At 30.2% G+C, this 115343-nt stretch carries 107 protein-coding genes, 1 tRNA gene and 2 riboswitches (1 of these 110 running past the window's edge); of the genes, 51 read left to right on the top strand and 57 right to left on the bottom strand.

Annotated elements, in window-relative coordinates; genetic code table 11:
• The 3 genes in view from XO11_RS05700 to thrC are tightly spaced (each overlapping or abutting the next) and all read right to left on the bottom strand, a layout consistent with a single transcriptional unit that may run on beyond the window.
• Window positions 1-445, bottom strand: partial view of a xanthine dehydrogenase family protein subunit M gene (locus XO11_RS05700; RefSeq protein WP_014296628.1) — the 5' portion only. The gene continues 392 nt to the left of window position 1, outside the view; the window shows 445 of its 837 coding nt (coding positions 1-445); the start codon lies at window positions 443-445; its stop codon lies off the left edge, out of view.
• Window positions 442-909, bottom strand: coding sequence for a (2Fe-2S)-binding protein (locus XO11_RS05695; protein ID WP_014296627.1), 468 nt, complete (start codon window positions 907-909; stop codon window positions 442-444). Before XO11_RS05695 ends, XO11_RS05700 begins: the two co-directional genes overlap by 4 nt.
• A complete protein-coding gene (gene thrC, locus XO11_RS05690; RefSeq protein WP_175418308.1) occupies window positions 893-2125 on the bottom strand; it encodes a threonine synthase in 1233 nt (410 codons plus the stop codon). The genes XO11_RS05695 and thrC overlap by 17 nt, the downstream gene beginning before the upstream one ends.
• A gap of 731 nt (window positions 2126-2856) precedes the next feature.
• Between thrC and XO11_RS05685 the strand changes: the two genes are divergently transcribed.
• Complete coding sequence (locus XO11_RS05685; protein WP_175418307.1) at window positions 2857-4767, top strand: molybdopterin biosynthesis protein; 1911 nt, start codon at window positions 2857-2859, stop codon at window positions 4765-4767.
• 3 nt (window positions 4768-4770) lie between these two features.
• On the opposite strand, the gene XO11_RS05680 is transcribed toward XO11_RS05685, so the two are convergent.
• Both XO11_RS05680 and XO11_RS05675 read right to left on the bottom strand, forming a co-directional pair.
• Window positions 4771-5052, bottom strand: coding sequence for a MoaD family protein (locus tag XO11_RS05680; protein ID WP_014296624.1), 282 nt, complete (start codon window positions 5050-5052; stop codon window positions 4771-4773).
• Window positions 5049-6848, bottom strand: coding sequence for an aldehyde ferredoxin oxidoreductase family protein (locus XO11_RS05675; protein WP_014296623.1), 1800 nt, complete (start codon window positions 6846-6848; stop codon window positions 5049-5051). Before XO11_RS05675 ends, XO11_RS05680 begins: the two co-directional genes overlap by 4 nt.
• A gap of 9 nt (window positions 6849-6857) precedes the next feature.
• Window positions 6858-6980: riboswitch (molybdenum cofactor riboswitch) on the bottom strand.
• 273 nt (window positions 6981-7253) lie between these two features.
• Between XO11_RS05675 and XO11_RS05670 the strand changes: the two genes are divergently transcribed.
• The gene (locus tag XO11_RS05670; RefSeq protein ID WP_175418306.1) at window positions 7254-8912 is read left to right on the top strand and encodes a methyl-accepting chemotaxis protein; all 1659 of its coding nucleotides are present in this window, start codon (window positions 7254-7256) and stop codon (window positions 8910-8912) included.
• Between the two features lie 45 nt (window positions 8913-8957).
• Here XO11_RS05670 and XO11_RS05665 read toward each other — a convergent pair whose 3' ends face one another.
• Window positions 8958-9707 carry a DapH/DapD/GlmU-related protein gene (locus XO11_RS05665; RefSeq protein WP_175418305.1) on the bottom strand — a complete coding sequence of 250 codons (750 nt, stop codon included), beginning with the start codon at window positions 9705-9707 and terminating at the stop codon, window positions 8958-8960.
• Window positions 9708-9879: 172 nt separating this feature from the next.
• Between XO11_RS05665 and murD the strand changes: the two genes are divergently transcribed.
• The 4 genes from murD to murC are packed head-to-tail and all read left to right on the top strand — an operon-like array spanning window position 9880 to window position 14735.
• Entirely contained in the window at window positions 9880-11178 is a 1299-nt protein-coding gene (gene murD / locus XO11_RS05660) for a UDP-N-acetylmuramoyl-L-alanine--D-glutamate ligase (RefSeq protein ID WP_175418304.1), read from the top strand.
• A 4-nt stretch (window positions 11179-11182) separates the two neighbouring features.
• Window positions 11183-12349 carry an FtsW/RodA/SpoVE family cell cycle protein gene (locus XO11_RS05655; RefSeq protein ID WP_014296619.1) on the top strand — a complete coding sequence of 389 codons (1167 nt, stop codon included), beginning with the start codon at window positions 11183-11185 and terminating at the stop codon, window positions 12347-12349.
• On the top strand, window positions 12339-13376 hold the full coding sequence (locus tag XO11_RS05650) for a glycosyltransferase (protein ID WP_014296618.1): 1038 nt from the start codon (window positions 12339-12341) through the stop codon (window positions 13374-13376). Before XO11_RS05655 ends, XO11_RS05650 begins: the two co-directional genes overlap by 11 nt.
• Before the next feature lie 12 nt (window positions 13377-13388).
• Window positions 13389-14735 carry a UDP-N-acetylmuramate--L-alanine ligase gene (murC, locus tag XO11_RS05645; RefSeq protein ID WP_014296617.1) on the top strand — a complete coding sequence of 449 codons (1347 nt, stop codon included), beginning with the start codon at window positions 13389-13391 and terminating at the stop codon, window positions 14733-14735.
• 39 nt (window positions 14736-14774) lie between these two features.
• Here murC and XO11_RS05640 read toward each other — a convergent pair whose 3' ends face one another.
• Window positions 14775-15572, bottom strand: coding sequence for a hypothetical protein (locus XO11_RS05640; RefSeq protein ID WP_014296616.1), 798 nt, complete (start codon window positions 15570-15572; stop codon window positions 14775-14777).
• Between the two features lie 19 nt (window positions 15573-15591).
• Window positions 15592-17409 (bottom strand): heme NO-binding domain-containing protein, encoded by a 1818-nt coding sequence (locus XO11_RS05635; RefSeq protein WP_014296615.1) that lies wholly within the window; start codon window positions 17407-17409, stop codon window positions 15592-15594.
• 110 nt (window positions 17410-17519) lie between these two features.
• Here XO11_RS05635 and XO11_RS05630 point away from each other — a divergent pair.
• Window positions 17520-17595: transfer RNA gene (locus XO11_RS05630), tRNA-Pro, on the top strand.
• A 31-nt stretch (window positions 17596-17626) separates the two neighbouring features.
• Here the strand turns inward: XO11_RS05630 and XO11_RS05625 are convergent.
• The 6 genes from XO11_RS05625 to XO11_RS05600 all read right to left on the bottom strand — a co-directional run bounded on the left by XO11_RS05625 (window position 17627) and on the right by XO11_RS05600 (window position 23527).
• Window positions 17627-18118 (bottom strand): adenosine-specific kinase, encoded by a 492-nt coding sequence (locus XO11_RS05625; protein ID WP_014296614.1) that lies wholly within the window; start codon window positions 18116-18118, stop codon window positions 17627-17629.
• Window positions 18115-20322, bottom strand: coding sequence for an HD domain-containing phosphohydrolase (locus XO11_RS05620; RefSeq protein ID WP_175418303.1), 2208 nt, complete (start codon window positions 20320-20322; stop codon window positions 18115-18117). Before XO11_RS05620 ends, XO11_RS05625 begins: the two co-directional genes overlap by 4 nt.
• Before the next feature lie 117 nt (window positions 20323-20439).
• Window positions 20440-21081, bottom strand: a complete 642-nt coding sequence (locus XO11_RS05615; protein WP_014296612.1) for a peroxiredoxin — start codon at window positions 21079-21081, stop codon at window positions 20440-20442.
• A gap of 151 nt (window positions 21082-21232) precedes the next feature.
• On the bottom strand, window positions 21233-22096 hold the full coding sequence (gene sdaAA, locus XO11_RS05610; RefSeq protein ID WP_014296611.1) for an L-serine ammonia-lyase, iron-sulfur-dependent, subunit alpha: 864 nt from the start codon (window positions 22094-22096) through the stop codon (window positions 21233-21235).
• Complete coding sequence (gene sdaAB / locus XO11_RS05605; RefSeq protein ID WP_014296610.1) at window positions 22093-22743, bottom strand: L-serine ammonia-lyase, iron-sulfur-dependent subunit beta; 651 nt, start codon at window positions 22741-22743, stop codon at window positions 22093-22095. Before sdaAB ends, sdaAA begins: the two co-directional genes overlap by 4 nt.
• 88 nt (window positions 22744-22831) lie before the next feature.
• Window positions 22832-23527, bottom strand: a complete 696-nt coding sequence (locus XO11_RS05600) for a zinc metallopeptidase (protein ID WP_175418302.1) — start codon at window positions 23525-23527, stop codon at window positions 22832-22834.
• Window positions 23528-23582: 55 nt separating this feature from the next.
• Here XO11_RS05600 and XO11_RS05595 point away from each other — a divergent pair, with 55 nt between their 5' ends.
• From XO11_RS05595 to XO11_RS05570, 6 genes are all read left to right on the top strand, one after another.
• The gene (locus tag XO11_RS05595) at window positions 23583-24440 is read left to right on the top strand and encodes a ZIP family metal transporter (RefSeq protein WP_254873308.1); all 858 of its coding nucleotides are present in this window, start codon (window positions 23583-23585) and stop codon (window positions 24438-24440) included.
• A gap of 15 nt (window positions 24441-24455) precedes the next feature.
• Window positions 24456-25295, top strand: coding sequence for an EamA family transporter (locus XO11_RS05590; protein WP_014296607.1), 840 nt, complete (start codon window positions 24456-24458; stop codon window positions 25293-25295).
• A 566-nt stretch (window positions 25296-25861) separates the two neighbouring features.
• Window positions 25862-27031, top strand: a complete 1170-nt coding sequence (locus XO11_RS05585; RefSeq protein ID WP_175418301.1) for an ATP-binding protein — start codon at window positions 25862-25864, stop codon at window positions 27029-27031.
• A 44-nt stretch (window positions 27032-27075) separates the two neighbouring features.
• Window positions 27076-27864: a patatin-like phospholipase family protein gene (locus XO11_RS05580; RefSeq protein WP_083635662.1), complete on the top strand. Its 789-nt coding sequence runs from the start codon at window positions 27076-27078 to the stop codon at window positions 27862-27864.
• A gap of 125 nt (window positions 27865-27989) precedes the next feature.
• Window positions 27990-28166, top strand: coding sequence for a hypothetical protein (locus tag XO11_RS05575; RefSeq protein WP_175418300.1), 177 nt, complete (start codon window positions 27990-27992; stop codon window positions 28164-28166).
• A gap of 116 nt (window positions 28167-28282) precedes the next feature.
• On the top strand, window positions 28283-29074 hold the full coding sequence (locus XO11_RS05570) for an energy-coupling factor transporter transmembrane protein EcfT (RefSeq protein WP_014296603.1): 792 nt from the start codon (window positions 28283-28285) through the stop codon (window positions 29072-29074).
• A gap of 41 nt (window positions 29075-29115) precedes the next feature.
• Here XO11_RS05570 and XO11_RS05565 read toward each other — a convergent pair whose 3' ends face one another.
• Both XO11_RS05565 and XO11_RS05560 read right to left on the bottom strand, forming a co-directional pair.
• Window positions 29116-30801: a Na+/H+ antiporter NhaC family protein gene (locus XO11_RS05565; protein WP_014296602.1), complete on the bottom strand. Its 1686-nt coding sequence runs from the start codon at window positions 30799-30801 to the stop codon at window positions 29116-29118.
• Between the two features lie 361 nt (window positions 30802-31162).
• Window positions 31163-32254, bottom strand: coding sequence for a 4Fe-4S binding protein (locus XO11_RS05560; RefSeq protein WP_175418299.1), 1092 nt, complete (start codon window positions 32252-32254; stop codon window positions 31163-31165).
• 162 nt (window positions 32255-32416) lie between these two features.
• Between XO11_RS05560 and XO11_RS05555 the strand changes: the two genes are divergently transcribed.
• The 8 genes from XO11_RS05555 (at window position 32417) to XO11_RS05520 (ending at window position 39892) form a co-directional block, all read left to right on the top strand.
• Window positions 32417-32653, top strand: coding sequence for a helix-turn-helix transcriptional regulator (locus XO11_RS05555; RefSeq protein ID WP_014296600.1), 237 nt, complete (start codon window positions 32417-32419; stop codon window positions 32651-32653).
• A gap of 1 nt (window position 32654) precedes the next feature.
• Window positions 32655-33302: a hypothetical protein gene (locus XO11_RS05550; RefSeq protein ID WP_014296599.1), complete on the top strand. Its 648-nt coding sequence runs from the start codon at window positions 32655-32657 to the stop codon at window positions 33300-33302.
• Window position 33303: 1 nt separating this feature from the next.
• The gene (locus XO11_RS05545) at window positions 33304-33780 is read left to right on the top strand and encodes a hypothetical protein (protein WP_175418298.1); all 477 of its coding nucleotides are present in this window, start codon (window positions 33304-33306) and stop codon (window positions 33778-33780) included.
• A 70-nt stretch (window positions 33781-33850) separates the two neighbouring features.
• Window positions 33851-34381: a folate family ECF transporter S component gene (locus XO11_RS05540; RefSeq protein ID WP_014296597.1), complete on the top strand. Its 531-nt coding sequence runs from the start codon at window positions 33851-33853 to the stop codon at window positions 34379-34381.
• 103 nt (window positions 34382-34484) lie between these two features.
• A complete protein-coding gene (locus tag XO11_RS05535) occupies window positions 34485-35522 on the top strand; it encodes a DUF362 domain-containing protein (protein ID WP_075780499.1) in 1038 nt (345 codons plus the stop codon).
• A 177-nt stretch (window positions 35523-35699) separates the two neighbouring features.
• Window positions 35700-36875, top strand: a complete 1176-nt coding sequence (locus XO11_RS05530) for a PLP-dependent cysteine synthase family protein (RefSeq protein WP_175418297.1) — start codon at window positions 35700-35702, stop codon at window positions 36873-36875.
• A gap of 73 nt (window positions 36876-36948) precedes the next feature.
• A complete protein-coding gene (locus tag XO11_RS05525) occupies window positions 36949-38544 on the top strand; it encodes an NAD(P)/FAD-dependent oxidoreductase (RefSeq protein WP_175418296.1) in 1596 nt (531 codons plus the stop codon).
• A gap of 25 nt (window positions 38545-38569) precedes the next feature.
• Entirely contained in the window at window positions 38570-39892 is a 1323-nt protein-coding gene (locus tag XO11_RS05520) for an NYN domain-containing protein (RefSeq protein WP_175418295.1), read from the top strand.
• A gap of 739 nt (window positions 39893-40631) precedes the next feature.
• Here XO11_RS05520 and XO11_RS05515 read toward each other — a convergent pair.
• Window positions 40632-41027: a hypothetical protein gene (locus tag XO11_RS05515; protein WP_175418294.1), complete on the bottom strand. Its 396-nt coding sequence runs from the start codon at window positions 41025-41027 to the stop codon at window positions 40632-40634.
• A 22-nt stretch (window positions 41028-41049) separates the two neighbouring features.
• Complete coding sequence (locus tag XO11_RS05510; protein WP_175418293.1) at window positions 41050-41643, bottom strand: hypothetical protein; 594 nt, start codon at window positions 41641-41643, stop codon at window positions 41050-41052.
• 432 nt (window positions 41644-42075) lie between these two features.
• Here XO11_RS05510 and XO11_RS05505 point away from each other — a divergent pair, with 432 nt between their 5' ends.
• The 3 genes from XO11_RS05505 to XO11_RS05495 all read left to right on the top strand — a co-directional run bounded on the left by XO11_RS05505 (window position 42076) and on the right by XO11_RS05495 (window position 45186).
• Window positions 42076-43389: an ABC transporter substrate-binding protein gene (locus tag XO11_RS05505; RefSeq protein ID WP_014296591.1), complete on the top strand. Its 1314-nt coding sequence runs from the start codon at window positions 42076-42078 to the stop codon at window positions 43387-43389.
• Window positions 43390-43454: 65 nt separating this feature from the next.
• On the top strand, window positions 43455-44330 hold the full coding sequence (locus XO11_RS05500; RefSeq protein WP_014296590.1) for a carbohydrate ABC transporter permease: 876 nt from the start codon (window positions 43455-43457) through the stop codon (window positions 44328-44330).
• Window positions 44331-44340: 10 nt separating this feature from the next.
• Window positions 44341-45186 carry a carbohydrate ABC transporter permease gene (locus XO11_RS05495; protein ID WP_014296589.1) on the top strand — a complete coding sequence of 282 codons (846 nt, stop codon included), beginning with the start codon at window positions 44341-44343 and terminating at the stop codon, window positions 45184-45186.
• 42 nt (window positions 45187-45228) lie between these two features.
• Here XO11_RS05495 and XO11_RS05490 read toward each other — a convergent pair whose 3' ends face one another.
• Window positions 45229-46050, bottom strand: coding sequence for an ATP-dependent Clp protease proteolytic subunit (locus XO11_RS05490; protein ID WP_014296588.1), 822 nt, complete (start codon window positions 46048-46050; stop codon window positions 45229-45231).
• 170 nt (window positions 46051-46220) lie between these two features.
• On the opposite strand from XO11_RS05490, the gene XO11_RS05485 reads away from it, so the two are divergent.
• From XO11_RS05485 to XO11_RS05450, 8 genes are all read left to right on the top strand, one after another.
• The gene (locus XO11_RS05485; RefSeq protein WP_014296587.1) at window positions 46221-46679 is read left to right on the top strand and encodes a methylated-DNA--[protein]-cysteine S-methyltransferase; all 459 of its coding nucleotides are present in this window, start codon (window positions 46221-46223) and stop codon (window positions 46677-46679) included.
• Window positions 46680-46746: 67 nt separating this feature from the next.
• Window positions 46747-48042 carry a nicotinate phosphoribosyltransferase gene (locus XO11_RS05480; RefSeq protein WP_014296586.1) on the top strand — a complete coding sequence of 432 codons (1296 nt, stop codon included), beginning with the start codon at window positions 46747-46749 and terminating at the stop codon, window positions 48040-48042.
• A gap of 40 nt (window positions 48043-48082) precedes the next feature.
• Complete coding sequence (pdxS, locus tag XO11_RS05475; protein ID WP_014296585.1) at window positions 48083-48958, top strand: pyridoxal 5'-phosphate synthase lyase subunit PdxS; 876 nt, start codon at window positions 48083-48085, stop codon at window positions 48956-48958.
• A gap of 1 nt (window position 48959) precedes the next feature.
• Window positions 48960-49532, top strand: a complete 573-nt coding sequence (gene pdxT / locus XO11_RS05470; RefSeq protein ID WP_014296584.1) for a pyridoxal 5'-phosphate synthase glutaminase subunit PdxT — start codon at window positions 48960-48962, stop codon at window positions 49530-49532.
• 6 nt (window positions 49533-49538) lie between these two features.
• Window positions 49539-50171, top strand: coding sequence for a hypothetical protein (locus XO11_RS05465; RefSeq protein ID WP_217671852.1), 633 nt, complete (start codon window positions 49539-49541; stop codon window positions 50169-50171).
• Window positions 50172-50825 (top strand): metallophosphoesterase family protein, encoded by a 654-nt coding sequence (locus tag XO11_RS05460; RefSeq protein WP_014296582.1) that lies wholly within the window; start codon window positions 50172-50174, stop codon window positions 50823-50825.
• A 29-nt stretch (window positions 50826-50854) separates the two neighbouring features.
• Window positions 50855-51184 carry a DUF1292 domain-containing protein gene (locus XO11_RS05455; RefSeq protein ID WP_014296581.1) on the top strand — a complete coding sequence of 110 codons (330 nt, stop codon included), beginning with the start codon at window positions 50855-50857 and terminating at the stop codon, window positions 51182-51184.
• A gap of 21 nt (window positions 51185-51205) precedes the next feature.
• Entirely contained in the window at window positions 51206-52201 is a 996-nt protein-coding gene (locus tag XO11_RS05450) for a bifunctional 5,10-methylenetetrahydrofolate dehydrogenase/5,10-methenyltetrahydrofolate cyclohydrolase (protein ID WP_075780496.1), read from the top strand.
• Window positions 52202-52239: 38 nt separating this feature from the next.
• Here XO11_RS05450 and rpsT read toward each other — a convergent pair whose 3' ends face one another.
• The 20 genes from rpsT to XO11_RS05350 all read right to left on the bottom strand — a co-directional run bounded on the left by rpsT (window position 52240) and on the right by XO11_RS05350 (window position 71205).
• Entirely contained in the window at window positions 52240-52518 is a 279-nt protein-coding gene (gene rpsT, locus XO11_RS05445; RefSeq protein WP_014296579.1) for a 30S ribosomal protein S20, read from the bottom strand.
• Window positions 52519-52551: 33 nt separating this feature from the next.
• Window positions 52552-53748, bottom strand: coding sequence for a methionine adenosyltransferase (gene metK, locus XO11_RS05440; protein WP_014296578.1), 1197 nt, complete (start codon window positions 53746-53748; stop codon window positions 52552-52554).
• Between the two features lie 114 nt (window positions 53749-53862).
• Window positions 53863-54855 (bottom strand): M23 family metallopeptidase, encoded by a 993-nt coding sequence (locus tag XO11_RS05435; protein WP_014296577.1) that lies wholly within the window; start codon window positions 54853-54855, stop codon window positions 53863-53865.
• Window positions 54852-56063, bottom strand: coding sequence for a GTPase HflX (gene hflX / locus XO11_RS05430; protein WP_175418292.1), 1212 nt, complete (start codon window positions 56061-56063; stop codon window positions 54852-54854). Before hflX ends, XO11_RS05435 begins: the two co-directional genes overlap by 4 nt.
• Entirely contained in the window at window positions 56053-56313 is a 261-nt protein-coding gene (hfq, locus tag XO11_RS05425) for an RNA chaperone Hfq (protein ID WP_175418291.1), read from the bottom strand. The genes hflX and hfq overlap by 11 nt, the downstream gene beginning before the upstream one ends.
• Before the next feature lie 47 nt (window positions 56314-56360).
• Window positions 56361-57269 (bottom strand): tRNA (adenosine(37)-N6)-dimethylallyltransferase MiaA, encoded by a 909-nt coding sequence (miaA, locus tag XO11_RS05420; protein WP_014296574.1) that lies wholly within the window; start codon window positions 57267-57269, stop codon window positions 56361-56363.
• Window positions 57266-58027: a class I SAM-dependent methyltransferase gene (locus XO11_RS05415; protein ID WP_014296573.1), complete on the bottom strand. Its 762-nt coding sequence runs from the start codon at window positions 58025-58027 to the stop codon at window positions 57266-57268. Before XO11_RS05415 ends, miaA begins: the two co-directional genes overlap by 4 nt.
• The gene (locus XO11_RS05410) at window positions 57954-58301 is read right to left on the bottom strand and encodes a hypothetical protein (protein WP_041638518.1); all 348 of its coding nucleotides are present in this window, start codon (window positions 58299-58301) and stop codon (window positions 57954-57956) included. Before XO11_RS05410 ends, XO11_RS05415 begins: the two co-directional genes overlap by 74 nt.
• A 2-nt stretch (window positions 58302-58303) precedes the next feature.
• Window positions 58304-60529, bottom strand: a complete 2226-nt coding sequence (locus XO11_RS05405) for a carbohydrate ABC transporter permease (RefSeq protein WP_014296572.1) — start codon at window positions 60527-60529, stop codon at window positions 58304-58306.
• Window positions 60530-60547: 18 nt separating this feature from the next.
• Window positions 60548-61849 carry a carbohydrate ABC transporter permease gene (locus tag XO11_RS05400; protein ID WP_050899179.1) on the bottom strand — a complete coding sequence of 434 codons (1302 nt, stop codon included), beginning with the start codon at window positions 61847-61849 and terminating at the stop codon, window positions 60548-60550.
• A gap of 88 nt (window positions 61850-61937) precedes the next feature.
• A complete protein-coding gene (gene fliI, locus XO11_RS05395; RefSeq protein ID WP_014296570.1) occupies window positions 61938-63260 on the bottom strand; it encodes a flagellar protein export ATPase FliI in 1323 nt (440 codons plus the stop codon).
• Window positions 63247-63930 carry a hypothetical protein gene (locus tag XO11_RS05390; RefSeq protein ID WP_175418290.1) on the bottom strand — a complete coding sequence of 228 codons (684 nt, stop codon included), beginning with the start codon at window positions 63928-63930 and terminating at the stop codon, window positions 63247-63249. The genes fliI and XO11_RS05390 overlap by 14 nt, the downstream gene beginning before the upstream one ends.
• Complete coding sequence (fliG, locus tag XO11_RS05385; protein ID WP_014296568.1) at window positions 63923-64933, bottom strand: flagellar motor switch protein FliG; 1011 nt, start codon at window positions 64931-64933, stop codon at window positions 63923-63925. The genes XO11_RS05390 and fliG overlap by 8 nt, the downstream gene beginning before the upstream one ends.
• An 11-nt stretch (window positions 64934-64944) precedes the next feature.
• Window positions 64945-66495 carry a flagellar basal-body MS-ring/collar protein FliF gene (fliF, locus tag XO11_RS05380; RefSeq protein WP_014296567.1) on the bottom strand — a complete coding sequence of 517 codons (1551 nt, stop codon included), beginning with the start codon at window positions 66493-66495 and terminating at the stop codon, window positions 64945-64947.
• A gap of 9 nt (window positions 66496-66504) precedes the next feature.
• Window positions 66505-67518 carry a lytic transglycosylase domain-containing protein gene (locus tag XO11_RS05375; RefSeq protein ID WP_014296566.1) on the bottom strand — a complete coding sequence of 338 codons (1014 nt, stop codon included), beginning with the start codon at window positions 67516-67518 and terminating at the stop codon, window positions 66505-66507.
• The gene (locus XO11_RS05370; protein ID WP_075780493.1) at window positions 67508-68341 is read right to left on the bottom strand and encodes a purine-nucleoside phosphorylase; all 834 of its coding nucleotides are present in this window, start codon (window positions 68339-68341) and stop codon (window positions 67508-67510) included. The genes XO11_RS05375 and XO11_RS05370 overlap by 11 nt, the downstream gene beginning before the upstream one ends.
• A gap of 54 nt (window positions 68342-68395) precedes the next feature.
• Window positions 68396-68926 (bottom strand): hypoxanthine phosphoribosyltransferase, encoded by a 531-nt coding sequence (gene hpt / locus XO11_RS05365; protein ID WP_014296564.1) that lies wholly within the window; start codon window positions 68924-68926, stop codon window positions 68396-68398.
• Window positions 68923-69651: a biotin--[acetyl-CoA-carboxylase] ligase gene (locus tag XO11_RS05360; protein WP_368494358.1), complete on the bottom strand. Its 729-nt coding sequence runs from the start codon at window positions 69649-69651 to the stop codon at window positions 68923-68925. Before XO11_RS05360 ends, hpt begins: the two co-directional genes overlap by 4 nt.
• 11 nt (window positions 69652-69662) lie before the next feature.
• Window positions 69663-70478, bottom strand: a complete 816-nt coding sequence (gene panB, locus XO11_RS05355) for a 3-methyl-2-oxobutanoate hydroxymethyltransferase (RefSeq protein WP_075780492.1) — start codon at window positions 70476-70478, stop codon at window positions 69663-69665.
• Window position 70479: 1 nt separating this feature from the next.
• Window positions 70480-71205: a DUF2520 domain-containing protein gene (locus tag XO11_RS05350; protein WP_014296561.1), complete on the bottom strand. Its 726-nt coding sequence runs from the start codon at window positions 71203-71205 to the stop codon at window positions 70480-70482.
• Between the two features lie 165 nt (window positions 71206-71370).
• Here XO11_RS05350 and XO11_RS05345 point away from each other — a divergent pair, with 165 nt between their 5' ends.
• Genes XO11_RS05345 through XO11_RS05325 form a run of 5 tightly spaced genes read left to right on the top strand, consistent with a single transcriptional unit; the run spans window position 71371 to window position 76101 of the window.
• Window positions 71371-72081: an ABC transporter substrate-binding protein gene (locus XO11_RS05345; protein ID WP_014296560.1), complete on the top strand. Its 711-nt coding sequence runs from the start codon at window positions 71371-71373 to the stop codon at window positions 72079-72081.
• Window positions 72071-74155 carry an HD domain-containing phosphohydrolase gene (locus tag XO11_RS05340; RefSeq protein ID WP_075780490.1) on the top strand — a complete coding sequence of 695 codons (2085 nt, stop codon included), beginning with the start codon at window positions 72071-72073 and terminating at the stop codon, window positions 74153-74155. The genes XO11_RS05345 and XO11_RS05340 overlap by 11 nt, the downstream gene beginning before the upstream one ends.
• Window positions 74142-75299, top strand: a complete 1158-nt coding sequence (locus tag XO11_RS05335) for an FtsW/RodA/SpoVE family cell cycle protein (protein ID WP_014296558.1) — start codon at window positions 74142-74144, stop codon at window positions 75297-75299. The genes XO11_RS05340 and XO11_RS05335 overlap by 14 nt, the downstream gene beginning before the upstream one ends.
• Before the next feature lies 1 nt (window position 75300).
• The gene (locus XO11_RS05330) at window positions 75301-75765 is read left to right on the top strand and encodes a 23S rRNA (pseudouridine(1915)-N(3))-methyltransferase RlmH (RefSeq protein WP_175418289.1); all 465 of its coding nucleotides are present in this window, start codon (window positions 75301-75303) and stop codon (window positions 75763-75765) included.
• Between the two features lie 12 nt (window positions 75766-75777).
• Window positions 75778-76101 (top strand): hypothetical protein, encoded by a 324-nt coding sequence (locus tag XO11_RS05325; protein WP_014296556.1) that lies wholly within the window; start codon window positions 75778-75780, stop codon window positions 76099-76101.
• Between the two features lie 36 nt (window positions 76102-76137).
• Here XO11_RS05325 and XO11_RS05320 read toward each other — a convergent pair whose 3' ends face one another.
• From XO11_RS05320 to XO11_RS10725, 3 genes are all read right to left on the bottom strand, one after another.
• Window positions 76138-77298, bottom strand: a complete 1161-nt coding sequence (locus XO11_RS05320; protein ID WP_254873307.1) for a hypothetical protein — start codon at window positions 77296-77298, stop codon at window positions 76138-76140.
• Window positions 77299-77365: 67 nt separating this feature from the next.
• A complete protein-coding gene (locus tag XO11_RS05315; protein ID WP_175418287.1) occupies window positions 77366-78202 on the bottom strand; it encodes a CoA-binding protein in 837 nt (278 codons plus the stop codon).
• Window positions 78199-79221: an ATP-grasp domain-containing protein gene (locus XO11_RS10725; RefSeq protein ID WP_014296553.1), complete on the bottom strand. Its 1023-nt coding sequence runs from the start codon at window positions 79219-79221 to the stop codon at window positions 78199-78201. The genes XO11_RS05315 and XO11_RS10725 overlap by 4 nt, the downstream gene beginning before the upstream one ends.
• A gap of 52 nt (window positions 79222-79273) precedes the next feature.
• Window positions 79274-79452, bottom strand: a riboswitch (cobalamin riboswitch).
• 234 nt (window positions 79453-79686) lie between these two features.
• On the opposite strand from XO11_RS10725, the gene XO11_RS05305 reads away from it, so the two are divergent.
• Window positions 79687-80262: a hypothetical protein gene (locus XO11_RS05305; protein WP_014296552.1), complete on the top strand. Its 576-nt coding sequence runs from the start codon at window positions 79687-79689 to the stop codon at window positions 80260-80262.
• A 184-nt stretch (window positions 80263-80446) separates the two neighbouring features.
• On the opposite strand, the gene XO11_RS05300 is transcribed toward XO11_RS05305, so the two are convergent.
• The 10 genes from XO11_RS05300 to XO11_RS05255 all read right to left on the bottom strand — a co-directional run bounded on the left by XO11_RS05300 (window position 80447) and on the right by XO11_RS05255 (window position 91752).
• A complete protein-coding gene (locus tag XO11_RS05300) occupies window positions 80447-82117 on the bottom strand; it encodes a peptidylprolyl isomerase (protein ID WP_175418286.1) in 1671 nt (556 codons plus the stop codon).
• A 13-nt stretch (window positions 82118-82130) separates the two neighbouring features.
• Window positions 82131-82847, bottom strand: coding sequence for a 2-phosphosulfolactate phosphatase (locus XO11_RS05295; RefSeq protein ID WP_075780485.1), 717 nt, complete (start codon window positions 82845-82847; stop codon window positions 82131-82133).
• Window positions 82844-83485, bottom strand: coding sequence for a histidine phosphatase family protein (locus XO11_RS05290; RefSeq protein ID WP_014296549.1), 642 nt, complete (start codon window positions 83483-83485; stop codon window positions 82844-82846). The genes XO11_RS05295 and XO11_RS05290 overlap by 4 nt, the downstream gene beginning before the upstream one ends.
• A gap of 25 nt (window positions 83486-83510) precedes the next feature.
• Complete coding sequence (locus XO11_RS05285; RefSeq protein ID WP_217671848.1) at window positions 83511-84593, bottom strand: iron-containing alcohol dehydrogenase family protein; 1083 nt, start codon at window positions 84591-84593, stop codon at window positions 83511-83513.
• 118 nt (window positions 84594-84711) lie between these two features.
• The gene (locus XO11_RS05280) at window positions 84712-85725 is read right to left on the bottom strand and encodes an elongator complex protein 3 (protein WP_175418285.1); all 1014 of its coding nucleotides are present in this window, start codon (window positions 85723-85725) and stop codon (window positions 84712-84714) included.
• A 60-nt stretch (window positions 85726-85785) separates the two neighbouring features.
• Entirely contained in the window at window positions 85786-86685 is a 900-nt protein-coding gene (locus tag XO11_RS05275) for a D-alanine--D-alanine ligase (protein ID WP_014296546.1), read from the bottom strand.
• Window positions 86675-88918: a type I DNA topoisomerase gene (topA, locus tag XO11_RS05270; RefSeq protein ID WP_014296545.1), complete on the bottom strand. Its 2244-nt coding sequence runs from the start codon at window positions 88916-88918 to the stop codon at window positions 86675-86677. Before topA ends, XO11_RS05275 begins: the two co-directional genes overlap by 11 nt.
• Entirely contained in the window at window positions 88919-89959 is a 1041-nt protein-coding gene (locus tag XO11_RS05265) for a 3'-5' exoribonuclease YhaM family protein (protein ID WP_083635659.1), read from the bottom strand.
• Window positions 89960-89969: 10 nt separating this feature from the next.
• Window positions 89970-91070 (bottom strand): alanine racemase, encoded by a 1101-nt coding sequence (alr, locus tag XO11_RS05260; RefSeq protein WP_175418284.1) that lies wholly within the window; start codon window positions 91068-91070, stop codon window positions 89970-89972.
• A gap of 64 nt (window positions 91071-91134) precedes the next feature.
• Complete coding sequence (locus tag XO11_RS05255) at window positions 91135-91752, bottom strand: YigZ family protein (protein WP_014296542.1); 618 nt, start codon at window positions 91750-91752, stop codon at window positions 91135-91137.
• A gap of 116 nt (window positions 91753-91868) precedes the next feature.
• Between XO11_RS05255 and XO11_RS05250 the strand changes: the two genes are divergently transcribed.
• Window positions 91869-92366: a tellurite resistance protein TehB gene (locus XO11_RS05250; protein ID WP_014296541.1), complete on the top strand. Its 498-nt coding sequence runs from the start codon at window positions 91869-91871 to the stop codon at window positions 92364-92366.
• A 32-nt stretch (window positions 92367-92398) separates the two neighbouring features.
• Here XO11_RS05250 and XO11_RS05245 read toward each other — a convergent pair whose 3' ends face one another.
• Window positions 92399-93055 carry an HAD family phosphatase gene (locus tag XO11_RS05245; protein WP_014296540.1) on the bottom strand — a complete coding sequence of 219 codons (657 nt, stop codon included), beginning with the start codon at window positions 93053-93055 and terminating at the stop codon, window positions 92399-92401.
• A gap of 231 nt (window positions 93056-93286) precedes the next feature.
• Here XO11_RS05245 and XO11_RS05240 point away from each other — a divergent pair, with 231 nt between their 5' ends.
• From XO11_RS05240 to XO11_RS05220, 5 genes are all read left to right on the top strand, one after another.
• Window positions 93287-95404, top strand: a complete 2118-nt coding sequence (locus XO11_RS05240) for a hypothetical protein (protein WP_014296539.1) — start codon at window positions 93287-93289, stop codon at window positions 95402-95404.
• 54 nt (window positions 95405-95458) lie between these two features.
• Complete coding sequence (locus XO11_RS05235) at window positions 95459-98137, top strand: hypothetical protein (protein WP_175418283.1); 2679 nt, start codon at window positions 95459-95461, stop codon at window positions 98135-98137.
• The gene (locus XO11_RS05230; RefSeq protein ID WP_175418282.1) at window positions 98134-99144 is read left to right on the top strand and encodes a mannose-1-phosphate guanylyltransferase; all 1011 of its coding nucleotides are present in this window, start codon (window positions 98134-98136) and stop codon (window positions 99142-99144) included. Before XO11_RS05235 ends, XO11_RS05230 begins: the two co-directional genes overlap by 4 nt.
• Window positions 99145-99221: 77 nt before the next feature.
• Window positions 99222-100871: a methyl-accepting chemotaxis protein gene (locus tag XO11_RS05225; RefSeq protein WP_175418281.1), complete on the top strand. Its 1650-nt coding sequence runs from the start codon at window positions 99222-99224 to the stop codon at window positions 100869-100871.
• Window positions 100872-100900: 29 nt separating this feature from the next.
• Window positions 100901-102811 carry an HD domain-containing phosphohydrolase gene (locus XO11_RS05220; protein ID WP_175418280.1) on the top strand — a complete coding sequence of 637 codons (1911 nt, stop codon included), beginning with the start codon at window positions 100901-100903 and terminating at the stop codon, window positions 102809-102811.
• On the opposite strand, the gene XO11_RS05215 is transcribed toward XO11_RS05220, so the two are convergent.
• Together XO11_RS05215 and XO11_RS05210 are read right to left on the bottom strand one after the other, a co-directional pair.
• Window positions 102812-103741: a tyrosine-type recombinase/integrase gene (locus XO11_RS05215; protein ID WP_014296534.1), complete on the bottom strand. Its 930-nt coding sequence runs from the start codon at window positions 103739-103741 to the stop codon at window positions 102812-102814.
• Window positions 103729-106107 carry a Lon protease family protein gene (locus XO11_RS05210; RefSeq protein ID WP_175418279.1) on the bottom strand — a complete coding sequence of 793 codons (2379 nt, stop codon included), beginning with the start codon at window positions 106105-106107 and terminating at the stop codon, window positions 103729-103731. Before XO11_RS05210 ends, XO11_RS05215 begins: the two co-directional genes overlap by 13 nt.
• A 214-nt stretch (window positions 106108-106321) precedes the next feature.
• On the opposite strand from XO11_RS05210, the gene XO11_RS05205 reads away from it, so the two are divergent.
• The 7 genes from XO11_RS05205 (at window position 106322) to XO11_RS05175 (ending at window position 114321) form a co-directional block, all read left to right on the top strand.
• Window positions 106322-108007: an ABC transporter substrate-binding protein gene (locus XO11_RS05205; protein WP_175418278.1), complete on the top strand. Its 1686-nt coding sequence runs from the start codon at window positions 106322-106324 to the stop codon at window positions 108005-108007.
• Between the two features lie 67 nt (window positions 108008-108074).
• Entirely contained in the window at window positions 108075-109064 is a 990-nt protein-coding gene (locus tag XO11_RS05200; RefSeq protein ID WP_014296531.1) for an ABC transporter permease, read from the top strand.
• A gap of 1 nt (window position 109065) precedes the next feature.
• On the top strand, window positions 109066-109929 hold the full coding sequence (locus XO11_RS05195) for an ABC transporter permease (protein WP_014296530.1): 864 nt from the start codon (window positions 109066-109068) through the stop codon (window positions 109927-109929).
• A gap of 5 nt (window positions 109930-109934) precedes the next feature.
• Window positions 109935-110921, top strand: a complete 987-nt coding sequence (locus tag XO11_RS05190) for an ABC transporter ATP-binding protein (protein WP_175418277.1) — start codon at window positions 109935-109937, stop codon at window positions 110919-110921.
• Window positions 110914-111828, top strand: a complete 915-nt coding sequence (locus XO11_RS05185) for an ABC transporter ATP-binding protein (RefSeq protein ID WP_014296528.1) — start codon at window positions 110914-110916, stop codon at window positions 111826-111828. The genes XO11_RS05190 and XO11_RS05185 overlap by 8 nt, the downstream gene beginning before the upstream one ends.
• Window positions 111829-111843: 15 nt before the next feature.
• Window positions 111844-113316 (top strand): beta-galactosidase BgaS, encoded by a 1473-nt coding sequence (gene bgaS, locus XO11_RS05180; protein ID WP_175418276.1) that lies wholly within the window; start codon window positions 111844-111846, stop codon window positions 113314-113316.
• Window positions 113317-113334: 18 nt separating this feature from the next.
• Complete coding sequence (locus XO11_RS05175; RefSeq protein WP_175418275.1) at window positions 113335-114321, top strand: LacI family DNA-binding transcriptional regulator; 987 nt, start codon at window positions 113335-113337, stop codon at window positions 114319-114321.
• Between the two features lie 32 nt (window positions 114322-114353).
• Here the strand turns inward: XO11_RS05175 and XO11_RS05170 are convergent, their stop codons facing one another.
• Window positions 114354-114995 carry an HAD family hydrolase gene (locus XO11_RS05170; protein WP_175418274.1) on the bottom strand — a complete coding sequence of 214 codons (642 nt, stop codon included), beginning with the start codon at window positions 114993-114995 and terminating at the stop codon, window positions 114354-114356.
• On the bottom strand, window positions 114992-115343 hold a 352-nt coding region (locus XO11_RS05165; RefSeq protein ID WP_175418273.1), incomplete at its 5' end, for a PD-(D/E)XK nuclease domain-containing protein. The genes XO11_RS05165 and XO11_RS05170, both read right to left, overlap by 4 nt.

Below are 115343 nucleotides of genomic sequence, written 5' to 3'. Positions count from 1 at the left end.
GACCGGTAACAAAATGGGATATTTTCATAATTTTGTTTGAAGGTTTAATCTCCACGTTTCCATCAAAGAGGTACATGCTTAATAGGAAATCGCCTGCAGGTGAAGCGTTTGCTATATTACCTATTGGAGTAGCCCTGTTTCTAATTTGTGGAGAACCTATTTTTTTAATTATTTCCACTATCATAGGAAATCGTTTGTTGAATTCTTCATTTTTTATTAATTCATCATATGTTGTGTTTATAGGAATTCTTACTCTTCCGTTGTAGAATTTCACTTCTTCCTTCTCGAGACCTTTGGTGTCTATAATTACTTCTGGATTAAAGATTTCTGCTCGCATTTTTACCATTAAATCTGTTCCGCCTGATAAAAGTCTGGCATCGTTTTCAGATTTTATTTTTGAAATTTCCTCTATTGTTTTTGGTTTGAAGTATTTTATGTTTTTCATCTGGACTCACCTCGTTTCTCTGCAGCGAGTTTTACCGCTTCTATTATCTTAGTGTATCCTGTACATCTGCATAGATTGCCTTCAAGAGCTTCTTTTATTTCTTCTTCTTTTGGTGAAGGATTGTTATCAAGCAATACTTTTGTGGACATTATGAATCCAGGAGTACAGAATCCACATTGTATAGCTCCCTTTTCAATATATGATTCCTGAATTATGGTGTCACCCTTTTCGTTTAGTCCTTCAAGAGTCCATACTTCCTGACCATCGAGTTCAACTGCTAAAACCATACAGGAATTGACGTTTTTGCCATTTAAGATAATTGTACATGCACCACATTCCCCTTCGCCGCAACCTTCTTTTACGGAGGTCATTCTCATATCATCTCTCAAAAAATCAAGAGCCCTTTTATGTTCAGCAACATCGTATTCAACATCTTTACCGTTTAACTTAAATTTTATTTTCATATTCCTTAATCACCTCTCTAACAGCATTTAAGTCTGGTTTTACTTTTTTTAGATTTACAAAGCTTTCTATTGCTTTTACATCTTTTAATCCGTTTCCTGTTACTACAATTGCAACAGTTGAATCTTTTCCAATTTTTTCTGAAATCCTTTTCAGACCAGCGTATGAAGTAGCTCCGGCGGGTTCGGCAAATATACCGGTCTTTGTTGATAATTCATATATAGCATTTAATATTTCTTCATCACTTACACTTACGAAATATCCGCCACTTGCTTTTACGTATTTGCAGGCTTTTACTACATCGCGCGGTTTTCCAACGCTTATGCTATCTGCAATTGTATGTGTTTCTATGTCGTCAGGCATAAATGGTTCACCTTTATCAAATACTCTTTTTATTGCAGCGGCACCTTCAGCCTGAACACCAATAATTCTTGGGATTTTATCTATTAATCCAAGTTTATAGAAATCGTAAAATCCTTTGTAGAATGAACTGATAACTGTACCATCACCAACGCTTACAAGTACGTAATCTGGAACATCCCAATTGCTTTGAACAGCTATTTCAAGAGCTCCGGTTTTTTTGCCTTCAAGTAAATATGGATTAATTGCCGAGTTTCTGCAATACCATCCGTTTTCTTCACCAATTTTTAGTGAAATATCAAATGCTTCATCATATGTACCGTCTATTGGGATAACGTTTGCACCGTATATGAAAAGTTGTGATATTTTTGCAATTGGTGCTGAAGCGGGTAAAAATATATATGTTTTTAATTTTGTTGGTGCTGATAATCCTGCTAAAGAACTGGCTGCATTGCCTGTTGAAGCACAATATATTGTTTCATATCCTTTTTCATATGCCTTGGCTATAGCCAGGGCTGATGCTCTATCTTTGTAAGATGCAGTTGGATTTGTTCCGTCGTATTTTATAAAAAGATTTTTAATTCCTAATTCTTCAGCGAGTTTTTTATGTTCGTAATACGGTGTTCCGCCAACATGCAAAGGCGTTTTGTAAGCTTTGTCGCTTATTGGTAAAATTTTCTCAAACTGCCATATATTATCGAATTTTCCAAATTCATCCTTTTTAACCTTTATTTCATCATAATCATATATAACTTCCAATGTTCCTAACCTATCTCCGCAAACTGGACATGTATATTCAATTTCATCAGGTTCATATACTTTTCCACAACTTATACAACGAAGTTTATACTTGTTCATTTCTCAACCTCCTGTTTTTTTCTCTTTTCAACTATATTAAATTTTACATTATTTTATAGTTTAATTAAATGTTGCTTAAAGGTTGTGGTAATTAATTAGTGTCAATAAAAGGTGATTATTGTTTTATAATTCTTTTATTCTTAAAAGTCTATGATATCTAACAATTAAAAACGCTTAAACATTGATTGTTAATTTCAAAAGAAGAAAAATAAAAGTTCATTCATACGACTTGAGAGCTGATCTTAGAAAGTTTTATGAAAAATAGAAATAATAATAATCGCTCAAACAGGTAGAAAATTCTAATCCTCAAAAATTCTCGTTCCCGCCGGTCGCTACAGACTCACATCCCTGTTCGTCTTCACTCAAAATCACATCCGTGTGATTTTGACCGGCTCCACTTCGAATTTTTTCGGGAATTTTCAAGTTTTCGCTCATATTATTATTTCTATTTTCTTTTACATCTCTTCATTAGCAGTTTTTTTCGGGTGCTCTGCGAGTATTCATTCACTTTTATTTTTTCAATCGTTTGTAATTTTACCTTGGACACTCTGCGAGCCTTCACTCGCTTTTATTTTTTCCAACTATCCTGTAATACCCGCTGCGGGAAATTCTTAGTTTTCATTTACATCATTTTTCTTTTTTCAACTATATTGATATCTGCTGAAGGAAATTCCTAATCTTTTTTATTGTGATATAATTTTATTAACACATAAAAAATAGGGGGGATAGTTTTGAAAAGGAGATTTTATTTGAATAAGATGGATATTGAAGCGGGGGTTGAACTCTTTTTTAGTAAGCTGGAAGAGTATTTTAGGAATGATGAAAAAGAAGTTATCGATGTAAGAGAAAGTTCTGGTAGGGTTACTGCTGAACCAATTTTTGCCAATGAGAATGTTCCGTCTTATAATAGTAGCGCTATGGATGGTGTGGCGGTTATCAGCAAACATACATATGGTGCAACAGAAAGCAGTCCAAAGATTCTGGAATTAGAGAAGGATTTTGAATATATAAATACTGGTTATCCTATTAATAAGCCATATGATGCGGTAATAATGATAGAGAATATAGAGATTATTGATGATACGAAGATTAAAATTAGAAATAGCGTTTTTCCTTATAAGGATGTTCGAAAGGTTGGAGAGGATATATGTAAAGGCGAAATGTTATTCCCAAGATATCATACCCTTACAGAAAATGATATATCCTTTTTATTGATGGCTGGCGTATTTAAGATTCCTGTTTTAAGAGAATTAAATGTGTTGTTAATTCCAACAGGAAATGAAATTGTTAAACCAGAAGAGAAAACAGAAGAATTTCAGATTCCAGAAACCAATTCTGCTATGATTAAGAATTTTATTGAGAAATACAATGCAAGTGTTGATGTGCATAGTATATTGCCAGATGATCTGGAAGTTTTGAAAAAAACAATAGAAGAGAATATAGAAAAATATGATCTAATTCTTTTAAATGCTGGTTCTTCAGCTGGTTCAAAGGATTTTACCTTTCATGCGGTAAATGAGCTGGGTAAGGTTATTGTTCATGGATTGAATATAAAACCGGGAAAACCTGCTATTTTAGGTATTGTTAAGGATAAACCTGTTATTGGGTTGCCGGGATTTCCTGTTTCGTGCAATATAATACTTGAGGATATAGTGAAACCTTTGATATTGAATAAAACAAAGGAAGAAGTATATTATGACAATGAAATTATTGAAGGTGTATCTGGAAAGAGAATTCATTCTTCCATTACAGAAAAGGAATATTTAAGGGTTGGTGTTGGTAAGGTTGAAGATAGATATGTAGCTATTCCTTTAAAGAGAGGTGCCGCTAATATTTCAGCAGTATCGAAACAGGATGGTGTTGTGTATATAGAAAAGGGTATAGAGGTATTGGAAGATGGCGAAGAGATAAATATACATCTTAAGCGTTCTAAAGAAATAGTGGATAATAATATTCTTGTTATTGGAAGTCATGATTTGTTGATAGATTTACTTGCTGATTATATAAAGAGATATGATAAGAATATAAATATTGTTTCTGCTAATGTTGGAAGTATTGGTGGAATAATGGCTATAGCAAAAGGGTATGCTCATATGGCTGGAATGCACCTTCTTGATCCTGAAAGTGGTGAGTATAATATCAGTTATATTGAAGAGTATATTGATGAATATACATTGATGAATCTTTCGTATAGGGAACAGGGATTTATTGTTCAAAAAGGAAATCCTAAAGGTATAAAGACTTTTTCAGATCTTACAAAGGACGGAGTTAGATATATTAACAGGCAAAAAACTGCGGGAACAAGGATTTTATTGGATTATCATCTTGAGAAGGAAGGAATTTCTCCGGATAAGATTCATGGTTATTCTGATGAAGAGTATTCACATGTTAATCTTGCATTGAAAATAAAAAAAGATATGGCAGATGTGGGTCTTGGAATAAAAGCAGCTGCCAATATTTATGATCTTGATTTTGTGCCAGTGGCACATGAGAGATATGATCTTTTAATACATCCTTCTTTTATAGATGATCCGAGATTTAAGTTGATTCAGGAAATAATAGGTTCTGAGGAGTTTAAAAGAGATGCAGAGAAGCTGGGTGGATATCTCTTAAAAGATACAGGGAATTTTATAAAGGAATAAAAATTACCCCCCACCTGCTGGTGGAAAAATTGAAATAACGCCTTCTTCGATTTTTGTATCTAAACCATTTAAATGTAATATGTTTTTTCCGTTTATTAATATCATTGTTCCTTTTCTAATACCATTTTCATCGATAAGGTATTCTCGCACCTTTTCATCGTTGAAATGTTTTACAAGTATGTCTATTAATTCATTTACAGTTGTATTTTCATTTAAATCTAAAGATAATGAAGCTACCCTGAGATGTAATCTCAGGGTAGCGAAAAATTTTATTTCAACCTTCATAGAATTCCTAACTCCTTGAGTTTTTCTTCTGTAGGAATACCTTCTTTGCTCCATCCTCTTACTTCGTAATATTTTGGAAGCAATTGATCAAGATGAACAACCTGACCTTTGTTTGGACCTTCTTTTACAGGTTCTTCGAGCAATCTCTTTGGAAGTGTATCCTGTGAAGGATCGATTCCTGCTTCTAAATTGAATTTTCTTTCAAGATTCCATATTCTTTCGCCAATTTTTAATATTTCTTCTGTTGATTTATTCCATCCCAATGCAGCGTTTATTAAATCAGCATAATCGTCAGCACCTAATGCGAATGAGGTGAATAAACATAATCCTCCAGCATCTATAACTGCTGTTAAATCCTGGAATGCTTTAACCCATTCTGCTTTTCCTTCAAGTGCTTGTGGGTCTATTTTTTCAGGAGCACCGAGAATTTCAGGAGAAATCATATAACCTCTAACGTGACATCCGCCTCTGTTACTTGTTGCGTATTCAAGACCGTGACCTTGAGCACCCCTTGGATCGTATGCAGGAATTTCCTGTTTTTTAACAACCATGGCAAATTCAGGATGTCCATAACTTTCTGCAAATCTATAAGAACCTTCTGCTAATTTGTCGCCAATTCCTTCTCTTAATCCAATTTGTTTTGTATAGAATACTACAGCTTCTGAACTTCCAAATTTCAATTCAGGACCATTTCCTAATTCTTCTTTCTTTACAATGCCCTTTTCATACATTTCCATTGCACATGCAATTGTTGAACCTGCTGAAATTGTGTCTAAACCATATTTATTACATAGATGGTTTGCTTCAACTATAGCTATTAAATCTGAAACGCCACAATCTGGCCCAAATGCCCAACCAGTTTCATATTCTGGACCTTCTGTTTCAATGCCGTTAGGAAGTGTTACTCTTCTTCCACAGGCTATAGGACAGCCAAAACATGGCATATTTTTAACGAGATATCCTTTTTCAACAAGCGCTTCGCCGGAAACTTCATCTGTAAATTCAAATACTGAATCCTGGAAGTTTCTTGTTGGATATAATCCGTTTTGATTAATAATATTATCGAGAACCTTGGTTCCCAGTTTAGGCAAACCTTCACCGGTAATTCCATTTTCTCTTAATTTTTTGATTTTTTCTTTTACAACTTCCATGAATTTTGCTGGATCTTTTACCTCAGGTCTCTTTGTTCCCCTTACAACGATACCTTTGAAGTTTTTACTCCCCATTACTGCACCAACACCGGTTCTACCTGCAGCTCTATGTTTATCGTTCATAATAGCTGCAAATTTTACCAATTTTTCTCCTGCTGGTCCAATACATGCAACTCTTGCTCTTGGATCTCCAATTTCTTCCATCATTATATCAGTGGTTTCAAATACGTCTTTTCCCCAGAGATGAGAAGCATCTTTAAGTTCTACATGATCATCTTTAATCATAAGGTATACAGGTTTTTCTGCTTTTCCTTCAATAATAATCATGTCATAACCTGCAAATTTCAATTCTGCACCAAAATAACCACCTGAGTTACTTGAAGCTATGGTGCCTGTCAACGGACCTTTTGTTACTACCATATATCTTCCACCTGTTGGTGCGGCAGTTCCTGTTAAAGGACCTGTTGCAAAGAATAATTTGTTTTCAGGTGAGAAGGGATCCACTTGAGGGCCTACTTCGTCGTAGAACATCTTTGTTGCAAGGCCTCTTCCGCCAAGATAGAGCTCATAATCCTCTGGCAGTTTCTCAACCTTTACGCTTTTTTCGGTAAGATTTACTCTTAATACTTTTCCGTTAAATGACACTTTTACCCCCCCTTTAGAATTTTCCTTCCTTTCCAAACACGGGAGGCATAACCGTTTCCAGTTATACCCATTGGCCTTTTTCCATGACGCAGCTTGCGTTTTAGGAGAAAAGGCTCGGAAGGGGTATTTTGTCTATATATGTTCTATATATATTTTACCACATTATTTCTTAATTTTGTCAATTAATTTTTATTTTATTATTTATATACTATACTGAAATTATTTTCAATCTTTACTTTTTCTTAAAAATATTGTATAATTTTATAGATAATGGATTTTTATTATGATTATAATCTTAATATATATAATTAAAAATATTGTTGATTTTTTGTTGGGAGATGGTATAATATATGCGATAAAGATTTTAAATTTAATATAATTTTAAATATTCAGGGAGGAGAAAATATGAAAAAGAGCAGCTTATATGTTAAACTCGGAGTACCTATAGTTCTATTTATTCTGTTATCATTGTTTACTTACTTTTCAACGAGAACGATTACGAAAGCCCAGGCTTATGATGGACTTGTAATTAATCTTGCTGGAAGGCAGAGAATGCTTACACAAAGAATGACCAAAGAAGCATTGGCTTATCATATTTTAAAAGATGAAGCTTTGAATAAGAGTTTGGATAATACTATAAAGGTGTTTGATACAACGCTTAATGCTTTGAAAGACGGAGGAAAAGCCCCATTTGATCTTGCCTGGCAAAAAATGGTTGATGTTCCTGAAGCTCCTCCTACAGTAAAAAAGCAATTGGAAAAGGTAAAGTCAATGTGGGATGAATTTTATAAGCATATTGAAGATTTTAGAACCACACATAGTGAAGAATCAATGAAGTATATTGTAGAACACAATGTTCCACTCTTGGTTGAAATGAATACTGCAGTTACATTATTCCAGAAGGAATCTGAAAAAAAGGTTCTTTTAATGAGAAGGATTCAATTTGTTGTTTTTGCTATTAATTTGTTGGTAGGCCTTTTTGCATTTTATATGCTTAGAAAATCATTGTCACCATTAAAAGACCTTGAAAAGATTGCAGAAGGTGATTTAACAGTATCTGCTAAGATTCATTCAGATGATGAAATAGGGGTTATTGCCAAAAAGATGTATGCTCTTGTTGGTGAAAAATTAAGACCAACATTTGAATTTATAAAGAAATCAATGGAAGGAATTAAGATATCAGCGGATAATGTTTCTTCAAGTGCTCAGGAATCAAATGCAATTATTGAAGAATTCAAAGCTTCATTTGATATGATGGCAGAAGAAGCTGAGATAATGAGAAGAGAAACAGATAATACCAATGATGCAATTGCTGAAATTTCACGTTCTACAGATGAAGTTGCAAATGCAGCAATTGAACTGGCTGATGTTGCAGGTGTTCTTGAAACAGCTACAAATACAAGTAAAGAGGTAATGAAATCACTTGAAGAAGCTGTAAATGCTGCAACAGAAGAAACAATGAAAACAATAAATGAAATTAAAGAACTTGAAAATTACGCAAGTAATATAACAGAAGTTATTGAACAGGTTTCTAATATTGCAGAACAGACAAACTTATTGGCATTAAATGCGGCAATTGAAGCTGCAAGAGCAGGAGAAGCAGGAAAAGGTTTTGCTGTTGTTGCTGATGAAATTAGAAAGCTTGCAGAAGAAACAAGAAAAGCTACAGATGAAATTGCTGGTATATTGGGGTCAATTAAGGCTAATGTTGACAAATCTACAAAACAAATATATACGGTAAAAGAAACAGTTGAAAAGGTTACTGAAAATTCAAAGGTATTAACTGGAGAATTGGATAATATTTTAAGTCAAACTGCTATAGTTTCTGAACGTTCACAATCATTGGCAGCATCAGCAGAAGAACAGAATGCTTCTTCACAGACAATTGCAGAATCTTTCTCAAATGTAAATGATTCATTGAACAGATACTTTGAAAATGTTCAGAATATGAAGGAATCAAGCAATGAAATTCAGAATATGGCAGATAATCTTGCAGAAATCGCAGAGGATTTACAGATGAGTGTAGACCTTTTAAATAATGCACTTGCTGAATTTAAATTTTAAATAATTATAATTAAAAAGGCTGTTCATTTGAACAGCCTTTTTTGATTATTCATTATAATAACTTTGATTTTCTAATAATTGTTCTTTAGGAACGTCTTTATATACTTTAGCAGGACTTCCAAGAACAATTTTTTTAGAAGGAACATCTTTTGTAACTACTGAACCTGCTGCTACAAGGGCATCTTCACCAATTGTAATTCCTGGTAATATTGTTGAGTTTGCACCGATTCTTGCACCTTTTTTCAATGTAGCTCCTTTAAAGTATTTTTTTCTTTCTTCGGTTCTACCGAGGAAGTTGTCGTTTGTAAAGGTTACTTCTGGAGCCACAAAACAATAATCTTCTATAGTTGATAATGCTGTTATATAAGCGTTTGTCTCTATTTTTACTCGTTTTCCTATTTTTGTTTGGTTTTCGACTGCAACGCCCCTTCCTATAATGGTATATTCACCGATTTCAACATCTTCTCTAATACTTGCAAGATCACCTACAAAAACAAAATTGGATAATTTTGCCCCTCTGTATATCACACAATTTGCACCAATAGTTACATATTCTCCAAGTTCAAGTGGAGGTAGTTCTTTTTCTACGGTTACAGCTGACGCAGAGGCTTTAAAGGGCTTTTTTCCAAGAACTGTATTGTCTGCTATTACACATCCTTTTTTTATTATTGTGTCCTTTTTTATAACTACGTTATTACCTATTATAGCTCCTTCTTCTATGACGACATTTTCTTCAATTTCTATATTATGACCGAGTTTTACAGTATCGTGTATCTTTGCATATTCTGATATCATTTTTTCACCTCGCGATTTTTTTTATTCACTGAGTGAATTATAGCATGGTATTTGTTGCAGTGTCAAGTGGATATAGAGAAATATATTTTTCTAATTTCAAAAAAAATTAATATATTAATATCCTTTTTAATGTATAATATTTAATTGACTTATATTTATCGGAGGGATTGAAATGAGGATATGCCTTGTAGGATACGGTGTTAGCAATAAAGCGTTGCTTGAAAATATATTATTAAAAGAGAACTATGAAGTTTTTGTTAGTAATAATAAGCCTTTGAAAAAAGAAGATAAGTATTTATTAGATTTACATAATATACAGTATGAAGAAGAGCATGGGAAGTTACTAAGAAATTGCGATCTTGCTATTTTAAGCCCTGGTGTAAAACCCGATAGCGAAGTTGTGAACGTTTTAAGAACCTCAAATATTAAAATATCTACTGAAATAGAGTTTGCATGGAATTACATAAAGAAACATAATCCTGAGGCTGTTTTTGTGGGAATTACAGGAACAAATGGAAAGTCAACAACAACTCAGTTAACCGGTCATATTCTTAGCAGTACATATAATACATTTGTTTGTGGGAATATAGGGACACCATTAAGTTCAGCACCGCTGGATAAAGAAATTTATGTTGTAGAGGTTTCAAGCTTTCAGCTTTTCTGGGGTTCAACCTTTACTCCAGAGATATCTGTTTTGCTAAATCTTATGCCTGATCATTTAAACTGGCATTCTTCTTTGGAAGAGTACTATAATACAAAAATCAATATGGTAAAGCGAACGGTTATGGGTAATGGAATGGCATTTGTAAATGCCAATTTAAGAGGTTATTTTGATAATTTACAAAGAATTGTTCTATTTGGGGAAAATGGTAATATTGTATGGAAAAATAACATGATAGAAGCAGGGAATATTGTAATTAATATAAACAATTTAAGTTTGCAATTTGAGCTATATCAGGAAGATGTTATGGCTGCTGTTGGAGTTGCGTTGAACCTGGATATTTCAAAGAATGTTATAGAAGAGTTTATTTCAACTTTTAAGACACTTGAACATAGACTGGAATTTATAGAAGAGTATAACGGAATTAGATTTTTTAATGATTCAAAAGCGACAAATGCACATGCAGCATATTCTGCATATAAGTCATTTAGAAATAAAGGTTATATTGCTATGCTTTCTGGTATTCCAAAAAATGAGGATATGACTATGTTATTAGAAGAATTACAACAGTATGCAAAGAAAACAATAGTTTTTGGAAAGATGGTTGATGAGATTAAAAAGTATGAATTTTTTAATAATTATATTATTACAGATACTTTTGAAAAGGCTTTTGAACTTGCTCTGGAATGGTCAGAAAGAGGTGATAGCATAATTTTATCCCCTGCAGGGGCAAGTTTTGACCTTTTTGAGAATTATAAGGAACGTGGGAGAGTTTTCAAAGAGGCTGTAAAGAGTTTAAAATGGAGATGATAATGTGAAAATAAATGTATTAAAAAGCAGGGCTTTGTTGTTTATATTATATATTGGAATGGCATTAATATTGGGAACGTTTTTTGTATATAGTTCTTTAAATGCAATGGAATACACTTTTTCATCTGCACAGATAGATAGAATGTTTCAAAAACATGTTATGACAATAGGTATTTCTGCTGTGTTAGGAATATTTGCATTTCTGTTTTCCAGTTTTGTTACCAGAGGAAAACATCTAATGAATGCGTTGTTTTTGTTTTTTGTTGCATTACTGGTTCTTGCATTAACTCAAACTCCAATTAATGGAACTCGAAGATGGATAACTATTGCAGGTTTTCAGCTTCAACCGTCAGAATTTATGAAATTATATTTGCCTTTATATCTTTCATGGTATTTTTATAAGATAAAAGAGAAGAAGAATACATTTTTATATGGAATTGTTATTCCAATGGCTATAACCATATTAACTGTGGGTTTAATTTTTCTTGAACCTGATTTAAGTACGTCATTATTGATATTCTTTCTTGCTTTATTAACTATTTATATAAATGGAGTTAGAAATATACATTTTTATTTAACTATATTTTTGCTTTTGGTTATAGGGGTTTTGATTTTTTTAAATACTGATATTTTACATGGATATCAGCAGGAGCGTATAGAAAAGTTTAAGAATAAAGAGGAAAATTATCAGTTACAACAATCTCTTGATGCAATTAGCAATGGTGGTTTTTTTGGTTCAGGAACATTTATTGGAGAGGAAAAATATACCGTGCCATATTCTTATAGTGATTTTATTATTGCTGTTATTGGCGAAGAGTGGGGAAAATTTGGAATTATTATGATAATAACCCTTTATTTCTTAATTTCAAGGGAATTGATTTTAATGTCATATCATATAAAGAATCAGGCTGCAAAGAGTTTTATGGTTGTTTTTGCATTCTGGATATTTATTCAGAGTTTTGTAAATGTTGGTGTTTCAGTTGGTTTGTTGCCAACTACTGGAATAACCTTGCCGCTTATGAGCTATGGTAATTCTTCATTGTTGATTACTATTGTTTCCATTGGATATATTATGGGAATGGTTTTTTATGAAATTATTAGAAATAATCCTGAAAAACAGAATGAAACACAAACTAATCTTGAAAAGGTGGAAAAAATAGATGAAGTATAGAGTTGTCTTCTCTGGTGGCGGTACTGGTGGTCATTATTATCCGGCATTATCTTTAATAAATGAATTCAAAAAGATTGTTGATTTAGATTTAACATATTTTACTATATATAATAGACTTGATTATTATAAAGTTCCAGAAGATTTGCCAGAGGCTAATATGATACCTTTAAAGGTTTATGGGTTAAAAAGGCCTTTATATTCCTTAAAAAATATTTATGTATTAAGCAATACTTTTATTAATTATCTTAAAGTTAAAAGATATTTGAAGAGAATAAGACCACATTTTGTTGTTTTAACTGGAGGGTATGTTACAGTTCCAGTTGGGATGGCAGCTAAAGATTTGAATATTCCCATTTTTTTACTTGAACAGAATAGTATAATGGGGATTGCTAATAAAGTTTTAAGTAAGTATGCGTCAAAGATATTTTTATCTTATGAAAAGACTATAGGGAATAAATACCCTGAGAAAAGTATATATAGCGGAAATCCTATTCGAATTCCAGAAAATGTGGATAGAAAAAGACTTTTGGAAAACCTGGGTTTTAATCCGGAAGAAAAGTTTGGAGTTGTTTTTGGTGGAAGTTTGGGGTCTGAATTTATTGACAATATGATGATTAAGGTTTATAATGAAATAAAGGATATAAATTTCCTACATGTTTCAAAAAATATTAAAGAAAAATTTTCAAATGTGAGAATTTTTGAATATGTAGATAAATTGCATGAATACTTAGCTATAAGTGATTTTGTCATATGTAGAGGAGGAGCAACTTCATTATCAGAGATTGATTTTTTTGAATTATCTGCTATAATTATACCCTGGGGACAGTCTGCAGAGAATCAGCAATATTTAAATGCGAAAAACCTTGAAAATCTCAAAAATGATATCCATGTTTTTAAAGAGGATGAGGTTGAACTTGATAAAATAAAAAATATAATACGTTTATTTAAAAAAAGAAATGATTATACAATAAATAAGGAAAACCCCGGTTCAATTATAGCTAAAAAAATTTTGAATGAAATTCAATAGGAGGAACCTGAAATGAAATACTTCTTTTCTGGAATTGGCGGTATAGGGATGAGTTCATTAGCTCTTTATACAAAATATAAGGGTTATGATGTAGCTGGTTCCAATAATGCAAATAGCGAAAGGACACAATATTTAAAGAATAAAGATATAGATATTTCTATAGGACATTCTGAAGAAAATGTAAAAGATGCAGATTTAGTAATAAAAAGCACCGCTATAAAATCTGATAACCCTGAAATTTTATATGCGCAAAAAAATAATATAACTATTCTAAATAGAATGGAATATTTGAATTATATATTAAAAACCAATTATAGTATTGGTATTACTGGAACTGATGGAAAGACAACAACTACGGCGATGATTTCCCATATTTTAAAGGAATCTGGATGTAATCCTACGGTATTTCTTGGTGGAATACATGATAATCTTGAAGATGGAAATTTTAGAATGGGAACAGGTCCTATTATCAGTGAAGTTGACGAAAGCGATGGTTTTATAAGAAATACCATTACAGATGTTTCTATAATTACCAATCTCAGACCTGATCATCTTGAACATTATAATAATTCATTTGAAAATCTTATTGATTCTATATATACCCACGCTTCACATGCAAAGGACTTTGTATTATTAAATGGCGATGATTCCATTTTGAATGTTTTTAATGATAATTTAGTGGTATCTTTTGGTTCAGACGATAAATCTGATTATTATTTCTTTAATAGACAGCCACATGGGTATTATCAAACATTTGAGGTTAATTATAAAAATAAATATGTTGGAATGATAAAAATAAATCTTCCAGGAATACATTATGCATATGATGCAATAGCTGCAGTTGCATATGCCTTAGAACATGGAATTTCATTTGAAAAGATTCAAAAGGCGCTTGAAACATTTAATTCAGTAAATAGAAGGTTTAATGTATTATTTAAAAATAGCCATATATTTGTAGTTGATGATTATGCACATACACCAGAAGAGGTTGAATATACTATAAAAGCGGCAAAGGAATATTTTCCAGATTTTCCAATAATAGCTATTTTTCAGCCCCATAGATATACAAGATTATTCAGGAATTATAAGAAATTCAGTCAGGTTCTTGAAAATGCGGATAAAGTTTTTGTATATAGGATTTATTCAGCTTTTGAAGATCCTATTGATGGTGTAGATGAAAGGAAAATGGCGAAGTTAATAACTGACTCTGAATTTGTAGATTCTGAAAATGAAATGATTGATAGAATATTAGATATTGAAAACGGTGTATTTTTATTCCTGGGTGCAGGGGATATTACCAACGTTGCAAAAAAGATAAGCAAAATATTTGAAAAGAAATATGAAAACGCAGTGTCATAAATAAAAAGAGGATTCCAATTCAGGAATCCTCTTTTTATGTTATATAGCATTTTCTTCAAAGAAAAACTGTGTAATTCTTTTTATTGTTTCAAGAATTTCTGTTTCTTCCTTTTCAAAAGGTGTGTCTCTTGAAATTACATAAATATATTTTAATTCTCCATGTTTTAAATATGGTAAAAGGCATTTTATGTTGAATACATCATAATATAGTTTTTGTTCTTCGGTGAAATTAAAGGTATAGTATCCGTCACCTTTTTCGAGATTCATACCTTCAAAGAGTTCTAATTCATCAGGAACAGTTAATTTTCCAACTTTTTTTATTAATTGTTTTTCTGGACTATATACAGCAACTGTAGAGAAGAACATTTCAGAAAGACTTCCAAGTATAGCTTCAACAAAATCCTCTTCCTTTATTTGTTTTGAAAGGTATTTAATTAGATTTTCAAGCCCTGCCAGCTGATAGGATAATCTATCAATAATTGTTTCAAGTCTATACTTTTCGTATAGTTCAGCTTCTTTTTCAAATAGCATCATAAGAATTCTTAATATAGCCTTATCTTCAAATTGTCCGTCAAATAGTACATATGTGTTAAATGGGAATTTATGCATGTTTACATCTTCTAATTTTATCAATAGTTCTTCTAATGAATCATATGCTAGCTTTTCTGGTGCAAAACCTTTTGCGTCAAGAATTATCCATTTGTCTCTTTCTGCTCTTACAATAACAACCTTTTCGCTTTTTGATTCATCCTTTAATAAATCGCCAAGAAGATTATAGAATGATGGTGTTCCTAAATAAATTGCTAATTGATAAATTAAATTTTTGTTGTATTCCATATAATTTCCCCCTTAATTCCTATATATTAATACCTTCAAAGTTGTCATAAAGTATCTTTATGTAACCGCCGATTTTATCAACTTCTTCAAGTATCTCTTTGGTATTAAATAAGAAGTTTTGTATAGATGCGCTGATTTCCTGTGCTGTGGCTGCACTTTCTTCTGAAATAGCCAATAAACTTTCTATATTTTGAGTGGTATTTTCCAGTTTTTCTTCTTCCTGTTTTAAACGTGTAATGAGAACGGAAATTTCTTCGGCAATTTGAGATATCTCTTCACTTGCTGCTTTATTTTCATCAGAATTTTTCTTTAACTGTTCTGATTGTGATTTCATTTCTTCAAACTCACTTGTGAGTTTTGTCGTTAAATCGTTAATACCATTTGAAACTGAACCGAGGAATTCGGATATGTTATTTGCGGATTTTTTAGATTCTTCTGCAAGTTTTCTAATTTCATCTGCAACAACTGCAAAGCCTTTTCCAGCTTCTCCTGCCCTTGCAGCCTCTATAGCAGCGTTTAACGCCAGTAAGTTTGTTTGTTCTGCAATATTCATAACTGTTGCTGCAATTTCTTTGATTTGTTCTGCTTCATTTTGAAGTGTATCGCCTAAATCAACAAGCTCTTTAAATCTTTTGCTCATTTCAAAAATACCTATGGAAGATTCTTCAACGTTTTTAGCTGAGTCCATAATAGAATTTACTGCTTCATTTAATGAACCAACCATATCGCTTTCTTTTACAACTATTTCTGATAATGTGTCAACGTTTGAATTAATAGCTTCTGAAACATATTCTGTATCAGAACTAATTTGGACGGATGTATCTGCTACCTGTTGTGCAAGGTCACGCATGGTATCTATTAAATCTTTTAGATTTTGTGCTGAGTTAGTAACGTTATCTACAGAGCCTTCGATTTCCTGCACATCACCGGTAACACCAAGTAAAATTTTTCTGAGTTCGTCGGTTAATTCATAAAATTCATCGGTAATTTCTGATATTTCTTTTGCACCTTTTACAACAACAGGATAATCGAAATTCCTTTTTTTGTAATTTTCAAATATGTCTTTTATAATCTTTCTTCCTTTTTTATAATCAAAGACCCCTATATAGGAAAGTGCTCCTAAAATAACTGCTGTTACAATACCGGCTATAATATCGTTGCTTATAAACTTAAAAGAAAGATAAGAAACAATAAATGCAAATAATGGTATTAGTATTACAAATAAATTTTCAAATGTTTTTATTAATCCTAAAGAGATAGTGTTGAAAATAGACATTTTTTCAATTCGAACATAAGGTTTTTCACCTGTGATTTTCACCTTTAAAACATTCATACCATCTTCCTGTTTTTCTTCGATTTTTTCAACTTCAACTCGTTCGTTGAAATATTCTGAGACGCCATCGATTAAACCAAGAAAATATGGTTGAAAGTTTCTTCTGGATTTATATGTAAGATATGCACTATTTTCTTTTATTGGTTCAAATATAATTCTTGGTGGGACAAGACCTTTAAGCCTTCGTGTAAGTAATAAATGAACTGTGTCCATGGCTGCTAAAAAAGATAAAGCATTTGGTTTTTTAAAGAATAAAGGATACCATTTTGAGAATGTTTGTATATTGGCCTTTCCGGTTCTTTTCATCATTTCAAATCGACTAATGCCGGCAGAGTCTGCAATTTCCCTGATGATTTTTTCCAGTAAGTTTTCATCAAAATCTTCAAGCGGGGATCCTTTTTCATTGATATTAACATTATTTCTTTCGAGAATTTTTTTTACAGTATCTTCTCCAAAAAGCTTTTCCCATGTTTCAATCCATGTGAAAACCAACAATCTTTTCATGACTTTTCCTCCATTCATATTTATCTTTTTAAATTCACTTTCTCTTAATAATTATATCACATTTTTTGCTTTTTATGATATAATTTATATGCTAAAATTTTATTATAGTTCGGGGCGTAGCGCAGATGGTAGCGTGTCAAATTCGGGATTTGAAGGTCGCCGGTTCGACTCCGGTCGCCCCGACCAGATTAAATATAAAAGGTGAAGCCTTAAGGCCTCACCTTTTATATTTTGTTATATTTCTTAAGAATTCCCATCTTTTTTTCTTGTCTTCTTCTCCTTCAACTCCCAGAGGAGGCTGACCGTCTACAACACCTATTACTCCTCTTCCTGAATTTGTTTCAGCAACTAATACCTGTAAAGGGTTAGCTGTTGCTGCAAAGATATTTACTATTTCCTGAACCTGTTTTAATCCAGGAAGTATGTTTATAGGATATCCATCTCTTAATACTATAATGAAAAAGTGTCCAGCGCCAACCTTTTTAGCGTTTTCAATGGCAACATTGATTAATTCTTCATCGTTGCCGTCAAATCTAATTAATCTTGGACCGCTTGCTTCATTAAAAGCAATACCAAATTTCATTCCCGGGTTTGTTGTTACTATTTTTTCATAAATATCTTCAACGGTTTTTATAAAATGAGATTGCCCAACAATAACATTACAATCTTCTGGAAATTTAATATCAACTGCTTCAATATTAATGCTCAAACCTCTTCACCTCCGCTGTTATTTATTTCATCCCATAATTTTTCTATTTCCTTTTCATTTTCGATAAATACTTTTAATACTTCTTTATGAAAGTCAGTTGGATTGGTTCTATTATCACCTTGAGTAATTATCTTCATAACTTCTTTATGTGAAAATGCACGTTTATATGGTCTTTTGGCACGAAGGGCATCATATACATCTACAACCTTTACTATTGCGGCTTCTATAGGAATCTCCTCACATTTTAATCCATATGGATATCCGCTTCCGTCGCAATTTTCATGATGATAAAGAGCTATATTAAGTGCAAATTTAAATTGTTTATCATCATCTAAAAGTTTTTTGGCATAAATGGTGTGTTTTTTCATTTCTTCAAATTCTTCGTCAGTTAATTTTCCTTCTTTATTTAATATTTCATGTGGAACGTATATTTTACCAATATCGTGTAAAGGAGCATACTTTTCAAATAATTCAACGGTTTTATCGTCAAAGCCCATTTTTTTAGCAATAAATGCGGAAATTTTACCAACTCTAAATATATGTTTTCCGGTAACGTCGTCATGCCCTTCTGCGATAGAAGCAAGTTTTTGAGCAAATTTAAAGTAAATTTTTTCGATTTTTTCAATTTCAAATTTTTGCTCTATAAATATTTTTGATAATACAATAAATGCTGTAAATATTTCTCTGCTTTCTGCTGAAAATCTGATCTTTTCTTCTTCAGGGATTTCTACGGAAATCATTAATTTACAACATTCAAGATTGCCTATATATGTCATAGCTTCTTTAAATGGTTTGGTAGCTTCTTTTAATTTTTTAAATTCTTCTTCGTTTAATATTTTTTTGTTATATTCAAACATTTCATTATATCTTATAATATTTACTTTTTCCTCAAAATGCAAATCAATAGAATTTTCGAGATTTAATTCATTTAATTTTTCAATATCATGCCCAACTGCAGCAATATATTTCCATTTATTTCCCTGTAAAATAGAGATGCTTCCATATTTTGCTTCTTTTATTTGAGATATTAATATTTCCAGAGTTGATTCAAAGAACTCTTCAATTGTTAAATCTTTCTTATCCAGTGAAATAATTATATCGATAAATTTAAAGAAGAATCTATTTACATCCTGTGTAACCTTATAAATTCGTTTAAGTTGGTCATTTAATAGATTCATATTTGTAGTTGTTGCTATAATTGTGCTGGAAAGTGTTCTAAAAGAAACGATTATATCATTAATTTCCTGTATATCTGTTTTTGGTAGTCTAAAACCACCAAATTTTTTCTTATTAATATCTTTAACAAATCCCTGCATTGTATTTGAAAGCGATTCTAAAGGTATAACAATATTTTTCTTTAAATGCTTCTGGATAAAATAAGAACCAATTAGTACAAAAGAAAGGAAAACTATAAAATACGCAACAGATTTTATTAAAGCATTTTTAATGATTGCAACGTTATCAAATACATATATTACAAAAAGTCTGTTTTTAATATTTGTATAGTACATTTTTTTTCCATTTGAATTTATTATTTTTGTATCATCTGGAAGTGTTTTAAAATCTATATCGAATTTAAGTTTTTTATCAACGTTATTAAATATTACATCTCCAGTTGTATTTATAATATAAAGATTTTCATCTTTGTATAGATCAAATTTTTGAAGAATTTTCTTCATTTTTTCAGAAGTCATATCAAGAGATATAATGCCTAAAAAATTGTTATTATCATCATAAATAGCTTTTGAGAGAGTTACAACCATTTTTGTTTTTTCAGGATCTTCAAAGGAGGTTGTGAGAGAAAAACCTTCTTTTAAAGCTGTCTGATACCATTTTGTTTTTTTAAAATCAAAATTTTCTGGTATTTCAATCTGTGGAGCCACTGTGAGATTACCTTTGTTATCTACAAAATATATTAATCGTAAATCTGGTGAATTAATTATATACGTTCCATTTAAAATGGTTTTTATATCAGAAGCTCCTTCTTTTATATTTTCGGCAAGATTGTCAATGATGGTCATCTTGCTTTCTAAAACAAGTTCTATTACACTTTTTAAATTGTTTATCTTTGTTTCTATCACTGTTGTTTTGAAGGATATATCTTTGTTATATGTATTAATTGATAAATACAAAGCTATTAATAAAAAAGGTATTAAATAGTATATGGTTACAAGTTTTATAAAGGATCTTTCAAGTGTTTTCATTATATCCACCTCGTAATTTTTCTTTATTTAATTATAACACAAAAAAAGGCTTCCTGTTACAGGAAGCCCAATGTTTCATTCTATTTAGGGGATGAATTACTGTAAAACGCTATTTGATTAATCTTCAAGTTTTTTATAAACAAACCACCAATCGTATCCTTCGTAATTCTTCAATCTTTCTTCAGCTGTTTTTACATCAGCTGCTGGTGGAATAATAACTTTATCGCCTATTAATTCATTTTCTGGCCAATTTGCTGGCATTGCTGCTTTTGATTTATCTGAAATTTGTAAAGCTTTAACTGCTCTAATAATTTCGTCAAGATTTCTTCCTAATTCTGGTGGATAATAAATAATTGCTCTTACAATTCCGTTAGGATCAACAATGAAAACAGCTCTTACTGTGTGACTACCTACAGCATGAATTAATCCTAACTGTTCAGCTACAATTCCTCTGTCGTCTGCAATAACAGGATATTTAATTTCAACACCTAATTTTTCTTTAATCCAGTTAATCCAGCTAATGTGTGAGAATACCTGGTCAATACTTAATCCTATTAATTCTGTGTTTAATTTTTTGAATTCATCATATCTTTTTTGAAAACCTACAAATTCTGTTGTACATACTGGTGTGAAATCTGCAGGGTGACTGAATAATACAAACCATTTGCCTTTAAATGCTTCAGGTAATTTCATTACTCCGTGTGTTGTAACAACTTCTAATTCTGGAAACTTTTCTCCTATTAATGGTATATTTGCCATTTTAAACACCTCCGTGTTAGTTTTTTAATTTTGTAATGATTACATTTTTATTATACATTTATTTTTTAGATTTGTCAATGATTTCAGGTAAAAAAAAGAATACATCTAAGTAACTTAAAAATTACATAGATGTATTCGCGTTTTTGAGTAGCTATTTCCAATTTTTCTTTATTTCAAGAACTAATTTTTGTGCAGTTGGTGTTGCGGCAATTCCGCCATTTCCTGTTTCTCTTAAATCTTCATGCATCATCTTTCCTACCTTATACATTGCATCGACAACTTCATCAAATGGAATAACGCTTTCAATACCTGCTAATGCCATTTCTGCAGCAACAATAGCGACATTTGTAGCAGAGCCATTTCTTTTTACACATGGCACTTCAACAAATCCACCTACTGGATCACAAACAAGTCCCATTAATGATTTTAGAGCTAATGCTGCTGCATTGCCGCACTTTTCTGCATCTTTTGAAAAGTAATAAGTCAAAGCTGCTGATGCCATAGCTGCAGCGGTTCCAATTTCGGCCTGACAGCCACCGGCAGCACCGGAAATAGTGGCTTTTTTAGCGATGATACTGCCAATAGCTCCGGCAACTATAAAAGAGGATAACAGTTCATCCTCTGTGGCATTATAAACCTTTTTTAATGCATATAATGAGGCGGGAACTACACCACATGCACCAGCTGTTGGACAGGCTACAATTCTTCCCATTGCTGCATTATTTTCTGCTGTGGAAATTGCCGTAATAGTTGCGACATAATTAAATTCGCTTAGCATTTTTGGCGTGTGATTTAACAGTTTTGGAGCATTTTCGCCTGTTAATCCCGTTAAACTTTCGTGTTTTTTACCATAATTCTTTTCTGCTTCTGTAATCATCACCTGAACTATTTTTCTCATGTTATTTTTTAAATCAACAGGATCAATTCCAGTTTCAACCATTTCTTCTGTGAGAACAATTTCATCAAAAGGGATATTTGTTTCTTTCCACATTTCAAGTATTTGTTTAAATGTCATTCCTTATCACTTCCAATATAAAAGTATCTTAAAACACAATCGAGATTATTTAGTTTTTCAAGGTTTGAAGGAATTTCATCTAATTCCAGAATGGTTAAAGCCTTTCCTTCTATAATATTTGTTCGTTTTAAGTATAAATTAGCTATATTTACTTCCAGCACGCCCAAAATATTTTCAAGAGCTCCTTTTTTATCTTTATTTACAATGATTAATGTATTATAATCTCCTGTTAATTCACATTCAACGCCATTAATTTTTGTGATTAAAATTGCACCACCACCAATTGAGGCACCCTGGACTTCATTTACCTTTCCTTCTTTTTCCATTCTTATTAAAACGGTATTTGGATGAACATCTCCAAGGTCTGTTTTCACGAAAGAATAATTAAGATTTTCTTTTTTAGCGAGATTATAAGCATCTTTGATTCTGTAATCATATTCTCTTAATCCTAAAATTCCTGCGATTAAAGCTCTGTCTGTACCATGTCCTAAATATGTCTGGGCAAATGACCCGTGAAGATAAAAAATAACCTTATCTGGTTTTTCACCAAATAATTTGTGAGCAAATCTTGCTATTTTTAATGCACCAAGTGTATGTGAGCTGGAAGGGCCAACCATTACAGGTCCAACTACGTCAAGCATTCCCATGCTATCACCTCGATTAATAATATATAATAATTATATCATAAAAAATACCGCCATTTTTAAATGGCGGTATTTTTATTCTAATTTTATTTTAATCTCTATCTCCCATTAAATCTGCGAGCATTAGCATTCTTAATAATTGCAAAATTGCCATTGCTGCTGAAGCAACATATGTCATAGCTGCTGCACCAAGAACCTTTTTTACGTGAACAACTTCAGATGTTGGCATTCCCATCATAGGTAAAATCTTTATTGCTCTTGCACTTGCATTGAACTCTACAGGTAATGTAATTATTGTAAACAATACAGCAAATGAAAATAAAATTATACCAGTTTGAACTAATGCAGGACTTGAAAATAAAAATCCAATTATAAATATAATCCATGATAAGTTAGAACCAATAGAGGCAAATGGAACAGAATAATTTCTTAATACTAAAGGTAAATAATTTTCCTGATGTTGTATTGCGTGACCAACTTCGTGGGCTACAACTCCCAATGCTGCAACAGAACGACTTGAATATGTTGCAGAAGATAATCTTAGAACCTTGTTTCTTGGATCATAATGATCGGTTAAAAATCCAGAAACAGCTTCAACACGAACATCATATAATCCAAGGTTGTTTAACATTCTCGTTGCAAATTCAGCGCCAGTTTCTCCTGTTGAAGATATTACTCTCGAATATTTTGAAAAAGTACTTTGAACAGCCATTTGAGCTATAATAGATAAAATTAGTCCTGGCAATAAAATTATAAAAGTAGGATCAAGCCAAAATGGATAGAACATCTATAAACCACCTCCGTTATTTTTTCCAGATAATTTAGACATAAAAATCGCTAATATGTTCAATATATTATATCATAATATTTCTGTTGATAAAAATAATATTTTAGTATATAATAAAAATGAAAAGAGAGGTGAGAAAATGGAATTAACAGGATTTCAAGTCTGGAGTTATGGTACAATTGCAAGTTTAATTGCGGGAGCGGCAACTTCTCTGGGAGCATTGCCAATATTTTTTATGAAAAAAACGCTAACAGAAAAGCAGCTGGACATGGCTTTGGGGTTTGCTGCTGGTGTTATGCTTGCAGCTACTATGTTTTCCTTGATTGTTCCGGCTATAGAGTTTGGAGGTATTACAATAACAGTAATTGGAATTATTATAGGTGCAATAATTCTTGAATTAATGGATACATATGCTCCACATGAACACTTTTTAAAAGGTCATGAAGGTCCAAATCTTGCTGTGGTAAAAAAGGTATGGTTATTTGTAATTGCTATTACATTACATAATTTTCCGGAAGGAATGGCTGTTGGTGTGAGTTTTGGTGGTGGAACCACAGAGATGATAAAAAATGGTATTGTAGTTGCAACAGCCATTGGAATTCAGAATATTCCCGAAGGAACAGCAACAGCTGTTTCGTTTATAAAAGCAGGCTATACTAAGAAACAGGCATTCTGGTATTCAGCTTTTTCTGGCTTTGTAGAACCAATAGGTGGAATAATTGGAGCAACATTTATTGTTTTAATGAAACCAGCTTTACCGTTCTTTTTGGCATTGGCTGCAGGAGCTATGCTTTATGTTATTAGCGATGAAATTATTCCTGAAACACATGCTCACAATAATGAAAGAGCTGCAACCTTTTCTCTTATATTTGGATTTCTTGTAATGATGATTTTAGATAATGCTTTAGGATAAGAAAAGGAGATAAATATGGTGTATTTATGGACTGCAATAAGGATTATATTATTGGGATATGAGAGAATAGCAGGAAAGCAGATAACAACAGATGATGATGCGCTCATTTCTTCATGGGCGTTTTTCTTTTTTTCATTTTTATCCTTTTTTCCGTTTTTTTATAAATTAACAATAGATTCTATAATTGCTGCGCTGATAAGTGGAAGTATTTATGCAATTTCTTTTTATTTATACGTTTATGCATTGGCTAATGAGGACGCTTCTGTTATAGCGCCACTTTATAATATGAACGTTATTTTTTTAATAATTACAACATTTATATTTTTAGGAGAGCCAATAACTATTCAAAAGATTTTTGGAAGCTTATTTATGCTCTATGGTGTTTCTTATTTAAAAAAGGATGTAAATATGAAGGAATCCTATAAAAATCTGCTAAAGAGTAAAGGCGCTGTTGCCATGTTGATTTCTTCCATGCTTATGGCAATTGGAAGGACTTTTGATGGTTATTTTGCAAAAGGTATAGATTCTATGAGTTATTCTATAAGCATATATTTAATTGTTAGCACGTATTTTTTAATTTTTACATTGATAAAGTTTAAATCAATAAAACCGCATATTTCTATTGTGAAAAGAAAGATATTTCCACTTATAAACGGCGGAATTTCTAATGCATATTCTTATGTGGCATTGTTGAATATGTTTAGATATATTGATGTAAGTATTGCAGAACCTGTTTCTATGTTGTCGGCGTTGGTTACGGCGATAATGGCGAGGTTTGTTTTTGGGGAGAGGATTGCTATTAGAATTGTTGGAACGGTATTTTTGATATTGGGAGCATTTATAATTTACCTTTGAAGTTTCTTTGTGTTGGAAAAAATAAAAGCTCTTTCATGCGACTTGAGTGCTAATCTTCGAAAATTGCTCGTTCTCAGGGGTCGTTGCAGACTCACATCCATGTTCGTCTTTTTTGTTGTTGATTGAGAAAAATAAAAACTCCCTCAAACGACTTGGTTGCTGATCCTCGAAAATCACTCATTCCCGGCTGTCGCTTAGATTCTGCATCCCTGCAGAAGCTGCGCTCAAAAAAACATCCTGTTTTTTTGACAGCCTCCATTCGTGATTTTCTCGGGCAACCTGCGAGTTTTCGTTCGTTTTTATTTTTCTCAATCATAATTGTTTCTCTTCGGGAATTTTCAAGCCTTCTCTCATATTATTATTTCTATTTTTTATATCTAATTTAAAATAAAAAAGAACTTTAATTTTTTTTCAATGATTTATAGTTTCGCTTCGTATCAAAACAGAACGATTTATTATAAAAATCGTTCTATATTAATACGATAAATAAAAATAATATCAAAAATAGTATTAAAATAATACGAATTGTGATATAATAAGTATTGGAAGAGAACGGAGGTGAGGAAATGGAAATAGAAGATGTTATTGAACAGCTTGAATTGAAAAAAGAAAGGCTTTTAAATGCATTGCCTGAAAAAAAGAGGTTGTATTTTCAAAAAATAGAAAAATATGATGATACAAGAGGGATGTTATTATATGGGCCGCGTGGTGTTGGAAAGACAACATATTTGCTTATGAAGGCTGCGGAAAATAATTTTTTTTATCTATCTGGGGATGATCCGAAAGTAGCGGCTATTCCATTGTTTGATCTTGGAGAAAAGGTTTTTCTGCAGGGATATAATGGAATAATAATAGATGAAGTGCATTATTTAAATAAATGGAGTATACATATAAAGGCATTGTATGATTCGTATCCTGATAAGAAAATATGGATAAGCGATAGTAGTTCTATTATTCTTAGAACAGGAATAGCTGACCTTTCGAGGAGATTTGTAAAGGTTAGAATGCCGTTATTATCTTTTAGGGAGTATATACATTTTTTAACAAATAAAGAGATTATGGAGATTGAAAATCCATTTAATATTGAAAAAGACAGATTTATGAATCAAATAAGAGATATGGATATTTTAAAATTGTTTAAGGATTATGCTTCTTCTGGAACACGTCCGTTTTTTCTCGAAAATAATTATGTTGAAAAAATGGAAAATATTCTTGAAAAGACATTATATAGCGATATTCCTTTTTTCTTAAATACTATAAAAGAAAATCATTTAAAATTAATGAAAGCGATAATAGGATATTTAATATATTCTAAAATTCCTACAATAAATGTGGAAAGAATGGGAAAAGAATGGCAATTAAGCAAAAATAAACTGTATGAGTTGTTAAATGTGATGGAAGAGGCCGAATTAATAAATATAGTATTAAAGGAAAAGGATTTTAAAATAAATTCAAAAGGAGAAAAGATATTTCTGGCTGATCCTTCGTATTACTATATATATAATGGCGAAATTGGTAATTTCAGAGAAGCATTTACTGTTTTTGCTTTAAAAGAAAAAGGAAAAATATTTTCATCAAAGAATGAGCAGGACGGAGATTTTGTGTGGAATGGAATAAAAATAGAGGTTGGTGGGAAAAATAAAAAGATTAAAAATTCGGATTTTGTTATTCGTGATGATATAGATTTGCCATTAAAGAATAAGATACCTTTATGGTTATTGGGATTTTTATGGTAATTTTAGAATATTATAATAAAAATATCTTTTGAAAGCGAGGTGAAATTATTAAAAAGATAATATTATTTATTTTTGTAATTATAGGGATAATATCATACTCAAAAACCCTTCTTGTTTTAGGCGGTGGTGGTGCAGCTGGAGCGTATGAAATAGGTGTTTTAAGATATATTGTCGAAAAAAATATTAAAATAGATGGTGTATATGGCGTATCAGCTGGTGCTTTAAATGGAGCAGGATTTGTAATGGGAAGATTAGATGAAATAGAGGAACTATGGACTTCTATGAAAAAAGAGGATATATTTGATTTTGATCCATTTAACCATGCGCCAAATCTTAAACCATTTATTCTGGATCCAACACCGTTATATACATTTTTAAAGGGATATATATCAGAAGAAGAAATTCTCAAATCCCCTATAGACTATGGGATTTTAACCTTTAACCTTGATAAATTTAAGGTTGTTTTTTTAAAAAAAGAGGATATGAAAGAGCATATGGTGGATTATATCTTTGCAAGTGCAAGTTATCCGCTATTTGGAGCAATTGAAATTGATGGTAAAAAATATACAGATGGAGGCGTTTTTTCAAACGTATATCCGGCATTATTAGCAGAAAAATATGGATATGATAGAATGATAGCTGTATTTCCTGTTATTAATAGTCCGGCAGATTTGGTTTTTAAAATAATGCTTGATATGAAAAAATCTGAGAATATGGTTATTATAACACCTTCAGGAAATGTTCCCTCACCTATGAATTTTTCTCCTGAAGATGCAAAAAGATTGATAAAAATGGGATATATGGACGCAAAAAGAAATTTAAAAAATTGGTGAAATGTTTTTGTTTTGATATATTAATTGATTTGTAATTTTTTGAAAATTATGTTATAATGAATATGGGGAGTAAATTAGTAAGTGATAAAAGAATTTTTTCACAACTAAAAACAGGGGGGACTTATATGGGTGAATTAGAAAAGTTACTTGAAAAAAAGAAATTTTTAGAATCAGAAAAAGAAGCTATTAAAAAGTATATGGGGCCTCATGAACATGATGAAAACCTTGATAAAAAATGGGAAGAAATCAACAAAGAATTAGAAGAAATTGAAAAGAAGATTGAAGAGTTAAAAAAGGCATGAGTTGAACTCATGCCTTTATTTTTTTCCTTTATAGAATCTTAACAAAAAATACTTCAAAGGATAAAATAAAATAGTAAAATAGAATGTAGTAAATGTTATAACAGGTGGTGTAAATAATGTTTTCTGAAAATATAGCTATAGGACGTTATGTGGAAAAAGAATCTTTGATGCATAGTCTTGATCCACGTTCAAAATTAATAGGTTTGTTTTTTCTTGCAGGATTTGCTTTTACCATAAATAGTTTTTATGATGTTGCAATAATGTCTTTTTATACCTTTCTTTTGATGTTGCTCTCTCGAATAGGTCTTAAAATGTATGGTAAATCCTTAAAATCAATGTGGATGCTTATTGTTTTTGCTTTTGTTATTCAACTTTTTAATTATGAAGGTAATGTGATTTATCAATTGTGGTTTATAAAAATTACAGATGTTGGTTTATCAAATGCGGCTATTATTACATTTAGATTATTTTTTGCCATAATGCTATCCTCTGTTTTGACCCTTACCACTTCTCCAACATCGCTGGCAAATGCAATGGAAGATGTTTTAATCTGGTTCAGGGTAAAAAAATCATTTGCACATGAATTATCCATGGTTATGACTATAGCAATTAGATTTATTCCGGTAATGGCAAGTGAAGCTGAAAGGATTTTTAAAGCTCAAATGAGCAGAGGTGCAGATTTTGATTCAAGGAAGTTTTCTGGAAGATTAAAAGGTATGGTGGCAATTATAATTCCATTGCTTGTATCTGCACTGAGAAGAGCTGATGAGTTGAGTATAGCTATGGAATCGAGATGTTATAATGGATGGGAAGGAAGAACACGATATAAACAGTTTAACTGGAAGTTTAAAGATACACTTTTTACATTATCATATATAACAGTAGGAATTTTGGTAATTATTTTATAAAAAGGGTTCTCCAAATGGAGAACCCTTTATTATTAATATTATTAAGCTTTAAGGTCTTTAGGATCTGTACTCTTACCGTAGAATTTAAGGATAGCCCAGATACCGGCAACACCAAGGATTAATGAAAGCCATACAGGCATTCCAAGTCCAACTGGTATGTATCCAACTACTGCTGCAAGACCTGCTGCTGTTAATGCATATGGTAACTGTGTTTTAACGTGATCTATATGGTCAGCTGATGATGCCATTGATGACATGATTGTTGTATCTGATATTGGTGAACAATGGTCTCCGAATGTTGAACCTGTTAATACAGCACCAAGTGTTGCATATACTAATGTTGAAGGTTCTCCGCCTGTATATGCTGCTGCAAGAGGTACTGCTAAAGGTAACATAATAGCCATTGTTCCCCAAGATGTTCCTGTTGCAAATGCAACTATTGCAGAAATTACAAATACCAATACTGGAATTGTCCATGATGGTAATGAGCTTGAAATTACCTGAACTAAGTATTCAGCTGTTCCTAAGTCAGAAGCTATTGATCCAATTGACCATGCGAGTATAAGGATTATTGTTGTTATTACCAATGATTTTGCTCCTTCTACCCATGCTTCTAAAGCTTCTTTTAATGTCATTATATTTTGAGAAATAGCCATTACTACTGCAACGATACTTGCTAATGCAGAAGCCCAGATTAATGCAGCTGATGCGTCAGCATTACCAAATGCATCCCTTATTCCATCCCATGTAAATGGTTGTTCTAATCCTCCACCTGAATACCATAATCCGATAAATGCAAAAATAACAAGTGTTAAAATAGGTACTAAAGCATTGGAAACTCTTAAAGGAATGTTTTTGCTTTCAAGATCTTTTTCAAAATCTGTTGAAAGCATTGGTTCTGCTCCGTCTGCCAATACTTTTCCTGTTAATCTTGCTCTTTTTTCTGCTTCATACATTGGTCCAAAATCTCTCATCATTGCACCAACCATGAATACCATTACAAGAGCAAATATACCATACATTCTGTAAGGAATTGATTGGAAGAATACTGAATATGGATTAACTTCTACGCCTAATGATTTAAATGCGTCTCCTATTAATCCCAATTCATAACCTATCCATGTTGATATTGCAGCCATTGTTGCTACTGGTGCTGCTGTTGAGTCAACAATATATGATAATTTTTCCCTTGAAACTCTTAATTTATCTGTTAAAGGTCTCATTGTAGGTCCAACTATCAATGTATTTGCATAATCATCAAAGAATACTACAACACCCATTAATGCTGTTGCAAGCTGTGCACTTCTTGCTGTTTGAGCTTTTTTAGCAAGTGCATTTGCTATAGCTCTTGTTCCGCCCATTTTTGCTATAACGCCAACCATACCACCAATTGTAAGTGTAAATACAATAATACCTGCATGCCAGCTGTCTGCTAATGCATTTACAGGATACTCAAATGTTTTTGTATAACTTTCTATGAGTTTCATAAAGAATCCTGAGTTAGATGTTGCAAAAACACTAATAAGAGCTCCCGAAAATACTCCCAACAATAATGATAAAATAACTTCTTTTGTCACAAATGCCAAAACAATGGCTAATAGAGGTGGAATAATTGACCAGAAACCATAATTTACAGCTTCTGCATCTCCCCCTGCTGCAAAGGCCATGGTAGCTAACATTATAAATGCTGCCATGATAAATAACGCTACCAACCGTCTTTTCCTCATAACTCTACCTCCCCTTAATAGATTTTTAATTATTATAACACATTTTAGACATTATTGTCAAAATTCTTTAATCTATATTACACATTATTATTATTAATAAATGAAAGATATTTGACTATAATTGTATTTTATTTTTTCTGCTAAGTAATAAATGCTTGCATTCCTTGATTTACTGCTATTTTTAATAATATTAATATTATGGTGAATCATCTTTCGGTTTATTAGCTAATTCTAGAAACAAGTCTAATAAAGTGAAATATTTCTTTATAAGTTATTTTTAGTGAATTGTTACTCAATTGTTACTTATATAATCAATAAAAATGGCAAGAATAAAAAATTCTTGCCATTTTTTGACTTTAAATTATATTACACCACTAATTGCTTTTACAGGACATCTGCTCTGACACAGGCTACAACCAAAACATTTGCTTTCATCAACTATCACCTGTTTATTCTCTTTATCAACAGTAATTGCCCAATATGGACATACCATTTCACATAATTTACAGAAAGTACATTTGTTAAGGTCAATTTGTGGATATTTTGGTTCAAAAACAACCTCTTTCTTTTTTAATCCAACTTTTTTAACTTCTTCAATAGAAGAAAAACCATACTTTTCAAGTGCTTTTGGAAGCTGATCAACTATGGTTTTATATAATTGTTTTCCTCTGATTAATGCTGCAGATAGCATTTGAACAGCATCAGCACCTGCTAATAAGTATTCCAATACATCATCTGCTGAAGCCACACCGCCAACACCAATAACAGTAATTTCAGGAACTGCTTCTTTTATTGTATTTACCAGGGCAAGGCCAAGATTTTTAATTACCGGTCCTGAAATCCATACCTGTCCTTTATCATTACCTATTAAATTTGTTCTGTTTTTCAAATCAATAAGCATTGTGGGACCTAATGAATTTATTGCTACCACACCTGTTCCGCCATTTTTAAGAACCATTTTTGCAAATTCTACAGGATCAGGAATATGTGGGCTCATTTTCATAAATATAGGTTTATCTGTATGTTTTCTTATGGTTCTCACAGTTTCAGCTATTGTATCAAGATTCTTTCCAACATAATGTGTTGAAATTTCAAATGCATCTGCAAATTTATCGAGTTGAGGTATTAATACTTCCATATCTTCTTTGGTGTATCCTGCACTTACTATTAAAGGTAAATCCAATTCTTTTTTTAGATTTGGCAGGATTTCATTTATCCATTTTTCTGGTGGTAATTCTGACCATAGTTCTGCATTAACAATATAATTGTTTGTTCCATAAATACAGGGTCTTGGAACTTCTGCAGCTTTTGTTGAAATCGTTTTCGTAACCATTCCGCCAACACCAAGTCTTGCAAGATATAACATCTTTTCATCATCGCCAACTAAAGGTCCTGAAGCTGGCATTAAAGGATTTTTAAGTTTTATTCCGGTAAATTCTGTACTTAAATCCATAACTTCCCCCCCTTGAGTATTGTAGACTATCATTATTATATCATAAATTTAACCATATCTTTATAGTATGGTTGCACAAAATTTATCTTTTTATCATATATGATGTCAAGTATACTTGACATTATATCAAAAATATTATACAATAATAATGGGAGGGATTATATGAAAAATAAATTAAAGGTTTATAGAGCAATGTATGATTTAAGTCAGGAAAAACTTGCAAATCTTGTAGGAGTGTCAAGACAGACAATTAATTATATAGAAAAAGGTAAATATACGCCTTCAGTTGTACTCGCATTAAAACTTTCAAAGGTGTTTGAATGCTCTGTTGAAGACATTTTTTTCCTGGAAGAAGATGAATTGAAGGAAGTAATTTCAATTTCAAAGGGGAGTGAATAATATGAAGAGTTTATTCTTTAACAAATATTTTTATCTTTTTGAGCTTTTATTTATATATGCTGTTCTTTTAGCTACTGGTGAAAATAGAGTTTATGGTTTATTTTTAATTTTAGCTGTTGTTATTGAAATATACAAGGATATTTTTTCGAAAGAAATTGACGAAATGGAAAGATATTTGCGGTTTAAAATTTCAAATGTAGTTTTGTATTCAACAGTTGTATTTTCAATAATTCTTTATTCTTTTAATATAAAAATGCTTTCCGTTTATAATGTGCTGCTTTTTTATATGGCGTTTCCATTGGTTCTGAAGAGTATGCTATATGCAGGATATATTTTTGAAAGAGAAACTGTAATTAAACGTGTTGGGTATTCATTGAGTTTGTTGTTGCTGATTTTTACTATTTTATCTGAAGGATTTTCATTTGCGGGGTTAATAGAGGCGATGCCATGGATTTACTTAATAATTTCAACGTTTGTAGCAACTCGATACAGAAAAATAGGAAGTTTTATGTTTTTTGTTGCATTTGTTGTTGTAAGCTATTATTTCATCAGAGGAAGTATTAATGATATGAAAATAGTCGTTTATTCATTTATTGGTATTCCTTTATTGTTTTTATCTCTTCAATCATTAAGAAAGGAGGGTGATTAAAATGAAAAGAATGTTATTAATAACCTTTTTGGTCTTCAATCTTGTAATATTTGCAGGAAGTTTTTCTTACTCGTTGGGAATAGAGTTATCCGGGGCGATATTGCCATTTGTTGGGGTTAGTTATAATAATGAATCATATAATGTTGGTGCAACTCTGGGATTTATTTTTGGTCCAGATGAAAAAAATCCTGAACAATTAGATTATATTTTTGCTCCTACAATAGAAGCAGGATATTCTTTGCCATATAATTTTACTATTGAGGCTAATTTAAAAGCATTAGTGGTTGTTCCATATTATTTTGAACAGTTGTATTTAATGGGAGGAGGAATAAAGTATAAAATTCCAATTAATAATCAATCATTTAATCTGGGTGTGTATGGTGAATTTATACTTCCTTTAAGTGCTGGAAAACGTGCATGGGAAAAAGGAATGGGAATTATACCGGTGCCTTTTATTAAAAGTGAATATGAATTTTAGAGAAAAGTATTGAAAAAAGTTTCAAATTTTGATATAATCACTCTGAAATTTAATTTTGGGAGGGAATAAAGTGACAAAAACCAAAAAAATGATTTTAAGCGCTTTATTCATTGTTTTAAGTATTATTTTAACAAGATTATTATCCTTTAGATTCAGTCTATTTGGTGTTGAAAGTATCAGAATTGGGTTTGGAACATTGCCAATATTCCTCTCAGCATTGATTCTTGGACCATGGTATGGTTTTATGGTAGGGGCTCTGGCTGATTTCTTTGGATATTGGATAAACCCAATGGGACCATTTATGCCACATTTCACTCTTACTTCTGGATTGCATGGGTTATTGCCTGGTCTTGTGTTCTGGTATGTATTTAAGAAAGAAACAAATTTCTGGAGTTTTGCATTTTCATATTTAGCAGGCGCTTTGGTTGGAGTTACATTAACACCGTATTTTATACATACTCTTTTTGGTGTTCCATATGGAGTTTTGATGCCTCCAAGAATAGTTTCGCTTTCAATTAAGTTTTTCTTATATCCAGCAATTATGGTAATTTTGTATAAACGAATACCTCAACTTGAAAAATTAACACATCCAAGTATATAAAATAAATCCAATCCCCGGAGTTGTCAATTTAACTCCGGGGATTTTGTTATTAAGAATATGATATAATATAATATTTATATATTAAAAAAAGGAGAAAAGGCTTATGGATGTCTATTTAAAGCAATGTACCGATTATACAAATGCTGAAGAAGTTTTGCTTCCATTGTTGGAAAAATATAAAGACTTATTTTCAAAGAATGACAGAGTTCTTGTTAAACCAAATATGTTGTCTCCTAATCATGTTGGAAGCGGTATTACAACTAATCCGAAAATTGTAGAAATTGTTTTAAAGTTTTTATTATCTCTTGGAACAAAGCCTTTTGTTGGTGATAGCCCTGCTACAGGAAATGCAATATCTGTTGCAAAAGCTAATGGCGTCTACGAAATTTGTAAAGAACTTGATATTCCTATTGTAGAATTAGATGATCCTGTGGAGGTAGATGGAGAAAATTTCAGGGGATTTAAGGTTTCGAGAAAGGTTTTAGAGGCAGATAAAATAGTAAATATTGCTAAATTAAAGACACACGTTCAAATGATAATGACATTAGCAGTAAAAAATACATTTGGCTGTATTGTTGGCAAGGAAAAGTCTGCATGGCATTTCAGGGCAAAAACAAATACCAATTTTGCCAATGTTTTAATAGATATACATAATATAGTTAATCCTACATTAAATATAATAGATGGTATAGAAGGAATGGAAGGTAACGGACCGGCAAATGGTAAAAAGAAGAAATTTAATGTGATAGGCATTTCAGAAAATGCTTATGCACTTGATCATGCGATTATAAAATCATTAGGGATAAAAGAAAAATATGTTTATATTATAAAAGAAGCTGCAAGAAGAAAATTAATACCTGACTATAACCTTATATCTAATTGGAATGCGCCAGGAATAAAACTTCCTCTTACAACACCTATTTTTGAAACTGTAACCAATATAACAAGAGTTTTTGAAAGAGTTCCAAAAATCAATAAAGATAAATGTGTTGAATGTAAAATTTGTGAAAGCAGATGCCCTGCTGAGGCTATAAATATTGATAACGATAAGTATATAGATTATTCAAAGTGTATAAGATGTTATGTTTGCCACGAAGTGTGTCCTCAAGATGCAATAAAATTAGTTAGAAAAATATTTTAAGATTTTTAGTCTTAGCCAGCTTATGCTGGCTATTTTTTATAATATATGTTAGGTAAAACAAAATGTAAATATTGTATAAACATAAAAAAATAATATTGACATTTTTAATCCAATTTGATATACTAAGGAAAAAATATTGCCAATATAAAAAAGAAAATATTCACAAGAGGTGATTATATGAAAAAGAATAAGGAAATATACAATGAAATATTGGAATTAATGGGTGAAACACCTGTTATTCGTTTGAAGAATATAGAAGAGTATTTTAATGTAAAAAATGAATTATATGCAAAAGTGGAGTATTTTAATCCTGGAGGTAGCATAAAGGATAGAGTTGGAGCATATATGCTTCAAATGGCTGAAAAAGAAAATTTAATAACAACTGATACAGTTATTATTGAACCAACATCTGGAAATACAGGAATAGGGCTAGCTTTATATGCTGTAAAAAAAGGAAATTCTGTAATATTCATAATGCCCCAAAAAATAAGCATGGAAAAGGAATTATTGCTAAGAGCATATGGAGCATATATAATAAGAGTCCCAGGTAATGTTTCCCCATTTTCTGTAATGTCGCAATATAAAATCGCTGAAATTATTAGAAATATAATCTGGGAAAAGAGAAAGCCTTTATCAAAATCAGAAATAGAAGGAATAGTAAGCTATATCCAGATTTTAATAAATCAAAATAATGAAAAAGAATTAAAAAAGATTTTTGAAAAGGCTGTAGATCCAAACAATTATGCGTTTATCCCCAATCAATATTTTAATAAAAATAATCCAAAAGCTCATTATAGAACAACTGCACCAGAATTATGGAAACAATTTAATGGAGAGCTTGACTATATTTTTGCTGGATTGGGTACAGGCGGAACAATTTCTGGAATTGGTAAATATTTTAAAGAAAGAAAGTATATAAAATTAATAGGAGTAGATCCAGAGGGGTCAATATATCATCACGTAAAAGCTGGTCTTACAGTTGAGGAAGCATTGAAACATTCTCATCCATATTTAGTTGAAGGAATAGGAAAAAATATTATCCCAAAAACCATAAATTTAGACATTATAGATGATATAGTTGTGATTAATGATCAGGAAGCATTTTCAATGGCGAGATTTTTATCAAAAAGAGAAGGGATATTGGTCGGTGGCTCTTCTGGGGCAGCATTATTTGGAATGATAAAGTATTTAAAAGAAAATAATATAAAGAATAAAAAAGCTGTTGTAATTTTTCCTGATAGTGGAAGAAGCTATTTAACAAAATTTTTTAATGATGAATGGATGAAAGATAATAACTTGGAAGTTAATGATGAAATAATTTTGAGAAAGTTATTTGATGAGTGCAAGATATAATAAGCGGCCTGCAAAGGTCGTTTTATTTTATGATATAATACATTTGAAGATTATAGAAGGAGATTAAAAAATTATGTTGAGAATAAATAATATAAAATTATCTATTGATCATCAAGATGAAGATATAAAAAAAGAAATTGCAAAAAAGTTGAATATTTCATCAAAAGAAATTCAAGAAGTTAGAATTATAAAACGCTCTATTGATGCGCGTAAAAAGAATGATATGATTTATTTTGTGTATAATGTGGATTTTAAAGTGGAAGATGAAGATAAATTAAAAAATAATTCCCTTGTTATGATATCTCCAGAGAAAGAGTATATATTACCAGCTCAGGGAGAGGAACTTTTGACTACGAGACCGATAATAATAGGCTCCGGACCTTCCGGGTTATTTGCTGGATTAATACTTGCCGAAGCAGGGTTTGAGCCTATAATATTGGAAAGAGGAAAGGCGGTTGAAGAAAGAAAAAAAGACGTAAATCTTTTCTGGAAAAAGGGTGTTTTAAATATAGAAAGTAATGTTCAATTTGGTGAAGGTGGAGCTGGAACATTTTCTGATGGCAAGTTAAATACGCTTATAAAGGATAAGAATAATAGAATTAGGAAGATGCTTGAAGAATTTGTAAAGGCCGGTGCTCCAGAAGAGATAGTATATGTCAACAAACCGCATATTGGTACTGATAAACTGGAAATAGCTGTGAAGAATATAAGAAAAAAAATAATTTCTCTTGGTGGGAGTGTTTTATTTGAAAGCAAGGTTACCGATATTATTATCAAAAATGGAAAGGTAAAAGGTGTTGTTGTAAACGGTAATGAAAAAATATATTCTGATGTAATAATTTTAGCAATTGGTCACAGTGCAAGAGATACTTTTGAATTGTTATTCAACAAAGGAATAACAATCAAACAAAAACCATTTTCTATTGGTGTAAGGATTGAACATTTAAAGGAATTGATTGATAAAAGTCAGTATGGTAAATTTTATAATCATCCGAGATTAAAGGCTGCAGATTATAAGCTTTCTCATAGGGCGAAAAATGGAAGAGCTGTCTATACTTTTTGTATGTGTCCGGGAGGATATGTTGTTGCATCGGCTTCAGAAGAGAATATGGTTGTTACAAATGGAATGAGTGAATTTGCAAGAGATAATGTCAATTCTAACAGTGCTATATTAGTAAGTGTCGAACCTTCAGATTATCCTTCAAATCATCCATTAGCAGGTGTTGAATTTCAAAGGAATTTTGAAAAAAAAGCATATGCCATTTCTAAATCTTATTATGCACCTGTTCAATTATTTGGTGATTTTTTAAGAAACAAAAAATCTGTAAAATTTAAAGCAGTTAAGCCTTCATATAAGCCGGGAACGATATTTTATGATATTAATAACATATATCCAGAATATATTACCGACGCTTTAAAAGAAGGTATTTTAGCAATGGGAAAAAAACTAAGAGGGTTTTCTTCATATGATTCATTGTTGACAGGTGTTGAAACAAGAAGTTCATCTCCTGTAAGAATTGAAAGAAATGAAAATTATGAAAGTATTTCAACTGAAGGGTTATATCCTATAGGAGAAGGTGCCGGATATGCAGGAGGAATTACATCTTCTGCAGTAGATGGCATTCGAGTTGCAGAAAGTATTATAAAAAGATATAAAAAGGGATGGTGATAATATCAAAAGCATATTTATTTTTATGGACTATCAAAATCAACCGGTTGATCCGGAGTTGATTATTGAAAAAATAAAGGAATTGGGGAAAATTGTTGGGGGAAAGGCTTATGCACATTGGTCAAAATATCCCGCAACAATGTTTTCATTTTCAAGACATGGTATTGAATTAATAGAAATGCCAGAAGACGGTTTTGAAAATAAAAAAGGCAATGATATAAAACTTGCAATAGATGCAATTGAAACAATGTTTTCTTTGCCTCATATTGATATGTTTGTTCTGGTAACGGGAGATGCTGATTTTGTTCCACTTGTAAAAAAACTTCGAATATATGGAAAAGAGGTTATTGTTGTAAGTAGAAGTAAAAATACTTCAAAAGAAATGGAATTATCTGCAGATATGTTTATTCCTTATGAGGATATAGTAAAATCTGAAAAGATTGAGGATAAGGATTCTATTGAAGATATTGTTGAAGAGGTTATAAGGATTATTGAAGAACATAATTATGAAGATGTAAATGAGCATATTATAAAAAGAATAGTAACCGGTATGAAGATCGATTATAGGGATTTTGGATTTTTATCTTTTAGCGATTTTGTTGATAATTTAATAAAAAAGGTTCGTGATGAATTTTATTCTAATAATGGCGAATATAGTGAATATGAAGAAAATTATATGCGATATATAGAACGCTTTCTTGCTACCAGTGTTATGCCATTGAGATTGGATGATCTTGTAAAAAAAGCACAGGAAAAGAATCCGTGGATTACCAAAAATTCAAAATATTCATTAAAGGAATTAATTCAAAAAATGATAGAGGAAAAGAGATTATGGAAGAATTCTCGTGGATATATAATAGTTCCTATTCCAAGAAGATGGGAAATAAAACATGAAAAGATACTTCCTTATCCTGAGCACAGGGATAAGTTTGTTGAATTTGTGTATAACTTGTTTAAAGCTGGAAAAGCAAATTCTATAATTGAAGCTATACATACTGCAAAAAAGGAATTAAATCTTACCAATAAAGTAGTTGGTTCATTTGGTATAGCATTAAAGTTTTCCGGTAAATTTCTTGGTAAAGATGGAAGTGACTATGTAAGTATGAAAACACCTGTGTATCTAAATGCTGATTATGAAGATTTTAAAACAGCTGTTGAAGCTTTCTATTTAAAAAGCATATTAAAAGAGGAAGATATTCATGAAAAAAATCTTCCAATAGCTTCAAAGTACATATACAATACAGAAAATACCAAAAGATTAAATGAGATAATAGAACATCTAATGGATTTGCAGGAGGTATTTTATATAAAACCATATTATAAATATTATAAAAATATAAATAAATGAAAGTCACAGCTTTCAATTTAGAATATAAAAATATATGAAATTGTAATAAAAATAAAGCTTAAGATATAATTTTTTTTAATGAAATATTGTAAGAATAAATATATAGCAGCAAGAACTATAGGTTTAATAAATAAAGATTCTTCAATTGATATATTACTATAAAATAAAATATTTCTGAAGAAATAAATTTTAAGTGCAATGATAGCAATAAAAATTGAATCCTCTTTTTTTTCTGAATTAATATAATGTTCAATTAAGTAAAAACTAATAAAATCTGAAAGTATAAAAATAAAAAGAGATAAAATTTTTTGATTCAATGAAAGATGAAAGGAAATAAAGTTATAACCAATGGCTATAGTGAAAATACTTATAATATAGATTATTGAATACACATTTTTTTTATTATAAAATTTAAAAAAATTTCCTGTGAATATCAATAATAAAATTACAGCTGAAAATTTACCAAATAGTATATTTTCTATATTTGAAAAAAAGGTTGTGTATAATAAATAGCTGAAAAGATATCCAGAAATTATCGAAAGGAATAATATTATAGTTGATTTTTCTAATTTAGAATGAAGATTTAAATCTTTTTTTAAAAAAAGAAAAAAAATAAAATAGAAAAATGTAATATATATATTTATTTTGTTTATACTTATTATACTTTCAATTAAATTAAAAAGCAAGATAGAGGAAAAAATAAAATTTTCTTTTTTAAAAAAGATTTCCGTCATATTAATCAATGCCTCCTAAAAAGTTTAAAGAGATTTTTTATATTTTTTACGTCATAAGTTCCCTTAGCAGCCCTTATTCCTAAATCAATCCAGCCATCATATTGATCAGGAGTGTAATGCTTTATTACATCTGTAGCAATATCAATACCAACATAAGCTACAGCACCAACTAATCCACCTACAGATGCACCTTCTGCTGCAGTTAAAGCTTTTCCAGCAACATATTGTGCCCTTTTATTTATCGTATCTATAGTTTGTTCTATTTTCTCCGCTCTTCTTTTTAAAATATCATCAATTACTTTGTTTTTTTCATTTAATTTATCAATGTTGCCATCGTACCAGTATCTTCCTGTACCATCATCAGCAGTAATGGCCTGAACTCCGATAGGACCACTTCTCATAATATCACCTCCATGTGAAATCTCATCTGTAATTTTTTACACAAGAAGTTTTAAAATTGTAAATATTATTGAGAAGAATAGAAATTTCACGGGAAAAAACCTTTCTACCTGAGATCAACAAATCAACATAATATTTTCTCTGCTGAAGATTTAATGAGTTTAAATTAAATTTAATAACAAGCAAATTATCTTTTTGATTTATATTTATAATATACGAATTAAAATCATAGACATTCATATTATTATCTCTTAAAGTGATAAGTAAAGGGCAGTTAGTAATAGTTTTTGAATCAAAGGTTATTGCAACAAATAAATAATTGTCGTAAGGTAATGAAAAATTAGATGTCTGAATTAATTTTTCATTATTTGAAATAATAAATTTATCAACTTTTGGAAAATTAAATTCTTCACTAACAATACAGAAAGGATAATCATCACTAAATATTATTTTATGTTTTTTTATAGGAAAAGGAAGTAATTTATTGTTTAATTTTAAAAGGTATATATTGTTATCTTGTAAATTAATGTTTGTGTCTCTTTTTATGTAAAATTCCTCTGTGCCATTTGATGTAAATTTTATTAATTTAAGATTATTGAAATAAAAATTTGGTTTCATTAGATCACCTCAATATTAGCAATAACTTTCGAATATAATTATATAAAAAAAAAAAGAAAAGTCAATATATATATGGAATATTTACTATATTTTTTATTTGAATTAATTTATCAACTGATTAAATAATTTCAATAAAAATAGATACAAAAAAATAAAATACTTTGAAAAACATAATTCATATTGAAGTTTAGAATTTTTTAACTGGCCATGTATAATAAAGGACATTAAAACGCAAAGAGTGCGAAAAACAGTATTAATTTTCATTTTTTCTTTTTCACATAACATTTGATTCTTTTAAAAAAAAGTAGTATAATAAAGATACGGTAAAAAAACTTTAACACAAATTAATATTTCTTAATATTTCTTTTTATTCGTTTATTGTATATATGATATTTTCTATTAAGAAATCATCTTATCAAGGGGGGAAAGTATATGAAAAAACTGGCAGTATTATTGGTTGTTATTTTAAGTGTTTCTATGTTTGCACAGGTTACTATCGAATTCTGGCATGCTATGAGTGGGTGGAGAATTGAATTATTACAGGACATGGCAAACGATTTCATGAAAACTCATCCAGATATCAAGGTTAATGTACAATACACAGGTTCATATCTTGATACTTTCAACAAAACAATTGCAGCTGTAAAAGCAGGAAAAGCTCCACATATTGTACAAATATACGATATTGGAACACAGGCAATGATTGATGGTGGAATCGCTATTCCAATTGGTGATTTAATAGAACAGGATCCAACTATAGATAAAGGTGCTTTCCTTGAACAAGTAGCTAATTACTATACAGTTAATGGAAAATTATATTCAATGCCATTTAACTCATCAACAGCTATTTTATTCTATAATAAAACAATGTTCAAGGAAGTTGGATTAGATCCTGATAAACCACCAAGAACATATGATGAATTAATAGAATATGCAAGAAAATTACAGAAGAAAGATGCAAATGGTAAGGTTATTAGATACGGTTTAACATGGCCAACACATTCATGGTTCTTTGAACAATTAATGGCTGTACAGAATGCTCCATTAGTAAATAATGGAAATGGTAGAGCAGGAGTAAGACCTACACAAGCAGTTTTCAATAGTCAAGCTGGTAAAAACATATTCAATTTATTCAAAAAGATGACAGACGAAGGTTTGTTATTAAATACAAAGAGAGAAGACTGGAATGGTGCAAGTCAGATTTTCTTAGCTAAAAAAGCTGGTATGTTATTATACTCAACATCAGATGTTAAATTCTTTGATGAATCAGCAAAAGAAAATGGTTTTGAAGTTGGAACTGCATTCTTACCAAAACCAGATGAATCAGTACAGGGTGGATCAGTTATAGGTGGAGGATCATTATGGATTCTTAAGAATCATCCAAAAGAAGAAATTGATGCAGCTTGGGAATTTGTAAAATGGATGACAGAACCAGCACAGCAGATTAGATGGCACCTTGAAACAGGATACTTCCCAGTTAGAAAAGATGCTATAGAACAATTATTGTTCAGCGGATTCTATTCAGAACATCCAAATTACTTAACAGCTATAATGGAATTACTCTTATCAAAACAGACAGTTAATACAAATGGAGCAGTTATGGGTGTATTCCCAAAAACAAGAGAAGTTATCGAAACAGAATATGAAAATGTAATTAATGGAAAGAAATCTGTAGAACAAGCTCTTAATGATGCCGCAAGACAGGTTACATTAGAATTGAAGAGATACAACAGACTTTATAAATAATTTTTAAGTTATAATTATACCAGGGCGGTTTTCCGCCCTTTTTTTAAAGAAGGAGGAATCTTCATATGTCGTGGAAAAGTAAATTAACTCCATATTTATTACTTGTACCAACCTTTGTTATAATTATTTTATTTATTTATTGGCCAGCAACATATTCTTTTAAATTAAGTTTTTATCAGGAATCTTTTTTTGGAAATCGAAGTATTTTTGTTGGTCTGGAAAATTATACAGAGTTATTTACAGATCCTGCGTATTATAAGGCTCTGTTGACTTCTGCGATTTATTCGTTTTCCACTGTTTTTTTAACGATGTTTTTAGCATTTTTAATTTCACAATTATTAGTTCAAAATATTCCTGGAACACGATTTTTTAGGTTATTTATCTTTGCCCCGTATGCAATCTCTCCAGCAATTGCTGGTATATTATGGTCATTTTTATTAACTCCAACTGTTGGATATTTAAACTATATATTTATGAAGTTTTTTGGTATAGATACAGATTGGCTTACAACTACGCCGTATGCATTTATTGCTGTAATGCTTGCAACAATATGGAAGATGTTACCTTTTGATTTGATTTTTTATATAGCTGGACTACAATCGATTCCTGATTCTTTGTTGGAATCTTCTATGATAGATGGTGCAAATCTCTGGCAACGTATGTGGAAGATAAAATTTCCATTGTTATCACCTATAAGTTTTTATTTGTTTATAATGAATTTTACAACAACTATGTTTACTTCATTTGGTATTATTGATATTATGACAAAGGGTGGACCTTCAGGAACTACAACAACTTTGATATATAAATTATACTTAGATGCATTTACCTATACAAATAATGGTTCTGCCGCAGCTCAATCTGTTATAATGTTTGCTATTATGGGAGTTATCACAGTAATCTATTTCAAAGGCGTCGAAAAATCCGTCCACTATCAGTGAGGTGATCTTAATGGCTTCAAGTATTTCAAGGAGAAAAAAAGTTAATTTAATTTTATCTGAAATAATATTAATACTTATTTCATTAATAGTTATGGCTCCAATATTATTGGCGTTTAGTATGAGTTTTATGACTTATACAGAGGTTTATACATTTCCACCTAAATTATTTCCAAGTACATTTCACTGGCAGAATTATGCAGAGGCTTTAAAATTAGTTGATTTAGGAAGAATGCTTATTAATTCGTCAATTATAGCATTTTTTATTACATTTGGTAAGTTGATTACAGGAACGCTTGCAGGTTATGCCTTTGCGAACTTTCAATTTAGAGGAAAGAATTTGTCATTTATGTTATTATTTATAACCTTATTTTTGCCGGCAGAAACAGTTATGATTTTGCCATTATTCCTTATAATGAAGCAATTTGGCTGGATCAATACATATTATGCGCTTATTATACCTTTTACTGCAAGTGCCACAAATGCATTTTTAATGAGACAGCATTTTATGACAATACCAAAAGAATTAAGCGATGCTGCTAAGATAGATGGCGCAACGTCAATGCAATATTTCTGGAAGATTTTATTGCCATTATCCAAATCAATGCTTGGTGGTGCAGCGTTAATCAACTTTGTTTATGCATGGAATCTCTATTTATGGCCATTGATAGTAACAATGGACGATAAAATGAAAACTGTTCAAATTGGTATAAAGATGTTAATTAGTTCTGATGCTGCTAATAATTGGGGAATAATAATGGCTGGTACAATGATAGCGCTTGTTCCAACATTGATTATATTCTTTGCCATCCAGAACCTATTTGTTAAGAGTCTTGTTAGTTCAGGGCTTAAAGGATAAAAAAACCGGGTCTTTAAAAAGTCCCGGTTTTTATTATTTTATTTATTTTTTGTCGGTAAATGACACGAATTCAACAGTTCCTCTTTGTCTTACAGGTTGTGTATATAAATCCATTAACATATAAACTTCATCTGGAACATCTGTTTCTACATTTAATCCCAATTCTTTTGCTTCTTCAACTGTTATTGGGTAATCATGAGTCCATCTTCCTTCTGTTAAGGTTTCTGATAATTTTTTAGCTTTTTCTTCTCCGAATCTGTCCTTTAATAATTCATATATAAATTTCTGAACCTGATGAATGGATTTTTTTGCAACGTCTGCAAGTATTAATGTTTGATCATCGACTTTATCCACACCTTTTTGTTCAACTGCTCTAACGATACTTGGAGCGGGATTTTGGCCTAATTGTGGATCAACAGGACCTAAAACGGCATGGGGATCCATTATTATTTTGTCTGCTGATAATGAGATTAATGTTCCGCCGCTCATTGCATAATGAGGAACAATTACCCGTGTTTCTGCTGGATGATCGTGTAAAGCCTTGGCAATTTGTGTAGCAGCTAATACAAGGCCTCCTGGTGTGTGTATAATTAAATCTATAGGCTTATCTTTAGGTGCTTTTCTTATAGCTCTTAATATTTCTTCGCTATCTTCTATATTAATGAATTTATAGAATGGCATTCCTAAAAATCCCATACTTTCCTGTCTGTGTATAAGAGTAATAACTGTTGAATTCCTCTTTTTAGATAACGAGGACAAAAGACCTTTCCTTGAAGCAATTAACTGTGCAAATTTAAACTGTGGCCCGAGTAAAATATAGAACATAAATATGAGCCACAATAAAGAACCTAAACCTGTTGTCACTTATACCACCTCCTATGAAAAATTTTTCATTGTTATTAATAATAATGTTTTTTAATCTTTTTTAAATCTATTATACCATAATCAGGTATATTTAATTAATTTAAGTATATGAATATTTCATTTTTTCTGGTATACTACATTTGTGAAATATTATTTACGGGGTTATTATTATGGAGATTTTTGTAATTACAACCGAAGCTGGAAGTATTAAAGGATTTGTGAAAAATAATAAGATTATAGAAATAAAATTTTATAATGATTATCTTGAAGAATATTATGATAATCATACGGCTTTGTTTTATAAAACTATAAAAAAGTATTTTAAAGGATACGATGTTCTTGATGAATTGCCTTATGAAAAGTATTTTAAAACTGTTTTTGAGGAAAGAGTAATGAAGACTTTAAAAAATAAAGTATTATTTGGACATGTTGTATCTTATGGAGAGCTAGCAGTTATGGCAGGGTATCCGCGCGCAGCAAGAGCTGTTGGAACTGTTATGGCACATAATAATCTTCCATTGATATTTCCGTGTCATAGGGTTATTAAAAGCGATGGAAGGATTGGAAATTTTGGACCCGGGCAACACTGGAAAGAGTTTTTGTTAAAAATTGAAAAATATATTGTGTAACAAACTTTAACCTTTATAAAACATTCAAGAATAAATTGGAATATATAATATCTTTGAGGTGATAATAATGTCAAAACGCTTACATCCAAAAGTTTTTAAAGTCCCTATTGACAGGATTAGAATGGGTTATTATTCGGATAAGTATTTTACAAGATATGTTGAGGTGTTAAAAAAAGACAATAAGCATGTTAACGTGCTTTATCAGTATTTTCCCAGAAAGGATTGTGTTGTTGTAGGAATTGATGAAGCACTTGCTATTTTAAGATTTGGAACTGGTTATTATAGGGATGAAGAAAAAGCTAATGAATTGTTTAACAGTATTTTAGAATTGGAGAAAGCTTTACAAAATGCAGCTCATAAGATGGATAAAGAGGAATTGCTTGAAATAACGTCAAAAAAATGGGATTTAAGGATGATGTTAAATGATTTATGGGTTGATAAATGGAATGAAATAGAAGTTAAAGCACTATTTGATGGTGACGAAGCAAAGGATATGGAACCGGTTTTGACTATTGAAGGAGATCCGTCATATTTTGGATATCTTGAAACAATTTTATTGGGAGTATTGGCAAGGGCTACCTCAACTGCCACTGCTGTTAAAAAGGTTGTAGATGTTGCCAATGGAAAGCCTATATTATTTTTTAGTGCAAGATTTGACCATTTCTGGGTACAGGCAACCGATGGTTATGCGGCGTTAAAAGCAGGTGCTTTTGGTGTATCAACAGACGCTAATGCAGATTATTGGGGAATAGAATCATTGGGTACAATTCCGCACGCATTAATTGCTTCATATGATGGTGATACAACAGCAGCTGCAATAGCCTTTGATAAACATATTGAAGGAAATGTAAATAGAATAGTTCTTGTAGATTGGGATAATGATGTAATTGGAACGACGATGAAGCTTGTATCAAGGTTTTATGAATATGTAACAGGTGAAAAATTTATTCTAGGTAAAACAGATCCTTCTGTTATAATAGGACCGGGAAAAAACAAAATATGGGGTGTGCGTTTTGATACATCTGGAAGTTTAAGGGATAAGAGCGTTATTCCAAAGGACAAATCTTCTCTTGGGGTTAATCCTGAGCTCGTATGGCGTGCAAGACAGGTTTTTGATGAAAATGGTTTAAAGGATTTAAAGATTTTAGTTTCAGGCGGTTTTGATGCTGAGAAAATAAAATTATTTGAAACTTTAGATGTACCCGTTGATAGCTATGGTGTGGGTTCAAAATTGTTAAAAGAAAAGATAGATTTTACTGCAGATATTGTTGAAGTAAATGGAAAACATTGTGCCAAGGTGGGAAGAAAAAAAGGAGATTTATCAAGATTATCAGTGGTTTCAAAAAAATATTGGGAAGAATAAATTAAAATATAAAATTAAATTATTAAAGGAGGATTATAAAATGGAAAAAGGTACATGGGTTGTTAAAAAGGGTTTTGCTGAAATGTTCAAAAATGGAGTTATAATGGATGTTACAACTGCAGAACAGGCAAAGATTGCTGAAGAAGCTGGTGCAGTTGCAGTTATGGCTCTTGAAAGAGTTCCAGCAGATATTAGAAAAGCTGGTGGAGTTGCAAGAATGGCAAGTATTTCAAAGATAAAAGAAATCATGGAAGCAGTTTCTATTCCTGTAATGGCAAAGGTTAGAATTGGACATATTGCTGAAGCAAGAGTGTTGGAAGCTTTAGGTGTTGATTTTATAGATGAATCAGAAGTTTTAACTCCTGCTGATGATAAATATCATATAAATAAACACGATTACAAAGTTCCTTTTGTTTGTGGTGCAAGAAACCTTGGTGAAGCATTAAGAAGAATTGCAGAAGGTGCTGCAATGATTAGAACAAAAGGTGAAGCTGGAACAGGTAATATTGTTGAAGCAGTAAAACACATGAGACAGGTTATGGATGAAATAAGATTAGTTCAAAATATGCCAGAAGAAGAATTGGTAACATATGCAAAACAGATAGGAGCTCCTGTAGATTTAGTTGCAGAAGTTAAAAAATTAGGAAGATTACCTGTAGTTAACTTTGCAGCTGGTGGAGTAGCAACACCTGCTGATGCAGCATTAATGATGATGCTCGGTTCAGATGGTGTATTTGTTGGTTCAGGTATTTTCAAATCAAAAGATCCAAAGAGAATGGCAAAGGCTATAGTTGAAGCTGTATTGCATTATGACGATCCAGAAAAATTAGTAAAGATCAGTGAAGACGTTGGAGAAGCTATGGAAGGATTGGAAATTGATAAATTAGATGTACACTTACAGGAAAGAGGATGGTAATGTGAAAATAGGTGTATTGGCAGTTCAGGGAGATATCCGTGAACATGCAAATATGATTGAAAAGATAGGTCATACACCTATAAGAGTTAAGTCAATAGAAAAATTAAATGAAGTAGAAGGGCTTATTATTCCTGGCGGTGAAAGTACCACTATCACAAAGTTACTCAAGAAAACAGGATTATGGGATGAAATTATAAAGAAAGCAAAAGAAGGATTTCCTATTTTTGGCACATGCGCCGGGATGATAGTGCTTTCAAATGGAATAAAAAAGTATGAAAAACAGGATACAATGAAGCTTATTGATATAATTGTTGAAAGAAATGCTTACGGAAGACAGGTATTTTCATTTGAAGAAATATTAAAATTTAGAGGTAATGATATAAAGGTAACATTTATAAGAGCACCAAAAATTGTTGAATACGGTGAAAATGTTGAAAAATTAATAGAATATAAAGATGCACCTGTACTTGTAAGGCAAAATAATATCTTAGCAGCTTCATTTCACCCTGAAATAGAAGATGATCCATCTGTTCATGAATACTTTGTGGAAGAGATGGTTAAAAAGTCAAAATAAAAGAAGGTGAATTGTTTAATGATTCCATTAAATGGATTTCTTGCACATTTTATTGCAGATCATGCATTTACAAATGTATATTCTGATACATTAAAGGATAAAAATAAATTAATGACCCATATATTGTGGAGTTTCTTTGTAATATTGACATTTACATTTGAATCCTTAAAAAGCGTTGCGGGAATAATAGCATTTTTTGTGCTTGTATCTTATCATGTAGGTGTAGATATTTACAGATCAAAGAAAGGGACTGATTTTAAGAAAGAATTAGCATATTTAGCCGGGGCTTTTTTGATAAATGTAGTATTTTTTGAAGTATATATACATTCCTATATATCAAAGGAGTTTGTGTATTATTTAATAGGGATGATGTTTGCAACGAGTTTTGGCTCTTTTATTGAAAGGACATTTAATATAATAGATCCACAAATGAAGGATACAGCAGGTGCTTCAGAACGATTGGCTATATATATATTCTTAAGTAAATTTAAAGCGGAACTTGTACTGGTATCGATTTTTGCAGGACTTTTATATCGTTTTTTCTTTGTAAAAGAAAAATCAAAGGAATGGATTTTTTCTCCAATTTATGGTGTTATAGTATCTTCGATATGGATATTATTTATGAATGTGGTGTTATAAATGATATGGGCAATATCTGATATTCATGGAATGTATGATAATTTGATAAAGGTTTTAAATCAAATACCGGAAAATGATAAAATAATATTTCTTGGAGATTATGTGGATCGAGGGCCTGGTTCAAGACAGGTCCTTGATCTTTTATTTAAATTAAAAAATAGAGCGGTGTTTTTAAAAGGAAATCATGAAGATATGATGCTTGATTATTTTGAAAATACGGGTAAATATAAAGAGGGTGCATGGTTTAGAAATGGTGCCCAGGCAACACTTGATAGTTTTAATAATGATATTGAAGAAAAATATCTTGATTTTATTAGAAATTTAAAGCTTTATCATATTGAAAAAATTGGAACTCAAAAATATTTGTTTGTACATGGAGGTATTAGACCAGGAATTTCTCTTTCTGATCAAGCGGAGCGTGATTTGTTGTGGATAAGAGATGATTTTTATATGAGTGATCAGCCTTATGAAGATTACATTGTTATACATGGTCATACACCAACAAAATATATTACCGGTGAATACGAGGTATATTTTAGAAAGTTAGATGATAAAATTCTCAGCATAGATATAGATACCGGTTGTGTATATGGCGGTAAGTTATCGGCTCTTGGTATATCAAATGATAATAAGTATGATATAATATCAATATAGAGGTATTTTATTTATCGGAGGGATAAAAAATGGAAAGATTAGAATTTTTCACAATTACAGGCGAAGACGGAAATGAATATAATTTTATGTTTTTGGAAGAATTAAAGATTAATAATCAAAGGTATTGGATTTGTTATGAAGCTTTTAAGGAAGAAGATAGTGAAGATATAGTGTTAGGAGATACAGTTGCATTTAAGGTAAATTCAGAAAAGGGTGAATTGTTCTTAGATGCTGTTGAAGATGATGAAGAACTTGAATTGGTTGAAGAAGAATGGAAAAAGGTAATGGAAGATGTCGATATTGATGAAAATGAAGAATTTTTTTTGATAGAGGATGACGATTCAAAAGATAATAATTAATTATAAACAGGTGAAAGAATGATGGAAAATGCGGCGAAACTATTTGATATAAAGTTTATTCTGGATCGTTTTGATAAGCCTATTTTTAATAAAAATCTTGAATTGTTAGAGAAGAATAATATACATCCAAAATTGGTATGTATTCTAACTTCTGATGATCCTGGAAGTGTTTCTTATTCCAGGGGTATTAAGGGTATATGTAAAAGATATAATATAGAATTTGAAAGCGTTGTGGTACACAGCAGAGAAGAGCTGGAAGAAAAGATAGAATACTATAATAAAGATGTTCAAACACATGGTATTATTGTTATGTACCCTACACCCTTTGAGGTTAAAGATACGCATTTTATGAATATGATTTCCCCTGAAAAGGATATAGAAGGGCTGCATCATTCATATATGGGATATCTTGTTCAACATGAAGGTTATGAAGATCCAAAGCATTTAAGAAAATTAGTAATACCACCAACAGCAAAAGGAATATTATATGTATTAAAACGATATAGATTAATATTTGAGAATATAAAAAGAAAAACAGGAAATTATCCAGATAATTTTGATAGAAATCCATTTTCTTTAGAAGGCAAAAAAATAGTTGTAATTAATGATTCACTTGCTGTTGGAAGATCCCTGGCTTTAATGTTGTTAAATGAAAATGCCAGTGTAAGGGTTTGTCAGAAATATACAGATTATGAGGATATTTTAAAGTTTGTTTCTATTTCAGATATAATAGTTTCTGCAGTTCCATCGTCAAAATTTATTATTCCAACAGAAAAGGTGCCTCAAAATTCTATAGTATTTGATATTTCTTTTGAAGGAAATTTTGAGTATCCTTCTATATTTGATAAAGTATATAAGATTTCACCTAAATGGAATCTTGTTAAAAAAGGAAATCGTATTAATGATATGACATTGCACAGGCTTATTTCAAATATGTTTTATCTTGTAAATAGGAAACTTCCAGATACTGATTTATTGGAATTAAGAAAATTTGAAGATAATATACTTAGTCTATAATAAATAAAAATGGTTCGGCTTTTGCCGAACCATTTTTATTATTGCACTTCGCCAAGAAGTTCTTTTACTTTTCTGTGGATTCTTGCTTTCTTTCTTGCAGCGTTATTCTTGTGAATAACACCTTTTTTAGCTGCTTTATCAATTACAGAAAATGCATTGTTTAATAATTCTAATACTTCTTCTCTTTCTTTTTTAGCTTCTACTGCTGCTAATACTTTTTTAATTGAGTTTTTAACTCTTGTTTTGTATGATTTGTTTCTTAATCTTCTTTTTGCTGTTTGTCTAACTCTTTTTTTAGCTGATTTTACGTTTGGCACTTTGATTTTCCTCCTTTTATATTATTTTATTAATTATAATCCAAATGCAGCTTTTAATTCATTAACCTTATCTGTTCTTTCCCATGGGAATTCAACATCTGTTCTTCCAAAATGTCCATATGCTGCTGTTTTTCTGTAAATAGGTTTTAATAGGTCTAAGTTTTTAATTATTGCACCAGGTCTGAAATCAAACATTGTTGTTACTACTTCATATAATTTTTCTTCGTCAACCTTTGCTGTACCTTTTGTATCAATTAATATTGATACTGGTTCAGCTACACCAATAGCATATCCTAATTGAATCATTACTTCATCGGCTAATCCAGCAGCTACTATGTTCTTAGCAACGTAACGTGCCATGTAGTGTGCTGATCTGTCAACCTTTGTTGGATCCTTTCCGCTGAATGCTCCTCCACCGTGTGGAACCCAACCGCCGTATGTATCAACTATAATTTTTCTTCCTGTTAATCCTGTATCAGCGTGTGGTCCTCCAAGAACAAATCTTCCTGTTGGATTTACCAATATTTTTGTATTCTTTGTTAATAAATGTTCTGGAATTATTGGTTTAATTACGTGTTCAATTAAAGCTTCTCTAATTTCTTCAATTGTTACGTCTGGTTCGTGTTGAGTGGAAATTAATACTGTTTCAACTTCTATAGGTTTATTGTTTTCATCATATTCAACAGTAACCTGTGTTTTTCCATCAGGTCTTAAGAATTTTAATGTGCCATTTTTTCTAACTTCTGCAAGTCTGTATGCTAATTTGTGAGCAAGAACTATTGGTAAAGGCATCATTTCAGGTGTTTCATTTGTTGCGTAACCAAACATAATACCCTGGTCACCAGCGCCAAGCTTTTCGTAAGGATCCTCTTCTTTGATTTTTCCTTCTTTTACTTCTAAAGCTTTATCAACACCCATTGCAATATCAGGTGATTGTTCGTCTATTGACACTAAAACTGCTGAAGTTTCTCCATCAAAACCAAATTTTGCTCTTGTATATCCAATGTCTAATATTGTCTGTCTTACGATTTTTGGTATATCTACATAAGCTTTTGTTGAAATTTCTCCAGCTATTACAGCAACACCTGTTGTCACCAATGTTTCAACTGCAACCCTTGAGAATGGGTCTTTTTCCAATAAAGCATCTAAGATTGCGTCGGAAATTTGGTCTGCTACTTTATCTGGATGTCCTTCTGTTACACTTTCGCTTGTGAAAAGTCTTTTTTTCAATTCTCTTCCTCCTTTATGAAAATTTATTAATATCCGAATTATTATTATACCAAAAATATGAATCAATAGGCGTATAAAAAATTAACGTTAAAATAAAATCTATTGTATTTTGAGTTACATTTCTTTTACCAGTATTAATTTATATACCTTTATACTTCCCCAGATATCTTCAAGTATTAGTTCTGCAGGATTTTTATCTTTTAAAGTAAAGGCTATTTCATTCCATCTATTTACCTTTATTGGTGTAATAAATGATGAAGAATATAATTTAATCCAATACGTAAATAAATTTGAACCATAACCATAAATAGCATTTGGTGAATACATTTCGTCTTCTCTTATTGCATCGAATTCTATTTCATATACTAATTCATCATTAACCCTTAATGAAATCTTTCTTGGAATTATTGTTGTATTATCACCAACTTTTTCTGAAACTTTTACTTCGAGTTTTGGTAAAGTGGTAAATGGAACTTCAGTTACCTGATCATCTAATAATTTATATGTTCTATTATTTGATCTAATTTCAAATGCCTGTAATTTTCTTGGTCTCATTTCAACATAATCAACAAATTCAAGTGCATCTCTTACTATTTCTATTTCATTATTTCCCGATTTTTTAACTTCTCTAATTTCAAAGTGAACATGTGGAACTTCAGCTTCACCACTTTTTCCAGAATATCCAATTTCTTCACCTTTTGATACCCTTATTTCATCATCAGGAAATTTTATTTCTGCAAATGTATTTCCAAATTCGCTTACCACAGAATTTGCGATTTCTGCCATTAGTCCTTTGAAAGAATTTAAATGAGCGTATACGCTTATTAAATCATAGTCTGGATGATATATAAATATAGTATTTCCATAAACCTTATGATTTACCCATAATTTGCACACATATCCATCAGCTGCGGCATTTACAGGATAACCAATTCTTGAAAAAGATGAAAAATCTATTCCCAGATGGAAATGTGGTTTATCTCCAGTATCTCTATATTCTCCAAATGAAGATGTAAGATATGAATCCTTAACCGGCGGTAAAAACCTTTGAGAAAATACCGTTAAAACACTTAATAAAATTACGGTAAATACTAAAAATTTTTTCATAAAGCACCTCCATTGCGCGCATATATCTTTAATTTTATATCTGTATTATTGAATGTAATTTCCTCTATACCAATTTTACCACGTTTTTTAAACCAGTTTTGAACATTTTTATATTCTTCTTCAATTTCAAAAGTTTTTATTATCTCTTCTTCAATTAATTTATCCTGTATAGCTTTTTTTAAATTTTCAATGTTCTCGCCGGTTTTACATGAAATGAAAATAGCGTTTTTATATCTGTTTTTTAAAATTGAAAGTTGTTCATCATTAATTTTATCTATTTTATTAAAAACCAGTATACGTGGAATATCTAAAGCTTTAATATTCTCTAAAACATCATATGCGGTACTTATTCTTTCTTCAATATTTTGAGATGAAATATCTACGAGATGTATGATTAGATCGGAATATTTTATTTCTTCCAGCGTGGATTTAAATGCTTCTATTAATTCATGAGGAAGATTTCTAATAAATCCTACCGTGTCAGATAATATAACAAAGAGTCCAGAAGGAAGCATTACTCTCCTGGACTTTGGAGACAGAGTTGAAAACATTTTTTCAGAAATTTTTATCTTGTTTTCATGGCTTAATTCTTTTAATAAAGTTGATTTTCCAGCACTTGCGTATCCCACAATGGAAACTTTTATTATGTCTTTTTTGTTTTTTCTTGTAAGTTCTCTTTGGGATTTAATCTTTTTTAGTTTATTTTGAATTTTAGATATTTCATTTTTTATGGTTCTTTTTTTGTATTCTTTTTCCTGTTCACCTGGACCTCTTGTTCCAATACCCCCACCGGTTCTGGACATTTCGCTTCCAAGACCATATATCCTTGGAAGTATGTGCTTGAGAGTAGCAAGTTTTATTTGTAACTTGCTTTCCTGAGTTTCGGCATGCTCCGAAAAAATCTTTAATATTACATCTGTTCTATCGTATACTTCAATATTAAGCTCTTTTGAAATATGAATATATTGTCTCGGAGATAATTCAGAATTTATAACGAGCACTTCTGCATCAACAAACGCAATAAGTTCTTTCAAATCTTCAAACTTTCCTTTTCCAATAAAAGTGAGAGGGTCTGGTTTATTTAAATTTTGATGTATGTATTCAACGATTTCTATATTTATATTTTTGGATAATTCTATTATCTCCTCAACATCTTCTCTTAAGTTTTTGCTGTTTATGAGAACTAATACACCTTTCTTAATTCTCATTACCTCCTGATTGATTTTCCTGATATTGCTGCTGGAAAAGCTTTACGTATTTCATAGGAACAATCATTTTTACTGCATGTTTATAAACTAATGATTGTTGTCCTTTTTTCTCTAAAAGAATGGTGAAATTATCAAATGATTTTATGTATCCTGATGTCTGAAATCCACCTTCAAAATAGATTTTACATTCAATTTTATTTGTTCTCAATAAATTTAAAAAACGTTCTTGCAAATTAAATTTTTCTGCCATGGTCATACCCCCCTTAAATAATATTGAAAAAAGTAATATAAGTTTTTTTATTCATTAAAACCATTCTTAATGATTTTTTTGATTTTTTCAACAGGATTTTTTTCTTCTGAAAGATTTATCCATATAGCGTTTTTATATCCTCTAAAATAAATAATCTGGCGTCGTGCATACCTTCTTGTATTTCTTTTTATTAAATGTATCATTTTATCATAATCAACTTTTCCCTCAATATATTCTAATACTTCTTTATATCCAATAGTATTCATTGAATTTAAGTTTTTGTTATAACCCATTCTTAATAGATTTTTTACTTCGTCAATTAAACCCATTTCTATCATTTTTTCAACACGTGTATTTATCCTTTCATGTAATTCTTTTCTATCTCTGTCTAAAATTATAATTTGAAATTCGTAAGGATTTTCTGTTTTCTGGCTTTTTATTAAGTCTGACATTCTTTTGCCGGAAAGTATATATATTTCCAACGCTCTAATGCTTCTTTTTAAATCATTGGGATGTATTCTTACATAACTTTCTGGATCCACATCTTTTAATATTTCTCTTATTATACCATGCTGAGAATATTCTAATTTTTTTAAATAGCTTCTTAAACTTAAAGAAGATGGTGCTTCAAAAAAACCTCGTGATACTGCATCAAAATATAATCCAGTTCCGCCTGAAATTATAGGAATCTTTCCTTTATTAAGGACTTCTTTTATTTTTTTTAATGCATCTACTCTATACATGTATGCATTATAATGTTCATCAGGTGAAACGAAATCAATTAAGTGATGTGGAATTTTTTCTCTTTCTTCTGGTGTTGGCTTTGCTGTACCTATATTCATATATTTATAAATTTGCCTTGAATCACAAGAAATAACCTCGAACTTTTCGCCGAGGTTAGTGAGTATATTCGTTTTTCCAACTGCAGTAGGACCTAATATTGCCGTTAGTTTCATTTTAAGTATATCACTCCATAATATACCCCTGAATTTTTGCTTCCATCTACTTTATCAAATTTATATTTATCCCATATAGAATCTTTAATGTGGGCTTTTATTACTACCTTATCTTTTGCTACTCGTTTCATTTCCTCAATATCTTCAATTTCAAGTGGGTCATATACTGCGAATTTTCTTAAAGGATTTAGAGCTGATGATTCAAAAACAGGATTTTCAAACATTGGATCACAATAAATTATATCATAACTTTTATCTTTTTGTTTTTTTAAGAATGATTTATAATTTGCGTGTATTATTTCTATTCTTTTTGAAGCCTCTTTTATCCATTTTATTTTAAAAGGATAATATGGCATACTTTCTTTTACAACAAGATATATAGGGAAAGATCCTTCTACACCTATTAATTTTCCATCTGTTAATTGAGAAGCTATTAATAATGCTTCACTACCAAGACCAAAGGTTAAATCCAGAACTGTTTCATTACCTTTTAATTCAAGATTATTTAATAAATAATCCTTTTTGTCGGCAACATAATTTTTCATTCTTATTTTTACAATAGAAGGATGAAAGAAAAATTCAAAATCACCTTTTTTTAATTTTAAAGTGAGGTTCTTTTCAACCACAAAGTATATATCTTTTGCCTTTAAATGCCTTCTGTTTTTATATACTCCGTTATATTGTTCAGCGAGTTGCTTCGCCCGTTGTATTTGTTCCTTCGATGGTTTGTGGGATGTTGTTATAATTAATTTTTCCATTTTCAAGGGTCACACCTTTCTTTTCAAGGAATTCTTTTATCATATCCCTTTCTTTTTCAAGCTCTTTCAATTGTTCCTTTAGATTTTCGAATTCCGATTGAGTTTTTTTGTATTCCTCGGTTAAACTGGAATACACTATAAACATTCTTACCATTTGAATACTAAAATAAAGTATAACAAATATTACAGCTATGTATATTATTATAAAGCCTATATTTAATTTCTTTTTTTCTTTTTTCTTTTTTCCAACAACAAACTTTTTTCGTTGAGCCATAATTATCCCTTTAATCCGGAACGTGCAATTCCTGCAACAAAGTATTTTTGCATGAATATAAATAGTATAATAATTGGTATTACTGAGAATGTAGATGCAGCCATTAACAGGTTATACATGGTACCAGATTCTGTGGTAAATGTTTGCAATCCTACAGCCAATGTTCTCATTTCAGGTGACTTTGTAACTATTAATACCCATAAGAATGCATTCCAGCTACCAACAAATTTTAACAATGCACCTGTTATAATTGCAGGTTTACTTAATGGAACCATTACAGTCCATAAGAATCTCCAGCTACTGCTTCCATCAATTTTTGCAGCGTCCCATAAATCATTTGGTATGGTTAAGAATTGTTGTCTTAAAAGGAATATAGCAAATACGCTTACTATCCATGGAATTATCAGCGCATAGTATGTATCAAGCCATCTAAATTTACTTATTGTGATAAAGTTAGGAACGAGCATTACTTCTCCTGGAACCATCATAGTTGCAAGGAAGAGCGTGAATAATGCATTTTTACCCCAGAATTCCAGTTTGGCAAATGCAAAAGCTGCCATTGCTGCAATTAAGATTTCAAATATTGTAGTAGTAGTTGCCATAAATACAGTATTTATATAGTATTTTGAAAATGGTGCAGCATGCCATGCATCAACATAATTCTGGAAGACATTTGCAAATACCTGTGAAGGTGTAAATTTAGCTTTCATAGTAGGATTATCTTCAAGGAACCATATTGCATAAGTATCCTTAAAGTATATTTCTATATTTGAGTAATTTCTGTAATATACTTTTTCAACATTTTCCGGTTTTTGAATTAATTTTACTTCTGAGATAGAATCAGAATACAATTTATTAAATGTTTCAAGAATATTGTTGTAATCTTTTCTCATTTTTGCGAGTTTTATGAGGTCTTCAGCTTTAAAGTTTTGATTTTTTACAAATTCTTTATCAAAAGGATTTAAATATTGTTCAACATTATCAGGTTGAAGTTTATCAATGTATTTTGTAAGATTTCTTATGACCATTAAAGTTCTTGAAAGGTCTTCAGATTTTATTTTTAATATATTTAATGTATGTTCATTGAATTTATGTTCAAGTGCAAGAACAAATTCATCTTTTATTTCAAATATATCATCATTTTCATTTAAAGCTTTTTTAAATTCTTCAGGAATATTGGAATTATGAAAAGCTTTTAAGAAGTTTTCTTTCATATCTTCTTTAGTTGGGACGTTAAATTGGATTATATTAATCTTTGCTGCTTTTTTCTGAATATCAGAGTAATTCTTTTCAAAGAATACTTTAAATTCCAGAGAATTTTTACTGTTAATTATTGAGGAATAAATATTTTTTTCAAGAAGCCTATTCACCCTTCTTAAATACATGTCATTAAATGAAACAAATTTACTTTCGAGATTTGTTAAAAGGGCTAAAACCTTATTTATTTCATTATCACTTACAATTCCTGTTCCTTTGGACATTTCAACAACTACTGATGAAACATTTGATAATTCTGTTTTTAGAGAAAAAAGATACTCTTTTAATTCTTCTTTTTTTCTTGCTTTTTCTTCTTTGACCACTGAGGAATCTGTGCTTTTCACTTTTAAATATGGAAGTCTATCTAAGGATACCTTTGTAAATTTATCTATATAATTTATGGAATCTTTTATTTCTTTGTCTAAATATTTTAATAATTGAGATTTTTTAAATAATCCATTTGCTGTTGAATATAAGCTAAAATAGAATTTTTCAAAGGATTCAGGGCTATTATCCAATGTGTTGATTTCTGCAGAAAGATCAGGAACTAATGGATAATTAGCATTATACTCTTTTATTTTTTCTACTAAACTATTAAGTTCCTGATTATCAGCATAATCAAGTTTAGAAAAAGTTAAGGTTATTAACCCTCTTCTTACAGGGTCATCTTCGATAATTAATAATTTTTTATATGGATTATATGTATCTTCACTTTGTGCTGCTCTGAATTCTGCGAGACTGAGTCCGCTTTTAGAACTTCCAGAAGATGAGGTTCCTTTTACATTAACCATAATTTCTGATTTGAAGTTTTTAGATGTCCACCTTGGTGGCCATTGAGCAATTTCACTGCTGCTTTTAAATGATGTAACAACCATCCATGCAAATGGCATTGCCATTATTATTGCTCCACCTATAATTAAAAGATAAACTATTGTAATTCCCATTGTATTAAAGAATTTATTCCATGACATTTTTAAAGGCCTCCTTTATTATGAATCGTAATGTACACGTTTTTTACCGGCAACAAATTGTATAAATGTAAATATGAGTATTATACCAAATAATACATATGCCGCAGCACTTGCCTGACCCATACGCTGTTCGCCATAGAACTTTTCAAATACATAATAAACTACGGTTAAACCACTATTGTTATATGGTCCAGGAAGCCCTGAATACAATACGAATATTTCAGAGAAGACCTTAAATGCACCAATCATTGAAACTATTAGTATAAAGAATGTTGTTGGCGATAATAAAGGCCATGTTATATGAACAAATTTCTGCCATGAGCTTGCACCATCAACTTCTGCTGCTTCATAATAACTTTTATCGATATTCTGTAATCCAGCGAGGAAGATTATTGAATAATATCCAACAAGTTTCCAGATTGAGATTATAGCAATTGTTGGTATTGTCCATTTTTCATCTTTTAACCATAAAATCTTTTCCACACCAAAGAATGAAAGGATATAATTCAAAAGCCCGTTATCGTTAAATATCCATTGCCATACAAGAGATACAGCAACAACACTGGTAACAAAAGGAATAAAGTATATTGTTCTAAATACAACCTTTCCTTTTACTTCCTGATAGAATAACATGGCTATTACCAATGAAAGGAATATTGTTATTGGCATTGACAATAAAACGTAATAGCTTGTATTCCATATAGCTTTAAGAAAATCCGCTTCTTCTTTTGCCATACTAAGATAAGTAACAATTTCTGGTATATGAATTAATTTGATTCCTGCAACATATACTGTAATCAATATAATCATTCTTAATAATAATTTATCAGGAGTTCCTTCTATTTTTTTCATAGCAGCGATGGCTGTATAGGAAAAGGCTAACCATAAAAATATTATCCATTGAAGTTGATAAGATATAACATTCCATAAAATAAAGGTTATAGCACTTATAACAGCATTTAAAATAATAATATTTTTCACTTTTTTATCTGAAATCCTTTTCAAATCAAGCAATACTGTTAAGAAATATATTGTAGCAAATATGAGGAAAAATGTTCCTAAAAAAGCCACGTTAAAAGTCATTGAAACTGGGTGTTTTAATTTAAATAATTGAATGTAATTATCAAAGCCTATAAATTGTGGATTAGCCTGATTTTTAAAATCCCATTTAAAGAAACTCAAAACAAATGAATAAATAATAGGCCAGAATACAAAGATTGATAAAACAATCATTGAAGGTAAAAGATAAAGGTATGCAGTTATACTTTCTCTGGTTCTTCTCCAGGCATGTGGAGATAAGAAGTATTTAGAAACTTTCATAATCACGAATAATACTACAGCTATACTGACGCCAATTACGGGAATAAGAATCTCAGCTGGCATAAAACTTCCTCCTATCTCTATTTAATTATTTTAATTTTTTTGCTAAGTCAATAAGTTGATTTACAATTTGATTGAAATCTGGATTTTCATTTGTTCTTTGTCTGAGAAATTGATTTATATTATCTATTTCCCTTTTTGCTATATCTATCTTAGGGTTTGTTCCTTCTTTATAAGCACCAACCTCTATTAAATCCTTTGCATCATTATATGTTGCCATTATGTCTCTTACCCTATACGCAGCTTCAAGATGTTCTTCTTTTGCAACGGTAGACATTAACCTACTAATACTTGCAAGTACATCTATAGCCGGATAATGCGAAGATTCAGCCAATCGTCTTGAAAGAAGGATATGACCGTCAACAATACCTCTAACTGTATCTGAAATGGGTTCATTAAAATCATCACCTTCAACAAGTACAGTATATATTGCTGTAATACTTCCTTTATCAGAATTACCCGCTCTCTCTAAAATTTTTGGTAATTCAGCAAATACACTTGGTGTATATCCGCGTGTTGCTGGTGGTTCACCTATGGACAATCCTATTTCCCTTTGTGCCATAGCCCAACGGGTAAGTGAGTCAACCATAAGCATTACATTATATCCCTGATCTCTAAAATATTCAGCAATTGTTGTAGCGCTTAATAGAGCCTTTGTTCTCATTAAGGCTGGTTGATCTGAAGTTGAAACAACAACTACCGAACGTTTTAAACCTTCTTCGCCAAGATCGCGCTCTATAAACTCTCTTACTTCACGACCTCGTTCACCGATTAAAGAAATAACGTTTATATCAGCAGAGGTATTTCTTGCTATCATACCAAGTAATGTACTCTTTCCAACACCACTTCCAGCAAATATACCAATCCTTTGCCCTTTGCCAAGTGTAATTAAACCATCTATAGCTCTAATTCCAACAGGAAGAGGTTCCTCTATTTTATTTCTTATTAAAGGATTTGGTGGTGGTGAGTAAATGGAACGATATTTTTCTGCATATAGAGGTTTACCATCCATAGGCCTTCCCAATCCATCAAGAACACGACCAAGAAGATTATTAGAAACGCCAATGGACACCTTTCTATTTAATTTTTTTACTCTGGCACCAACATATAATCCGTGAACATCTTCAAATGGCATGAGCAAAACCTTGTTTCCAACGAAACCAACAACTTCACACAGAGCAGTACTTCCATCTTTTAAGGTTATAGAACACAAATCTCCCAGAGAAACATCAGGTCCTCTGGATTCTATAACCACACCGGTTATTCTATCCACTATTCCTTCAAGGGAAAATATATCCAGTTCGTTTAAACGTTGATTTATGTTTTCCAGTATATCGTTATGAGTTTTCATTTAATTCTTCCTCTATAATTTTACTTACAGTTTTTATTAATTCGTTCCTGTTAATTACAACTTTACCCATATTTGTATGTACTGCTATTGAAAAATCTGGCAGAGTAATATCTTCTATTATCTCAACCTTTTCGACTTTTTCTATTTTTTCTATTAATTCTGGATAGTCTTTTAAAATATTTGAACTTACATGTATTTTTATAAATTCCATTTCTATGTAATATTCCAGTATTTTATTTAAAGCATTTTCAATCCATTTTGGAGTAGAAAATATTTCAATATCAAGAAATTTATGAACCAGAGATTTCAAAATATTAAACATCAGTATCCTTGCATTATATATTTCTAAGTTGAGAGAATTGTTAAATTCTTCTAACATTTTGTTTAACTCGGTAGAATATTGCTCTATTAAAGCATTTATTTCTTCCTGGGCTTTTTGTTGCCCTTCTTTTCGTCCTTTTTCAACTTCTTCAGCATAAGCAAGGTGAGCATCATTTATGATGCTCTCCGCTTCCTGTTTTGCATTTTCAATTATTTCGCTTGCTTTTTTTTCGGCGTCTTCTATTATTCTTCTGGCAATTTCTTCTGCGCTTTCTTTTTCGTGTTCTAATTCCTCTTCCGGTGGTTCAAATATTACATATTGACCCTTTATTATGCGTTTATTATACAATTAATTCTTCTCCTCCTCCACCGGCAATTATGATTTCTCCAGATTCCTCGAGTTTTCTTATAATTGCAACAATTCTTTGCTGTGCTTCATCAACATCTTTTAATCTTACAGGACCCATAAATTCCAATTCTTCTTCTATCATCTGACGAGCTCTTTGTGACATATTTCCAAGTAATTTATCTTTGAGTTCTTCTGATGCACCTTTAAGTGAAAGAGTAAGATCACGGGTATCAACTTCTCTGAGTATTCTCTGAATAGTTCTATCATCGAGTTTAAGTATATCTTCAAATACGAACATTTTCTTTCTGATTTCTTCTGAAAGTTTTGGATCTGTTTCGGATAATCTGTCAAATATGTTTTTGGATACAGTTCTGTCGATATTATTCATAATTTCAGCTGTTGTTTCTATTCCACCAACCTGACTGAATGGTTGAGCGGCAAATGAAGATAATCTGTCTTTCATACGGGACTCCACCTCCTTAACAACATCAGGAGTTGCCCTATCCATAATAGAAATTCTTTTAATAACATCAACCTGTAAGTCTTCCGGTAATCCTGCAATAACCTGAGCAGCAGCTCCTGGTGGAAGATAACATAATACCAATGCTACTGTTTGAGGATGTTCATTTTGCAATACATTGGTAATTTGTGCAATATCGATTCTCTTTAAGAAATCGAAAGGTTTAACCTGTAAGTTTGTAACAAGGTTTTCTATAATTTTGATAGCCTGTTCAGGACCAAATGCTTCTTCAAGCAATTTCTTGGCGTAGTCTACACCGCCTTCTTTTATGAACTCTTTTACTTTCATCAGTTCGAAGAATTCTGACATTACAGCGTCTTTTTCTTCATCTGATATTTTTCCGAGGTTTGCAACCTCTAAAGTTAGCATTTCAACCTCTTCTTCATTTAATTCTTTTAATAATTTTGAAGCTCTGTCAGGTCCCATTAAAACTATCAAAATAGCTGCTTTCCTTAAGCCATTTACATCTTGTTTGGCAGCCATAAAATCACCTCTTATTGATTAATCCAGTATTTTACAATTTCTACAACATCATCGAGACTTTGATCAACGATTTTTGCAAGTTTTTCAAATGATTTTTGTTCTTCGGTAAGTTCCACTTCTTCCGGTTCAATTTCTTCAATAATTCTTGTTGCTGCTTCTTCAAGCTTTTTCTTTCTTTCAAGAATGGTTTTCCTTGCTTTCTGTTTCTTTCTAACATTGATTATTGCTATTACAAATAATGCAATAAATATCATGAATATTATAGAAGCAACCATGATAATGGTAAGTGTTTTTGCTCTTTTTGACTGTTCAACCATTTTCTGGTATTCTGCTTCTAAATCTTTATTAAATTTGGTAAATAAAACAGTAATATTAGAAGGAGTTGCTCCTGTTGCTGTTGAAATGGCTGTTTTTATTTGAGCTATTGTTGTTTCGTTTTTTGGAATAGGAGATTTGTCCTCGTCTATAAATATAGTAATAGATTTATTGGCAATTTCACCATTTTTGTCTTCGGTAACCTTTTTATATATTTCATTAAAATCGTAATTTATTATACTTTTTGAATTTTTATATGTATCGGATCCCTGATTATCAGGCGTTTGTGTTGTATATGGAGGGACATTTGAATCAACGCCTGGAACATTTGATGTTCCAGAATAGGAGGTTTTTTCCTCCGTTTCTTTTTGCTCACTAACAACTATACCTGAAGTTTTATTTACAGGTTGAACATTTCGTGCTTCCTGTTCTATTTTTTGCCAGTTTAAATCTACTTCTGGCAATACAACAATTGCGCCCATTCCAAACACTACCTGAAGCTTGTCTTCTATTTTTTGTGTATAATACTCTTCTATTTTTCTCTTTAAATCAAACTTTGTAGCTGCATCTGCTATATTTCCTTCAGCTAAAACCTGCGCGCTGAGATTATGAGAATAATTGTCTACAACCTTTACATCTTTTGGATCAAGATTTTGAACAGCTCCTGCAACAAATTCCATAATAGCTCTTACCTGATTTGAATCTATAGATGCACCTGGTTCAAGAAATAGTAAAACAGAAGCTTTTGGTTTAGATTGTTCTGCAGGTGTATAATATGTCCTTGCAGGCATTACAATATGAACTCTTGCATATTGTATTCCTTTCATTGTGGAAATTGAACGTGCAAGCTCTCCTTCTATTGCTATTTGATAATTTACCTGTTTATCATAACTTGTAGCGCCGAAACTCTGTTTTTGAAGCAATTCATATCCTGTAACCTGATTTCCAAGAACACCACCTAAAGCTAATTTCATCCATAATTCGTATTTATTGTATTTTTCTGGAACCATTATAGAACCGCCAGCACCAACTTTATATGGGATATTCATTTCCTCAAGTTTTGAAATGATTTTTCCACCCTGTTGTTCGTCAACACCACTTATTAAGACCTGATAATTAGGTCTTAAGTTTAATATTATGAAAAATATTATTATTATTAAAAAAACTGCGGCTAATATAGATAGCAATATCTTTTGATTTGTAGGGAAATTATCCCAATAATCCTTTATCTTTTCTAAAAAGTTCATAAAGCCACCTCATAAACTCATAAATATACCTATTCTATAGGAGGAATTAAATAAAATTCCAAGTTTTATGTCGTATATGGATATACCTGTTATAAAAAGAAAATCTTTATCTATATAAAATTTCATCCACATATTGTTTTTAAAATCATATGACATATAAATTTGTTTTAAAATTTTATTATTATTGTTAAATGATACTACATTTTGAGCCCATGGATAGCCAATTCTTGCAATTGTATCCATGTTTAAATTATAATCTGAAAATGCACCTATTGAGAAATTTGTTTTTGGAAAGTAAAAACCACCAAATTTAACTTCAAGATTATTGAATTCAAATTTATTTTCAGTTGTAACTTCGAAATGTTGGTTTGAATAAAATTCCCAATTTTTGTATGCAAAACCTTCATTTGCAATTAGATTCATATAATTTTTTTTCACATTTCCGCTAATGCTTATTAAATAAGGTGAATAGACAGAAGTGTTTTTATATTTTTTTTGTGCTTTTTTTACTTTATTATAATAATAGCTTCCCGCTGAATTTATGCCATTTTTCAATACTGACGTTGGTCCCTGATAATATCCTGCAATTTGCTTTTTTTCAGTACCAAGAGTTTTGTTTAGATAATCATGATATAAAGAGGCTGTTGTTATATTATCAATAGGGTTAAATAGATTATGAGCGCCAAAATCTTCAGCTACTATAGGTTTTAGTTGTAAAAGCCCTATTGCATGACTTGAAGAAATTGCATGCGTATAATAGTTTGATTCAACATACATCTGACCGCCTATTAATGTTTTATCCTGTGTCCATACATATCTTAGTAATTCATTGGAATCCATATAAGAATATTTTCCAATATATGTATATTCAAATGTCAAAAACATGGAGTCGGTATACAACTCCATGTGTAATCCTGGTTTATAGAATATTTTATTATATATGTCTGTTTTTTCTGAAAAACCAGATATAGTAATTAATATAGTAAAGAGGAAAAGTATAACCCTTTTCACCTTATAATTCACCCAATAATTCTAAAATTATATTGGCAATTTTTTCTCCAGTTTTATTAGCGATTTCAATTACTTCTTCGGCTGTTACAGGTTTTAATTCATCTGGAACTGCTTTGTCTGTTACTGCAGAGAAACCTAAAACTCTTATTCCAGCGTGATTAGCAACAATAACTTCTGGAACTGTTGACATTCCAACTAAGTCTGCACCAAAATTTCTCATCATTTTTAATTCAGCAGGTGTTTCAAATGTTGGGCCTGTGATTCCAAGATATACGCCTGTATAAACAGGAATTCCCAATTTTTTAGCAACGCTGATAGCTTTTTCTGTTAATTCTTTATCGTAAGCTTCACTCATATCAGGGAATCTTGGTCCCCATTCATCATAATTTGGACCTATTAATGGATTATCTCCAAAGAAGTTAATTTGATCTGTAATGATACATGGGTTTCCAACTTCAAAATTTGGATTCATTCCACCAGCAGCATTTGTCACAATAAGAATTTTAATACCCAATTCCTGCATTACTCTAATAGGGAATGTTACTTCTTTCATTGTATAACCTTCATAATAATGGAATCTTCCATTCATTAACATTACATTTTTTCCAGAAATTTTTCCAAACATTAATGAACCTTTGTGTCCAGGTGCTGTTGATACAGGGAAATTTGGAATTTCTGAGTAGCTTATTTCAAGGGCATCTTCAAGTTTATTTGCGATTCCATGAAGCCCTGAACCTAAAACAATTGCCACTTCAGGTTTTTCAGATACTTTACTTTTTATATATTCAGCTGCTTCCTTTACGTTTTTTACATATGCTTCAATGTCAAAATTCATATAAAACACCTCCAAAATATAATATATTTATTTTTCATTTATTATTATATCACATTATTCTACATATCCAATAAATGGCAGGTTTCTGTATTTTTCATCATAGTCAAGACCATAACCTATTACGAAGTAATTATCTATATAGAATCCAGGGAAGTCTACTTTTATACCGTGATCATGAGCATTTTTTATAAGAAGGGATGTTAATTTTAAAGAAGCAGGTTCCTCTTTTAATATTTCAGACATTAAAAATTTTATGGTATTTCCTGTATCGACTATATCTTCAATGAGCAAAACGTGTTTTCCTTTTAAGCTATAATTTAACCAGCTGTTTACTGTGATTTTTCCTGTTGATTGTGTTCCGCCGTGATAACTGGATATACTTACAAACTGATATACCATATCATGTTCAATGTTTTTTACAAGATCAGCAAAAAAATGAACAGAACCTTTTAAAGCACAAACAGCAACTATTTCTTCATCTATATCCTTATAATATTCTGTAATTTCTTTACCAAGTTCTTTTGCTTTGTTTAAAATCTGTTCTTCTGTTAATAATACCTTTAAATTTTCAGGGGATATATTCATACCACACGCTCCTTTCTTAATGAGACCTCACCAGCATATACCTTTTCTATACCACTTTCAAATTCAACTTCAAGATAATCACCATGTATTGAAATAATTTTACCACGTTTTTCTTCATTTTGGAATATTATTTTTATAAAATCTCCATTTCGAATGTTAAGTTTTTTTATCCATTGTTTTGTGAAAGCGGATATTTTATCTCTTTTAAAATATTTTAAATAATATTTATAATATGCATGGGAATTAATTTGCTTTAGAAGTTTCTCAAGATGTAGTTTTTTATTTTTTTCTTCAATATAACTTGTGGCTATATCTTTTAATTCTTCAGGAATTTTATTATTTACATTTAATCCAACGCCAACTATTATAGCTGAAGGTATTACACCAGTGAATACAGCTTCGCCAAGAATACCACATATTTTTTTCTCATTTACAAGCAAATCATTTGGCCATTTTATTACTGTTTCTAATTTATATTTATCTTTTAAAATATCATGTATGGCTAAACTGTATAATCGAACATAATGCCAGGGATTATAGGGCCTTATATTTGTTGGTTTAAATAATACGGAGAACCATAATCCTCCTCTATCTGCAATCCACTGCCTTTTCATTCTTCCATATCCGCCTGTTTGTTTGTCAGCCCATACTACTGTTTCAGATGGCAAATCCTTCCAATGTTCTTTTAAAAAAATGTTTGTTGAGTTAATAGTATCAAAATGTATAATTTTATCTCCTATAATTTTTGGTCACTGCCTTCCTCTATAGGTTTATATGCATGTTTAGCTTCTGGAAATTTTCCATTTTTTACTTCTGATGAATAATTTTCAATAGCTTCTTTAAATAATTCGAAACCATTTAAGTATTTTTTTAAAAATTTAGGTTCAAATTCGTTGTTTAACCCCAATAAATCATGCCATACCAGAACCTGACCATCACAAAATCTTCCAGAACCTATACCTATTGTGGGTATTGCCAATTCTTCTGAGATTTTTTTTGCAACAGGTTCTGTAACCATTTCCAACACAATTGAAAATGCTCCAGCATCTTCTAAAGCTTTTGCACTGTTTAATAAAACTTCTTCTTCAGTTTGAGTTTTGCCTTTTGAAGTTATACCTATTTGTTTATATGATTGTGGAGTAAAACCTATATGACCCATTACCGGTATCCCGAAATCCACCATTTTTTTTATTAATGGCACAACATTTAATCCACCTTCGAGTTTTATAGCATCAGCACCAGCTTTTAGTAATAAACCAGCATTTTTAATAGCTTCGCTATCGGAAACCTGATAGCTTAAAAATGGCATGTCTCCTATAATAAATGTGTTAGGAGCACCTTTTTTTACAGCTTTGACAAAGATTATCATTTCTTCCATGCCTATTTTTATAGTATCATTATTTCCAAGCATTACATTTGAAGCTGAATCACCAACAAGTATCATATCGACATTTGCGGCTTCAGCGATTTTGGCGGAGAAATAATCATATGCAGTAATCATTACTATTTTCTCCTGCTTTTTTTTCATTTTTAGAAATTTTCTTATGCTCATGTCAATTTTCCTCCTTTATCCTGTATAGCGTATCTATAAAAAAATCATAAATATTTTCATCGTTAAAATAGCTTTTGAATATTTTTTTTTCTTTTTGAATGGTTTTAATATCATTTCTTGCAACAGGGCCAGTTAAAGCTTCTTTTAAACCTACTTTTTTTATATTATTTAATGAATAGATTGCAAGGTCTATTAAATGCTCTATGTTGTTAAGATTCATATCTTTATATAAATCCATGGATAATTTCGCCAGAGCATATGAAAAATTTGAAAGTATAACAGCTGCAAGATGATATTGGATTTTTTTGTTTTGGGGAATAATGATATATTTTCCTTTTAAGTCTGTAACTAATTTTTTTGCATATTCCAATCCCTTTTCATTGCCTTCAATTCCCCAGACTATATTTTGTATTTCTTCACATTTTTTTTCTGAGTTAAATGGAAAGTTAGGGTGCATGGAAAAATGTGGCACAGATTGTATAAAAGAAGAGTCCAATACTCCACTACAATGACCAATTGCGAGAACATTTTCGAGGTTATTATTTTTTAATTTATTCCATATTTTTTCAATAATATCATCGGGTGTTGTAATTATTATAATGCCATCAAATCTGTAATTTGATATATCAATATTCTTCCCTATTAATATTATATCAGAATATTTTTTTATTAAGCAATTATATAAAGTTTTTCCCACTTTTCCAGGTCCAATTATATAAATTTTCATGTATAAAAAACCTCCGCAAAGTTAAATATATTTAGTATAACGAATATTTCATAATGCATATTTTTTATGATATAATATTTATACGGGATTTATTTTGGATTTGCTGTTTATGATGATATAATCTAAATTTACTTATATTATAACATAAATTGAAAGGGAGTTATTATGAAGAGCAAGTTATTTATAATCTTTTTTTTGATAGTAGCTGTGCAATTTTATGCAGTGTTAAAGGTTGGGATTTCACTTACAGAGCCATATGCATATATGGAAGAAGTAGAAGATGGGTATATTTTAAAAGGAATTGATGTAGAAATTGTAAAAATGATATCTCAAGAGCTGCATGAAAATGTAGAAATTTATATTTTTTCGTTTCCATATCTGGTCGACAATGCGCTAAATGAAGGAAATGTGGATATGATAATAGGCGGAATACATATTACTCCCGAAAGACGAAAAAAATATTATTTTTCAATACCGTATTTAACTACAGGGTTGGTTTTAATAAAATTAAAAGATAATAAGAAAAAAATAACAAGTTTTGATAATATAGCTATTGGCGCAAAAAAAGATTCAACGGGGTATAAAAAAACGCTTGAATTAATTAATAGCGGCAAAATAGTACATTTACATGTATATTCTTCAAATGAAGAGTGTCTTGAAGGGGTTTTAGATGGAAATGTAGATGCTGCTTTCTTTGATCTGGTAAATGCTTTATATTTTTCAAAAAAATATCCTGTAGAAATTGTTGGAGAGCCATTTGAAAAATCAGATGTTGGTATTGCAACAAAAGATAAGATTTTACTGGAAAAGATAAATTATATAATTTTGAAGAATAAACAGAAAATAAATATTATACTGAAAAAATATGGAAAATAATAAAATAAAATTAGAACAATGGTTTAGAAGAAACACAAGAAAAAAGTTAATAGCTGCAACCACTGCCATATATTTAATAATGGCAATCTTTTTTGCTTTAAATACATATTTTTATATGAACAATGAAGTTGAAATCCAGTACAATAGGATATTAAAGATTATTGATACTCAAAAGAAGAGAATTATTACGAATATGGAAGTTATTGCAAATGTTTATTCTTTATCTGTTGATGCTGAAAAGATCCTAAAAAATGTTGTTAATAGCAACTCTGTTATCTCATGTATAGGAGACTATAAGCCGTCGTTAAAAACATTTACCTTTGTATATCCAGAAAAAGCCGGGTTTCAACAATTTGATATTGATAAACATATAGATGAATTGAAAAAAACAGAGTTTAAAGTTATTGTTGACAATGAAAATATATGTTATTTATTTCCGTACTTTTATGATTTTTACGGAGAAAGTCGTTTTTTCGAAGGGATTTTAGTTGTTAAATTAGATGTCAAAGCGGTAATTGATGAATTAAAGGTTTTTCTTGCAAAAAATGAGAAAATTTCTTTGACTAAAGAAAATAAGCCGTTTGCAATTTTTAAAACATTTGAACTTTATGGAAGAAAGGTTTATTTAATAATAGATTATAGTAAATATATATATAACTTCTTTTTAGTAACATTATTAAGTATGATTGTTGTTGTATTAATATCAATAATTATGAGAAAATTGGAAATAAAGCATTTAAATAATCAGATTATCAGGCCTATTAAATCATTGACAGAACATATGAGAAATGAATTACTGGAAGAGTTTGATCAGAATTTTGAAATAGAAGAATTTGAATCTCTGAAAAATTCATTTAATTCACTGATTAAACGAATTTATGCGCATAAATTGGAATTAGAAGGTTATTTGCAGGAAACTACGGCAATGAATGAAGAATTAAGTGATTTAAATAAGCGATTAGAGACGTATTTTGAAAAATTAGAAGAGTTAATAACGGTAATTGCCCGTCTTAGTCTTTCCGATATGGATGAAAAGGTCTTTTTTGACAAATTACTTGAAAGTGCTATAAAAATAGTTCCTGAAGCCGATTATGGAAGTATTTTTCTGTTTAATAAAGATAAAAATATATGGAAGATTATCAGTGCAATTGGGCATGATGAAAAACGGCTGAAACATGTTGTGTTTGATAATAAAACATTTATATATGCGAAACAGGTATCTGTTGTTGAAAATATTGTTGAAAAAAATAAAGGATTGCTTGATGATACAAAACTTCAGGAATTAGCCGATGCAACAAAACCAATTTCAAAATCGTTATTAGCGCCTTTAAAGATAAACAATTATGTTATTGGGCAAATTGCTCTGGATATAAGTGTAAAAAATGGCAGAAAGACTTTTTCAAATGAATCTATGAGACTTGTAGAGGCTCTTTCGCATCTTGCTTCTGCATTTGTTAGATTAAAGCAAATTTCAAAAGAAGAAGGAAGGTTCCATAAAAATGTTGTATTAACTCTTGTAAAAGCTCTTGAGTATTATGATAAATATACAAAAGGTCATTCAGAAAGAGTTGCATATTATGCAACAGAATTTGCAGAATATCTTAAACTGGATAAAGATATGATAAGAAAGGTTTATTGGTCCAGTTTATTGCATGATATAGGAAAATTCTTTATTCCCCAAACAGTTTTAAATAAGGAGACAAGATTAACAGATGAAGAATATGAAATAGTAAAAACACATTCCACTAAAAGTTATGAATTGCTTAAACAAAGTGGTTATATGGATGAATATGCAATTATTGCAAAGTATCATCATGAAAGATGGGATGGCAGAGGATATCCAGAAGGATTAAAAGGCGAAGAAATACCATTTATTTCAAGAATAATATCTCTTGCTGATAGTTTTGATGCAATGACAACAGACAGACCTTACAAAAAGGCACTTTCATTTGAAGAAAGCATAAAGGAAATTGAAAAAAATGCCGGAACACAATTTGATCCTGATTTAGCAATGAAATTTGTAGCTTTCTTAAAAGAAGAAAGTTGGAGGAAAAATTACAATGATAAGAAATAATCCTTTGTCAGGAATTTATACAGAACCTTTTGAAAGAATGAGAAAATTTGAGTATATAATTCCTTTAATATATTTTTTACTTTTGATAATAGGAGTTTTTGCAGTAAGAACAGCTACATATGGAGAGTATATAGAAGATAATTATTATAAACAAATAATATTTTCAACGTTAGGAATAATAGTATTTTTTACCGCATATTTTTTAAAAGAAAGTTTTTTAAAAAGAATTATCGGCTATTTATATTCTTTTACTATTTTTCTTTTAATATATGTTTTGGTATTTGAACGAGCACGCTATGGTGCAAGACGATGGATAAGAGTTGGTCCTGTTGGAATACAGCCCTCTCATTTGTTTTTGATCTTTACACTTATTATTTTTGCAAAATACCTTGCAGAAAAAAACAAAAAAGCATATTATATATTATCTCTAACAACGTTGTTAGGGCTTGGATTAATCTTTAAACAGCCGGATCTGGGTATGACGTTATTTACATTTGGTTTATGGTTTATGTTAACCTATGTTTCTGGTGAACATGAAAAAACATGGAAAACTTCAATGTTTTTAATGTTATTTTCCTCACCTTTTGCCTTTTATTTTATGAAAGATTATCAAAAAGCCAGAATTATAGGTTTTTTATTTCCTGAAAAAAATGCCGCTGGAGTTGCATATAATACTTTACAGGCAATGAGAGCAATAGGTTCTGGTGGTTTTTTTGGAAAAGGATATTTAAATGGTTTTATGAATCTTTCTGATTTTGTACCGGAAGACCATAATGATTTTATTATTTCTGTAATAGGTGAAGAATTTGGATTTTTGGGAATAACTGTAATCATATTGCTTTATGGAATATTAATTTATAGAATGTATATTTATGCACAAAAAACTTCCAGAAGATTCTGGAAATACATATATTTTGGAACAAGTTTGATTATATTTTTTCATGTCTTTGAAAATATAGGGATGAATTTGGGAATAATGCCGGTTACAGGAGTTCCGTTGCCTTTGATTTCATATGGAGGGAGTCAGATAATTATTTTTTCATTTTTGCTGGGTTTGGTAACTAAAGGTATTGCAACAACAGAATCATATGCAGAAGAAAATTATATAGATGATGAAACGAATTTTAAAGGAGAAATGAATTAATATGATAAAGGTTTATGTTATTGGAAAACCAAAGACGAAATTTATAAAAACAGGTCTTGAACAATATTTGAAATGGACTTCTAAATATGATAGAGTGGAATTAATTACTTTGCCATTATCAGATGATTTAAATAAAATATCAGCAGAAGAGTATAAAAAAAAGGACATGGAGAGGATTTTAAAATATTTTACAGGAGATGTTTTCAGGGTTGTTCTTGATGAAAGAGGAAAGGAATTATCCTCAATAGATTTTGCAAAAAAAATAGATACATGGAGAATAGGTAAAAAAAACATATCTTTTTTTATTGGAGGACCGTTGGGACATCATGAATATATAAGAAACAATGCAGATTTTTTGCTTTCTATGTCTAAGATGACCTTTACGCATGAAATGATACTGCTATTTTTACTGGAACAAATATATAGAGCATTTAAAATAAATAATAACGAAAAATATCATTATTAAGAAGGTGAAAGTGTGCATCAGAGAATATTTAAGAGGATGAAAACATATGAAGATGTATATAAATTTTTAAGTTCTATGGATAATATATCTGAAAATGCATTAATTCCAGTGAGAAAGGTATTAGATGAAGAAAGCAATGAGGAATTTATTTTATTCGAGGAAAATGATAAAATAAATTATATAAAATTCTATCATATGGGAAGTTGCGAATTATGTTTTGAAAAATACTCTTCAGAGGATATTTCAAAGAAAGAATTATGGGCTGAAAATCCACCTACTTTTATGGACAAAGAATTAAAATTGGAGATAATATTTGAAGTTTCAAGTAAAAAATAACCCTGAAAATCAAATTTCAGGGTTATTTTTTATGTGTTAATTTAATAAAGAAAAAATCTTTGTAAATATTACCATTCCCAGTAATGCAAATGGATATGTTGCCCCATATCCAGAAGCAACCTCTTCAGATTCATTTGCATCAATTGCGGCACCAAGTCCTGGAGTACTTGTCATTCCTCCACAAATAGCGCCAGATAAAATTATCCAGTTAAGTTTAAAAATATATCTTCCTATAATATAACCTATTAGAATAGAAAAAAAAGCAATAATTAGTGCGAAAAACATTAAAATAAGCGTTTTTTCGTTAAGATTATTAAAGGTGTTATATCCAGATTTCAATCCAACAGATGACAAAAACATAAGCAATCCTAATTCTTGAATACTTTTTAAGATTTTTTTGTTCATTTTAAAATTAATAGGTCCAACTTTACCTAATGAACCTAAAAATAAAGCCGAAATCAATATTCCACCGGTCATGCCAAGTGAAAATTGTATAATTCCAAGATTGATATTTATCTTACCTAATAGAATACCTACAATTATTACAAAAGAAAATGCCATGAAGTCAAAATTGTTAATTTTATCTTCTTCAAAAGTTATTTCAGATGCCAGTTTTTCTTTTTCTTTTGAAATATCTATTTTAAATATTACAGGAATTAAGTACATAGAAAGAATTACCGCAAGAACACCAGGGATATATCCAACAGAATATCCAAAGGTTATTTCATCCTGGAAATCAGGAACAGTTTCAAGTGCTGTTGCAAGTCCTGGGGAACTGGTAAGGGCACCAGAATATACTCCAATAAAATTATAAATATTATATCCTGATATTTTTCCAAAAAAATAGGATAGAATGAAACCAGAAAGAGTTATAACAAATGCCATGGCTATAAATCTACTTCCAAATTTTTTTATGATAAATTTAATATCTCTGGAAGCTATTAATCCAACAGCTGAAATAAATAAAATCAAAGAAAAAAGAAAAAATTGGTGAAATGAAGCCTTTAATAATTGGATTGAAGAAAGATTATTATCTTTTAAAAGGAGGGTGGTAGCCAACCACCCCAAAAATAATCCGCTAAAAAGGGTTCCCGAACTCCCTAATTTAAATCTACCTATTTTAAACTTACCTATAAAGATACCTAAAAAAATTGATGAAAATAAAAGAAAATATGGATTTGAAAGCAACTTCTTCAACTCCTTTGTTATAATAATATAGTTATTTATATCATATCAAAATTTATTATCTTTATATTTACTTTTCTTATAAAAGATCTGGTATATTTTTAACCACATTTATTCCCATTTCAAGAAGTTGCTTTTCTTTATATTCAATACTACCTTCATAACCTTCTACAATAGCTCCGGCATGTCCCATTCTTTTTCCTTTTGGAGCTGTTCTTCCAGCAAAAAATACCTTTATATTCCCTTTATAACCTTTTTTAAGAGCATTTTTGATACCTGTAACTTCATCATTCCCCCCAACTTCACCTATTATAACAGCCTCTTTTATATTATTTTCAATTAAATAGTCAAAAGCTTCTTCAACAGATGTTCCGATAATTGGATCACCACCCAGACCAATTCCGATTTTTATGCCTTTTGAATATAAAGAAAGATAATTTGATATTTCATACATTAAAGTTCCGCTTCTTGATATTACAGCAATTTCTCCAGGCTTAAAAGCTTTTTCAGGCATAATCCCGATTTTTGAAATTCCAGGTAATATTACGCCAGGACAATTAGGTCCTATTACCCTTACATTATTATCCTTTGCAATATGATATACATCCAGCATATCCTGTTGAGGAATATGTTCTGTGATAATTATAATTTTTTTTATGCCAGCATTAATAGCTTCAAAAATAGCATCTTTTGCAAATGGAGCAGGTACAAATACAACAGATGTATCTGCATTATATTTTTCTACAGCATCTTTCATATTGGTTAATACAGGAATATTATATAAATCCTTTATTTTATTGTTTTTTGAAACACCACATACAATATTTGTTCCATAATCGAGCATCTTCTTTGTATGCAATCGTCCAGATTTTCCGGTAATACCCTGGACACAAACTCTTTCATTTCCGTAAATCATTTATACTCACCCACTTTCACTGCATCAAGAATCATGGAATACATATCTTCATAATAATTTAAATTGTGTTTTTTTAGAATTTCCTTTGCTTCGTTTTCATTTGTTCCCGTTAATCTTATAAATAATTGTATATCAGGATTTTCCTTATTAAATTCAACGAGTCCTCTGGCTATTTCATCGCATTTTGTAATTCCACCAAAAATATTTAGAATTACTTTTTTTATTCCAGAATTCTTTAATAAATTTAAAGCTTCAAGAGTAATATCCTTTTCAGCTCCTCCACCAAGATCAAGAAAATCTGCTGGTTCTCCACCATGTAATTTAACAGCATCCATTGTAGCCATAACTATTCCTGCGCCACAGCCGATAATTCCAATATCTCCTTCAAGTTTTACAAAGTGAAAAGGATACTTTTCATCAACAAATTCCTCTGCCCAGGTTTGTCTGAATATAGCGTTATCATCAAGATGCATTACAGCATCAAGAGCGATTATTTCTCCTCCTTCTGATTCGATTAATGGATTTATTTCAAGAAGGGTTAAATCCTTTTCTCTAAATAATTTTCTTAAATTAGGCAATATTTTCTGGATTTTTTCCGGAATTACTTCATGAAATTTTTCAAAATTTGTTTTTATAATTGAATCTTTGTTTTCTTCTATATCAATACCACCACTTTCGGAAAATAGTATACTTATTTCTTTTTCTTCTCTATTAAGTAGTAGAGATATATAGTATTCTTTTTTTATGGGAATCATTTCTTCAGCGAGAACCCCATAAGGTTTTTCGCCTTTTATTTCTTTTTTTAGCAGATATTTTGCTTTTTCAGAAAATTCTTCTTCTGTATGTGCAAATAATACACCGCCTGCTTTCATTCTTCCGCCCACTAACACCTGAGACTTTAATACTGCAGGCAGGAATGTTACTTTAATGTCTTTTTCAGAAGTAATTAGATACGATTGAGGCACTTTTATTCCATAATCTTGCAAAAAACCCTTACCAATAAATTCATGTACTTTCACTTAAATCCCTCCTATAAAATAAAAATTCCATCCTAATCTCCCGCGAGATCAGGATCGCTCTGGAATTAAAGGCAGGTCTCCCGACTTCCGGATCATCCTACTCCCAACGCCTTCCCAGGACAATTCCCAGTGGCCTTTTGTTGGTTTCGTACCCGGTTACGGTGGCGGGGCCGTGATGGATTCTCACCATCTTCCCTTTTAAGATTTCTCACCTTTAATTCCGGAGGTATTTACTTTTTTAATTTTCTATATGATTCTACCATATTAGATCTTTACATACAAACCTGAAAAGATAGTATATATTTTCTAATTTTGTAGAATTATGCCTGATAAAATTTTAAAATCTAATTAAAACTAAGAATTTTTATTTTTTTTTAATATCTTTTAAAACTTGAATCAATAATGGAATTATAGTAAAATTATAATTTAAGGATATTAAATACAAATTTTCAGGGAGGTGTTTATATGAAAAAGGTAACTCTTATACTTGTTTTATTAAGCATTGCTTTTCTTTTTGTAGGGTGTGTAGATCTTTTACAACAGGATAATTCAGACGTATTCCAAAGTTACTTTGATGATTTGAAAAACATTACAGAAAATTCTTCTATAACCGTATTAGAAAAGTACTTTTACAATGTTAATGTTACAGGAATGACAGATTTTGACGAAGATGCATGGGAGTGGGCTATAGAAGAGCTTATTTATCATTGTCCAATTTATGATGGTAGTACAGGAAAAGTTACAGGAAAGATTGAAAATCTTGAGATAACAAATGAAAAAGAATCAGAACCACCGGCTGATTTAAAAAATATCTGTCCTGATGTAGAAAAGGTATTAACAGCAGATTTATCTTTTGATCTCACTGCAGTAGGTGAAACAACATCAAAACATTATGATATTACAAGAAGCGCTTATTATATAAAAGACAGATGGTATATAGGAGTTGTGTATTATGAAAAAGAAGAGGATAAAGTAGTAATATATCCTGATTGGGAAGCATGGGAATATTGGGGAATGTTTTTAGGAGAATTTGATGAATAAATTTTTATTGATTAAATAATAATAAAAAAACAAAAGCCCCGACAATCGGGGCTTTTACGAAACCATATATGTATATGGAATCGGGGGATGGGGATTTCAAAATTATTATATCTTAGATATATTAATTAACAGTTACAAGAAACTGATAAATTTAAATCTTTTTTTACATTTTGAGAAAATATTTTCATTGCATCATGTTTTTTAAAGTTGTTTTTATTTCTTCTATAATCTTTTCTGACTGAGACTTTATTTCCGGGTTATCTGTTTTTTCCACAATTCCTTCAAAAGCTTTTAAAAGCTTTTCAAGCTCTGGTTGAATTACATCTTTTGGTTGTGATTGAATATATTGCTTGATATAGTTGTAATATGAATAATTATAATCAAATGCAATTTCGGGATCTTCTGGATTAAGCTGATATAATTCTACAAGTGTATTCATATCTTTGTTTTTCATATAAATTTCTTTTAAAATAATGAAATTTCTGTTATTGAGTTCTCTGGAATAATCTTCTTTTTCTTTTATATCTTCTTTTAATTCTGTATTTGTTTTGTTTATTAAGTAAGGATACATTATTTTTATGTAGTATAAATTTTCAAGGTTTGTTTTAAGCTGATCTTTTTCTTTCTTTTCAGGTGAGTCCTTTAATTTAGAGATTTCCTCTTCTATTTTATTTAATTCTTCGTCTAAAGCTTTTTCATCAAGGTTTTTGTATTTGTTATCGAGAACTAATAAGGATTTTTCAAGTTCTATAATTTCAGGGATTTGTTCTTTTATTTTTTTTGCTAAAGTAACATAACTGAGTTTCCATTCTTCTGGTACATCCTGATCTGTTTTTATTGCGTCGAATAATTTTTTTTCTATATCCATTAAATCGTCAATTGTTTTAGCTTTTTGGATTCTATCCTCATAGATTAGAGGTTTATAAACTATCGCAAAATCAAATTGTTTTGAATAGTCCATATACCATTTGTATAATTTCTCGTTTTTTAAGTCGGATTTAATTTTTTCCACAATTTCTGAATTGTTTTCCATATCTTCTGGAGAATTATAAATCTTTTTATCTTTAACCTTTATTAAATGATAACCATAATCTGTTTTTACAGGACCTACAATACTACCGATTTTCGCATTCCAGGCTGCTAAGAAATAAGGTTCAACAACCTGTTTTTTTGTAACCCAGTTAATTTCTCCACCGTTAACAGCAGAATTTTTATCAATAGAGTACTTTTTTGCAGCATCTTCAAATGAAATTTTACCGCTTTTTATTTTGTTTAATATTTTATTTGCGGTAGCTTCATCTGTAACGAGAATATGTTGTGTAAGTACTTTATCATTATCTTCTTTTAATTTTTCAAAGTTTTTTTCTATATATTCATTAACTTCATTTTCTGTAACTGTTCCTATTTTTGAGTCAATATATTTATAGTAATATGAAGCTAATAAATTGTTTTTTATATAATCTTTGAAACTATCTTCAGAGCCAAAGTAAGAAATAATCTGTTTTTTTGTATCTTCATTTGATAAGTATTGTGAAGCGAGTTCTTCAACTTTTCTGTCTATTTCTTCCATATTGGGTTTATAATTGTTTTCGTTTGCGTAGTATTCAAGAATTTTATAACTTAAAGCTGTTTTTATTGTAGAAACCATGTAAAAAGGTTCTTTCATAGGATCAAATTGCTGACCGTTTTGTTGCATTTGTTGAAGGGAATTTAAATATTCAATTTTAAAAGCCTTTTCTGTAAGATAATAATTACTTAAAATCTTTCCGTCTTTCATTAAATAACCAACAATTTCTTCAGAAAAACCTGCTAATACAAATACTACTAATGACAATAAAACTAATACCTTTTTCATTGGACACCTCCGACTAAATTTCTATTTTTGGCTTAAACTCATTTGTTTTTGCCTTTGAGATAGGAACTACATTTAGCAATCCTTCATTAAAGCTCATTTTCAGGTCTTTTTCAAGGCCAAGTTTTTTGAGTTTTTGAGCATGTAAAGAATACTGGAATATTCTGGTATGTGGAATGTTAGCCATATTTAATGCTATATATGCTTCATCGTTGAAATAGCATATATCCTGTTTTGATAATATAGATAAAAATCTACCTGCTGTAAATACATCTTCAAGAGAAACATATCCATCTGTTCCAGAACATACAATTCCAATATCATCAATTTTTTTACTTAAAACATATTGAATAGCTGATTTAAGATTAATTAAAGACAATGAAATGGTAATTCCCATATCGTTTGCTTTTAAAAAAGCTTTTGAGCCATTTGTAGTACATAAAATAACCTTTTTATCCTTTACCTGATTAGCATTTCTTAAAATTTCTGTTGGAGAATTTGAAAAGTCAAAGCCTGTAATTTTTAATCCGCCTCTTTCTCCAACTAATACTACATTATTATCCATATTTTTTATTTGTATTGCTGTATCAGGATCATCGGTTATTGAAACGCTTTCTGCTCCAACAGAAATAAGAGTGGCCATTGTAGTTGATGCTCTTAAAGTATCAACCACAAAATAATATTTATGATTTTCCAATTTTACATCTGGTAGAAAATAAGCATATAATCTCATATTTCTTCCTCCACTGTTTTTGGATGTATAATTCTTTCAATATCAAGATGCCATGTTTCGTTGAGATTTATTAATCTATATCTATTATTTTCAAATTCTATAGTTGTTACTGACGCATTATCGAGCATAAAATTTCTATGCTGGTTTAAAGGAAGATTTAATACCCAACAAATTAAGCTTCTGATCAGAAGTGCATGTGAAACAATTACAACATTTTCATTATAGGTATTATTAACAATTTCTTTTAAGGCTTTTACTCCTCTTGCCTGAACTTCTGCCATAGATTCAACGCCCTTAATATATGCCCACGGATCATTTCCCCATAATTTAAATTCTTCCGGGAAATTTTCTTTTACTTCATCAATATGATATCCATTCCACAATTCAACGTGAGCTTCTTTTAAACCTTCATGAATTATAGGTTTTTTATTTATATTTTTAGATATTTCAAGAGCAGTATTATAAGCTCGAGATAAAGGTGAAGCATAAACCTTTGAATATTTCTCACGTTTAAATCTTTTTCCAAGGTTTCTTGCCTGTTCTTTGCCTATATCGTTTAATTCTATATCCACAGTGCCCTGCCATTTTCTTTTTAGATTCCAATCTGTCATTCCATGCCTTATAAGAAATATTTTCAAAATTTATCACTCCAATATTATTTTATCACATTTCCAATATTTTATTATACATATCTTTAATCTTGTTGTAATTATATTCACCCGGTGTGTTTTTTACATGTGATGAATTTAAAACTTCATTTATAAATAAATCAAGTTCATCGTCTTTATATTCAAATTTAAAGTTATAAATACCAAGTTCTTTTAAGAAGGTTGTGAACTCATCAATTGAACCAAATATATCTTCAATTATTTTTACTTTTTCCGGTTCTGCTTTTTTTACTTCTTCAAGTACAAATGGAAGGAATATAGCTGTAGCCTGTCCATGCCTTATTCCTTTGTGAATGGTAATTCTATATCCAAGAGAATGTGGTAATATTGTTCCAGTTTGGGCTATAACTATTCCAGCTAATGTTGAAGCTAAAGCCAGTTTTTCTCTATATTCAACGTTTTCAAGATCATTTAATACTTTTGGAAGATATTCTTTTATTAATGAGATAGATTCTTTTGCAAGGATATCAGACATAAATGTAGCCTTTTTTGAAAGAACACCTTCAATGGAATGTGAAAGCGCATCAACAGCAGTGGTAAGAGTTAACTCCCTGCTCATTTTTGTCATGTATTTAGGATCTAAGTAAGAAACATCAGGGAATATTAGAACATCTTTAAAACCGGATTTTCTTCCGTTTGGTTTTGTTAAAACAGCGTATTCTGTAACTTCGCTTCCCGTTCCTGCAGTTGTTGGAACTGTTATAATTGGTACTGAAACTTCATATTTTGAAGAATCAAATAAATCATCTGGTGTTAACTCTGGATTCGCAATTAAGACAGAAATAGCCTTACCTGCATCCATAGGGCTTCCACCGCCTATGGCAATAACAAAATCACAATTTTCCTTTATACCGAGTTCTTTTCCTTTTATAACCATATCATATGTGGGATTTTCACCTATTTCATCATAATGCACATATGGGATTTTAAATTCATTAAGAACAGAAATCACATCATCAAGTGCTCCTGTAAGTTTTGCAGAATGTTTTCCTGTAACAATAAGAGCCTTTTCTCCTAAAATCATTTCATCTTTATGTTTAGAAATAATATCTTTTCCGTAATACAATTTTGTAGGCATATGGTATAGCATCTCAATCACCCCTTTTTTAAAATCTTCTTATCTATTATTATAATAAAAAAAAGAGGAAATAGCAAATTGCAATTTTAAAATAGAAAAATTGAAATTATCTTTTTTACTATAAGATGAAATTTTGATTTAATAAGATTTTTAGAATATCAGCATATTTAAGTTCAATATTGTTTAATAAAAATTTACTGCCATTATGAAATTCTATATTGCTGTGTTCCAAAAGCTCTTTATTGCTCTTTTTAAAGCCAATAAAATTTGCTTTATATTGCATAGGAACAATCAATTTATCTTTAGCAAAAGTTTCAATAATATCTCGAGCTATTTTACTTCTTACAAGATCACCAAAAGAATCATGATAAGGACCAGCTACAACATTTTCTCTTTCTTTACCGTATAAACATATACCAAGTCTTATTACCTTTTTATCATTAGCTTCTATAATTTCTGTCATTTTAGCTACTTTTTCAACGGCCTCATCAAGCGTTTCTGGAGTATATTTCTTGTTTTTATACATTTTTTCAAGTGTTGAATTTTTTAAAATAACTGTTGGATGTATCCTCACACTTTTAGCACCTATAAATGTTGCAATTACTGCAGAATTTAAGTCTTTATAATAAGAGCTTTTTGGCAAACCTGTCATTAAATGAATGCCATAGTCAAAGTCATATTTTTCCAATAATTCAATTGCATTCCAGACGTTATTTAAATCGTGTGGCCTGTTTGCTGCTTTTATTATATCTTCATAAAATGATTGAATACCAATTTCTATAAAATTAATTGTATAATTTTTTAGAACATTCATTTTTTTCTCTGTAATTTCTTCTGGTGATGTGGAAAATCTAATGCCATATGCCAAGCCATTTTTAATTTTTTCTTCTGCCCAGTTAAGGTAAAATTTCATTAATTCTATGTCCATTCCTGTAAATGTTGCTCCATAAAAGGCTATATAAGGATTTACGTTTTCAGGGAAATATTCAATATATCTATTGAATATATCATTTAAATTATTTTCATCAGGTTTTTTTCTTATTCCTGTTGCAGAATATTCATTGCAAAATACACATATTTTTTTACAACCCGCGTGTGGTATAAAAACAGGAATTATATATTCTCTTGACATTAAAATCACCTCTGTACGATTATATTAAATATATTAAAATCGGGCTAAAAGCCCGATTGTTTAATCTTTTAAATGATTTTTTATTAGTATATCCACCAATTCTTCAAAAGAAAGGCCATATGCTGCTGCTGATTGAGGTAAATCGCTTAATTCAGTCATTCCAGGAATTGTATTTATTTCCAGAATATAATATTTATCATTTTTTATTATTGCATCAATTCTACAAAAATCCCGTATATTCATCATTAAAAAAAGCTTTTTAAAATCTTTTATAATCTTTTCTTCTAAATCTTTTTCGAGTTTTGCAGGCACTTCAAAATCAGTATATCCTTCTGTATATTTTGCTTCATAATCATAAAATTCATTTTTAGGTTTTATTTCAAGAATAGGTAGAACTAAGGTTTCATCATTTTTCTGAATGATACTTACAGAGATTTCACGACCTTTTATATATTCCTGTATTATTATTTCGCCAAAATTTTGGAGTTCTTCTTTAAGAAATTTATTATATTCATCTAAATTATGGCATATATGAATCCCCAAGCTAGAGCCGCTTTTCCTTGGTTTAATAATTAAAGGAAAATCTAAAGGCGGTTCTATATATTTGTCTGTTAAAAAGGATTTTGGAACAGAGAAATCTTTTTTTATACTTTGAATAAACGCCCATTTATCAAAGGTCTTTTCAGAAGTGCTGGAATCTGATCCAATATATTCAATTCCAAGTTTTTCAAGTTTTCTCTGTAAAGTTCCATCTTCACCTTCATAGCCATGAACAATGTTAAAAACCAGATCTGCAATTTTATATTCATTAACAAACCTTTCCCAATCTGTTTTTAAATCATACTTACATAAGCTATAGCCATTTTTTACAATGGCCATAGCTATATTTTTTGCACTTCTTATTGAAACTTCACGTTCATTTGAATTACCGCCATAAATAAGGGCTATTTTATAGTTCATTTATCTCACTTTCTTTAAAGTATTTCTTTTCTTCTGGACAATAGAGCATTTCTTCTCTGTTTTTTCTTTTATAGAATAAAGGTCCGTTACATGAAGGACATCTATAATCGGAAGGTTCATCCCAGAACATTTCACCACATTCTGAACATTTATAATATACTTTCCCCTTTTTGCTTTTCATTTTATGAACGGTACCGCCACATTTTGGACATTTACCTCTTGCCGGTAATGGTTCAGTATATTTGCATTCTGGATAATTTGAACAGGCTATAAACTTTCCAAATCTTCCGCTTTTTATTACCAATTCACCGCCACATTTTGGACATTGTCTGCCTATTCCTTCCTCTTTTCCTTTTTCTGTTTTTAAAAATGATTCATCTAAATATACCTTTTTATCAATGGTAACACCTAAGGCGCCTTTTTGAATGCCTTTGTTTTCACCGCATTTTGGACATTTTAAGTATAATCCGTAACGTCCAAATTGGAGTTGCATCTTTTCACCGCATTTTTCACATGAAATATCTGTATTATATGTAAAGTCCATAGAACGCTCTTTTAATTTTTTATCTGTATCATTAAGGAATTTTTCAAATTCTGCATAAAATTCCTTTAAAAGGGTTTTCCAATCCATTTCTCCAGATTCAACTTTATCCAGGTTCTCTTCCATATGGGCGGTAAATTTAACGTCAACAATTTCCGGAAAGTTCATTTCGAGTATATCTGAAACTACAAATCCAACAAGTGTTGGTATTAATGAATTTTTTTCTTTTATTACATATTTTCTATTTAATAATGTAGTGATTATAGTTGCATATGTAGAAGGCCTTCCAATTCCCTTACTTTCCATTTCTTTTACCAATGAAGCTTCTGTATATCTTGAAGGTGGCTTGGTTTCATCTCTTTCTGCCTTTAATTCAATATTTTCTAATATACCCTTTTCCGGTATTTCATATTCTTTTTCAGTTGTGCTTGAACTCCAGAATTTTTCAAATCCATCAAATATTCTTTTTCTTCCAACAGCTTCAAATTCATATTTTTTATTGTTATCGCTTATTGTATATGTTTTTTCAATATATTTTGAAGGAGCTGATTGTGAAGCCATAAACCTATTCCAGATTAATGTATATAATTTTAAAGCATCGCCAGAGATAAGTTCTTTTGCTTTTTTAGGATCCATAAATACATCTGTTGGTCTTATAGCTTCGTGAGCATCCTGAATCTTTTTCTTTGACTTTTTAACCTTAAAATGACCTGTATACTCTTTTCCAAAATTTGATTCGAGATATTCGTGAGCTTTTTTCATAGCGTCTTCTGAGATTCTTGTTGAATCTGTTCTCATATATGTGATAAAGGCAATAGGGCCTTCTTTTGTTTCAATACCTTCGTATAGTTTTTGAGCTATTTGCATTGTTTTTTGTGATGACCAGCCATATTTTGAAATTGCGCTTTGTTGTAATGTACTGGTTATAAATGGTTGAGGGGGATTTTTCTTTGTTTCCTTTTCTGTAACCGCAGTAACAGAGTAAATAGCGTTTTCCAGTTCTTTGAATATTTCTTCTTTTTTCTTTTCTGAAATACTTTCTTTTTTAAATTTTTTTCCATCTATTTTTACCAGTGGTATATCCTGTTCCATATACTTTAAAAATATCTTATAAAATTCTTTTGGTTTAAACTTAAATATCTGTCTTTCTCTGTCAACAAGTATCTTTAAAGCGGCAGATTGTACTCTACCGGCACTGGTATTATAATCCTTTAAAATTCTCCATAAAATAGGACTTATTTTATAACCAACTATCCTATCAAGAATTCTCCTTGCTAATTGAGCACCAACTTTATTTTTATCTATTTTTCTTGGTGATTTTATGGCTTCCTGAATGGTGTTTTTGGTAATTTCTGAAAAGATTATTCTATTTTCTTCATTTTCATCAAGTCCGAGTAAATAACTCAAATGCCAGGCAATAGCTTCTCCTTCTCTATCCATATCAGGTGCAAGATAGACTGTTTTACCTTTTGCTATTTTTTTAAGATCCTCTACAACCTTTTCTTTACCAGGCATGAGTTCAAATTCCGGTTCGAAATCCTTTTCAATATCAACACCAAATTTTTTCTGTGGCAAATCTCTAATATGTCCTTTGGATGCCACTACTTTGTATTCTGAGCCAAGATATTTTTCTATTGTTTTTGCTTTGGCTGGTGATTCCACTATTACTATTTTTTTTGCAGTTTTAGGCATTTATTTGTCCTCCATTTTTGTTATTTTTATCTTTCGGCCAAGATTTTTGTTATAATCTGTCCAATCTTTGTTATTGGATTCTTCAATATGATTTCTAACCTGCTCTACTTTAGAACTTAAATTATCAGCAAAATGTAATATAAATGCTTCTATTGTTTTGGGAACTATTGGACTACCCCATTCGAGTTCTCCATGATGTGAAACAATCATATGTAGTATCTGTTCAAGTTTTTCAGAAGGCATATTGTTAACTTTTTTTGCAGCTTCTATAACCATATTTGTTCCCAGTGCAATATGTCCTATTAACTCGCCTTCATCTGTTTTCTCTATACCAGCAGGGGTTATTTTGTATTCTCTTATTTTTCCAATATCATGTAATAACGCTCCTGCAATAAGAATATCCTTCTGGACAATATCTATATAATTTTCAGAGATTGAAATACATAATTTTGCGACATCTACTGTGTGTTCAAGTAATCCGTGTTTATACGCATGATGAACGCTAATAGCTGCAGGTGAATCAAAAAATTGCTTAATGAATTTTTTATCCTTGATAAACATATATGTCAGCAGGTTTTTGATATCTATATCCTTAATGGAATCAATAATTGCATATAATTCATTTTTTAGGTATTCCACATCTTTAGAGCTGCTCTTGATAAACTTTTCAGGGTCTATTTCGTCTTCTTTTAAGATTTTTATTTCACTGTCTTTATCAACATTTAATTGCAATCTACTATCAAATACAACTATTTTACCTCTTAATCTGATAATGTCTCCAATATTTATTTTTTCATTGTTTTTTGAGGCATTGAACCAATCAATAGCTCTTAATGTTCCTGTTTTATCTCCCAGAGTAAAAAGCAAAAATTCCTTTCCATCCTTTGTTGTTTGAAGGCGTTTGCTTAAAACCTTTCCTTCAACATCTTTTACATCATTAACCTTTAAATCTGAAATATATGAAGTGTTTATAATATCGTCTGATAATTGCCCTTTTTCTTTTAACATATCTCCTAAACTTATACCGCCAGTGTTTTTCATATTTTTCCTCCTAGTCTATATATACCCTTGGTACTCTCCAGGTTATTTTTGAAGTAATATCGTAATTTATAGTTTCAGCTAAGTTTCCCAGCTCTTCAGCTGTGATTTTGTTTCCGTTTTGTTCTCCTATTAAAATAACTTCATCGCCAAGGTTTATATTTTCTACATTTGTTGTTTCTACAACAAATTGATCCATACAGACTCTCCCTATTATATTACATTTTTTTCCATGAATCAATACATATCCCTTGTTTGAAAGTTGCCTAAAATATCCGTCAGCATATCCAACAGGTATTGTGGCTATTGGTATATCCTGTTTTGCAAAATATGTTCTGCCATAACTTACACTTTCTCCAGCTTTTAAAACACCTCTTTTTGCAACAACACTTTTCCAGGATAATACAGGTTTTAATCCCTCCTCTTTTTCTATATCTGAAGGTTGTAATCCGTATGTTGCAATTCCTGGTCTTACATAGTCATGTGCAAATTCCGGAAAGAATAGAGCTGCGGCTGAATTACATATATGTTTTATTGGCAATTCTATTCCATTATCTTCAATATAATCTACAGCGGAAATAAAATTATAATATTGTTCTTTTACAAATTCATCAAGCGCATCTGCTGTTGCAAAATGGGAATAAATCCCCTTTATATTCAAATCATATTTTTTAATTTGTTTAATGAGAAAGTCTATTTCTTCTCTTTTAAAACCCATTCTGTTCATGCCTGTATTTATATTTATATGAAAATCAATTTTTTTAATATCGCTTCCAAAATATTCAATAAGTCCATTGAGCTGTTCAATGGAGCCAAGTGTATAGATGAAATTTTCCATATTTTCTTTTATATATTCAGGTTTAACATAATTGAATACAAGTGTTGGTATATTAACACCACTTTTTCTAATTTCTATTCCTTCTCCTAAAAAGGCTACAGCTATCATATCAACTCCTCTTTTAACCAATGCCTTTGCAAGAGGAATAGCCCCGTGTCCGTAAGCGTTAGCTTTTAATACCGGTATTGCTTTTGTTCCAGCTTTTTTTTCAATTAAATCTATGTTGTACAAATAATTGGAAATATTAATCTCTGTGTATGTGCCTCTATCAAACATAATATTCCCCCAATCTTATATATATATTTTGTATAATATGAATTGCCTTTCAAATTGAATTATATCATACTTCTTTACCAACTTCTTCTATTCTTAAATAATTGATCTCACCTTTTTGGGATAATATAGAAACAATATCTTTTTCATATTCTTCTTCAATGGCTATTTCAAAAGATACTTTATCTGTAAATGTATTATTTATTATTTTCCAGCCATTTAATCTTTTTAATAATCTTTCTATTTCTGCGTATTTAGAATAATCAGTGATTACATTATATATTTTTAAATCTATATATTTTGCTATTTTTGATTCAATTATAACCTTCTCAGCTGTTTCAGAATATGCATCAATTAAACCACGAACTCCTAATTTTACTCCACCAAAATATCTGGTCACAACAATAGCAACATTTGAAAGGTTAAATTTTTCTATTTTTCCAAATATTGGTTTTCCTGCTGTTCCAGATGGTTCTCCATCATCGGAATAATTGAATTTATTTTCAGAAATTTTGTATGCCCAGCAATTGTGTGTGGCATTTTTATATTTTGAAGATATTTCTTTTATAAATGCTTTTGCTTCTTCTTCGGAATTAACTTTTTTAATATTTCCAATAAATTCAGAACGTTTTATTTTAATGGATACTTCAACAGGTTTTAATATTGAATAGTAAATTTCAATCACCTCGCTATAAAAATTCGATTTTATTATATCATAAACCTATTATTAATTTTATAAAAAATTAAAAAAAGAGTGTTATAATCAAAACGTAGAAAATTCAGGAGATATGAGGTGTTATTATGGCAGAATGTAAAAATTATCATGAAGCAGCAATAGAAGGTGCAAAAGATGGAATATTTCATGGAGATCATATTCATCCTACAGTGATGTTATGGACATCATTAAATGAAGAAACAACTAAAAAGGTTATTGAGAAGGTTGGAGAATATGATTATGATTATGCAGAAGATTTAAAGGAAATGCTTGAAGATTATGATATTAATGCAATGGATGTTCCAATCCCATTTCCGTTTTCATTTGAAAGTGATCTGGAATTTGATAATGCTGTGAAATTATTGAAAGATATAGCAGAAATTACAGATGCAAACGCATATTCATTCATCGTTGAGGCAATGAGTGAAGAAGATGAAGAAGATACTTTACCTTCTGTATTTACAGAATGTAAAGAAGGGAAAATTTACTTTACCTTATTTGACTGGGAATATAAAAGAATAGAAGATGAGGAATTTGAAAGTACAGACGAAGATATTCAGGGATTTAGATTGAATATCTGGTAAAAAAATCGGGCAATAAAAATGCCCGATTTTTTTTATTTATATATAATTCTCCAACCTCGTTTTTTAGCAATCCATTTTAATCTAAGATCAGGATTAACACATATAGGATTTCCCACTGTTTCCAAAAGCGGTAAATCGGAAATGGAATCACTGTAGAAATATGCATCTTTAATATCAAAGCCGTTTTTTTCGCATAATTTTTTAGCTTCTATAACCTTATTTTTTTCATACATATATGTTCCTATTTCTCCGGTAATAATACCATTTTCAACAATAGTTTTTGTACAGATCATATCGTCAAATTTCAAATATTCTGCAAAAGGTGCCACAAGAGAGTCTGGTGAAGCAGAAATTAAAGAAAGATAAGCGCCATTTGATCTATGAAATTCTATTTCTTCTTTTATGCTTTCTCTTATGTGATATTTGCCATCTTCTTCAAACCATTGTCTTGCGAAACTAAAAGCTTCTTCGGCATTTTGTCCTTTATATTTCATAGCCATTTCCTTAACCATTGTTTCCATATCTTTTATTTCAATTCCCATTTTATAGAATATAGTATAAATTCCCATTTTATAGTATTTCCATAATGGGAATTTTCCATGCTTTATTTCATATTTATAATATAGTTTTGGACTGTAAGTATCAAGAATGGTTTTATCGAGATCAAAAAAAGCTACATACTTCTTCATATACGCCTCCTGAATGAAAATATTATAGTAGTATTATATCATAAAAAAAAACATATAACAATCGCTTTTTTGTAAAAAAAGACACCTTCATTTAACTTTAAATTAATATATCAAGTGATAAATTATTCGTATTTTATATAAAATTTGAAAAAAATTTGTTCGAATTGTAATATTATGATATAATTTAGACGATATTATTTCTGACATAAAAATATTCAAGGAGGGACCTGTATGAAGAAGATTTTTGTTTTAGCATTGCTTATGTTAAGTGTGTTGGTTTTAGCTGTGAATTCACCAAAACAACCACTTTTGTTTTTTAATATTGATGATTCAATAAAAGATTATCAAAATTTTGTAAGAGATGCTTTAAAAACGGTTATATACGAAAATATAGATTCTGAAACTAATTTTAAAATGCTTGATTCAAGATTTTCATATAATTTTTATCCTGAAGATGCCGTTAGAGAAGTTGAAGTTGCAGTGGTAGCAGCAAGAATTTTTGGCGTTGAAGATGAAATTTTAAAGGATTTTCCATTATCCTCTCCAACCTTTGAAGATGTAAAATCAAAATTGGAGAAATTATATGTTAATGATGGATACGATTTTTCAAGAGATTTTGGATATATGGAATATATGAATAATTATTTTATAAAAAAGCTTGGAGTACCATTATTTGATTCTATAAACCCATTAAATACTATAACAAAGTTGGATATGATAAAGTATTTTGTTAAGATATTTACGTTAAAAGCCCTTGAAAATAATTGGAGCTTTGGTCCGTATATTCCCATGACTTCATCTAAAAATCTCGTGACATACGCAGAAGAGTTAAATAGAAGATTAAGTGTATATACAGGAATACAATCACCGGCTGAAGCAGGATATTTAACAGTTTTTGAAAAATACTTCTTAACAAATGATAAAGGAAAAATAGTTCCTTTAATAAAGTATTTTGATCAAACAACTAAGATAGATGCATATACCCTTGTTTCAAGAGCATATTTTTATACAATGGTTTCATATTTATTTACACAGGCTCCAGTTAAAATACCGGATAATGCAAAAATACCTGTAAGAACGTATAATAACATGATTTCTTATCTTCCTAAAAAATCATTAGAAGGGGAATATGCATTATTTGAACCATTAAAACCAAATAGCGGAAAAATTAAAATACTTGAGCCATATAATCTTTCAAATGATATAATAAAGTTTAATATAGATAATGGCAATGAAATAATTACATTGGATAATTCAAAGATTTATTTGCATAAAAAATTCTATGTTGAAAATATTGCAGAAAATACATATGTAAGCAAAAGGCTAAAATGGGATAAGAAAGAAATATTTGATGGAAAAGACTTTGCGCTAAGATATAAGTCTCTTGCTACTGTTGATAATAATAGTAAAAAATTTGAGTTTTCAAGTTTTGGTACAATTGAAAAAAATGGAAATGAAATATGGATTAAAAATATCTCTCATGTTTTTAAACCAACCAGAAAAAATGAAAAGCTTCCTGTGACTTTAAAATTGACAAATAAATTTAAAATTGCCAATCCAGATTCCTTCAAAATTAAATGGTATACAGTAAATGTTGATACAATAGAAATGATGAAAAAATTGGCAGAATATGGGTTTGAAGGTATTCCTGAAAAATATAAAGTATTGTTCAAAGAGGTTAATGCTTCAAAGGTTCCAGCTGGAATAGGTGTAATGTTTAATACAGAAGTTGATTATATTTATAGAAATAAAGTAATTAAAAATGATTATATAAATGGAAATATAGCATATTACTTTACTAAAGATAGATTAAACGTTAAACGCGATTATGCAACATTTAAATCACTTAAAGACTTTCTTGAATACTATCAATATGGTTATGAAAAGGTTGATTATACAGAAAATACAGATTTTCTGGATTATTGGAATGAAGTGAAAGATAAATTAAATGATATGAAAATTTCCGATAAAGCCTATTTTGTTCCAGATGCAAGAATAACTCTTGACATTGTAGAAGAAAAATTTATCCAAAGACCTGAAGATATGAATATTTTCTTCTGGACATTTTATGGTGGAAAGTTAGTTTCGTTTGAACCGGCAACACATAGATTATTTACCCAGAAATTTGTAGAACCATTTAAATATGCAGATGATGCAATTGTATATGTTAAATATAAAGACGGAACAATTAAAAGCGGAAAGATAAATGGCAAGGGTAAAGACTTATTCTTAAATGATTCAAAAGAATATTTAAGAGACTTATTGTTATGGTTCCAGGTTTCTGTAAAGAAGGATAAAAAAGGTGAAAAACAACTTGAAATTGTATATATAATTGCCGAAGAAATATAACTTTTAAATTTAAATTAAAGGAGCTTCGGCTCCTTTTTTTCCTGGAGGTAAAATATGAAAAAAACTATCATTATAGTTTTTTTGGTATTAATTTTAATAATAGGGCTTTTATTTAAGCCTTCAAAAGTTATTATATCCCTTGAATTTCCTGGATTTATTAATGTGGAAGATTTAAAGGTAAAAGTTAATGATAAATATTTAACTTCGTCAAAGAAGATGGAGATGAATTTATTGCCAGGAAAGTATAATGGGGAGATATATTTTAAGGGAAAGATTATTAAAAATTTTTATATAGAAATTCCTTATTTTAACTTCAAGTGTATTGAAAAAAATATTGTATTACCGAAATCGGATTTTCATATAGAATTATATCGAAGCGATGTTGACAGATTATCCCTGGAATTTTCATATAAATATTATCAACCGGATTTCTGGAAGATTTCATTTGATAATAAGGAATATACAACTACATTATCAAATTTTTCATTATATATTTCACCATATGCAAGTGGAATATTGAATGCTGAGGCGATTTTTTCAGGGAATTCAGCATATTCCAAAAATTTTAAGATTTCTGCGCCAATTTCAAAGATAATTTCTCATGAAATAAATATCGATAATTTTACAATAGTTTCATTTAATCTTGAATATAATGAATTAAAACCTATCAAATTTGAAATATACAAAAATGGCGATTTTTTTGAAACTATTGAAAATACAACATTTAAAGATATTACTACATCTAAAAGTATAAAATATACAATAATTCCTGTATTTTCTGGTGGATATAAAGGTGAGCAATACAATATAGTAAAGCCCGAATTACCAGAAATAAATAATTATATAAATACAAAAAAATTATCTTTTGATTTTCCGTATAAGAAAATATATATAAATGGCAAGGAATTTTCGCCAGATTTATTGAAGGAAGGGAAAAATAAACTAAAAATAGAGCTTTTAGAAAATGTATTCTGGATGGTAGATGTTTATGTCGATACTGTACCTCCGAAAATTTCAGATTATAAGATAAAGTATGCAAATAATATATATGAACTTAATCTTGTAACTAATGAAGATGCTCATTATATGTTGTTTACAGATGAAAGTACATATACATTTAACACAAATAATTTTGAATTTGAAACAGAATCGACAGTTGCAACACTAATAGCTATAGATAAATTTAATAATAAATCAAAACCATTAAGTATTAATCTGGATTTGTACCCGGAATATAAGGTTATAGATGAAAATAATTTTATCCAGATAAAGGTTGAAAAAATTGGAATATCAGAAAATCCAAAATTAGTGATAAAGGATAATGAGAATAATATAATCTCTCTTTTTAATTTAAATAAAATAAGCAATATAACCTTTTCTAATTTTTCTCCTGAAAAAGAATATCATTTTGTTGTATATATAGATAAACAACATCAAAAAACAATATATTCAAAAACAATTCCACCATCAACGCCTATAATAAAATCAATAAAAAATATTGGAATAGGACAATTTGAAATAACTCTTAAAAATTATTCAAAAGATAATAATTATAAAATAATTACTCAAAACAATATATATACCGGAAAATTTGAAGGATATAAATATATTGTAAATATATCACCTCAAGAATTAACTAATTCTGCGACAATGATTATATGGAGGGAATTTAAAAACATCAAAACAAAAGAAATTTCTATAAAATTAAAAGATAAGTTTATGTATCACAAAAAAATATATACAACCGTTCCACAAACACTTTTAGAAAGTCAATCTCCATATATATTTAGAAATGATATTGAATTAAATAATACAATAATAGATGGCATTGTAAAAATATATTTATTTCCAGATAAAAAAGTCACTATAAAAAATCTTAATTTCAAAACCATAAAAAGTAAGGTGATATTTAACGCATTATCCAGTAAATTTGAAGGAGTGATACTGAAAAGCTCAGAATTAAAAAATGTAGATATATATAATGCAAATATTGGTATTTTCCCAACAACAGATAAATTTGAATTATATAATATTTCAATAAAAAATTGTATTACAGGAATATATTCAAAAGGTCTTTCAACAGGGTTATTATATAATATATTAATTTCAGAAAATAAAAAGGGTCTTGATATAATTAACACAAAAATAGAATTTAAAAATTCGCTGCTTTTTGATAATGAAGTTGGTTTTAATATATACAATTCAAATGTATATCTTTATAACTTATCTATTGCTGATTCCAAAAAAGCAGATATAGAAATTCATGATTCTCAATTATTGATTAAGTTTACAGATTTTATTAATAGCAAATATGCAATAAAATCATTTAATTCAAATATAAGTATTATACAATCTATGTTTAAGGATAATTTTAAATCAATAAAATCATATAAAGATATGAAAATCTCTGTGATAAATACAGATTTTATAAACAATATAGTTTCATTGGACATATATAAAACGCCTTTAAATATTGAAAATTCAGAATTTAGAAATTCAAAAAGAGCAGTTTTTGTATTTGACAATACATTAGAAGAAAAATTCTTCATATTAAATTCAACATTTTTGCAAAATGAATATGATATATATATTGAAGGGATAAATAATATATATTTAAAAAATACAGAAATAAAAAATGTATTTGATGGGAATAAAGAAAAAAGTTGGATAGATGAAAGAGGAAAAATATTCCAGAGGGGAAAAGTAATAATGGAGAAGGAGGCAAATCAGTGAAAGCAATAATTCTTGCAGGTGGTTCAGGAGAAAGATTCTGGCCATTAAGTACGTCTAAAAAACCAAAGCAATTTTTAAAAATATTTTCTGAAAAATCCTTAATTAGAGAAACATTTGAAAGATTACAATTTAAATTATCCCCAGAAGATATATTTGTTGTAACAGGTGAAAAGTATAAAGAACAGACAATAAAAGAATTACCTGAAATTCCAGAAAAAAATGTTATACTTGAACCAATTGCTAAAAATACAGCACCAGCATGTTTTTTAGGAACACTTGTTGCAGATGAAAATGAAGTTGTTTTTATACTTCCAGCAGATCATTATATTCCGGATAAAGAAAAGTTCTGGAAAACAGTGGATTTAGCAGTGAAAGCAGCTGAAGAATATAATGGTCTAATAACCCTTGGAATAATGCCAACAAGACCAGAAACAGGATACGGATATATAGAGTCAGGAGAATTGCTGGAAGATAAAGTAATGAAGGTTTCATCTTTTAAAGAAAAACCTAATTTCAATACAGCTGTAGAATATCTCAAAAAAGGAAATTATTTCTGGAATAGTGGAATGTTTATCTGGAAGAAGAGTGTGTTTATAAAAGAAATGGAGTTGAACCATCACAAAACCTTTGAAGTCTTAAAGGATGTAAATCCGTATAATATAGATGAGATAAAAGAAAAATATCCAAAACTTGAAAAGATAAGTATAGATTATGCGCTAATGGAAAAATCAAAAAATGTATATACAGTAAAAGCAGAATTTGAATGGTCAGATGTGGGGAATTGGGTTTCAGTTCGTGAAATGGAAGGATATTCAGATAATAAGGATAATGTATATCTTGTAAATAGCAAAAATGTATTTGTAAAATCCAATAAAAATGTAGGTATTGTAGGTCTGGAAAATATAATAGTAATTGATACAGAAAATGGTTTGTTAATATCTAAAGAAACTGAAATAAATAAAATTAGAGATATAGTAAAACAGCTTAAAGAAAAGGACAGGTTTTAATCCTGTCCTTTTTATAACTAAAAGTATGATATAATATAAATATAAAATGTATATATGCTCAAAGGAGGGGATGAATTATGAAGTTGCGTTCAAAAATATGGTTACTGGTATTAATATTGTTATTCTCTCAATTTGTATTATTTATGGTGAGCAATTATTCATTTTCAGTAATTGATAGTAACGAAAAGAATCTTGCAGAAAATTATGTAAAGTCAATGAAGGAAATCGGGCATTATTCTACACAGTTTATGGAAGTAAGAAAATTACTTGCAGAATATCTGGCGTTTAATGACGAAACAGCTTTTAATACAGCTAAAAAAGAAATAAATTCATTAATTTCGCAATTAAAAAACATTAAAACAGATTCAACATTAAAGGAAAGTTTATTAAAAGAACTAAATGAATATGCATCATTTTTGAATTCTATTAATTCTAAAGAAGAATTACTTTCAAGAATTTCTGAATTTAAAGAGATTGGTAATAAAGTAATTGAAAGCTTTTCCAATTTTCAAAAAGCTATAGAAAGTGATGTAGATAAGATAACATCAGAGAATGCTAACTCTCTTAACAAAGCCAAGCAAATAGGAATAACTTTAGTTGTATTGTCTTTGATTTTTGGAGCAGGATTGGCATTCATTATAATACAATCAATATTGACACCATTGAAAATATTAATGAATTATGCAGAAAGATTATCCAGAAAGGATTATACAGTTGAAATTCCAAAAATTAAAGATAAAGGTGAATTTGGAAGATTAATTGAAATATTTAGATCTATGCATGATCAATTGAAAAAAGACATGATACAGTTAAAACAGGAAAGTACATCACTTACAGAATCAATGAAAGAGATAGTAAATGCTATGAATTTATCAAGTGAAGCATTGCAGGAAATCACAATTGCTGTAAATAATATAGCTACAGAGATGGAAAATTCTACAGCGTCAATTCAGGAAACAACAGCTTCAGTTGAAGAAATTTCTTCTGCTACTAAGTTAATTGCAGATAGTGCCACAGAAGCAGCAAAATTTGGTCATGTATCAACAGAACGCGCAGAAAATGCGGGAAAAACTGTTAAACAAGCTATAGATAAAATGGCTGAAATAACAGAGATATCTAAAGAAATTGATAAAGTAGTAAGAGAATTTAATGACAGCGCTACGATGATTAATGATTTTGTAGACACCGTTTCAAATATTGCAGAACAAACAAATCTTCTTGCATTAAATGCCGCAATTGAAGCTGCAAGAGCTGGAGAAGCAGGAAAGGGTTTTGCAGTTGTTGCTGATGAAATTAGAGTATTGGCAGAAGAAAGTAGAAAGGCTGCAGATGAAATAAAAGAGGTTGTAAATGGAATAATCAATGTTTCAAATGATGCGTTAGATGTTTCAAAAACTGTAAATGAAAAGGTTGCAGAAGGTTCTCAATTATCAAATGAAGCAGGAGAAAATCTAAAAGAGATATTAAGTGCTATAAAAGAAATAACAGAAAAACTTGAAGGTATTGCAGCAGGTGTTCAGGAACAAACAGCTGCTGTTGATGAAATAGCTACAGCAATGACAGAATTGTCAGAAATGACAACAAATATAAATGCTTCTACTCAGGAAATAAATGCCTCAATTGAAGAACAAATGGCAAACATAGAAAATGTTACCTCAGAAGCAAATAGTATGACAAAGCTCGCTGATAGGTTAATGGACATAGTGAATCAATTTAAATTGAATTGATAAAATTACAATGAATTGGATGGTGAAGAATGAAGAGGCTTTTATTGTATATATTCCTATTAATAAATCTAATATCTTTTGGATTAACCATAGGGATTTATCATAATCCGCCAAAAATAATAGATAAAGAAACGGGGATATTTCCAGAGCTAATTGATTATATCCTTACTCAAAATAATGTTAAACATAATTATGAAATGGATACGTTTTCAAATCTTTTAAAAAAATTGAATAATGGTGAAATAGATGCTATAGCCTGTATTGCCTATTCGGCAGAACGGGCTAAGCATTTTTATTTTAATAAGGAATCCTTTATTTCGGATTGGGCTGTAGTTTATACAAATCATAATTCTAATATACATAATATGTTTGATTTAAAAAATAAAAAAATAGGCGTTTTAAAAGGTGATATCTTTTACGAAGATAAAGAAAAGGGATTAAAAGAGTTGCTTAAAAATTTTGATATAGATGTATCATATGTTGAATTTAATACATATGAGGATATTTTTAAGGCATTATCAAAATCTCAGATAGATGCCGGAGTGGTTAACAGAGCTTTTGGATTAACAAATGCGGAAAAATACAATCTTTCGCCAACAGATATAATATTTTTCCCTGTAAAGGTAATGATAGCTTTTAGAAAGGATTATCCGGAAAAAGAATATATAGCCAATCTCATTGATACAGAATTAAAAAAATTAAAGGAAGATACAGATTCTAAATATTATGAAGTAATAAATAAATATCTATATGTGCAAGATGAACCGGTTGTTCCAAGATGGCTAAAAATATTTATTTTATTTTCAATGTTGATTATAGTATTTTTGATAATAAACCATTTAGTTCTTTTAAAACTGGTAGAAAGACGTACAATGTTACTGAGGAAGTTAAATCTTGAATTACAGAAAAAAAATGAAGAATTACAATCATTAAATGAGGAGATCTCATCGCAAAATGAAGAGCTGGAAGAACTTTATCTTCATAACGAAAAGCTACAAAACTCTTTAAAATTAATTATCAAAGCTATATCAGATCTTGGAAGAGAAGAATATACATCGGAGGATAATTATCTCAAAGAACTTTTTAAGATACTCGATTTTGTTTTTCCAGGAATAGTCCATGGAAGAATATTAAAAATAGAAAATGATGAAGAAAAAACAATATTTGAAAAAGGATTACAGATAAACAATATTAACAAAAATGAAGTTTATTCGTTGGATATACCAATTAATTTAAATATCAATCTTTCATATATAATAACCCTTTATTTCAAAAAAGATGAAATTAATACAGAAAGTCTCAATGAGTTAATAGAATCATTTAAAATTCTTGCAACTACATTCTTTAAGATAAAAAATGAAGCTGATATTGAAGAAAGATTTAGAGAAGATATTATTAAATCTCTTATTTCTTTCCTTGAATTGCATGATGAATATACGAAAAATCATTCAAAAAACGTAGCAGAATTATCCAAAAAAATTGCAGAAAAAATGGGATTTGGGAAACCGTTTATAAAAAAGATTTATTGGGCAGGATTGCTGCATGATATTGGGAAACTTTTAATACCTATTGAAATATTAAATAAAAAATCCCGATTAACAGAAGAAGAGTATGAATATATAAAGAAACATCCAGAATATGGATATAATGCTTTAATAAAATCAGAAAGCCTTAGCGAAATTGCAATAGCAATTAGACATCATCATGAAAGATGGGATGGTAAGGGATATCCTGATGGATTAAAGGGTGAAGCAATACCAATAATGTCTCAGATAATATCTGTTGCAGATGCATGGGATGCCATGCGTTCAAGAAGGTCTTATAGAAATCCGCTTGATATTGAAATAGCTATAAAAGAAATTGAAGAAAATGCAGGAAAACAATTTTCGCCAGAAATAGTAAAGGTATTTATACAATTATGGAAAGAAGGAGAAATTTAATTATTCAAAATCTATCATTTCATCTGCATCAAGAGCTACAGATGTAGCTTCGTGATAATAGATTTGTGTAGTAGAAATATTTTTATGACCGGCGATTTGTCTTGCTGCTTCTATTCCATAGTTAAGAGCAACCTTTGTAATAACAGTATGTCTAAAGGAATGGGCAGAAAGTTTTTTGTTTCCTCTAAATTCCTTTAAGCCCAATTCATCAAAATATCCATCTATAATCAGTTGTATAGCTCTTTCTGTAAGAGCTTTACCAAAGGAGTTTCTTGATAATGAAATAAAAAGAGGGTCAGAAGGTCTATACTTCTTGACCTTCTTTCTTTCTTTTAAATAGTCATTTATACTTTCATATACTTCCTTATGCAATGCAATAACAGAGTCTCTGCTAACGTGTCCTTTGGATTTATAATGCAATAACACTTTATTATTTCTCTTAACCATATCTTTAATTCGAATTTGCGTAAGAGAATAAACCCTCAACCCTGTGTATGCCATCATTTTTATAATAGCCATATCGCGTTTTCCTTTAAGCGTTGACGTATCTATAGCATCAAAGATTTCTCGTATCTCTTCATCGGTTAAGATATCCTTTTGATGCCCAAAAGGTCTTTTAGCCCCTTTTACATTTTTAGCAATATTTTTATATAACCCTTTATCTTCGAGAAATGCAAAAAAACGGCGTATACCAGAAAGATACAAATTTACAGTATAAGGACTTTTTTCCCTTAATAAATAAGCCTTCCAGGACTTTACAGTCCTGGGTGTAGGCTTTGGAATATTGTGTTTTCTCAAATAATCCAGAAAATATTTTATTGATTTTGTATATTGCTTTTTTGTATCCTCGGTAACATCATCGAGTTCTTCTAGGAATTCAAGCAATATCTCGTCAAATTTATTTATTTCCTTTCTCTCTATTTCCCCCATAGCCAGAACCTCTTCTTATGTGATTTTTCATCTTCTATCTTTCTCAATTCCTTTATCCTTTTTATAATATGCCAATTAAATGAATTTTCCTCAAATTCACCATTTTCATTTAATTTTCCTGCGGTATATTCTGTCATTATTTCAATAGCTTCATCAACATTTTTTACTGCATATATTCTAAATTTACCCTTTTTAATATCTTCTTCTATTTCATTGTTTAAAACAAGATTTTTAATATTTTGATGAGGAATAATAACCCCTTCATTACCTTTTAAACCCTTTAGTTTACAGGTGTAATAAAATCCTTCCACCTTTTCTATTATTCCACCTACAGGTTGTATATTCCCATGTTGATCTATGGAACCTGTTACTGCAATATACTGTTTCAACGGGATTTTGGAAATCGCTGAAAGTAAAACGAGTATTTCAGCAAGTGATGCACTATCTCCTTCGAGCATGGAATATGTCTGTTCAAAACTAATAGAACCAGAAAACACCATATGTTCATCAAGATTATATTTAGAATAAAAATAATTTTCTATAATAAAAGTTGATTTTCTATGTATCTTACCACTTAAATCTGCATCTCTATGAATATCAATAACACCTACCTGTTTTGCAGAAGAAACATTTCCTGTAATCTTTACAGGAACACCAAAAGAATACGTATCAAAATCAACAACAGTTAATCCATTTATTTGACCAATCTTTTCACCTTCTGTATCAATAATAAGCTGTCCATCTTTTATTGAATCAAAAATCTTGTCTCTATACAATGAAAACATATTTTCATGTTTTTGTATAGCTTTAATTACTGCATTTCTATCAACATACGGAATTGTATCGCTATATCTATCAGAAATATAATTTGCTTCAAGTATAATATTCTTTAAAACACCAAACTTTGCGGAAAATCTATCGTTTCTTTCATTTATCCTGCATGAATATTTTAGTAATTCTTCAACAGCGCCTTTTGTAAAATCCTTTAATTCATGTTGCTTCACAATATTTTTTACAAAACCTGCAAAATATTCTGCATTTTCTTTATTTAATTCGATTTCTGTGTCAAATGCAACCTTTACATTAAAAAGTTTCTTGAAATCTGGATCATACTGGTATAACACTTCATACATCCATTCTTCTCCAACGAGAATAACTTTTACATTAAGAGGAATAGGATCTGGTTCTAAAGTATGAACAACACTTAATCCCATTTTACCTTCAAGATTTTCTATTTTTATTTCATTATTCATCAAAGCATTTTTTAAAGCTTCCCAAACGTATGGACTTCTCATTACCTTTTCTGCATCTAAAATAAGATAACCTCCATTTGCCTTATGTAATAATCCAGGTTTTATCATTGTAAAATCCGTCTTTAACATTCCCATATGAGAAAAATACTCTATTTTTCCAATTAAAGAAGAATATGCTGGATCATTGGCTTCAATTACGGGAGCCCCTTTAATTGATGAATTATCTATTATGACATTTACTGAATATTTTTTCTTATAATAATTTGTTATAGACTCATCGCTTGATAAAATATCTTGAAAATTCTCTGCAATATCGTTTTTTATCTCATTAAGGAATTCTATAACATCCGAGTTTGTTGAGTATTCATTAATGAGATCTTCAAAAATACCTGAAATGGTAAATAATGCCCAATACTTTTCCAGATTCCTTAATTGTTCCCTATATTTCTTATCGTATTCGGTAATTTTAATCATGGCCTTTTCCATTAATTGCCTTAATATAGGAGTCTTTTCCTCAAAACTATTTCTTACATCTTCTGGAAGCTTGTCATATTCTTCATCTGTAACCTCTTTTCCTTCATAAACAGGTATAGTCATGGCTCCATTAGTTGTAAATTGTAGTTTAAATCCTAACTTTTCAACTTCTTTTTTCAAATCATCCCATACATTCTTCCTTGCTTTTAAATATTCATCCTCGAGTTGGGCTCTTTTTTCAGAAAAATCCTCACCTTCTATTCCCTTTTTTAGAGCTTCGAAGGATATTTCTATGGTCTCTTTAAGTATCTTTTTAAAGATTATAGCCTCACCAGATTTAAGAGAAATAGCCTTTGGTTTCATTGGATCTTTAAAATTATACACATATATATAATCATTTGGTGTTTTCTTATTCAAGGAATATTTTGTAAGCACATTTCTTGCAAAGGTTCGTCTTCCCGTATTTACAGGACCTGTAATAAATATATTATGCGTTTTTTCCTCTATTTCAATTCCAAGAATCATTGAATCATATGCTCTTTTTTGTCCAATATATTCTGTAATTGATTGGATATTTTCTGTATTTTCAAAGTTTAATTGAGGCATCTTAATTTTGAAATCATCATACTTTAATAACATTTTCACACCCCCATCACAGTATATATTAATTATATCATACATTGCAATGTTAAAAACTTGAATGTTTTTTTAAAAACATCTAAACTAATAAGATTTTATTAATTATTTCCATCTAATCAGTCATGAAACAAAATATGAAACAAGTTACTTATTTTTCATGGAACAAGTTTCATGATATAGTAACATTACGACAATCTAAAAGGGGGTATTATCTATGAAGAACTGGCTTAAAAGAATGGGTATTATTGCAATTCTTCTGGTATTTGCAGTAAGTATGTTTGGTGAAACATTTAAAAGAGAAGAAACATTCTTCTTTGGTGGAGGATTATGGAGCGCACCTTCAAACTGGAATCCTTTAGTTCCATGGGCAGCTGTTCCAGGAACAATTGGTGGAATTTACGAAACATTATTCAATTATGATCCTATAAGCAATGAACTTGTTCCATGGTTAGCAGAAAAAGGGTATTGGAAAAACGATAATCAGTATTATGTAAAATTAAGAGAAAACGTAAAATGGACAGATGGTGAAGCATTGACAGCTGATGATGTTGTATTTACATTTGAAATCACAAAAAAGAATAAAGGAATTCCATATGCATCAATCTGGAATTGGTTAGATAAGGTTGAAAAACTTAGCGATTACGAAGTATTATTTACATTTTCAGAACCAAGATATCATGAATGGGATTATCAGTTATATCAGATTGCAATAATCCCAGAACATATATGGAGTAAATATCCTGTTGATAGTTTAATGTCATTGGCAAATGAAAATCCTATTGGTTCAGGTATGTATATGGCAGAAAGTCATACAGATGACAGAATGATTTTTGTCAGAAACGATAATTGGTGGGGTAAAGATGTATTTGGACTTCCTGCACCAAAGAGATTGATTGAATTGAAGATATTCTCAAATAATGTTGCTCTTGGTATGCTAATGAAAGGCGAACTTGATGTAAGTAATTTCTTCTTACCAGGTATTCCATCCATAAAAAGAATATATGGAATAAAAACATGGTTTAAAGATGCTCCTTATATGTTATCAGACAACACAGCATTATTATTCTTAAATACAAAGAAAAAACCTATGGACGATCCAAAATTCAGGAAAGCTCTTGCTTATTCAATTAATGTAGCTCCTATAATTAGAAGAGTTTTTGAATATCAGGTTGAACCTGCAAATCCAGTTGGATTTTTACCTGTTGATTCATGGATGAAGTATTATGATAAAGATGTTGTTGAAAAATATGGATTTAAATACAGCCCTGCAGAAGCTAAAAAATTACTCGATGAAGCAGGATACAAAGATATAGATGGTGATGGTTTCAGAGAAATGCCAAACGGAGATAAAATCAGTTTAACAATTATAGTTCCTTTTGGTTGGACAGACTGGATGGAATCTATAAAATTAATTGCAGCTGATTTTGAAAAGATTGGAATAAAGACAGAACCAAAATTTCCTGATTACAGTAAATATGCAGAAGATATGTATTCAGATGGATTCGATATATTATTAAACAACTTTGGAAGTAATGTAACATCAACACCATGGACATATTTCAACTGGTTATTTGAATCTCAGCAGATAAAGAACGAAAAAGCCTATGGTGGAAACTGGGGAAGATATGAAAATGAAAAATTATTTAGTTTAGTAGCAGAATTTAACAAAACAAAGGATCTTGAAAAAGGCAAAAAAATTGCATCTGAAATAGAGAAAATAATGCTTGAAGAAATGCCAGTAATTCCTGTTTGGTATAACGGTATGTGGTTCCAGGCAAGTGAAAAATACTGGACAAATTATCCAGATGAAAATCAACCATATGCATGGCCATCATTATGGAGTGGAAGATGGCAAATAGGCGGAAGCATGATGATATTAAAACTTAAACCTGCAAAATAAAATTCTATACTATGCTCCAACTCTTTAATGGAGTTGGGGCATAATATTAAAATCAGGAGGAAATATAATGTGGAAATATTTACGAAAAAAGGTTTTCATATATTTAATAACATTCTTTGTTGCTGTTTCCATAGATTGGGCTATTCCAAGGTTTATGCCTGGTGACCCTATATCCCTATTAATGTCAAGATTTGCTGGATTGCCTGAAGCAACAGAAAGATTAAATTCATATTTTACAAAAGCATTTGGTTTAGATCAACCATTATGGAAGCAATATATAAATTTCTGGGTTGCATTATTTAAGGGTGATCTGGGTATTAGCGTTTTTCTTTATCCAAGAAAAGTAATGGATATAATACAGGGATCTATTATATATGATTTCTTTTTATTAGTTCCTGCCATAGTTTTAAGCTGGATAGCAGGTAATAAACTTGGTGCTCTGGCAGCTATTAATAAAAAGACTGACAATAGTATAATCCCTATATTCTTTTTTCTTACATCATCACCATATTTTTGGATGGCAATGTTAATGGCATGGTTTTTAGGATTTGTAATACCAATATTTCCACTATCAGGAGCATATAGTTATACAATGACACCAAGTTTTTCATCTGAATTTATTCTTGATTTCTTATATCATCTTGCATTGCCGTTTTTATCGCTATTTCTTGTTATGCTAGGTGGTTGGGCTATTGGTATGAGAAATATGATTATATATGAAATGGGTTCAAATTATTCAAAATATATGGAAGCATTAGGTGCTTCTGATAAATTGATAAGAAAATATGCATACAGAAATGCAATACTCCCTCAGGTTACAGGGTTGGCTTTGCAACTTGGAACGATTATTCTGGGATCATTAACAACAGAAGCAGTTTTTTCATATCCAGGATTAGGTTTTTTATTGTTGCAGGCTATACAAAATCAGGATTATTTCCTTATTCAAGGTTGTTTCTTATTTATAGTCATAATGGTATTATTAGGAAACTTTATAGTTGATTTAATATATGTATTTATAGATCCAAGAATAAGGTTTTCATATACCGAGGAGGTTTGATATGACATTAAAAGAAAAAATTAAGAATAATGACTACTTATATTTTATGCTTAGAAATAAAAAGGTTTTATTTGGTTTTTTTGTATTTTTATTTTTTCTTCTGTTGGGGTTAGTAGGCCCTCATTTGTCAAAATATGGACCTTTAGAATATGCAGGTCCTGGATATATGCCGCCAGGTAAGGAATATTGGCTTGGTACAGATATTTTTGGTCATGATGTATATACACAATTGGTATATGGTTTAAGGAGCTCATATTTTGTTGGATTTTTTGGTGGAACACTTGCTACAATAATTGGATTATTTGTTGGATTTCTTTCGGGCTATAAAGGTAAATGGGTAGATGAATTACTTATGATGCTTACAAATGTAATGCTTGTAATTCCGACACTTGCAATATTAATAATAATTTCTTCATACCTTTCATTTAGAGGAATGGTATTTGAAAGTATCATTATTGGTATTACAAATTGGCCATGGACAGCAAGAGCCATAAGATCACTTACTATGTCAATAAAAAACAAGGAATTTGTCAATCTATCAAGAATTTCTTCATTACCAACAGGGAAAATCATAATTGAAGATATTGCCTCAAATATGTTTTCATATATATTTATGGTATTTATACTTCAATTTGCTGGCGCAGTATTATCAGCAGTTACATTGGACTTTATAGGTCTTGGTCCGACAAAAGGCATTTCACTTGGTTTAATGATGCAAATTGCCAGAGATTGGAATGCAGTTCAACTTGGAATGTGGTGGTGGGCTATTATTCCAGGGCTTGTAATTACATTACTCGTATCGTCACTATACTTTATAAACACGGGATTAGATGAAGTATTTAATCCAAAATTACGGGAGATGTGATAATAATGGAAAAAGTACTTGAAGTAAATAATCTTAAAATATACTATAAAACCTTAAAAGGTTATGTAAAAGCTATAGATGATGTAAGTTTTTATATAAAATCCGGTGAAATTCTTGGGATTGCTGGTGAATCTGGGTGTGGAAAAAGTACGTTGGGGAATGGGTTAATTCTTTTAAAACCGCCTATGAACTATATTTCTGGTGAAGCAAAATTAAATGGGATAAATCTCATGGCATTATCAAAAAAAGAAATGAAAAGGATAAGGTTTAAAGATATTTCTATAATTCCACAATATGCAATGGATGCATTTAGCCCTACTAAGAAAATAAAAAAATTTATTTCGGATCTTGTAAAAGAACATGGGATTAATCCAGATAATAAATTTTTTGAAAAGGTGAAAGAGAGACTTAGACTTGTTAATCTGGATGAAAGTGTATTAAACAAATATTCTGTTGAGTTATCAGGTGGAATGAAACAAAGAATGATAATGGTTATATCAACATTACTTGATCCAGATCTTTTAATAGCAGATGAAGTAACCTCAGCATTAGATGTAAGTTCCCAGAGATATGTCTGTGATATGCTTGTTAAATTTCGAGATTTGGGAATAATAAAATCTATGATATTTATTACACACGATGTTGCTGTGCTAAATCAAATTGCAGATAGAATAATGATTATGTATGCAGGGCAGGTTGCAGAAATTGGGGATACAGAAACAATATTGCACAATCCAAAACATCCATATACACAAGCACTGGTAAATTCCATACCAAAAAGCAATATAAGATATAAGGAAAAGAAATTAACCAGTATAGAAGGGACACCACCAAATCTTTTAAATATCGGTGAAGGTTGTAGGTTTAGATTTAGATGTCCATATGCAACAGAAATATGTAAAACAAAAACGCCTAAAATAGAGGAATTATCTTCAGATCATCAAATAGCTTGCTGGAACTGGAAAAAAATTGAAGGTGAAAACAATGAATGAAATAATAATGAAAATAGAAAATCTTACGAAAGAATTTGATCTTGATTTTTTTTCAAAAAAGAGATTTAAAGCCGTAAACAATGTTTCTTTTGAAATAAATAAAGGTGAAATTATATCCCTTATTGGTGAAAGTGGAAGCGGAAAAACCACTGTTGGAAAGATGATTCTCAGATTATTAAAACCAACATCTGGAAAGATATTATTTGAAAATAAAGATATATGGGATTTAAAAAAGAATGAAGTGAAGGAATATTATAGAAATGTTCAGGCTATATTTCAAGATCCATTTTCATCATTTAATACTTTATTTAAAATAAATAGAGTATTTAATATGATATTTGATAACTTTTTTCCAGAGGAGAAAAACAGAAAGGAAAAAATAGAAAAGGTTATCTCACAAGTAGGAATGAATCCAACAAATATCCTTGGCAAATATCCGCATCAATTGAGCGGTGGTCAATTGCAAAGATTGTTAATAGCCAGGGCTTTGTTGATGAATGTAAAGGTGCTTGTTGCCGATGAATTAATCAGTATGCTCGATGCTTCAACAAGAATAGATGTACTTAATCTTCTTGCTGAAATTAGTGAAAAAACAGGTATGTCAATAATATTTATAACTCATGATCTTTCGCTTGGATATTATCTCAGTGATACAACATTAATAATGTACAAAGGCGAAATTGTGGAAAAAGGGGATACGGTAGAAGTATATAACAATCCTCAACATCCGTATACAAAAATGCTTCTTAATTCTGTTCCAGAAATAGACAGGAAATGGGATAAAAATGAAAAGTTTATACCGGAAACAATAATAAAAGAAATAGAATTGTATTATCAGGCAAACAAAGAAAAATCAACTATATATGAAGCTATTAGCAAAAATCATTATGTTAAAGTGAAAAAATAACCTGGAGGTGCAATTATGCTAAAATTCAATGAAGATTTTCTTTTTGGAATATCAATGTCAGGTTTTCAATTTGAAATGGGTGGAAAAACAGGAATCGATGAAAATAGCGATTGGTATGAATGGGTACACGATAAGAGAATAATTTCAGCTGGACTTGTAAGCGGTGATTTTCCTGAGAATGGTCCTAATTATTGGGAATTATATAAGAATGATCATAATTTAATGAAAGAATTAGGTGTAAAAATAGTAAGAGTGGGTATCGAGTGGTCAAGAATATTTCCAGATTCAACAGAAAGCATTCGAGTTAATGTGAATGAATATAATAACGATATTATTGATGTTGAGATTACAGAAGATGCGCTTAAACAATTAAGAAATATTGCGAACTTGGAAAACCTCGAACATTATAAAGAAATGATACGCGATTTAAAAGATAGAGGCATGAAAGTAATGGTAAATCTTAACCATTTTACATTGCCACTTTGGATTCATGACCCGGTAAAGGTGAATCTTGAACATAACGGTCCTCTTGGCTGGGTAGAAAAACGCTCTGTTGTTGAATTTACAAAATACGCCGCGTTTATAGCCTCCGAACTTGATGATTATGTAGATTTTTGGTCTACTATGAATGAACCGCAAATAGTATCTTCATTAGGCTATACCCAGCCAAAGGCCGGATTCCCCCCTGCAATTATTAATGAAGAATTTTACAAAAAAAGCCAGAAACACCAGGCTGAAGCACATTGTAGGGCATATGACGCTATAAAAAGAATTAGCAACAAACCAGTGGGATTTATTTATTCATTCTCATGGGCTGATCCAGAAACAGAGAACGATAAAGAAGCAGCAGAAAAAGCCATGTATTTTTCTAATTTTCAATATACAGATATGATATTTAAGGGAATGGTGGATTTTAATATAAACAATAATCATGTATATAGAAAAGATATGGATGGGAAAACAGATTTTCTTGGAATTAATTATTATACAAGAATTGTGGTAAGAAAAGAAGGAAAATATGGCTGGAATGTTGTTCCAGGTTATGGATATGCATGTGTCCCTGGAAGTATAGCAAAATCAGGAAGACCTGTTTCAGATATGGGATGGGAAATATATCCTGAAGGTCTTGAGAAAATAATTCTGAAATTAAATGAACGTTATAATTCTCCTGAAATATTTATTACAGAAAATGGAATTGGAGAAAGTACAGGAAGATATATACCATATTATCTTGTTTCTCATCTTAATAGCGTGTATAATGCTATTAAAAAAGGTGCAAATGTAAGAGGATATATGTATTGGTCGTTTATGGATAATTATGAATGGCCACATGGATTTTCAAAAAGATTTGGTCTTGTGCATGTTGATTTTGAAAGTAAAAAGAGGACAATAAAACCGGGATTTCTTGTATATCAAAAAATAATTCAGGAAAATGGAATTCCAGATTATATGGAGAATTATGTAAAATATCCGTATAAATTATTGTGATAAAAAAGAGGTGATAATATGGCAACTTTGAGGGAAATTTCAAAGAAAATAGGTATTTCAATTGCTACAATTTCCCGTGTCTTAAATGGAGCTGATAATGTTTCTGAAGAAACACGAAAAAAAGTGCTTAAAGCACTTAAAGAATATGATTATCAACCACCTCAAGTTGCCAAAAGAAAGTTGCATCATCTTGTTGGAATTCTCGTTCCAACATTATGGGGAAATCATTATAATCTAATTGCAGAAGGAATAGAAACTGAATTAACAGCAAATGGTTATGATAGCTTTCTTAGTTCAACTTCTCAATTAATAAATAAAGAAAAAGAAATCCTTGAGCAGTTTTTTTCAAGAAGAGTAGATGGAATAATAATTTGTACAACAAAAAATGATGATGAACATATAGAAAAGTTAATAAAAACAGCTATTCCTGTTGTAGCTGTTGATAGAAAAGATTCTAATATAAAAGTGGATTCTGTTGGAATTGATAATTATCAATCTGCTTATAATGGAATAAAATATTTGTATAAAATGGGTCATAGAAAGATACTATTTGTTCAGGCAAGTAGAAATACATATTCAACATATGAAAGAGAACAAGCTGTAAAGGATTTTGCAAAACGGAAAAACTTAGAGTTAACAGTTTTAGAAGGTAACTTTGAATTTGAAGGGGGATATTATCCTATAAAAGAGCATCTTGAAAAATATGGGAAAAACTTTACGGCAATATTCTTTTCCAATGATCAAAATGCGTTAGGTGGAATGAGAGCATTATATGAAAGTGGTTTAAGTATTCCTGACGATGTTTCTGTAATAGGATTTGATGATGACAGATACTCTAAATTTCTCTATCCGCCTTTAACAACGATTAAGCAACCAAGATTTGAAATGGGTGAAATGGCAGCAAAACTTATAATAGAACGGATTGAAGGAAAAGGAAGTAAAGTGAAACGCAGAATAATACTTCCTACTGAATTAATAAAAAGAAGTTCGGTAAAACAAATATAGCTCTTTTGGATTCCCAAAAGAGCTATATTTATTTATTTTAGATTAAGTAATTGAGAGAAATTATTTATTTTATAATCATATTTTTTAATTTCATTTTCATGGCCAAAACCAAAACTTATCCATGCAAAATCCACATTGTTTTCCCATGCAGCCTTTGCATCACTTAAAGTGTCTCCGATCATTAATCCTTCTTTTAAAGGAATATTTTCTTCTATTATGAGATTTTTTAAACGTTCTGATTTTGGAGGAATTTTACCATCTAAAGGCACACCACATATTTTTTTGAAAAATCTGGACATATTAAATTTCTCAAGAATTTGAGATGCAAAGATTTCTGGTTTTGATGTAACTATGTACATTATTCTATTTTTGAAATATAATTTTTCCAGTGTATCCATTACTTCAGGATATAAATCCAGCATAAAAACGCCTTCTTTTGCATATGTCATCCTAAAATCTTCTCGTACTTTCATTTTTAATTCTGTATTTTCTTCACCAAATAATATGTTCATTATTTCATCAAGTGTAGGACCTATTAATTTTTTTATTTTGTCTTCAGGTAAAGGCGTTAGATTATTAATTTTATAAGCCTTTTGTAGTGAGTATATAATTCCTCTTGATGTTTCAAACAAAGTTCCATCCATATCAAAAAATAGATATTTGTATTTCATCATTTCACTTCCTCAACAAACTTAGCATCTTTCCCAACAAAGACTATTATGTATTTTTTCATTCTCTCATTTTTTGAATTTAATTCGTATGATTTTTTGTATCTTTCTATCTGTTCCCTTGCCTGAGCGATTTTTTCTTTGAATTTACTTTCGGTATATTCATTCTGTTTTATGTATTTTATTTCTATTATCGCTTCATATGGCACTTCTTCATATCTTTTGAACATTGCTATATCCACATATCCGCCTTCTACTGGATACTCCATCTTTACCATTGCAAATGGTGTTAATATTAAGTAGCTATACATCAAAATTTTTATATATTTTTCATCAAATCCCATGAACATTCTA

It is taken from the genome of Marinitoga sp. 1138 (genome assembly GCF_013363265.1).
GTDB lineage: Bacteria > Thermotogota > Thermotogae > Petrotogales > Petrotogaceae > Marinitoga > Marinitoga piezophila.
The sequence above is the reverse complement of the archived record's forward strand: the minus strand, read 5'-3'. Positions and strand labels throughout refer to the sequence as shown.

What these genes read in the sequence shown, in the direction of transcription:
- bgaS (WP_175418276.1), top strand. Translation starts at nt 111,844, where the DNA reads ATGCTAAAATTCAATGAAGATTTTCTTTTTGGAATATCAATGTCAGGT.
- XO11_RS05280 (WP_175418285.1), bottom strand. Translation starts at nt 85,725, where the DNA reads ATGTCAAGAGAATATATAATTCCTGTTTTTATACCACACGCGGGTTGT.
- XO11_RS05600 (WP_175418302.1), bottom strand. Translation starts at nt 23,527, where the DNA reads ATGTTCTATCCATTTTGGCTTGATCCTACTTTTATAATTTTATTGCCA.
- XO11_RS05250 (WP_014296541.1), top strand. Translation starts at nt 91,869, where the DNA reads ATGGCAGAATGTAAAAATTATCATGAAGCAGCAATAGAAGGTGCAAAA.
- XO11_RS05330 (WP_175418289.1), top strand. Translation starts at nt 75,301, where the DNA reads ATGATAAAGGTTTATGTTATTGGAAAACCAAAGACGAAATTTATAAAA.
- XO11_RS05210 (WP_175418279.1), bottom strand. Translation starts at nt 106,107, where the DNA reads ATGTTATTAAAGTATGATGATTTCAAAATTAAGATGCCTCAATTAAAC.
- sdaAB (WP_014296610.1), bottom strand. Translation starts at nt 22,743, where the DNA reads ATGGGAATGCTTGACGTAGTTGGACCTGTAATGGTTGGCCCTTCCAGC.
- sdaAA (WP_014296611.1), bottom strand. Translation starts at nt 22,096, where the DNA reads ATGACATTTAAACAAATACTTGAAATGTGGAAAGAAACAAATATCCCT.
- XO11_RS05215 (WP_014296534.1), bottom strand. Translation starts at nt 103,741, where the DNA reads ATGGGGGAAATAGAGAGAAAGGAAATAAATAAATTTGACGAGATATTG.
- XO11_RS05510 (WP_175418293.1), bottom strand. Translation starts at nt 41,643, where the DNA reads ATGAAACCAAATTTTTATTTCAATAATCTTAAATTAATAAAATTTACA.
- XO11_RS05525 (WP_175418296.1), top strand. Translation starts at nt 36,949, where the DNA reads ATGTTGAGAATAAATAATATAAAATTATCTATTGATCATCAAGATGAA.
- hpt (WP_014296564.1), bottom strand. Translation starts at nt 68,926, where the DNA reads ATGAATATATCCCCTGAAAATTTAAAGGTATTATTAACAGAAGAACAG.
- XO11_RS05460 (WP_014296582.1), top strand. Translation starts at nt 50,172, where the DNA reads ATGATATGGGCAATATCTGATATTCATGGAATGTATGATAATTTGATA.
- XO11_RS05635 (WP_014296615.1), bottom strand. Translation starts at nt 17,409, where the DNA reads ATGAAAAGATTGTTGGTTTTCACATGGATTGAAACATGGGAAAAGCTT.
- XO11_RS05295 (WP_075780485.1), bottom strand. Translation starts at nt 82,847, where the DNA reads ATGAGATTATATGCTTATTTTCTACCAGATGTAAAATTGGAAAATCAT.
- XO11_RS05240 (WP_014296539.1), top strand. Translation starts at nt 93,287, where the DNA reads ATGAAGAAGATTTTTGTTTTAGCATTGCTTATGTTAAGTGTGTTGGTT.
- XO11_RS05590 (WP_014296607.1), top strand. Translation starts at nt 24,456, where the DNA reads ATGGTGTATTTATGGACTGCAATAAGGATTATATTATTGGGATATGAG.
- XO11_RS05615 (WP_014296612.1), bottom strand. Translation starts at nt 21,081, where the DNA reads ATGGCAAATATACCATTAATAGGAGAAAAGTTTCCAGAATTAGAAGTT.
- murC (WP_014296617.1), top strand. Translation starts at nt 13,389, where the DNA reads ATGAAATACTTCTTTTCTGGAATTGGCGGTATAGGGATGAGTTCATTA.
- topA (WP_014296545.1), bottom strand. Translation starts at nt 88,918, where the DNA reads ATGCCTAAAACTGCAAAAAAAATAGTAATAGTGGAATCACCAGCCAAA.
- XO11_RS05335 (WP_014296558.1), top strand. Translation starts at nt 74,142, where the DNA reads ATGATAAGAAATAATCCTTTGTCAGGAATTTATACAGAACCTTTTGAA.
- XO11_RS05620 (WP_175418303.1), bottom strand. Translation starts at nt 20,322, where the DNA reads ATGAAAACACTTGAAAGATCCTTTATAAAACTTGTAACCATATACTAT.
- XO11_RS05185 (WP_014296528.1), top strand. Translation starts at nt 110,914, where the DNA reads ATGAATGAAATAATAATGAAAATAGAAAATCTTACGAAAGAATTTGAT.
- XO11_RS05640 (WP_014296616.1), bottom strand. Translation starts at nt 15,572, where the DNA reads ATGGAATACAACAAAAATTTAATTTATCAATTAGCAATTTATTTAGGA.
- hfq (WP_175418291.1), bottom strand. Translation starts at nt 56,313, where the DNA reads ATGGCAGAAAAATTTAATTTGCAAGAACGTTTTTTAAATTTATTGAGA.
- XO11_RS05265 (WP_083635659.1), bottom strand. Translation starts at nt 89,959, where the DNA reads ATGAAAAACACTGGCGGTATAAGTTTAGGAGATATGTTAAAAGAAAAA.
- XO11_RS05190 (WP_175418277.1), top strand. Translation starts at nt 109,935, where the DNA reads ATGGAAAAAGTACTTGAAGTAAATAATCTTAAAATATACTATAAAACC.
- XO11_RS05410 (WP_041638518.1), bottom strand. Translation starts at nt 58,301, where the DNA reads ATGGCTCAACGAAAAAAGTTTGTTGTTGGAAAAAAGAAAAAAGAAAAA.
- XO11_RS05670 (WP_175418306.1), top strand. Translation starts at nt 7,254, where the DNA reads ATGAAAAAGAGCAGCTTATATGTTAAACTCGGAGTACCTATAGTTCTA.
- XO11_RS05405 (WP_014296572.1), bottom strand. Translation starts at nt 60,529, where the DNA reads ATGTCATGGAATAAATTCTTTAATACAATGGGAATTACAATAGTTTAT.
- XO11_RS05545 (WP_175418298.1), top strand. Translation starts at nt 33,304, where the DNA reads ATGAAAAGAATGTTATTAATAACCTTTTTGGTCTTCAATCTTGTAATA.
- fliG (WP_014296568.1), bottom strand. Translation starts at nt 64,933, where the DNA reads ATGGCTGCCAAACAAGATGTAAATGGCTTAAGGAAAGCAGCTATTTTG.
- XO11_RS05175 (WP_175418275.1), top strand. Translation starts at nt 113,335, where the DNA reads ATGGCAACTTTGAGGGAAATTTCAAAGAAAATAGGTATTTCAATTGCT.
- XO11_RS05340 (WP_075780490.1), top strand. Translation starts at nt 72,071, where the DNA reads ATGGAAAATAATAAAATAAAATTAGAACAATGGTTTAGAAGAAACACA.
- XO11_RS05300 (WP_175418286.1), bottom strand. Translation starts at nt 82,117, where the DNA reads ATGAAAAAGGTATTAGTTTTATTGTCATTAGTAGTATTTGTATTAGCA.
- XO11_RS05225 (WP_175418281.1), top strand. Translation starts at nt 99,222, where the DNA reads ATGAAGTTGCGTTCAAAAATATGGTTACTGGTATTAATATTGTTATTC.
- XO11_RS05435 (WP_014296577.1), bottom strand. Translation starts at nt 54,855, where the DNA reads ATGAAAAAATTTTTAGTATTTACCGTAATTTTATTAAGTGTTTTAACG.
- XO11_RS05195 (WP_014296530.1), top strand. Translation starts at nt 109,066, where the DNA reads ATGACATTAAAAGAAAAAATTAAGAATAATGACTACTTATATTTTATG.
- XO11_RS05680 (WP_014296624.1), bottom strand. Translation starts at nt 5,052, where the DNA reads ATGAAGGTTGAAATAAAATTTTTCGCTACCCTGAGATTACATCTCAGG.
- XO11_RS05200 (WP_014296531.1), top strand. Translation starts at nt 108,075, where the DNA reads ATGTGGAAATATTTACGAAAAAAGGTTTTCATATATTTAATAACATTC.
- fliI (WP_014296570.1), bottom strand. Translation starts at nt 63,260, where the DNA reads ATGAAAACTCATAACGATATACTGGAAAACATAAATCAACGTTTAAAC.
- XO11_RS05550 (WP_014296599.1), top strand. Translation starts at nt 32,655, where the DNA reads ATGAAGAGTTTATTCTTTAACAAATATTTTTATCTTTTTGAGCTTTTA.
- XO11_RS05415 (WP_014296573.1), bottom strand. Translation starts at nt 58,027, where the DNA reads ATGGAAAAATTAATTATAACAACATCCCACAAACCATCGAAGGAACAA.
- XO11_RS05285 (WP_217671848.1), bottom strand. Translation starts at nt 84,593, where the DNA reads ATGCCTACAAAATTGTATTACGGAAAAGATATTATTTCTAAACATAAA.
- XO11_RS05570 (WP_014296603.1), top strand. Translation starts at nt 28,283, where the DNA reads ATGTTTTCTGAAAATATAGCTATAGGACGTTATGTGGAAAAAGAATCT.
- XO11_RS05350 (WP_014296561.1), bottom strand. Translation starts at nt 71,205, where the DNA reads ATGAAAATTTATATAATTGGACCTGGAAAAGTGGGAAAAACTTTATAT.
- XO11_RS05400 (WP_050899179.1), bottom strand. Translation starts at nt 61,849, where the DNA reads ATGAAAGTTTCTAAATACTTCTTATCTCCACATGCCTGGAGAAGAACC.
- XO11_RS05455 (WP_014296581.1), top strand. Translation starts at nt 50,855, where the DNA reads ATGGAAAGATTAGAATTTTTCACAATTACAGGCGAAGACGGAAATGAA.
- XO11_RS05695 (WP_014296627.1), bottom strand. Translation starts at nt 909, where the DNA reads ATGAAAATAAAATTTAAGTTAAACGGTAAAGATGTTGAATACGATGTT.
- XO11_RS05505 (WP_014296591.1), top strand. Translation starts at nt 42,076, where the DNA reads ATGAAAAAACTGGCAGTATTATTGGTTGTTATTTTAAGTGTTTCTATG.
- XO11_RS05520 (WP_175418295.1), top strand. Translation starts at nt 38,570, where the DNA reads ATGGACTATCAAAATCAACCGGTTGATCCGGAGTTGATTATTGAAAAA.
- XO11_RS05450 (WP_075780496.1), top strand. Translation starts at nt 51,206, where the DNA reads ATGGAAAATGCGGCGAAACTATTTGATATAAAGTTTATTCTGGATCGT.
- XO11_RS05480 (WP_014296586.1), top strand. Translation starts at nt 46,747, where the DNA reads ATGTCAAAACGCTTACATCCAAAAGTTTTTAAAGTCCCTATTGACAGG.
- XO11_RS05500 (WP_014296590.1), top strand. Translation starts at nt 43,455, where the DNA reads ATGTCGTGGAAAAGTAAATTAACTCCATATTTATTACTTGTACCAACC.
- XO11_RS05585 (WP_175418301.1), top strand. Translation starts at nt 25,862, where the DNA reads ATGGAAATAGAAGATGTTATTGAACAGCTTGAATTGAAAAAAGAAAGG.
- XO11_RS05305 (WP_014296552.1), top strand. Translation starts at nt 79,687, where the DNA reads ATGAAAAAGGTAACTCTTATACTTGTTTTATTAAGCATTGCTTTTCTT.
- thrC (WP_175418308.1), bottom strand. Translation starts at nt 2,125, where the DNA reads ATGAACAAGTATAAACTTCGTTGTATAAGTTGTGGAAAAGTATATGAA.
- XO11_RS05275 (WP_014296546.1), bottom strand. Translation starts at nt 86,685, where the DNA reads ATGAACTATAAAATAGCCCTTATTTATGGCGGTAATTCAAATGAACGT.
- XO11_RS05345 (WP_014296560.1), top strand. Translation starts at nt 71,371, where the DNA reads ATGAAGAGCAAGTTATTTATAATCTTTTTTTTGATAGTAGCTGTGCAA.
- XO11_RS05495 (WP_014296589.1), top strand. Translation starts at nt 44,341, where the DNA reads ATGGCTTCAAGTATTTCAAGGAGAAAAAAAGTTAATTTAATTTTATCT.
- XO11_RS05485 (WP_014296587.1), top strand. Translation starts at nt 46,221, where the DNA reads ATGGAGATTTTTGTAATTACAACCGAAGCTGGAAGTATTAAAGGATTT.
- XO11_RS05565 (WP_014296602.1), bottom strand. Translation starts at nt 30,801, where the DNA reads ATGAGGAAAAGACGGTTGGTAGCGTTATTTATCATGGCAGCATTTATA.
- miaA (WP_014296574.1), bottom strand. Translation starts at nt 57,269, where the DNA reads ATGAAACTAACGGCAATATTAGGTCCTACTGCAGTTGGAAAAACGAAT.
- XO11_RS05515 (WP_175418294.1), bottom strand. Translation starts at nt 41,027, where the DNA reads ATGAGAAGTGGTCCTATCGGAGTTCAGGCCATTACTGCTGATGATGGT.
- XO11_RS05220 (WP_175418280.1), top strand. Translation starts at nt 100,901, where the DNA reads ATGAAGAGGCTTTTATTGTATATATTCCTATTAATAAATCTAATATCT.
- XO11_RS05315 (WP_175418287.1), bottom strand. Translation starts at nt 78,202, where the DNA reads ATGATTTACGGAAATGAAAGAGTTTGTGTCCAGGGTATTACCGGAAAA.
- XO11_RS05535 (WP_075780499.1), top strand. Translation starts at nt 34,485, where the DNA reads ATGGATGTCTATTTAAAGCAATGTACCGATTATACAAATGCTGAAGAA.
- XO11_RS05370 (WP_075780493.1), bottom strand. Translation starts at nt 68,341, where the DNA reads ATGAATTTTGACATTGAAGCATATGTAAAAAACGTAAAGGAAGCAGCT.
- XO11_RS05665 (WP_175418305.1), bottom strand. Translation starts at nt 9,707, where the DNA reads ATGATATCAGAATATGCAAAGATACACGATACTGTAAAACTCGGTCAT.
- XO11_RS05245 (WP_014296540.1), bottom strand. Translation starts at nt 93,055, where the DNA reads ATGAAGAAGTATGTAGCTTTTTTTGATCTCGATAAAACCATTCTTGAT.
- XO11_RS05650 (WP_014296618.1), top strand. Translation starts at nt 12,339, where the DNA reads ATGAAGTATAGAGTTGTCTTCTCTGGTGGCGGTACTGGTGGTCATTAT.
- panB (WP_075780492.1), bottom strand. Translation starts at nt 70,478, where the DNA reads ATGAGCATAAGAAAATTTCTAAAAATGAAAAAAAAGCAGGAGAAAATA.
- murD (WP_175418304.1), top strand. Translation starts at nt 9,880, where the DNA reads ATGAGGATATGCCTTGTAGGATACGGTGTTAGCAATAAAGCGTTGCTT.
- XO11_RS05560 (WP_175418299.1), bottom strand. Translation starts at nt 32,254, where the DNA reads ATGGATTTAAGTACAGAATTTACCGGAATAAAACTTAAAAATCCTTTA.
- XO11_RS05595 (WP_254873308.1), top strand. Translation starts at nt 23,583, where the DNA reads ATGTTCAATATATTATATCATAATATTTCTGTTGATAAAAATAATATT.
- XO11_RS05555 (WP_014296600.1), top strand. Translation starts at nt 32,417, where the DNA reads ATGAAAAATAAATTAAAGGTTTATAGAGCAATGTATGATTTAAGTCAG.
- pdxS (WP_014296585.1), top strand. Translation starts at nt 48,083, where the DNA reads ATGGAAAAAGGTACATGGGTTGTTAAAAAGGGTTTTGCTGAAATGTTC.
- hflX (WP_175418292.1), bottom strand. Translation starts at nt 56,063, where the DNA reads ATGAGAATTAAGAAAGGTGTATTAGTTCTCATAAACAGCAAAAACTTA.
- XO11_RS05530 (WP_175418297.1), top strand. Translation starts at nt 35,700, where the DNA reads ATGAAAAAGAATAAGGAAATATACAATGAAATATTGGAATTAATGGGT.
- fliF (WP_014296567.1), bottom strand. Translation starts at nt 66,495, where the DNA reads ATGAACTTTTTAGAAAAGATAAAGGATTATTGGGATAATTTCCCTACA.
- XO11_RS05170 (WP_175418274.1), bottom strand. Translation starts at nt 114,995, where the DNA reads ATGATGAAATACAAATATCTATTTTTTGATATGGATGGAACTTTGTTT.
- alr (WP_175418284.1), bottom strand. Translation starts at nt 91,070, where the DNA reads ATGTTTGATAGAGGCACATACACAGAGATTAATATTTCCAATTATTTG.
- XO11_RS05235 (WP_175418283.1), top strand. Translation starts at nt 95,459, where the DNA reads ATGAAAAAAACTATCATTATAGTTTTTTTGGTATTAATTTTAATAATA.
- XO11_RS05575 (WP_175418300.1), top strand. Translation starts at nt 27,990, where the DNA reads ATGGGTGAATTAGAAAAGTTACTTGAAAAAAAGAAATTTTTAGAATCA.
- XO11_RS05205 (WP_175418278.1), top strand. Translation starts at nt 106,322, where the DNA reads ATGAAGAACTGGCTTAAAAGAATGGGTATTATTGCAATTCTTCTGGTA.